The sequence below is a fragment of the Amycolatopsis sp. M39 genome, assembly GCF_001651785.1.
Classification (GTDB): domain Bacteria; phylum Actinomycetota; class Actinomycetes; order Mycobacteriales; family Pseudonocardiaceae; genus Amycolatopsis; species Amycolatopsis rubida.
Window position 1 is genome coordinate 93489 of the sequence record NZ_LWSF01000021.1, and the last position, 81574, is coordinate 175062.

The 81574-nt window shown below is 69.3% G+C and carries 75 protein-coding genes, 2 pseudogenes and 1 riboswitch; of the genes and pseudogenes, 25 read left to right on the plus strand and 52 right to left on the minus strand.

The window, feature by feature from the left end; genetic code table 11:
* The 17 genes and pseudogenes from A4R44_RS51070 to A4R44_RS33045 all read right to left on the minus strand — a co-directional run.
* Positions 1-684, minus strand: a pseudogene (locus A4R44_RS51070) (GGDEF domain-containing protein); the annotation flags it as partial.
* A gap of 220 nt (positions 685-904) precedes the next feature.
* Positions 905-1648, minus strand: coding sequence for an SRPBCC family protein (locus A4R44_RS32970; protein WP_067589309.1), 744 nt, complete (start codon positions 1646-1648; stop codon positions 905-907).
* 134 nt (positions 1649-1782) lie between these two features.
* Positions 1783-2637 (minus strand): xanthine dehydrogenase family protein subunit M, encoded by an 855-nt coding sequence (locus A4R44_RS32975; protein WP_067589312.1) that lies wholly within the window; start codon positions 2635-2637, stop codon positions 1783-1785.
* Positions 2634-5072: a xanthine dehydrogenase family protein molybdopterin-binding subunit gene (locus tag A4R44_RS32980; protein WP_067589313.1), complete on the minus strand. Its 2439-nt coding sequence runs from the start codon at positions 5070-5072 to the stop codon at positions 2634-2636. The genes A4R44_RS32975 and A4R44_RS32980 overlap by 4 nt, the downstream gene beginning before the upstream one ends.
* Complete coding sequence (locus A4R44_RS32985) at positions 5072-5596, minus strand: (2Fe-2S)-binding protein (RefSeq protein ID WP_067589314.1); 525 nt, start codon at positions 5594-5596, stop codon at positions 5072-5074. Before A4R44_RS32985 ends, A4R44_RS32980 begins: the two co-directional genes overlap by 1 nt.
* Before the next feature lie 934 nt (positions 5597-6530).
* A complete protein-coding gene (locus A4R44_RS32990) occupies positions 6531-7643 on the minus strand; it encodes an XdhC/CoxI family protein (RefSeq protein WP_067589315.1) in 1113 nt (370 codons plus the stop codon).
* Positions 7636-8751: a VWA domain-containing protein gene (locus A4R44_RS32995; RefSeq protein WP_067589521.1), complete on the minus strand. Its 1116-nt coding sequence runs from the start codon at positions 8749-8751 to the stop codon at positions 7636-7638. The genes A4R44_RS32990 and A4R44_RS32995 overlap by 8 nt, the downstream gene beginning before the upstream one ends.
* A gap of 1088 nt (positions 8752-9839) precedes the next feature.
* Complete coding sequence (locus A4R44_RS33000; protein ID WP_067589317.1) at positions 9840-10718, minus strand: MoxR family ATPase; 879 nt, start codon at positions 10716-10718, stop codon at positions 9840-9842.
* Between the two features lie 181 nt (positions 10719-10899).
* Complete coding sequence (locus tag A4R44_RS33005; protein ID WP_067589318.1) at positions 10900-11490, minus strand: NTP transferase domain-containing protein; 591 nt, start codon at positions 11488-11490, stop codon at positions 10900-10902.
* Between the two features lie 9 nt (positions 11491-11499).
* Positions 11500-12306, minus strand: a complete 807-nt coding sequence (locus tag A4R44_RS33010) for an IclR family transcriptional regulator C-terminal domain-containing protein (protein WP_067589320.1) — start codon at positions 12304-12306, stop codon at positions 11500-11502.
* A gap of 10 nt (positions 12307-12316) precedes the next feature.
* Complete coding sequence (gene pcaC, locus A4R44_RS33015; RefSeq protein ID WP_067589322.1) at positions 12317-12718, minus strand: 4-carboxymuconolactone decarboxylase; 402 nt, start codon at positions 12716-12718, stop codon at positions 12317-12319.
* Positions 12715-13494, minus strand: a complete 780-nt coding sequence (gene pcaD / locus A4R44_RS33020) for a 3-oxoadipate enol-lactonase (protein ID WP_067589324.1) — start codon at positions 13492-13494, stop codon at positions 12715-12717. Before pcaD ends, pcaC begins: the two co-directional genes overlap by 4 nt.
* A 29-nt stretch (positions 13495-13523) precedes the next feature.
* Positions 13524-14075 carry a protocatechuate 3,4-dioxygenase subunit alpha gene (pcaG, locus tag A4R44_RS33025; protein ID WP_067589326.1) on the minus strand — a complete coding sequence of 184 codons (552 nt, stop codon included), beginning with the start codon at positions 14073-14075 and terminating at the stop codon, positions 13524-13526.
* Positions 14072-14806, minus strand: coding sequence for a protocatechuate 3,4-dioxygenase subunit beta (pcaH, locus tag A4R44_RS33030; RefSeq protein ID WP_067589328.1), 735 nt, complete (start codon positions 14804-14806; stop codon positions 14072-14074). Before pcaH ends, pcaG begins: the two co-directional genes overlap by 4 nt.
* Before the next feature lie 15 nt (positions 14807-14821).
* Positions 14822-16003 (minus strand): thiolase family protein, encoded by a 1182-nt coding sequence (locus tag A4R44_RS33035; protein WP_067589330.1) that lies wholly within the window; start codon positions 16001-16003, stop codon positions 14822-14824.
* Entirely contained in the window at positions 16000-16755 is a 756-nt protein-coding gene (locus tag A4R44_RS33040; protein ID WP_067589333.1) for a CoA-transferase subunit beta, read from the minus strand. Before A4R44_RS33040 ends, A4R44_RS33035 begins: the two co-directional genes overlap by 4 nt.
* A complete protein-coding gene (locus tag A4R44_RS33045; RefSeq protein ID WP_067589524.1) occupies positions 16752-17561 on the minus strand; it encodes a CoA transferase subunit A in 810 nt (269 codons plus the stop codon). The genes A4R44_RS33040 and A4R44_RS33045 overlap by 4 nt, the downstream gene beginning before the upstream one ends.
* A gap of 432 nt (positions 17562-17993) precedes the next feature.
* Here A4R44_RS33045 and A4R44_RS33050 point away from each other — a divergent pair, with 432 nt between their 5' ends.
* Complete coding sequence (locus A4R44_RS33050; protein ID WP_067589335.1) at positions 17994-18941, plus strand: D-glycerate dehydrogenase; 948 nt, start codon at positions 17994-17996, stop codon at positions 18939-18941.
* Positions 18938-20065, plus strand: a complete 1128-nt coding sequence (locus tag A4R44_RS33055; RefSeq protein ID WP_067589337.1) for a glycerate kinase — start codon at positions 18938-18940, stop codon at positions 20063-20065. The genes A4R44_RS33050 and A4R44_RS33055 overlap by 4 nt, the downstream gene beginning before the upstream one ends.
* 215 nt (positions 20066-20280) lie before the next feature.
* Here the strand turns inward: A4R44_RS33055 and A4R44_RS33060 are convergent, their stop codons facing one another.
* Positions 20281-20586: an iron-sulfur cluster biosynthesis protein gene (locus tag A4R44_RS33060; protein WP_067589341.1), complete on the minus strand. Its 306-nt coding sequence runs from the start codon at positions 20584-20586 to the stop codon at positions 20281-20283.
* A gap of 143 nt (positions 20587-20729) precedes the next feature.
* The gene (locus A4R44_RS33065) at positions 20730-21053 is read right to left on the minus strand and encodes a hypothetical protein (RefSeq protein WP_157905063.1); all 324 of its coding nucleotides are present in this window, start codon (positions 21051-21053) and stop codon (positions 20730-20732) included.
* Between the two features lie 1410 nt (positions 21054-22463).
* Between A4R44_RS33065 and A4R44_RS33070 the strand changes: the two genes are divergently transcribed.
* Positions 22464-22880, plus strand: a complete 417-nt coding sequence (locus A4R44_RS33070; protein WP_067589347.1) for a GtrA family protein — start codon at positions 22464-22466, stop codon at positions 22878-22880.
* A 325-nt stretch (positions 22881-23205) separates the two neighbouring features.
* The gene (gene shbA, locus A4R44_RS33075) at positions 23206-23862 is read left to right on the plus strand and encodes an RNA polymerase sigma factor ShbA (protein WP_067589350.1); all 657 of its coding nucleotides are present in this window, start codon (positions 23206-23208) and stop codon (positions 23860-23862) included.
* Positions 23863-23962: 100 nt separating this feature from the next.
* Here the strand turns inward: shbA and A4R44_RS33080 are convergent, their stop codons facing one another.
* The 3 genes from A4R44_RS33080 to A4R44_RS33090 are packed head-to-tail and all read right to left on the minus strand — an operon-like array spanning position 23963 to position 26093.
* A complete protein-coding gene (locus tag A4R44_RS33080) occupies positions 23963-24793 on the minus strand; it encodes an amidohydrolase (RefSeq protein ID WP_067589353.1) in 831 nt (276 codons plus the stop codon).
* A complete protein-coding gene (locus A4R44_RS33085) occupies positions 24790-25764 on the minus strand; it encodes an aldo/keto reductase (protein WP_067589356.1) in 975 nt (324 codons plus the stop codon). The genes A4R44_RS33080 and A4R44_RS33085 overlap by 4 nt, the downstream gene beginning before the upstream one ends.
* Positions 25761-26093, minus strand: coding sequence for an L-rhamnose mutarotase (locus A4R44_RS33090; RefSeq protein ID WP_067589358.1), 333 nt, complete (start codon positions 26091-26093; stop codon positions 25761-25763). The genes A4R44_RS33085 and A4R44_RS33090 overlap by 4 nt, the downstream gene beginning before the upstream one ends.
* Before the next feature lie 74 nt (positions 26094-26167).
* Here A4R44_RS33090 and A4R44_RS33095 point away from each other — a divergent pair, with 74 nt between their 5' ends.
* Positions 26168-26884, plus strand: coding sequence for a FadR/GntR family transcriptional regulator (locus A4R44_RS33095; protein WP_067589361.1), 717 nt, complete (start codon positions 26168-26170; stop codon positions 26882-26884).
* Between the two features lie 1148 nt (positions 26885-28032).
* Here the strand turns inward: A4R44_RS33095 and A4R44_RS33100 are convergent.
* The 6 genes from A4R44_RS33100 to A4R44_RS33125 are packed head-to-tail and all read right to left on the minus strand — an operon-like array spanning position 28033 to position 34533.
* Positions 28033-29049, minus strand: coding sequence for an ABC transporter permease (locus A4R44_RS33100; protein ID WP_067589364.1), 1017 nt, complete (start codon positions 29047-29049; stop codon positions 28033-28035).
* A complete protein-coding gene (locus tag A4R44_RS33105; RefSeq protein WP_067589368.1) occupies positions 29042-30544 on the minus strand; it encodes a sugar ABC transporter ATP-binding protein in 1503 nt (500 codons plus the stop codon). The genes A4R44_RS33100 and A4R44_RS33105 overlap by 8 nt, the downstream gene beginning before the upstream one ends.
* Positions 30541-31581 (minus strand): sugar ABC transporter substrate-binding protein, encoded by a 1041-nt coding sequence (locus A4R44_RS33110; protein WP_067589369.1) that lies wholly within the window; start codon positions 31579-31581, stop codon positions 30541-30543. The genes A4R44_RS33105 and A4R44_RS33110 overlap by 4 nt, the downstream gene beginning before the upstream one ends.
* A gap of 39 nt (positions 31582-31620) precedes the next feature.
* A complete protein-coding gene (locus tag A4R44_RS33115) occupies positions 31621-32379 on the minus strand; it encodes an SDR family NAD(P)-dependent oxidoreductase (protein WP_067589372.1) in 759 nt (252 codons plus the stop codon).
* Positions 32376-33677 carry an enolase C-terminal domain-like protein gene (locus tag A4R44_RS33120; RefSeq protein ID WP_067589375.1) on the minus strand — a complete coding sequence of 434 codons (1302 nt, stop codon included), beginning with the start codon at positions 33675-33677 and terminating at the stop codon, positions 32376-32378. Before A4R44_RS33120 ends, A4R44_RS33115 begins: the two co-directional genes overlap by 4 nt.
* Before the next feature lies 1 nt (position 33678).
* A complete protein-coding gene (locus tag A4R44_RS33125) occupies positions 33679-34533 on the minus strand; it encodes a fumarylacetoacetate hydrolase family protein (RefSeq protein WP_067589378.1) in 855 nt (284 codons plus the stop codon).
* 649 nt (positions 34534-35182) lie between these two features.
* On the opposite strand from A4R44_RS33125, the gene A4R44_RS33130 reads away from it, so the two are divergent.
* Positions 35183-36379 (plus strand): multidrug effflux MFS transporter, encoded by a 1197-nt coding sequence (locus A4R44_RS33130; RefSeq protein ID WP_067589529.1) that lies wholly within the window; start codon positions 35183-35185, stop codon positions 36377-36379.
* Here the strand turns inward: A4R44_RS33130 and A4R44_RS33135 are convergent.
* Positions 36333-37577 (minus strand): NAD(P)/FAD-dependent oxidoreductase, encoded by a 1245-nt coding sequence (locus tag A4R44_RS33135; protein WP_067589381.1) that lies wholly within the window; start codon positions 37575-37577, stop codon positions 36333-36335. The two genes, A4R44_RS33130 and A4R44_RS33135, sit on opposite strands and share 47 nt — an antisense overlap.
* Positions 37578-37757: 180 nt before the next feature.
* On the opposite strand from A4R44_RS33135, the gene A4R44_RS33140 reads away from it, so the two are divergent.
* Both A4R44_RS33140 and A4R44_RS33145 read left to right on the plus strand, forming a co-directional pair.
* Positions 37758-37994: a hypothetical protein gene (locus A4R44_RS33140; RefSeq protein WP_067589383.1), complete on the plus strand. Its 237-nt coding sequence runs from the start codon at positions 37758-37760 to the stop codon at positions 37992-37994.
* Positions 37995-38058: 64 nt separating this feature from the next.
* Positions 38059-40020, plus strand: coding sequence for an SDR family oxidoreductase (locus tag A4R44_RS33145; protein ID WP_067589386.1), 1962 nt, complete (start codon positions 38059-38061; stop codon positions 40018-40020).
* 43 nt (positions 40021-40063) lie between these two features.
* On the opposite strand, the gene A4R44_RS33150 is transcribed toward A4R44_RS33145, so the two are convergent.
* Positions 40064-41395 carry a PLP-dependent aminotransferase family protein gene (locus tag A4R44_RS33150; protein ID WP_067589389.1) on the minus strand — a complete coding sequence of 444 codons (1332 nt, stop codon included), beginning with the start codon at positions 41393-41395 and terminating at the stop codon, positions 40064-40066.
* 116 nt (positions 41396-41511) lie between these two features.
* Between A4R44_RS33150 and A4R44_RS33155 the strand changes: the two genes are divergently transcribed.
* A complete protein-coding gene (locus A4R44_RS33155) occupies positions 41512-42321 on the plus strand; it encodes an ABC transporter ATP-binding protein (RefSeq protein ID WP_067589393.1) in 810 nt (269 codons plus the stop codon).
* Between the two features lies 1 nt (position 42322).
* On the opposite strand, the gene A4R44_RS33160 is transcribed toward A4R44_RS33155, so the two are convergent.
* Both A4R44_RS33160 and A4R44_RS33165 read right to left on the minus strand, forming a co-directional pair.
* Positions 42323-44146, minus strand: a complete 1824-nt coding sequence (locus A4R44_RS33160; RefSeq protein ID WP_067589394.1) for a transglycosylase domain-containing protein — start codon at positions 44144-44146, stop codon at positions 42323-42325.
* Positions 44147-44198: 52 nt separating this feature from the next.
* Positions 44199-44921 carry a FadR/GntR family transcriptional regulator gene (locus A4R44_RS33165; protein WP_067589396.1) on the minus strand — a complete coding sequence of 241 codons (723 nt, stop codon included), beginning with the start codon at positions 44919-44921 and terminating at the stop codon, positions 44199-44201.
* Between the two features lie 72 nt (positions 44922-44993).
* On the opposite strand from A4R44_RS33165, the gene A4R44_RS33170 reads away from it, so the two are divergent.
* Positions 44994-45581: a helix-turn-helix transcriptional regulator gene (locus tag A4R44_RS33170; RefSeq protein WP_067589399.1), complete on the plus strand. Its 588-nt coding sequence runs from the start codon at positions 44994-44996 to the stop codon at positions 45579-45581.
* A complete protein-coding gene (locus tag A4R44_RS48460) occupies positions 45581-45754 on the plus strand; it encodes a hypothetical protein (RefSeq protein ID WP_157905064.1) in 174 nt (57 codons plus the stop codon). Before A4R44_RS33170 ends, A4R44_RS48460 begins: the two co-directional genes overlap by 1 nt.
* A gap of 31 nt (positions 45755-45785) precedes the next feature.
* On the opposite strand, the gene A4R44_RS33175 is transcribed toward A4R44_RS48460, so the two are convergent.
* The 10 genes and pseudogenes from A4R44_RS33175 to A4R44_RS33220 form a co-directional block, all read right to left on the minus strand.
* Positions 45786-47159, minus strand: coding sequence for an L-serine ammonia-lyase (locus tag A4R44_RS33175; protein WP_067589402.1), 1374 nt, complete (start codon positions 47157-47159; stop codon positions 45786-45788).
* Positions 47160-47175: 16 nt separating this feature from the next.
* Positions 47176-48178: pseudogene (lipA, locus tag A4R44_RS33180) on the minus strand (lipoyl synthase).
* Positions 48175-49452, minus strand: a complete 1278-nt coding sequence (gene glyA / locus A4R44_RS33185) for a serine hydroxymethyltransferase (RefSeq protein WP_067589408.1) — start codon at positions 49450-49452, stop codon at positions 48175-48177. Before glyA ends, lipA begins: the two are co-directional and overlap by 4 nt.
* A complete protein-coding gene (gene gcvH / locus A4R44_RS33190; protein WP_067589411.1) occupies positions 49452-49829 on the minus strand; it encodes a glycine cleavage system protein GcvH in 378 nt (125 codons plus the stop codon). The genes glyA and gcvH overlap by 1 nt, the downstream gene beginning before the upstream one ends.
* Before the next feature lie 14 nt (positions 49830-49843).
* Entirely contained in the window at positions 49844-50932 is a 1089-nt protein-coding gene (gene gcvT, locus A4R44_RS33195; protein ID WP_067589415.1) for a glycine cleavage system aminomethyltransferase GcvT, read from the minus strand.
* 35 nt (positions 50933-50967) lie between these two features.
* Complete coding sequence (gene gcvP, locus A4R44_RS33200; RefSeq protein ID WP_202507514.1) at positions 50968-53859, minus strand: aminomethyl-transferring glycine dehydrogenase; 2892 nt, start codon at positions 53857-53859, stop codon at positions 50968-50970.
* Positions 53843-53944, minus strand: a riboswitch (glycine riboswitch). (Overlaps the previous gene by 17 nt.)
* A gap of 243 nt (positions 53945-54187) precedes the next feature.
* Positions 54188-54955 (minus strand): 3-oxoacyl-ACP reductase, encoded by a 768-nt coding sequence (locus A4R44_RS33205; RefSeq protein WP_067589421.1) that lies wholly within the window; start codon positions 54953-54955, stop codon positions 54188-54190.
* Positions 54956-56329, minus strand: coding sequence for an aldehyde dehydrogenase (locus tag A4R44_RS33210; protein WP_067589424.1), 1374 nt, complete (start codon positions 56327-56329; stop codon positions 54956-54958).
* Positions 56326-57039: a gamma-glutamyl-gamma-aminobutyrate hydrolase family protein gene (locus tag A4R44_RS33215; RefSeq protein ID WP_067589427.1), complete on the minus strand. Its 714-nt coding sequence runs from the start codon at positions 57037-57039 to the stop codon at positions 56326-56328. Before A4R44_RS33215 ends, A4R44_RS33210 begins: the two co-directional genes overlap by 4 nt.
* A complete protein-coding gene (locus A4R44_RS33220) occupies positions 57020-58384 on the minus strand; it encodes a glutamine synthetase family protein (protein ID WP_198545530.1) in 1365 nt (454 codons plus the stop codon). The genes A4R44_RS33215 and A4R44_RS33220 overlap by 20 nt, the downstream gene beginning before the upstream one ends.
* 238 nt (positions 58385-58622) lie before the next feature.
* On the opposite strand from A4R44_RS33220, the gene A4R44_RS33225 reads away from it, so the two are divergent.
* Entirely contained in the window at positions 58623-59144 is a 522-nt protein-coding gene (locus tag A4R44_RS33225; protein WP_067589432.1) for a general stress protein, read from the plus strand.
* A gap of 122 nt (positions 59145-59266) precedes the next feature.
* On the opposite strand, the gene A4R44_RS33230 is transcribed toward A4R44_RS33225, so the two are convergent.
* Positions 59267-60463: a DUF1700 domain-containing protein gene (locus A4R44_RS33230; protein WP_067589435.1), complete on the minus strand. Its 1197-nt coding sequence runs from the start codon at positions 60461-60463 to the stop codon at positions 59267-59269.
* Positions 60464-60507: 44 nt separating this feature from the next.
* Positions 60508-60831 (minus strand): PadR family transcriptional regulator, encoded by a 324-nt coding sequence (locus A4R44_RS33235; RefSeq protein ID WP_037811647.1) that lies wholly within the window; start codon positions 60829-60831, stop codon positions 60508-60510.
* 160 nt (positions 60832-60991) lie between these two features.
* Here A4R44_RS33235 and A4R44_RS33240 point away from each other — a divergent pair, with 160 nt between their 5' ends.
* Positions 60992-61573 (plus strand): TetR/AcrR family transcriptional regulator, encoded by a 582-nt coding sequence (locus tag A4R44_RS33240; RefSeq protein ID WP_067589439.1) that lies wholly within the window; start codon positions 60992-60994, stop codon positions 61571-61573.
* The gene (locus A4R44_RS33245; RefSeq protein ID WP_067589442.1) at positions 61557-63047 is read left to right on the plus strand and encodes a nitrilase-related carbon-nitrogen hydrolase; all 1491 of its coding nucleotides are present in this window, start codon (positions 61557-61559) and stop codon (positions 63045-63047) included. Before A4R44_RS33240 ends, A4R44_RS33245 begins: the two co-directional genes overlap by 17 nt.
* Here A4R44_RS33245 and mutM read toward each other — a convergent pair.
* The 8 genes from mutM to rsmD all read right to left on the minus strand — a co-directional run bounded on the left by mutM (position 62989) and on the right by rsmD (position 68680).
* Positions 62989-63849 carry a bifunctional DNA-formamidopyrimidine glycosylase/DNA-(apurinic or apyrimidinic site) lyase gene (gene mutM, locus A4R44_RS33250; protein ID WP_067589445.1) on the minus strand — a complete coding sequence of 287 codons (861 nt, stop codon included), beginning with the start codon at positions 63847-63849 and terminating at the stop codon, positions 62989-62991. The two genes, A4R44_RS33245 and mutM, sit on opposite strands and share 59 nt — an antisense overlap.
* Positions 63850-64078: 229 nt before the next feature.
* Positions 64079-64819: a ribonuclease III gene (gene rnc / locus A4R44_RS33255; RefSeq protein ID WP_182892148.1), complete on the minus strand. Its 741-nt coding sequence runs from the start codon at positions 64817-64819 to the stop codon at positions 64079-64081.
* A gap of 14 nt (positions 64820-64833) precedes the next feature.
* Positions 64834-65016 (minus strand): 50S ribosomal protein L32, encoded by a 183-nt coding sequence (gene rpmF, locus A4R44_RS46510; RefSeq protein WP_009074209.1) that lies wholly within the window; start codon positions 65014-65016, stop codon positions 64834-64836.
* Between the two features lie 74 nt (positions 65017-65090).
* Positions 65091-65708 (minus strand): DUF177 domain-containing protein, encoded by a 618-nt coding sequence (locus tag A4R44_RS33260; protein ID WP_067589447.1) that lies wholly within the window; start codon positions 65706-65708, stop codon positions 65091-65093.
* Positions 65709-65836: 128 nt separating this feature from the next.
* On the minus strand, positions 65837-66562 hold the full coding sequence (locus A4R44_RS33265; protein ID WP_067589532.1) for a DivIVA domain-containing protein: 726 nt from the start codon (positions 66560-66562) through the stop codon (positions 65837-65839).
* Positions 66563-66717: 155 nt separating this feature from the next.
* Complete coding sequence (locus tag A4R44_RS33270) at positions 66718-67437, minus strand: ribonuclease domain-containing protein (protein ID WP_067589454.1); 720 nt, start codon at positions 67435-67437, stop codon at positions 66718-66720.
* A gap of 141 nt (positions 67438-67578) precedes the next feature.
* The gene (coaD, locus tag A4R44_RS33275) at positions 67579-68061 is read right to left on the minus strand and encodes a pantetheine-phosphate adenylyltransferase (RefSeq protein ID WP_067589456.1); all 483 of its coding nucleotides are present in this window, start codon (positions 68059-68061) and stop codon (positions 67579-67581) included.
* 52 nt (positions 68062-68113) lie between these two features.
* Entirely contained in the window at positions 68114-68680 is a 567-nt protein-coding gene (gene rsmD, locus A4R44_RS33280; protein ID WP_198545531.1) for a 16S rRNA (guanine(966)-N(2))-methyltransferase RsmD, read from the minus strand.
* A 125-nt stretch (positions 68681-68805) separates the two neighbouring features.
* Here rsmD and A4R44_RS33285 point away from each other — a divergent pair, with 125 nt between their 5' ends.
* The 11 genes from A4R44_RS33285 to A4R44_RS33335 all read left to right on the plus strand — a co-directional run bounded on the left by A4R44_RS33285 (position 68806) and on the right by A4R44_RS33335 (position 81180).
* On the plus strand, positions 68806-70929 hold the full coding sequence (locus A4R44_RS33285) for an AAA family ATPase (protein ID WP_067589462.1): 2124 nt from the start codon (positions 68806-68808) through the stop codon (positions 70927-70929).
* An 82-nt stretch (positions 70930-71011) separates the two neighbouring features.
* Complete coding sequence (locus tag A4R44_RS33290; protein WP_198545532.1) at positions 71012-72007, plus strand: LLM class flavin-dependent oxidoreductase; 996 nt, start codon at positions 71012-71014, stop codon at positions 72005-72007.
* Complete coding sequence (locus tag A4R44_RS33295; RefSeq protein ID WP_067589465.1) at positions 72007-72810, plus strand: alpha/beta fold hydrolase; 804 nt, start codon at positions 72007-72009, stop codon at positions 72808-72810. The genes A4R44_RS33290 and A4R44_RS33295 overlap by 1 nt, the downstream gene beginning before the upstream one ends.
* 289 nt (positions 72811-73099) lie before the next feature.
* Positions 73100-73873, plus strand: coding sequence for an ABC transporter permease (locus A4R44_RS33300; RefSeq protein ID WP_037811666.1), 774 nt, complete (start codon positions 73100-73102; stop codon positions 73871-73873).
* Positions 73873-74715, plus strand: coding sequence for an ABC transporter permease (locus tag A4R44_RS33305; protein WP_067589468.1), 843 nt, complete (start codon positions 73873-73875; stop codon positions 74713-74715). The genes A4R44_RS33300 and A4R44_RS33305 overlap by 1 nt, the downstream gene beginning before the upstream one ends.
* Positions 74712-75953 carry an MCE family protein gene (locus A4R44_RS33310; RefSeq protein WP_067589471.1) on the plus strand — a complete coding sequence of 414 codons (1242 nt, stop codon included), beginning with the start codon at positions 74712-74714 and terminating at the stop codon, positions 75951-75953. Before A4R44_RS33305 ends, A4R44_RS33310 begins: the two co-directional genes overlap by 4 nt.
* The gene (locus A4R44_RS33315; RefSeq protein WP_067589474.1) at positions 75950-76951 is read left to right on the plus strand and encodes an MCE family protein; all 1002 of its coding nucleotides are present in this window, start codon (positions 75950-75952) and stop codon (positions 76949-76951) included. Before A4R44_RS33310 ends, A4R44_RS33315 begins: the two co-directional genes overlap by 4 nt.
* Positions 76948-77931: an MCE family protein gene (locus A4R44_RS33320; protein WP_067589538.1), complete on the plus strand. Its 984-nt coding sequence runs from the start codon at positions 76948-76950 to the stop codon at positions 77929-77931. Before A4R44_RS33315 ends, A4R44_RS33320 begins: the two co-directional genes overlap by 4 nt.
* Positions 77928-78926: an MCE family protein gene (locus tag A4R44_RS33325; RefSeq protein ID WP_067589477.1), complete on the plus strand. Its 999-nt coding sequence runs from the start codon at positions 77928-77930 to the stop codon at positions 78924-78926. The genes A4R44_RS33320 and A4R44_RS33325 overlap by 4 nt, the downstream gene beginning before the upstream one ends.
* Positions 78923-79975: an MCE family protein gene (locus A4R44_RS33330; RefSeq protein WP_067589480.1), complete on the plus strand. Its 1053-nt coding sequence runs from the start codon at positions 78923-78925 to the stop codon at positions 79973-79975. The genes A4R44_RS33325 and A4R44_RS33330 overlap by 4 nt, the downstream gene beginning before the upstream one ends.
* Positions 79975-81180 (plus strand): MCE family protein, encoded by a 1206-nt coding sequence (locus tag A4R44_RS33335; protein ID WP_067589483.1) that lies wholly within the window; start codon positions 79975-79977, stop codon positions 81178-81180. The genes A4R44_RS33330 and A4R44_RS33335 overlap by 1 nt, the downstream gene beginning before the upstream one ends.
* The last annotated feature ends 394 nt before the right edge of the window (positions 81181-81574 follow it).

The following is an 81574-nucleotide window of genomic DNA, read 5'->3' on the forward strand; positions in this document are numbered from 1 at the left end:
GCGGTGCAGCAACAGCAACGGCGGCAGCACGAACACCACCAGCACCGGCTGATGGACGAACGCCAGCGCAGCGAGCCCGCCGAGACACAGCGTCGCCAGCTCGAAGGCGTTGTCCTCCCAGGTGCCGATGAGGTCCGCGGGCGAGCGGCTAGTCGTGTACAGGTAGATGCCCGTCGCTACGAGCACGACGTTCACCAGCTCAAAGACGGCTGCCGCCAGTACGAGCGCGAGGACGCCGTACGCAGTGTCGAGCCGCGCTTGATCCAGACCGCCGATGGTCAACACCGCAGACGCCGCGAAGCACGACAGCATCGCCCACGCGGTACTCGCCGCGAAGCGGTGTGCGGGCCGCGTACGCACGTGTCGCCACACTCGCAGCCACAAATGCAGATACAACACCAATGCCAGCAGCGCGACCCACGCCGGCGGAAGCAGGAAGGCACCGGCGAGGTACCAGACGGACGTGACGTTGATGTGCGTCTGGCCGCTCATCCACCGCCGCAGCCGCTCGATCCGGCGCGACATTTCGGCCTGCGCGATGCCGAGCCCGACGAGCACGCCGAACGAACTGAACTGCACCGGCCCGCCGAACCCGGTCGCCAGACCTGTCACCATCAGCGCCCCGGCGACGGCCTCGCACGCCATCGCGTAGCCGATCCACCGCCGCCGCGCGACCGCCCACATCGCCCAGCGCGGCGGCCAGCCGCGCCAGGCCGTCACCGCGCCGCGCACCCCGATGGGGACAGGTGCCTGCGTCACGGGCGCCCCCACGCGGTATTCGGCCTACGGAAGTTGCCCAGGGTAGCGGGTCCGCTCCGCGGCTAGCCGGACCGAGCGAAAACTCACCTGCGATCTGCCCACTGGGCACGCTCTGGGTAGCGCATGCGGGCAATCCCGGCACCGGTCAGCGACGGCGCAGCTTCCGCACGACGGCCAGCACGATCAGCAGCACGACCGCGCCCGCGGCCACCGGAGCCAGCCGCTTCGCGACGGACTGACCCGCGTAGTCGAGCAGGTCGATCGCCTCGGTCTCGCCGGTCGAACCGCCCGCCGGAACGCTCCGCAGGTGCGGCTTCTCGTCGGCGACCGCCTCGGCCGCGGGCTTTTCGGCAGCGACCGTTTTGTCCGCGGCGGCGTGCTTCCCCTTGGCCGCGGGCGCCTCAGCGACCTTCTCTTCCGTCTTCGCCGCCGGAACCTCTGTGACGGGGGCCTCCAGCGACGCCGCGAGGTTCCCCGCGAAGGTGTCGAGGATCTTGCCGCCCACCTCGGAGATCAGGCCGCGTCCGAACTGCGCCGGACGCCCGGTGATCGCCAGGTCGGTGGCCACCGCGCCGTGCGTGCCGCCGTCGCGCTCGGTGAGCGTGAGGGTGACCGTCGCGGCCGCCGTGCCGCCGCCGCGCGAGTCCTTGCCGGACGCCTTGATGACGACCTTGCGCGCTGCCTCGTCCTTCTCCAGAAACTCGCCAGTTCCCTTGTACAGCAGCGAAATCGGCCCCAGCTTGACCTTCACCGTGCCCGCGAAGGCGTCCCCCTCCACCTTGGTGAGCGAGGCGCCCGGCATGCACGGGGCGACCCGCTCCGGGTCGATGACGGCCTGCCAGACCTCCCCGATCGGGGCGGGGACGGTGAATTCGTGGTCGAGCCGCACGGGCCGACCTCCTCTCCTGCACACTGCTTCGAGCCGTTGCCGTCCACCTTACGGCCGTCTCCCGGGGAGCGTTGCGGTGAAGGACTCCTTGGGGGAATCAGATTCCCCCAAGGAGTCCTTCACCGCCGGTCGGCTCAGGCGCCCACCGCCGCCGCGACGGCACGCCCGGTCAGCACCCGCGCGAGATGCTGGCGGTATTCGACGTCGGAATTCCCGTCCGCGACCGGGCTGGTGCCCTCGGCCGCGTGCGCGGCGGCCGCCCGGATGGTCTCCGCGTTGGCCTGCGCGCCGAGCAACGCCTGCTCCACGCCGGTCGCCCGGACGGGTGTCGCGCCCATGTTCGTGAGCGCCACCCGGGCTTCCTCGATCACACCGCCCTCGGTGCGCACGGTGGCCGCCACCGCGCACATCGACCAGGCTTGGGCGACCCGGTTGAATTTCTCGTAGTGCGCCCGCCAGCCGGTGTGCTGGGGCAGCCGCACCTCGACGAGCAGTTCGTCCGGGGCGAGCGCGGTGGTGAAGTAGTCCTGGAAGAACTCCGCCGCGGACACCGTGCGCCGCCCGTTCGGTCCGGCCAGCACCAGCTCGCCGTCGAGCGCGAGCACCGGAGCCAGCAGGTCACCGGCCGGATCCGCGTGCGCGATCGCGCCGCCGAACGTGCCGCGGTGCCGCACCTGCGGGTCCGCCACCGTGTCGGTCGCCTCCTTCACCAGTGCGGCGTGCTCGGCGATCAACGGGTCGCGCTGGACCTCGTAATGCGTCGTCATCGCACCGACCACGAGCGCGTCGCCGTCCTCGCGCACTCCGCGCATTTCGGCGATTTTCCCGAGGTCGACCAGTGTGGTCGGCGCGGCGAGGCGCATCCGCAGCACCGGCAGCAGGCTCTGCCCGCCCGCCAGCACCTTGGCGTCCTCGCCCGCCGCGGCGAGCGCCTGCACGGCTTCGTCCACCGTGGACGGAGCGACGTAGTCGAACGGAGCCGGGATCACTGGGCACCTCCGGAAGCGTCGATCGAACCGAGACCGCCGCCGGCCTCGCCGCCGGGTCCGCCGGCATTCACGGCACCGCCCCGCACCGCGTTCCACACCCGCATCGGCGTGAGCGGCATTTCGATGTCGTTCACCCCGAACTGGCGCACCGCGTCGACCACCGCGTTGACCACGGCAGGCGTCGAAGCGATCGTGCCCGCTTCGCCGACTCCCTTGGCTCCCAACGGGTTCGTGGTCGACGGCGTTTCCGTACGGGCCGTGGTGAACGACGGCAGATCAGCCGCCGAGGGCAGCAGATAGTCGGCGAACGTGCCGGTGGTGAGTGTGCCGCTCTCGTCGTGCACGGCTTCCTCGAACAACGCCTGCGCGATGCCTTGGGCGAGCCCGCCGTGCACCTGGCCCTCCACGATCAGCGGGTTGACCACCTTGCCGACGTCGTCCACGCAGACGTACGAGCGCAGTTTCACCTGGCCCGTTTCAGTGTCCACTTCGGCCGCGCACAGGTGGGTGCCGTGCGGGAAGGAGAAGTTCTCCGGGTCGAAGGTGGCGTCGGAATCGAGCGACGGTTCGACGCCGTCCGGCAGGTTGTGCGCGGCGAACACGGCGAGCGCGATGTCCTGGATCGTCGTCGACGAATCCGTGCCCTTCACGGTGAACTTGCCGCCGGAGAACTCCAGGTCGTCCTCCGAACACTCCAGCAGATGCGCGGCGATCGGCTTCGCCTTCGCGACCACCTTCTCCGCCGCCTTGACGATCGCGATGCCGCCGACGACCAGCGAACGCGAACCGTAAGTGTCGAGACCCTTGTGCGAGGACTGCGTGTCGCCGTGCAGCACCTCGACGTCGTCGAAGGACACTCCCAGCTGGTCGGCCACGATCTGGCTCCACGCCGTCTCGTGCCCCTGGCCGTGCGCCGACGCACCCGTGGTCACCTCGACCTTGCCGGTCGGCAAGATCCGCAGCGACGCGTATTCCCAGCCGCCGGCGCCGTAATCGAGCGAACCCAGCACCCGCGACGGCGCGAGCCCGCACATCTCGGTGAACGTCGAAATCCCGATGCCGAGTTGCACCGGATCGTTTGCCTCGCGGCGCTGCTGCTGCTCGCGGCGCAGCGCGTCGTAGCCGAAGAGTTCCTTCGCCTTCTCGGTCGCGGCTTCGTAGTTGCCGGAGTCGTAGGTGAGCCCGCAGACCGTGGTGAACGGGAATTCCTCGTGCCTGATCCAGTTCTTTTCGCGCAGCTCCACCGGGTCCATGCCCAGCTCGTCGGCCAGCTCGTCCATGATCCGCTCGATCGCGAACGTCGCTTCCGGACGGCCGGCGCCGCGGTAGGCGTCGGTGAGCGTGGTCGTGGTGAACACGTTGGTGCAGGCGAAGTGGTAGGCCGGGATCTTGTAGATCGCGTTGAACATGAACGCGCCGAGGATCGGCACGCCCGGCCCGACGAGGCCGTTGTACGCGCCGAGGTTGGCGAGCAGTTCGACCTTGAGCCCGGTGACCGTGCCGTCGGCCTTCGCCGAGATCGTGATGTCCTGGATCTGGTCGCGGCCGTGGTGCGCGGCGAGCATCGTCTCGGACCGGGATTCGTTCCACTTCACCGGTGTGCCGAGCTTGTTCGCGACCAGCACGGCCATCATTTCCTCGGGCAGCACGCCGATCTTGCCGCCGAACCCGCCGCCGACGTCCGGCGCGATCACGCGCAGCTTGTGCTCGGGGATGCCGAGCGTCAGCGCGGACATCACGCGCAGGATGTGCGGCACCTGGGTGGCCGACCACATGGTCAGCTGCGCGCCGGTCGGGTCGACGACACACGCGCGCGGTTCCATGAACGCGGGCACCAGCCGCTGCTGGCGGAACCTCCGTTTCAGCACGATCTCCGAAGAGGACAGTGCTTCCTCGACGTTGCCGCCGGTTCCGGCCTCGGCCGAATCGAACACCCAGAGGGCGTTCTTGTTGCTGCCCAATTCCTCGTGCACGAGGGGCGCGTCTTCGGCGAGCGCCGCTTCCAGGTCGAGCACCGGCGGCAGGTCCTCGTATTCGACCTCGATCGTCTCGAGCGCGTCATGCGCTTCACTGGCCGACCGCGCGACCACCACCGCCACGCCCTCGCCGGCGAAATTCACCCGATCCGACGCCAGCACCGGACGTCGTGGCGCAGCCATGTCCGGCGTGATCGGCCACGCGCACGGCATGCCGATCGCACCCTCGGGATCGAGGTCGGCCGCGGTGTAAACGGCGACGACCCCCGCGGCCTCCTTCGCCGCGGACGTGTCGATCGAAACGATCTTCGCGTGCGCCAACGGACTCCGCAGCACCGCGAGATGCAGCATCCCCGGCAACGCGATGTTGTCCGTCCACCTGGTACGCCCGGTGATCAGCCGCTCGTCTTCCTTGCGGCGCCGGGACTTTCCTACTTCAGGCTCGATCGTGGCAGTCATCATTCACCGCCCACGCCGACGTGATCGGCTTGCTCGATCTTCTCGGCTTCCGGCCCCGCACCAGGACTCATGTGCTTCGCGGCGTCGCGAACCGCCTTCACGATGTTCTGGTAGCCAGTGCAGCGGCAAAGATTGCCTTCGAGCCCCTCGCGGACAGCCTGCTCGTCCGGGTCCGGGTTGTCCGCCAGCAGGTCGATGGACTGCATGATCATGCCCGGCGTGCAGAAACCGCACTGCAGCGCGTGATTGTCGTGGAAAGCCTGCTGGACCGGGTGCAACTGGCCGTCGCGGGCCAACCCCTCGACAGTGGTGACCTCGCATCCGTCGGCCTGCACAGCGAGAACGGAACAGGATTTCACGCTGTGCCCGTCGAGATGGACGGTGCACGCGCCGCAGTTGCTGGTGTCGCACCCGACGACGGTGCCCACCTTCCCGACGCGTTCCCGTAAGTAGTGGACGAGCAGGGTGCGCGGCTCGACGTCATCGGTGTATTTCGTGCCGTCGACAGTGACGGTGATGCGCATCAAAGGCCTCCAAGTGCAAATGCCCGCCAGCCCCGGCGGAGGCAGCGGGCCGGTTCGGGAACGGCCAAGGCGCGATCGTGATCGGCCTCACAGCCGAGCGTGCTACGCCTTTCCCGCGCGGACAAGTCCTGATGTCGCACGTCGCTGTGGCGGTTCCGCAGATGCGGTTTTGCTGTTCTTTTCGAGGCGCAGATGCGTGAAACCGGACGGGTGATTTTTCGGTGGGCGGATCTTCCCGAGGGGACGCGGTTTCGAGTCGGGGGTTCACCGGGTTTCTTTGCTGGACGGCGTTTTCGCGGCGGATCGCACTGCTTGGGAGGGTCGTCGCGGCACAGCTGTCTGGGTCTCGCCCTGAACGGTTCGGCGCGGTGCCGCGCTTCCGGCCAGCTTGTGTCCCCGGCGGCACCCGCTGCCCGGAGCACGGCCTCCCAGCACCCGGAGCCGCCAGGCACCGGACTCCGGACCCGGCTACACCTCGCACGTCAGCCAGATGCCAGCGTCACCGGACACCGGGTCTCAAGCCGAACAGCACCTGCCGCGCAGGCCGCGCGAAGCACCGGCAGGTCCCGGACTCCGGACCGAACAGCACTCGGATTCCCAGCCCAGCTCCGCACCCGTCCAGCCCGCCGAGTGCCGCCGGCCGCCGGAGCGAGCCCGCGCGCAAGACTCGGCTGCCCCGGCCAACGCCGCCGAAGCCAGGCAGCAGCCGGATCCCCGGCTCCGCACCTGTCCAGCCCGCCAACCGCCGGAAGCCAGTCCGCGCGAGACTCGACTACCCCGCCCAAGCCAGGCAGCACCCGAACTCTTGCCCGCACCAGCCAGGCAGCACCCGAACCCTCGCCCGCACCAGCCAGGCAGCACCCGAACCCTCGCCCGCACCAGCCGCCGAGCCCGGCCCGCAAACGCTTGCCAGGGTCTCAGCTCGGCCGCCCGGTCAGCTGTGAATCCGCCCGCTCAACGCCGCCAGCCGCCGCCCGGTGCCGCTCCAGCGCAGCGCGATGATCTCCGCCGCGATCGACACGGCCGTCTCCTCCGGCGTGCGCGCGCCGAGGTCGAGGCCGATCGGCGACGACAGGTGTTCCAGCTCGCCCTCGGTGATCCCCGCCTCGCGAAGCCGCGCGAACCGGTCGTCGTGCGTCTTGCGGGACCCCATCGCGCCGACGTACCCGACGTCGAGCCGCAGCGCGACCTCCAGCAGCGGCACGTCGAACTTCGGATCGTGCGTGAGGACCGCGATCGCCGTCCGCGCGTCGATCCGGCCCGCATCGGCCTCGGCCTTCAGGTAGCGGTGCGGCCAGTCGACGACCACTTCGTGCGCCTCCGGGAACCGGCTGCTGGTCGCGAACACCGGACGCGCGTCGCAGACCGTCACCTGGTACCCGAGATAAGCACCCATCCGTGCCATTGCGGCGGCGAAGTCGATGGCCCCGAACACCAGCAGTCGCGGCGGCGGCTCGAAGGAGTTCACGAAAACAGCCATGCCTTCGCCGCGACGCTGCCCGTCCGGTCCGTAATGGAGCGTCCCGGTGCGTCCAGCGGCAAGAAGCCCGCGCGCGTCGTCCGCGACGGCATCGTCCATCCGGGACGAGCCAAGGGACCCCTCGACCCGGTCCGGCCACACGATCATGTGCTCGCCGACCAGTCCCGGCGTCTCGTGCTCCACGATCGTGACGACCGCGACCGGCTCGCCGCCGCGCACCGATTCGACGACGCGCCCCAGCTCCGGCATCGATGCGCGGTCCACCGGCTCGACGTAGATGTCGATGATGCCGCCGCAGGTCAGCCCGACTGCGAAGGCGTCGTCGTCGCTGACGCCGTAGCGCTGCAAAACCGGCTTCCGCTCGGCGACGACCTCGTTGGCCAGCTCGTACACCGCGCCTTCGACGCAGCCGCCGGACACGCTCCCGACGACCGTGCCGTCCGGCGCGACCATCATCGACGCGCCCGGTGCCCGCGGGGCCGACGAAAACGTGGCCACCACGGTGCCGAGCCCGACCGTTTCGCCCGCCTGCCAGCGGCGGTACACGTCGTCCAGTACGTCACGCATCGGCAATCTCCCCGAGGAGTCGTTCCAACGTCGCCAGGCTGTGCCCGGCCAGCAACCGGTCGATGTGCGGCAGGGCGGCCACGATGCCGGATTGGACCGGAGCATAACCCTCATGCCCTGCGTGCGGATTCACCCAGAATACGGCGTGCGCGAGCCGGCGCAGCCTGCCGAGCTGCTCGGCCAGCAGGCTGACGTCGCCGCGCTCCCACCCGTCGGAGAACACGGTGACTACCGCGCGTCGCGCGAACCCGCGCTGGCCCCACCGGTCGAGAAACACCCGCAGCGTCTCGCCAAGTCGTGTCCCGCCAGCGAAATCGGGCACCGCGGTACCAGCGGCGAGCATCGCCTGCTCCGGATCGCGCTGCCGGAGCTGACGGGACACCCGCGTCATCCGAGTACCCAGCGTAAACACCTCGACCGACATCGGAGCGGCCCGCGCGACGACGTGCGCGAACCGCAGCAACGCGTCGGCATACGGGCTCATGGAGCCGGAAACGTCGATCAGCAAGACGACTTTCCGCGCCCGCGTCGCCCGTCGACGATGCGCCAGCCGGACAGGCTCGCCACCGGACGCGAGCATGGCCCGCAAAGTCCGCGCCGGGTCAAGCGCACCACGATGCGCGGGCATCCGCCGCGCCGCCCGCCGCCGGGGCAGGACTGGACGCAGCGTCGCGAGCAACTCCCGCAAGTGCGCCCGCTCAGCTTTGGTCAGCTCGGCGAGATCGCGATGCCGGAGAACCTCATGATCACTGGCCGCGACCCGCAGCGTGTCGCGAGATTCCTGGGTGCTGTCCCCGTCCCCGGCCGCCGCGACAAGCGGAGCGATCCGGGCTTGCTTCCGCACCGGAGTCCCCGGCGTCGCCTTCGGACTGTCATCGCCTTCGAACCACCGCGCGAAGGCTTCCTCGTACCGAGGCAGGTCGTCGGGATCGGAGCAGAGCGTCAACCGCCCGACCCAGTACAGCTGCGCCGGCCGGGCGACATCGACCTTCGCCACCGCGCACAGGTAAGCCTGCACCCGCCGCGCGTCACAGGCGACGCCCGCCTCCCGCAATGCCGCCGCGAACCCCGCATAGCCAGCAAGCGGGTCAGCGACTTCGGTGTTCATGTCGCCCATTGTGACCCCAACACCGGAAACCGCGCCGCGACAGCCGATCCCGCCTGATTCGGACGCCCTTCACCCACTCCGGCGGCGACCGGTTCAGCCCCCCTGAGCCGCGGTTGTCCGGCCGCGGGCTGCGGGTTGCCTGCCGCGATCTTGGCGCGCAGAGGTTCTTTGGCGAGGTCTCGGCCGGGTTCTCGGCCGAACGGACGCTCTGGGGCGAATTCTTGGGCGCGCGAAAGTTCCGGCTTGAGCTGCTCCAGCTCGCCAGCGTTCCTCCGCACCGCCATTCCAGTGTGAACCGCGTCAGCCCCGCAGATGTTCCGGCTTGCGCCAACTCGCCGCTGCGCGCGAGCTGCGCACAGCTCCATCCATCTGAACCGTCGCCAACCCAATTCCGCCCGCGCCAAAGCCCGCGGATACCCCGCGGCCGTTGCCAGGCCCATACCGCGCCAAGGCTTCCCGACGCTTCTGCCCGCCAGCCAAACGCCGTACCGCGCCAAGGCTTCCCGACGCTTCCGTCCGCCAGCCAAACGCCGCACCGCGCCAAGGCTTCCCGACGCTTCCGTCCGCCAGCCAACCCCCGCACCGCGCCAAGGCTTCCCGACGCTTCCGTCCGCCAGCCAACCCCCGCACCGCGCCAAGGCTTCCGGACGTCTCCCTCCGCCAGCCACACCCGCGCCGCGTTCCCGGGCATGTCGTTCAGCTCGGCCAGTCAGCCCGCCGCCGAGCGAAACTCCCCAAGGCCCCACCCACACCGCCCATGTCATCGGCCCATGTCATCGGCGAAGGGCGGCCGCGCACGCCGTCCCGCCTCCGGGACAGCGTGCGCGGACCGTGGTTGCGCGCGGCGGCCAGCCTCGGTAGCGCAAGGCGGGCGCGCGGAACCTTCAGGAAAGAACGGAACTCAGCGGACAGCCAGGAGGGCAGTCCGGACGAAGTCGGTCACGAGCCCTCCTTCCGGCACAGTCGCAGTCACAAAACCAGGCATAAAATCAATGAAGTCGGCGAAGTCATCCGGTGCTGCTTCAAGCATGCCCGATCCCGCGCCCCGCCGCAACGGAATTACCCAACAGTCCACATTGGACGCAAAATCAAGAGAACAACGTGTCCAGCTTCGCCCGCACCCGATCGAGATCCTCGCTGTACTTGAGCACCGCACCCAGAGTCCGCGCGGCCGTCGCGGCGTCCAGTTCGTCGCGCTGGAGCGCGAGCAAAGCCCTTGCCCAGTCGAGAGATTCGGCGACACCCGGCGGCTTGAGAAGGTCCATCGCCCGCAGGCGGTGCACCGCGTCGGCGATCTGCCGGGCGAGCGTCTCGCCGATCCCCGGCAGCCGGCGGCGCAGGATGCTGATCTCCCGAGCCAGGTCCGGATGTTCGAGCCAGTGGTATAGGCACCGGCGCTTGAGCGCGTCGTGCACCTCGCGAGTCCGGTTGGACGTCAGCACGACCAGCGGCGGCTGCTCCGCACGCACTTCGCCGTACTCCGGGATCGTGACGGCGTACTCGTCCAGCAACTGCAGGAGGAACGCCTCGAACTCATCGTCAGCGCGATCGATCTCGTCCACCAGCAGCACACACGGCGTCGTAGTGAGCGCCTGCAGCAGCGGTCGCGCAAGCAGGAAACGCTCCGTGTACAGCGAACGCTCGGCAGTTTCCGCGTCGAGCCGTCCACTGTCTGCCGCTTCGAGAGCGCGCAGGTGCAACAGCTGGCGGGGGAAGTCCCACTCGTAGAGCGCCTGCGCGGCGTCGATGCCCTCGTGACACTGAAGCCGCACCAACGGCCACTTCAACGCCTCGGACAAGGCAAGTGCCAGCGAGGTCTTCCCGGTGCCCGGCTCGCCCTCGCAGAAGAGCGGACGCTGCATCTGCGTCGCGAGAAATCCCGCGGTGGCCAGCCCCTCGTCGGCGAGGTAGCCGGTGGTGTCGAGGGCGGCCGCGAGCGCTTCGGGCGAGGCAAGGGACTCTGTCACGCCCCCGATCGTAGATCCGAGACCGCCTAGTTCGCCGTTCACCGCCTCGCGGAACCCTCGCGCAGAGGAATCTCATCCAAATCCAGCGACGCACGCTTCCCTGACCAAACAAGCTCCGTCGGCGACCCCACGTAGCCAGGCCCGCCGCAGACACTCAGCTGGCCACGCACCCCAGCACCGTTCATCGCCGCTCCGCACCAGGCCCGGCCAGATCCCCAGGCCGATCGACATCGCTGCCGCTCCCGAGGTCACCGCACTCGACCAGCCGCACATCAGCACGCCCGCGCAACCAGTCCCGCGCCCCGTGGTCACCGTGCGCCGAACTCGCGATCTCGCCCCACCAGCGCCGTCCGAACAGCACCGGATGTCCCGGAACCCCCTGGTACGCGGCCCGGACGACGGCGTCTCCGGAAGCCTCCCCGACGATCCGCGCGAGCGCCGCGGCCGGCACCCACGGCAGATCCACCAGGTGCACGAGCACCGCCACCGCCGACTCCCCCGCCAGCGATTCGAGCCCGGCCTTCAGCGACTCGCCCATCCCGTCCTGCCACCGCGCGGCGGGCACCGCGGCCACGTCCGGCGGCAACAGCTGCCGGACCTGCTCAGCCGATGCTCCGACGACCACCCGCACCGAGGCGCATCCGGCCTCGGCCAGGTTCCGGACCGCCCGCTGGACCAGCGGCTCACCGTCGTATTCGACCAGCGCTTTGGGCCCGCCGAACCGCCGCCCCGCCCCGGCGGCGAGCAGCAGTCCGGCAACCGCTTCCGGCATCGGCACTCCTCAGCCCTGGATCGCTCGGCCGGGCGCGACCGCGGCGAGCTCTGCCGAGACGGCAGCTGCGGTCTCAAGCAACGGCGGAACGAACTGGGTCCGGACGGTCTCCACCGGCGTCCGGCTCGCATGCGTCGAGATGTTCACCGCGGCGACCGCGCGCCCCGCCCGGTTGCGGATCGGCGCGGCGACCGAGCGCAGGCCCTCTTCGAGCTCCTGGTCGACCATCGCCCAGCCCTGTTCCCGGACCTTGGCCAGCTCGGCTTCGAGCGCGGTGCGGTGGGTGAGCGTGTGCGGGGTCAACCGGTCGAGGTCGGCGACGATGAAGTAGGCGTTCAGTTCGGTCCGGTCCATGTCGGCGAGCAGCACGTGCCCCATCGACGTGGCGTGTGCGGGGAACCGCGTGCCGACGTTGATGCTCACCGTCATGATCCGCGACACCGCGACGCGCGCGACGTACACGATGTCGGCGATCTCCAGCACCGACACCGAACTCGACTCGCGCACCTCCGCCGACAGCCGTTCCAGGTGCGGTTGCGAGATCTCGGCCAGGCTCAGGCTGGACAGATAGGCGTAGCCGAGTTCCAGCACGCGCGCGGTGAGCGAGAAGTACTTGCCGTCGGTGCGGACGTAGCCGAGGTCCACGAGCGTCAGCAGGAACCGGCGTGCGGCCGCGCGGGTCAATCCGGTGACGCGTGCGACGTCGCTGAGCGTCGGATGCGGGGCCTCGGCGCTGAACGCCTTGATCACCGCCAGTCCGCGTTCCAGCGACTGCACGTGGTGCGCGCCGCGTTCGGCCTGGTCGTCGGATTCCATGCGGCGAAGCCTATCCGGCCGGCGGCTGGGCGGTGGGTTCTCCCAGCTCCGCGAGGACGCGCTGGGCGATCCCGATCGCCGTGTTCGCCGCAGGCACCCCCGCGTACACGCCGGTGTGCAGCAGGACTTCGCGGATCTCGTCGGCGGTGAGCCCGTTGCGCACCGCCGCGCGGACGTGCATCGCCAGTTCGTCGTGGCAGTGCAGCGCGGTGAGCGCGGCCAGGGTGATGCAGCTGCGAGTTCGCCGGTCGAGGCCGTCCCGCGTCCACACCGAACCCCACGCCGCTTCGGTGATGTACTCCTGGAACGGCTCGCTGAACTCGGTGGTCCGCGCGGCCGCCCGGTCGACGTGCTCGTCGCCGAGCACCTCGCGGCGCACCCGCATACCCGCCTCGTAGCGGTCTCCGGTCACTGCTCCTCCGTGATCCGCGCGAGGATCAGCCGGGTGAATTCATCCGGCTGTTCGTAGCTGCCCAGGTGCGCGGCGGAGGCGACGACCTCGAGCCGGGCGCCGGGGATCCCGTCCGCGATGACCCGCCCGTGCGGCTCGGCGGGCGTCGACGGGTCGTCGGCACCGGCGATCACCAGTGTCGGGACGGAGATCTTCGGCAGGTCGCCGGTGAGGTCCATCCGCTCGATCACCTCGCAGCATCCGGCGTATCCCTCGTCGGGCTGGCCCGCGACCATCTCGCGCAGGTACGCGATCTGGTCCGGATGCGCCTGCGCGAAGTCCGGCGTGACCCAGCGCCCGACGCTGGCTTCCGCGACCGTCCCCGTGCCCTCGGCTCGCACGAGGCGCGCGCGATCGGCCCACATCTCGGGCGGTCCGAGCAGCGCTGACGTGCAGCACAGCGTGAGGCTCGACAATCGCTGGGCGGCGTGCGCACCGAGCCACATCCCGGTCATCCCGCCGAGCGACAGGCCGACGAAATGCGCGCGCTCGACGCCGAGGTCGTCGAGCAGCCCCAGCACGTCGCCGCCCAGATCGGCCAGATCGTAGGGCCCCGGCGGAACCGGCGACGACCCGTGGCCGCGCGTGTCGTACCGGACCACGCGAAACCCGCGTTCGGTCAGCGGCGCGACCTGCGGCTCCCACATCCGGTGGTCGCTGCCGATCGAGTTGGAGAACACCACCACCGGACCCGCCGCCGGGCCTTCGACGACCCGGTGCACCCGGACACTGCTCACGCTTGAACCTCCACCATGGACACGGCCGGTCAGACCGCGAAGAACACCGTCTCGCCTTCGCCTTGCAACCGCACGTCGAACCGGTAACCGGAACCGTCCTTCTTGGCCAGCAGCGTGTCCCGCCGCTCCTCGGGAACGCTCGCCAGCACGGCGTCGCCGGCGTTGTCCTGGTCCTCGAAGTACACGCGCGTGACGACCCGGTTCAGCAGCCCGCGAGCGAAGACCGACACGTCGATGTGCCGTGCCTGCGGAGCCCCGGACGCGTCCGGCACGATCCCGGGCAGCAGGGTCAGAATCCGGTACTGACCCTGGTCGTCGGTGGGACACCGGCCGAATCCGCGGAACGCGTCGGCGGGCTTGCCGCGCGGATCGTCGGGGTGGTCGAACCCGCCGTCCGGACCGGCCTGCCACGTCTCGATCATCGCGTCGGGAACCGGGTTGCCCGCGCCGTCGTACACCCCGCCGCGGATCCACACCGCGCCTTCGGCGCCTTCCGGGACCACGAACGGCCCGTCGTCCCACGGCAGCCCGATGGACAGGTACGGCCCGACGGTCTGCGAAGGCGTGCCTTCCAGCCTCACTCGTCCTCCTCCTCGTCCTCGAACACCGACTGTTCCCGCCCGCGCACCACGATGTCGAACTGGAACGCCAGCGCCCATTCCTCCTCGGTGCGGTCGAGATCGAACCGGGAGATCATCCGCTGCCGCGCCTTCTCGTCCGGAACGGAGTTGAAGATCGGGTCCTGCGAGAACAGCGGGTCGTCCGGGAAGTACATCTGCGTGACGAGCCGCTGGGTGAACGCCGAACCGAACACCGAGAAGTGGATGTGCGCGGGACGCCAGGCGTTGTCGTGGTTCTTCCACGGGTACGCGCCGGGCTTGATGGTGGTGAATTCGTAGCGCCCGTCGTCGTCGGCCAGCGTGCGGCCGAGCCCGTCGAAGTTCGGGTCGAGCGGGGACGGCCAGCGGTCGCCGGTGTGCCGGTAGCGGCCGCCCGCGTTGGCCTGCCAGATCTCCACCAGCGAGTTGCGGATCGGCCGCCCGTCGCCGTCGAGAAGCCTGCCGGTGACGATGATCCGCTGGCCCTGCGGCTCGCCCGCGTGCTGGCGGGTGAGGTCGTTGTCGAGTTCGCCGAGCCGTCCCGGGCCGAGCAGCGGTCCGGTGACCTCGGTGAGCATCTGCGGCAGCAGGACCAGCGGCTGCGTCGGATGCCGCAACGCGGTGGAACGGTACGGCGCGTAGTCGAGCGGCGGGTGGGTGCCGTCCGGGTCGGGCCGGTACTGCGGCAGGCGCCGGTCGGTCGGTGTGGCCACGATGCCTCCCCTTTCTCAGCGATTCTCGAGCACGACAGCGAGACCCTGGCCGACGCCGATGCAGATCGCCGCGAGGCCCCAGCGACCGCCAGTGCGGCGGAGCTGATGCGCCAGCGTGCCGATGATCCGGCCGCCGGACGCGCCGAGCGGATGCCCGATCGCGATGGCACCGCCGTTGACGTTGACGATCTCCGGATCCAGCTTCGACCATTCTTTCAGGCAGGCCAGCGATTGCGCCGCGAACGCCTCGTTGAGTTCCACCGCGGCGAGATCGTCCCAGCCGATGCCCGCCCGTTCGAGCGCGATCTCCGCCGCACGCACCGGGCCGATGCCGAACACGTCCGGATCGACCCCCGCGGCACCGCGGCCGGCGATGCGGGCCAGCGGGGTCTTGCCGAGCCGCTCGGCCGCGGCCGCGTCGCCGAGCAGCAACGCCGACGCACCGTCGTTCAGCGGTGACGCGTTGCCCGCTGTGACGGTGCCGTTTTCCTTGCGGAACACGGTTTTCAGCTTCGCGAGCTTCTCGGGCGAGGAGTCCGGCCGGATGCCCTCGTCCCGGGTCAGCTCGACGCCTTCGACCGGAACCACGTGGTCGTCGTAGAAGCCCTCGTCCCACGCCCGTGCGGCGTTCACGTGGCTGCGCGCGGCGAACGCGTCCTGCTCGTCCCGGCCGATGCCGTAGCGCTCGGCGAGCAGTTCGGTGGACTCGCCGAGGGAAACGGTCCACTGCGACGGCATCGCCGGGTTGACCATCCGCCAGCCGAGTGCCGTGTTGTACAGCGTCTGGTTGCCGGCCGGGAAAGCCTTGTCCGGCTTCGGTATCACCAGCGGCGAGCGGCTCATCGACTCGACGCCGCCCGCGACCACCAGCGAGGCGTCGCCGACCTGGATCGCCCGGCTCGCCTGCATGGTCGCCTCGACACCGGACCCGCACAGCCGGTTCACTGTCGCGCCGGGCACCGACGTCGGCCAGCCAGCGAGAAGCGCGGCCATCCGCGCCACGTTGCGGTTGTCCTCGCCCGCGCCGTTGGCGTCGCCGAGCAGTACTTCGTCCACAGTGGACGGATCGAGCCCGTTGCGCTCGGCCAGCGCGCGCAGGACACCCGCGGCCAGGTCGTCTGGTCGCACTCCGGAGAGCGCGCCGCCGTAGCGCCCGAAGGGAGTGCGGATCGCGTCGAGTACGTAAGCGTCGCTCATTCGCCGGCCTTCTTCAGCTCACGGAGCAGGGTCAGTTCGCGTTCGGTGGGTGCGGGGGTGGTCTTGAGGTCCGCAGCCGCCTTCAGTGTCCACCCCGTCGCTGCCACAGCCTGTTCCAGCTCGATCCCGGGATGCAACTCAGTGAGCGTGAGTTCCGCGGTTTCCGGGTCAGGCCGCATCAGTCCGAGGTCGGTGACCACGAGCGTCGGCCCGGCGCCGCGCAGGCCGAGCCGTTCGCGGTCGCCGCGCCCGGAGCCGTGGCCGAACGACGTCACGAAGTCGACCTTGTCCACGAACGTCCGCCTGCTTTGCCGCAGCACGACGAACACTTCCTTGCAGGACGCGGCGATCTCCGGCGCCCCGCCCGCGCCGGGCAGGCGCACCTTCGGATCGTGGTAGTCGGAGCCGATGACCGTGGTGTTGATGTTGCCGAACTTGTCGAGCTGCGCCGCGCCGAGGAACCCGACGTCGATCCGGCCGGGCTGCAGCCAGTAGTTGAACACCTCGGGCACGCTGACCACCGCGTCGGCGGTGTCCGCCAGCTCGCCGTCGCCGATCGACAGCGGCAGCCTGCCGGGTTTCGCGCCGAGACAACCCGATTCGTAGATCAGCGTGAGGTTCGGGGCGTGCGTGCGACGGGCCAGATTCGCCGCCGTGCTCGGCAAACCGATCCCGACGAAGCACGACATGCCCTCGCCGAGCGCGCGGGCCGCGGCGATGCTCATCATCTCGTCGGCGGTGTACTCGCTCATGCCTTCACCCCGGTCAGGTCGCTCAGCCACTTGGCGAATTCCTCACGGTCCCGCCCGATCTCGTCCCACGCCTGGTACGCCGCGTTGTCCCGTTCGTAGTACCCAGCGGCGTACGAGGGCGCAGCGCCGCGCGGCACCTCGGCCACCGCGGTGACCGCCCAGGACGGAAGCACCAGCGCGCCCGGCCGGGGCTCCAGCTCGTCGACGACCTCTTCGACGGTGACCAGCGACCGCTTCGCCGCGAGCACCGCTTCCTTCTGCACACCCGCGATGCCCCACAACTGGACGTTGCCCGCCCGGTCGGCGCGCTGCGCGTGGACGATCGTGACGTCCGGATTCAGCGCGGGCACCGCGGTGAGCTGCTCGCCGGTGAACGGGCAGGTGATCGGCTTGATCGTCTCCGTCTGCGCGGGCAGATCGGTGCCGGTGTAACCGCGCAGCACGGCGAACGGGAGCCCGGAAGCGCCTGCGACATAACGGTTCGCCATGCCCGCGTGACTGTGCTCCTCGATCTCCAGCGGCGCCGGCCACGAGTGCTGCACCGCGTCGCGGAACCGGTGCAGCGAGCCGACTCCGGGGTTGCCGCCCCACGAGAAGATCAGCTTGCTCGCACAGCCCGCGCCGATGAGCTGGTCGTAGACGATGTCCGGCGTCATCCGCACGAGCGTGAGGTTCCGCCTGCCCTGACGGATGATCTCGTGCCCGGCCGCCACGGGAATGAGGTGCGTGAAGCCCTCGAGAGCGACGGTGTCTCCGTCGTGCACCAGCTCGGCGACCGCCTCGCCGAGCGACAGCACCCTTGCCATCACGAGCCCTTCCGTCTGGATCTTCCTGATTCCGCCGTTCCGTGCTAGCGTGTTCGCATAGCGCACAGAAGTTCTATATGAGAACATAGCACGATCCGGCCGCCGGCGGGAGTGCCAACGGGTGAAGCGGAGGTCCGGAGAGACGGCACAAGACAACGCGAGGTTTACGGCTTCAAGGGAAGTGAGGTGATGGGATAAGACAACACGGTGCGCTAGGAGTCGGCGAACGGGTTTCGCGGCGGCACAGGGCGGCACAAGCCGGCGGCAGACCGGAATTTCGTTGCGTGGTACCGCAATGCGGAATTCGGGCACTGCCGACGTCAGCGGCGTCCTGTCGCGGTTGGACGCTCCGTCGCAGCTCAGGCGGGTGTCCGGCGGTGAGCGCGCCGCGAACCTCGCTCGGGCGCCGCGGTCGGCATTAGGCTGCTCGGCATGCCGAAGATCGCTGTCACCCGCTGGATCCCGGACGAAGCCGTGCAGGTGCTCGGCGAAGCAGGCGAAGTCGAAATCTCGCCGGAGGACCGGCCGCTCACGCCCGAGGAACTGCGGAAGTTCGTCGCCGGATCGGCCGCGGTGGTGTCGATGCTGCACGACCGGATCGACGGCTCAGTCGCGGACGCGGCGGGTCCCGGACTGAAGGTCGTCGCGAACGTCGCGGTGGGCTACGACAACGTGGAGGTCAGTGCACTGGCCGAGCGCGGGGTCGTGGTCGCCAACACGCCAGGCGTGCTCACCGACGCCACCGCGGATCTCGCGTTCGGATTGCTGCTGGCCGTCTCGCGGCGGCTCGGCGAAGGCGAACGGTTGCTGCGCGCGCGGCAGCCGTGGTCGTTCCACCTCGGCTTCCTGCTCGGGTCCGGACTGCAGGGCAAGACGCTCGGCATCGTCGGGCTCGGGCAGATCGGCCGCGCGGTGGCGAGGCGGGCGGCGGCGTTCGGGATGCGGGTCGTCTACTCCGGACGGTCGGCGAAACCGGACTTCGACGGCGAGTTCGTCTCGTTCGACGAGCTGCTGCGACGTTCCGACTTCGTGTCGCTGCACTGTCCGCTGACTCCCGGGACCCGGCACCTCGTCGACGCGGACGCCTTGCGGGCCATGAAACCGGGTGCGTACCTGGTGAACACCACGCGCGGTCCGGTCGTCGACGAATCGGCGCTGGCCGACGCGCTCGAAGCCGGTGAGATCGCGGGCGCGGCGCTGGACGTGTTCGAGAAAGAGCCGGACGTCGAGCCTCGGTTGCTGGAGCGCGACGACGTGGTGCTGACGCCGCACCTCGGATCAGCGACGGTGGAAACGCGTACAGCGATGGCGGTGCTGGCCGCACGCAACGTCGTCTCGGTGCTCGCCGGAGCCAAGCCGCTGACGGAGGTGGGCCGATGACCCGGGTCGTGATCGCACCGGACAAGTTCAAAGGAAGCCTGACCGCGGTCGAGGTGACGGAAGCGATCGCGTACGGCGTGCGCGACGCGTTGCCGGATGCCGAGATCTCCGAATGCCCAGTCGCCGACGGCGGCGAAGGGACGCTGGAGGTGCTTGAGAACGCGGGCGGCTCCATGGTGCGGTTGCCGGTGCGCGGTCCGCTGGCCGAACCGGTCGAGGCCCGGTACGTGCTGCTCGACGGCACGGCCTACGTCGAATCGGCGCGGGCGTGCGGGATCGAGTTCGTGACGCCGAGCCGGGAAGTCGCGCTGGCCGCGCACACGTGGGGCGTCGGCGAGCTGCTGAACGACGCGCTCACCCGCGGCGCACGGCGGCTCGTGCTGACCGTCGGCGGCACCGCGAGCACCGACGGCGGTGCCGGGATGCTGGCTGCACTGGATGCCGAGGTCCTCGACGCGTCCGGTGCGCCGGTTGGTCTCGGCGGCGGGTCGCTGACGCAAGTCGCTCGCGTCGAACTGGGTCCGATGCGGGAGCGGCTGGGCGCAGTGCCGGTCGTGGTCGCGACGGACGTGACGAACCCGCTGCTCGGCGCGAACGGGGCGGCGGCGGTGTTCGGTCCGCAAAAGGGCGCCGCTCCAGACGATGTCCACGCGCTAGACGAAGGTCTTTCGCACTGGGCTAAGGCGCTTGTGCGGGCTGGCGCACCGGATGTCTCCGACCTCCCCGGAGCCGGGGCCGGCGGAGGTGTCGCGGCGGGAGCGATCGCGGGGTTCGGCGCGACGGTCGAGTCCGGCTTCGACCTGATCGCCGCCTTGACCGGCGTCGACACCGCGTTGACCGGCGCGGACCTGGTGATCACCGGAGAGGGCTCGCTGGACGAACAATCGCTGTCCGGGAAGGCCCCGGCGGGGATCGCGGCTCGCGCCAGCCGGACGGGCGTCCCCCTGCTGGTGCTCGCCGGACGGATCCAGCTGGACGCGGACGCGCTGGCCGGTTTGGGAGTCGTGGGCAGCAGCGCGCTGATCGACCACGCGCCGTCGCTGGACTATGCCCGCTCCCGCGCCGCGGAACTGCTGCGCGAACGGGCCGGAGTGCTAGTGCGGGACTGGCTGCGCACCAGATAGCGGAACGCTCCCGCGCTCAACCGCGGGAGCGTTCAGCACAACAACGCAGCCACGCCGTCGTCTGGACGACCCGTGTCTCGGGCGACAGCCATCCAGGCAACTCGCCGGTCCCGGACGTCTTGAGACATCCGGAGACACCGGCGAACGGCGCACGGGATCAGCGGACGGACACCGCCGCGCGAACCCCGTGGCCGGGAGCTTGCTTGCGCAGCCCGTCAGGCGGACTGCTGCTGCGGCAGGACGGCGAAGGCGACGTCGCCGGTGTCGTCCTGCTGAACGTCGAGAACCTTGTCGTCGAGCAACGCCGCTGCCTGCGGCTCGAGGAAGACCTTGGCTCCGCCGTCGGCACCGACGATGCGGTCGCCGTCCTCCGGGGCCGGGGCTACCGACAGCGCCAACTGAGCGCCGTCGCCTTCCATGCTCTGCAGCGCGAAGCGCAGGCCGCTCTCGTCGGATTCACTGCCTTGCTCAGCGGTCAACGCGGTGATCGCCTCGGCGGCGGCTTCGGTAACGGTCAGCATCTTTCGGCCTTCCCTTTGTCGCAGTCGGATGCGCGCGGTCGGTTGCAGGGTGGTTTTTCACGCTAAAGGCGGCACGACGGTCGCGCAGTGTGAGCGCGAGGCCGTTTACCGCGACGATGGAACTGTCACAAACACGTTTGAAATCAGGATCTTCGGGCCATGGCCGACCGGATCGCGTCGGCGACCGTGCCGCCCCCGTGGTCGACCCGTTCGCCCTGTCCGGGCACCGGGGGCCAGCCGTCCCCGGCCGGGCCGAGCGGCCCCAGTTCGGAATCGCCTCCGGCGGCTTCTCCACTGGCGTCGACCGGCGGCCGGACCTCCGGCTCGTCCCCCGCACGCTGGCTTTCCCAGACCTCGCCAGAAGCTGCCGCGACCATGGAGCCGGGCGCGCGAAACGGGTCGACACGAGAGCCGTCCGCGCCGGGCGCTCGACCCTCGCGGGGAGTGTCGTCACCGGGATCGCTCACGGGCACCTCCCGAAAGTCCGGATTGTTCGTGGTGAGCTACCCGAGGCGACATCGAGTGAAACGGGCCGAACGGCTGTCGCCGGAATCACAGGGTTTCCTTCGGTCTGCCAGGGCGTCAGCGGGCGAAGCGGAGCTAGCGTCAGCACTATGACCACCACCAGGTGGAAGCCGCGTGGCCGGATCGGTCTCCGCCCCCGGCGCACGACCAGCGACGACCCGCGCGGCGATGACGCGCAGCCGGAGTTCCGCACGCTCGGCGAGACTCCGAGCCACCGCTCTCCGGACGCCGACGAGGCCGCCGGCCAGCGTCGAGCGGTCGAAAATGACCTGTCCGCGCTCGCCGACGGGATCGGCACTCGCCGCGATCTGCCGGACTCCGGCGCCAACCGCCGCGTGGAGAACACCCGTCGCCCCTCAACGGCTAATCCGAGCGCTGAGCGCCAGGGAACGACTGATCGCGACGCTGACCAGCCGCCGTCGAAGCCCGAAGACAACAGCCCTCGTGCGGCTAACTCAAGCTCCGATCGCCGCGAAAGGGCAACTGCCTCTGCGCCAGTCCTCGGGGTCGAGGTTGTCAGCCACGACCGCACCAATCGCCTCAAGGCGACAACCAGCGACGACAAGCTGCTGCCGCCAAAAAACACCGGTCGTCACTCAGCGGCAACTACGAGCGATCGCCGCCTTCAGCCGGCAACCAGTGACGCCGACCTGCCGCGATCGGAAGCCAGCAGCGAGCGTTCCAGCCGTCGCGCAGTGGCGAATCCGGGCGGCGTTCACCATGCAACACCACCTGACGACACCGAACCCCAACAACCGGAAGGCAACAGCGAGCCCGCCATTGGCCACTCAACGGCGAACACTCGGGCCGATCGCGGTGAAGCCGTAACCGGAAACCGCAAACCGCGGCGAGCGAAGGCCGCCCGTCAGCGCTCCAGGGCCGCCACGAGTGCCCTTCGCCGTGAAACGGCAACCGACTACACCGAACAGTTGCGACCGGAGACCAGCGACCAGCACCCCGGTCAGCGCTCGGAGGCCACCACGAGTGTCCCTCGCCGTGAAACGGCAACCGACTACACCGAACAGTTGCGACCGGAGACCAGCGACGAACACACCAGTCGCCGCTCAACGGCGAATCCGCGCCAGCCATGTCATGAAGCGGCGAGCGCCGCTGGCCTGCTGTCGTCGAAACCCGCCAGGAACAACGCCGCGGAAACCGGCCGCCAGCCGCAAGCTCCGACGGATCCAGCAGCCGGCCCCGCTTGCGACCAGCCCCACCCGGATCCAGCAGCCGGCCCCGCTTGCCACCAGCCCCACCCGGATCCCGCCGCCGTCCCCACCACGCACCCAGAGCCGCCGAGCGTCGCCGATCATCGGCCAAAACCCGCAGACCGCACCGCCCGCCGCCGCGAAATGGGCGGACATGCTGCCTGGTACCTGGCCGCCGGTGTCGTCACCACCGGGCTCCAGGCCGTCCTCTTCCTCGCTTTCCGTCCGGAAATCGGCGCGCAATGGGCGAATCTCGCCGCGCTCGCGATCACGACCGCCGGCAACACCGAGTTCCACCGCCGCGTCACTTTCGCCAACCGGAGCAGCCGCGCGGGCAAGCGGCATCTTCAGGATCTCGTCACTTTCGCCTTCTACGCCGGCTACGGATCGGTCGTCCTCGCGGCCCTCGACGCCGTTGTCCCCCATCCCTCCGCCGGGCAGCAAACCGCCGCGCTTCTCGCGGCCAGTTTCGTCGGCGGGGTCGTCCGGTTCGCCGTTCTGCGGTGGTGGGTGTTCGCCCGGGCGCGGCGAACGGACGCGGCACAAGATCACCAGCGGTAGTGGAACCCGTTCTACCCGCAGTGCGACCACTCTCTGTTGCGCTACCCGGCTGTCACTCTTCGTGACGCACGAAATCGGACATCCGCACATGCTGCGAGGCCGGATTCGTACTGTGCGTCGGCTGGTCTCGTTTGTGTCAAGACCACTGCTGCTAACGGGGTATTCGTAGTTGAAATGTGGACGGTCGGCCTCCGGCCGCTTAAGGTTACGGAGCGTCGCAACGATCGCAGTGCTCCCCCCGTTCGATCGGAGTACTTGCGACCGCAACATCACAGAGTGTTGACCCCAAGACAGCGACGGTCGCAGGGTTGCCGGGGAGACGACCATGACAGCACCGTCGAAGACGTCCCGTACTGCGGTGTCCGGTGTCGCGGGCTACGTGAGCCCCGCGACGCTGCCCCGGTCCGGCGGACGCCTGACCAAGGAAGACCTCGACCCGCTCGTACGCGCGGCGGGACAGGGCGATCAAGCCGCGGTCGCCGAACTGCTGCACGTGCTCCGGCCGGTGGTCGCGCGCTACTGCCGGGCCCGGATGGGCGGCCGCGACCTGTCCTACCTCGCCGCCGACGACGTCGCGCAGGACGTCTGCATGGCCGTCCTCAAGGCCCTTCCCGACTACCAGGACCGCGGCGGTTCCTTCCTCTACCTCGTGCACGCCATCGCGGCCAACAAGGTCGCCGACGCCTACCGGGCCGTCGCGCGCGACCGCTCCGAACCGGTGCCCGAGCTTCCGGAGCACCCGCTCTCCGGCGGCAACGAGCCGGAGTCCCACGCGTTGCGCCTCGACCTCGGCAGCCGTCTCCAGGAGCTGCTCACCCGCCTCGCCCCGCTGCAGCAGGAGATCCTGGCGCTGCGCATCGTCGTCGGCCTCAGCGCGAACGAGACGGCCGAGACGCTGGGCATTTCGGCCGGCAACGTCCGCGTCACGCAGCACCGCGCGCTGGCCAAACTCCGTGAGATGGTGCAGGGCCAGGACTTCTGAGCCGTTTCGTCACTCGAACGGCTGGAAGGCCGCCGCCGGCCGCCGAATAGGTCGACAGGCTCGGTTTCGCACGGCACTCTGGAGTTACCCGCCGCATCTTTCAGCTCAACTCGTAAACGCGTGCCGCCGTGTGCTCGAAGACGTCAAGCCGTTCCGGATCGCTCAGCACACCGGTCAGCGACACCGCCGCGTCCAGTACGACTTCGTACGCTGCCGCCAGTTCGCACACTGGCCAGTCGGAGCCGAACATGACCCGGTTCGCGCCGAACGACTCGAAAACGTGGTCTGCGTAGCGGCGCAGATGGCCCACCTGCCATTCGCGCCAGTCGGCTTCCGTCACCAAGCCGGAAAGCTTGCAGTGCACGTTGGCGTGCGCGGCCAGCGAGGCCACGCCGTCCGCCCACGGCTGCCATTCGCCTGCCGCGATGCCAGGTTTCGCGGCGTGGTCGAGGATCAGCCGCAGGTCCGGCAAGCGCTCGGCGACCTGCCGGGCCGCGGCGAGCTGCGCCGGTGCCACCAGCAGGTCGTAGGCCAGGCCCGCGGTGCCGACCGCGGTCAGGCCGCGCAGGATTTCCGGGCGCAGCAGCCAATCCGGGTCCGGTTCGTCCTCGACCTGATGCCGGATGCCGACCAGCGGGCCCAGTTCGCGCAGCCGGGCGAGCCGGTCGGCCACGTCCGGGGCGGCGAGGTCGACCCAGCCGACGACGCCGGCCACCACTGGCTCGGACGCGCCCGTGGCAAGGAATTCCTCGGTTTCCGCCGCGTCCGACACGGTCTGCACCAGCACGGTGGCGTGCACACCCGCCGCAGTGGTCACCGCGCGCAGATCGTCGACGGTATATGGCTGGCGGATCGGGGCCAGCGCGTCACCGGACATCCACGGGTACTCGCGACGCGCGGGATCCCACAGGTGGTGGTGCGAATCGATCACTGGATTCCTCCGGACACGACGGGACGGGCGGCCGACCGCAGCAGGCCAGCGTCGGCGAGGTCGTCCCACAGTACGGCCGGGATATTCGCCGCTGCCCGGCGAACGTTCAGCGACACCTGCTCAGCATCGTGCGCACCTACGACGACCGACGCCACCGCCGGGTGCGTGCGCGGCAACGCGAGCGCGGCCTCTGGCAGCGAAACACCGTGCCGTGCACAGATTTCCGCGATCTTCTGCGCTTTCTCAACGAGATCCGCGGGCGCGGCCGCGTAATCATAAATAGCGCCGGGTTGTTCAGTGGCGAGAATTCCACCGTTGAACACCCCGCCGGCCACGACGCCGACGCCGCGTTCGACGCACAGCGGCAACAACTCGTCCAACGCCGGCTGGTTCAGCAAGGTGTAGCGACCGGCCATCAGGACGTGGTCAAGATCGAACCGGCGCACGAACTCCGCCAGCATCGGAGCCTGGTTCATCCCGGCCCCGATCGCCCCCACGACGCCCTGCTCCCGCAGCTCCAGCAACGCCGGAAACGCGCCCGAAACCGCTTCCTCGAAATGATCGTCCGGATCGTGCACGTACACGAGATCGATGCGGTCGAGACCCAGCCGGTCCAGGCTCGATTCCAGCGAACGCAACACCCCGTCGCGGCTGAAATCCCAGCGGCGCCGGTAAGTCCCCGGAACGTCGAAGCCCTGGTCGTCGCGTTCCCCGGGGGCCACCGCACGCGGTTCCAGGACCCGGCCGACTTTCGTGGACAGGACGTACTCGGCGCGCGGATACGCCGCCAGCGCGGCCCCGAGCCTGCGTTCGGACAGCCCGAGCCCGTAATGCGGCGCGGTGTCGTAATAGCGGATCCCCTCGTCCCACGCCCGCCGCACGCTCGCCGCGGCGGTTTCGTCCGGCACCGCGTGATAGAGGTTGCCGAGTTGCGCGCCGCCGAGTCCCAGCGGAGGAAGGTCCACGGTCACGCCTCCGCCGGGAGTTGCCACACCAGCCCGAGGCCGTGCGCGACGTCGGAATGGTCGAGGTCGAGCAGTTCGTTGATCCGCTTCTGCCATGCGATGTCGGCCGGGTCGCCGGCGAGTTTCGCGCGCATTCGCTCGAAATCGTCCACCTCGACGAAGTGGAACAGGTCGAGCCCGTCGCGCCAGATCCGCCACGACCGCACGCCGGCGCGGCGCAGTGCGCCATCCAGATCCTGCGGGATCACCGCGTGCACCTCCTCGTAGGTTTTCTCCATTCCGGGCTTGAGCCGGGTGCGCAATGCGACCGTTTGCGGCGCCGGGCCGTGGGTCATCGTTCCTCCTGACGGGAGTCGTGGCACGCTGTAGGGGGTAAACATCCGAGGTCTCTGCAGGGAGGGCGGTCCCGATGCCCGTCACCGATGTCGCGATCGACAAGATCAAGGACATGATCATTTCGGGCGAGCTGGCCCCCGGCGACCGGCTCCCCAAGGAGGCCGAGCTCGCGCAGCGGCTGGGGCTTTCCCGCAGTTCGCTGCGGGAAGCGGTGAAGGCGCTGTGCCTGATCCGGGTGCTGGACGTGCGCCAGGGCGACGGCACGTACGTCACCAGCCTGGAACCGAACCTGCTGCTCGACGCGATGACCTTCGTCGTCGACTTTCACCGCGACGACACCGTGCTCGATTTCCTTGCTGTGCGGCGGATTCTGGAGCCCGCGGCCACCGCGATGGCGGCGCTGCACATGCGCGACGAGGACGTTGCCGAACTCGGCGCGCTGCTCGGCGAGCTGGAGGAATCCCCGACCGTCGAGGCGCTCGTGGCCAACGACTTGCAGTTCCACCGCAAAATCGCCGACGGCTCGGGCAATCCGGTGCTGTGCTCCCTGCTCGAAAGCCTCTCCGGCCCGACGGCGCGAGCCCGGATCTGGCGCGGCCTCACCCAGGAAGGCGCGGTAGCCCGAACCCGCGAACAGCACGCCGCGATCTACGACGCGATCGCCGCGCGGGAACCAGAACTGGCCCGCTCGTGGGCGACGGTGCACGTCGCCGGAGTGGAGCAATGGCTGCGCAGCACCCTGGTCGAAGACGACGCGCCCGGCGATGAGGCCGAACCCGCTGCCTCCTGACCGAACGACGACGGCTTCTGGGCGGTCTGTTGCAGTGACAGGTCCCTTCATTCCTTGCTGGCGCGAGTGAAGGGACCCTTCGCTTTTGTTCGGTTGGCGCGAGGGGGACTTTCGTGCCCGCACCGTAGGAGCGACGGGACCCTTCACGCCATGACGGTCGAAGCGACGGGACCCATCGCGCACGCCTGGCTGGAGCGAGAGGGACTTTCGCGCAGCGGACCGGGCGGAGACCGGCAAACTCCGAACCGGGAATGACGAAGGGACCCACCGCGCACGCGCGGTCGAAGCGGCGGGCACGCGTTGGCCGACGGGCTGCATGAAGGGGCCCTTCATCAACTCCGGCGCTGGTGCTGCGGAGGTTTCTTTCACAGCGCCAGAAGCAGCGGAGAAGGACGGCGCGGCGGAAGTCGAGACGGCGGCACAACCGCCGGACGCAACCGCACAGCCAAAGGTGGCGGCACGGCCAGCGGCAACCATGCTGGCAGAGACAGCGGCACAGCCACGAGCGACATCAGCGGAAGAGGCAGCGGTGCAGTCATAGGCAACATCAGCGGGAGAGACAGCGGCGCAGCCGCGAGTAACAGCCGAAGCGGAGACGCCCGCGCGCCCGCGAGCGGCAGCCGAAAAGGACACGGCAGCGTACTCGCGAGAGACAACCGAGGTGGAGACGACGGCGTGGCCGGTGCGGGGCAACCCGAGAGACTCCGAACCGGTGAAGGGACCCTTCACCGACCTCCCCGCCGAGTCATCCGCCGCATCGGCCGTCGAGCCGACCGGACCGCCCGAGGCACCCCGGTCGTCCAGGCCGACCCAGCCACCCCGGCCAACTGAGCCACCCCGGCCGACCGAGCCAACCGAACCGCCCCCACCGACCAAGCCGAGCAAGCCACCACGACGAACTGAGCCACTCCGACCAGCCGAACCACCCCAGCCGAGCAAGCCGACCAAGCCACCCCGGCCGACCAAGCCGACCGAGCCACGCCGGCCGAGCGAGCCACCTGGGCCACCCCAGCCAAGCAAGCCACCCCAGCCACCCCGGCCGAGCGAGCCACCTGGGCCACCCAGCCAGCCGGCCACCGCGCCAGCCAATCGCTCGCCCGCCGAGCCCACGCATCCAGAAGGTCGGATGATCACCGAACCTCCGCCGATCAGGTCTGGGGCTTTCCGCCGGCATACCGGCTGATGATCAACGCGATCAAAATGATCCCGCCGTAAATCGCCTTGAGCCATTCCGCCGGTACCTGGGCGATGCGCAGCAGGCTGTCCACCGACTGCAGCAACAGCACCCCGGTCAGCGCCCCGACCAGCGTGCCGCGGCCGCCGTCCAGTGAAACGCCGCCGATCACCGCCGCGGCGAAGACCTGGAGGATCAATCCGTCGCCCTGGTCAGCGCCGAGGGCGCCGACGTAGCCCGTGTATGCGAGGCCGCCGATCGCGGCCAGTACTCCGGCTACCACGAAGACCGCCCATGAGATCCGGTCCACCCGGATGCCCGCGGCCCGCGCCGCTTCGCGGTTGCCGCCGATCGCGTACAGGGAGCGGCCGGCTCGGTGGTAGCGCAGGCCCAGCCCGAAGAGCACGAACAGGGCCGCTGCGAGCCAGACCGACATCGGCAAGCCGGCGAAGGTCGTGGTCGCCAACGCGGTGAACGCGTCCAGCTGGTCGAACAGCGTCTTGCCGTTCGTCGTGCCGATCTGGGTTCCGCGCAGGACCGTCAGCATCGCCAGCGTCACGATGAACGCGTTCAGCTTCAGCTTCACGATCAGGAAGCCGTTCACGAAACCGATCAAGGCGCCCACCACGGGGATCGCCACCAGGCCGAGCACCGACGGCCATTCCGTGCCGAAGCCGGAAGACGCGGCCGGGATGACCAGCATCGCGCCGATCGCGGGGGCGATGCCCATCGTGGATTCCAGCGACAGGTCGAACTTGCCGGTCAGCAGCACCAGCGATTCGCCCAGCACGACCAGCGACAACGCCGCCGCCGCGGAAAGGATGCTGATGATGTTGCCGAAGGTGAAGAACGTGTCGCTGATCAACCCGCCGATCACGAACACCACCACGAGCGCGGGCAACAGCGCCAGTTCGCGCAGCCACGCCGACTTCCGGCGCTTCGGCCGCGCCGCGGGCAGCGCCGTCCGCGGGTCGCTCATCAGGTCAGTCATGGAGCCCGACTCCTTCGATATCCGCCACCAGGTCCCCGTCGGACCAGCCGGCCTGGCGAACGGCGGCCACCTCGCCGGCGCGCAGCACCAGCACCCGGTCGGCCAGGCGCAGGTCGTCCAGCTCGTCGCTCACGAGCAGCACCGCCTTCCCCTCGGCCCGCACCCGGTCCACGACCGCGAGCAGGGCCTCCTTCGACTTCACATCCACACCCGCGGTGGGGTTGATCAGCACCACCACGCGCGGATCGCTCTCCAGAGCCCTGGCGAGCACGACTTTCTGCTGGTTCCCGCCGGACAGATCCGAGACCGGCTGATCCGGGCCGGCCGCCACGATGTCGTAGTCGGTCAGGGCACGCGATCCGCGTTCGCGGCGGATCTTCGGGGACGCCAGGCCGCCGCGGCCCATCCGATCAAGCACCGACAGGGTCGCATTGTCCATAATGGAGTGTTCCAGTACCAGACCCTCGTGGTGGCGATCCCGCGGCACACAGCCGATGCCCGCGCGCAGGGCGGCGGGAATGTCACCGGGTGGCAGGCGTTTTCCGTTCACGGCCACGGTTCCCGAGGTGGGCCTGCGCAGGCCGTAGACTGTCTCGGCTACCTGGTGCTTGCCGCTCGCGTTGCTGCCGGCGAGACCGACGACCTCGCCGCGATGGATTCGCAGGGAGACGTCGTGGAAGCCGTCGCCGGACAAGTCGTCGACGGCGAGCACCTCTTCGGCGTCTACCGCGAGCGGGTCGCGAGTCGCTGCGTCCCGGACCGCTAGGCCGCCCTGCTCCCCTGTCATCGCGTCGACCAGCGCCGCGCGGCTGACCTCTTCGACGGGTGCGGTGAGCACGTGGCGGGCATCGCGCAGGACGGTAACCGCTTGGCACACCTCGTAAACCTCGTGCAGATGGTGCGAGATGAACAGGAAGGTGACGCCGTTCTCCTGCATCTGCCGCATGCGCTCGAAAAGCCGCTCGATGGCCTGGCTGTCCAGCTGCGCCGTCGGTTCGTCCAGCACAATGAACCGGGCGCCGTAACTCAATGCGCGAGCGATCTCGACGAACTGACGGTCCTCAACGGACAGATCGCCGGCCGGAGTGTCCACCTCGACCCGGACGTCCCACGAGTCCAGCAGTTCCCGCGCTTGGCGGCGCAGCTTCTTCCAGCCGATCGCGAATCCGCCCCGGGCCTGCCGGTTCAGGAACAGATTCTCCGCGACGGTCAGCTGCGGTACCACCATCGCGTGCTGGTACACGCATGCCACGCGTGCCTTCCAATCGTCCTGTTTGGACAAGGAAGGGGCCGGTACGCCGCCGAAGGAAACACTGCCGGTGTCCGTTTCGGACAGTCCAGTGAGGATGGACACCAGCGTGGACTTGCCCGCCCCGTTGCGGCCGACGAGTGCGTGCGACTCGCCGGGCCGCACGGTGAGACTGACGTCGTGCAGCGCCACGGTGGGCCCGTACCGCTTCCCGACGCCGTCCGCCTGCACTACCGGCGCGCTCACAGGTTGTTACCCCACAACGCTTTGTCGTCCACGTTGTCCTTGGTCACGACCGGCGCGGGCAGCTGGTCTTCCAGGATGCCGGGGCTGATCTCGACGATCGTGGAGTCGTGGTCGGTCGGTCCGGGCTTGAACGTCTCCCCCGCCATCGCCTTCTTGAGCCAATACATGCCGTACTTGGCGTAGGCGTCGGCAGGCTGCGAGACGGTCGCGTCCAGTTCGCCGTTGCGGATCGCGGTGAGCTCCTGCGGGATACCGTCGTTGCTCACCAGCACCACGTGCTTCGGGTCGCCGACCGGGAAGAACAGGTTCTTGCGCTTGAGCGCCTGCTCGGTCGGCGCGAGGTAGACGCCGCCAGCCTGCATGTACACGCCCTTGATGTCCGGGTTCGCGGTCAGCAGACTGTCCAAACCGGACGAAGCCTTGTCCGCCTTCCATTCGGCAGCGACCTCAAGGACCTTGACGTCCGGGTACTTCTGCTTCATGCACTCGCGGAACGCCGCCGACCGGTCGCGGCCGTTGACCGAGGCGAGGTCGCCCATCACCTGCACGACCTTGCCGCTCTTCACGCGCTTGCCGATTTCCTCGCACGCCTTGGTTCCGTACGCCTTGTTGTCCGCGCGCACCACCATCGCGACTTTGCCGCTCTCCGGAGCGACGTCCACCGCGACCACCGGGACGCCCTTGTTCTCGGCCTGCTTCAGCCCGGCGACGATCGCGGCCGAGTCGAGCGGCGTGACGACGAGACCCTTCACGCCCTGGCTGAGCAGGGTGCCGATGTCCGTGATGAGCTTGGCCGGGTCGCTGTCGGCGTTCACCGTGGGCAGCGCGTCGAGGCCCTGTTCCTTCGCCATCTGCGGCACGTATTTGTTGTAGGCCTGCCAGAACGGCGAGGTAAGCAGGGGCAGCGTCGCCCCGACCTTGCCGGTGCCGCCGCCGCTGGCCGCTGCCGCCGGTTTGTCCTTAGTGGACCCGCACGCACCGAGCACCAAACCGCAGGCGGCCACCGCGGCGGCCAGCCGGATCACCTTCGTACGCACCGCATCCTCCTTGATGACAGGCCTTGTTGGCTAAGCAGATCAGTTCTGCACGGGTCCGCGCGGACGCAGACCGTACATGCCGCCGTCCACCGCGAGCGCGGTGCCGGTAGTCGATGCCGAAAGCGGGCTGGCCAGGTACGCGATCGCGTTCGCGACCTCGTCCGCGGTCACCAGCCTCCCCATCGGCTGGCGGGCGGCGAGCGCCGCCCGCTCCGCCGAGGGGTCCGCGGCGGTGTCGAGCAGCCTGCCGACCCACGGGGTGTCCGCGGTGCCGGGGCACACGCAGTTGACCCGGATCCGGTCCGGCAGGTGATCGGTGGCCATCGCCAGGGTCAGCGACAGCACCGCGCCCTTCGTGGCCGAGTACAGCGCCCGCGCGGGCAGCCCCGCCCAGGCGGCGATCGAGCAGGTGTTCACGACCGCCGCGGCAGGCGAGTTCTTCAAGTGCGGCAAGGCCGCCCGCGCCGTGCGCACCATGCCGACCACGTTCACGTCGTACGCGCGGTGCCATTCGTCGTCGTCATTCGCGGTGACGTCGCCCTGCGCGCCGATTCCCGCGTTGTTGACCAGAATGTCGAGCCGTCCGAAGCGTTCGGCCACCGCGGCGACGGCGGCGCGGACCTCGGCGTCGGACGTCACATCACAGCGGAATCCGGTCAGCCGCTCGGGCACCTCGTCAGTCTTGAGGTCGAGCACGGCCACCCGCGCGCCGCGCTGGGCCAGCAGGTTCGCCGTGGCCAGGCCGATGCCAGAAGCGCCGCCGGTGACCGCGGCGACCAAGCCGTCGAATTCGCTCACTGCGCGTTCTCCGTCCATTCAGGACCGTCCGGGAAGCTGAACCGGCGCAGCGTAGCGTCGTGCATGCGCGCGGAAAAGCCCGGTGCGGCCGGGGCCAGGTAGCGACCGTCGCGCACGACGGCCGGGTCGGTGAAGTGGTCGTGCAGGTGGTCGACCCATTCGATGGAGCGGTCGCTGTCCGAACCGGACACTGCCGCGAAGTCGAACATGGACAGATGCCGCACCAGCTCGCACAACCCGACACCACCGGCGTGCGGGCATACTGGGACGCCGAATTTGGCTGCCAGCAACAGGATGGCGAGATTCTCGTTCACGCCGCCGACGCGTGCGGCGTCCAGCTGCAGCACGTCGATCGCCTTGGCCTGCAGCAATTGCTTGAACACCACACGGTTCTGCACGTGTTCGCCGGTGGCGACCTTGATCGGCGCGAGCGCCTTCGCGATGGCCGCGTGGCCGAGAACGTCGTCCGGCGAGGTCGGTTCTTCAATCCAATATGGATCGAACGGCGCCAGCGCGGTCATCCATGACACCGCCGTCGCGACATCCCAGCGCTGGTTCGCGTCGACCGCGATCCGGATGTCCGCGCCGACAGTCTCGCGGGCCAGCTTCATCCGCCGGACATCGTCCTCAAGATCCCCGCCGACCTTCAGCTTGATCATCTCGAAACCGTCGGCGACGGCTTGTTCGGCCAGCCGCACCAGTTTCGCGTCGGAGTAGCCGAGCCAGCCTGCCGACGTGCTGTACGCGCGGTAGCCCCCGGCTTCAAGCTTGGCGATCCGTTCTGCTTTCCCGGGTTCGGCAGCGCGCAGAATGTCGAGCGCTTCCGGTTCGGTGAGCGCGTCGGAGAGATAGCGAAAGTCCACAAGGGACACCAGCTCCTCCGGTGTCATCCGCGAGGCGAACTTCCACACCGGAAGTCCGGCACGGCGTGCGGCGAGGTCCCACGCCGCGTTGACGATCGCGCCGATCGCCATGTGCGCCACGCCTTTTTCCGGTCCCAGCCAACGGAACTGCGAATCGCCGACCAGAGCCCGCGAGAGCGAGCCGAGCGCTTCCGCGTCTTCAGGCACCTCGCGGCCGACCACGTGCGGCGCCAGCGCGCGGATCGCGGCGGCCTGCACGTCGTTGCCCCGTCCGATGGTGAACGCGAGGCCGTAGCCGTCCGGTCCGGCGTCGGTGTGCAGTTCGACGTAGGCCGCCGAATAGTCCGGATCCGGGTTCATCGCATCCGAACCGTCGAGGTCGCGCGACGTCGGGAAGCGGACGTCCCGGACCTCCATGGCCACGATTTTCGCCATCTCAGGCCTGCCCAATGCTCTGGCGCTGCTTGCCGAGGCCGTCGATCTCCAGCTCGACGACGTCGCCCGCGCGCAGGTACGGCTTCGGCTCGGGCTGCCCGAGCGCGACGCCCTCCGGGGTGCCGGTGTTGATCAGGTCGCCGGGGCGCAGCACCATGAACTGGCTCAGGTAATGGATGATCCCGGCGACGCCGAACACCATGTCCTTTGTGGACGAATCCTGCACCTTCGCGCCGTTGACCCAGGTGCGCAGGCCGAGCGCCTGCGGGTCTGCGATCTCGTCGGCGGTCACCAGCTCCGGGCCGAGCGGGTTGAAGGTCTCGCAGTTCTTGCCCTTGTCCCACTGGCCGCCGCGGTTCAGCTGGAAGTCGCGCTCGGAGACGTCGTTGGACACGACGTACCCGGCGACGTGCGCCAGCGCTTCGTCCGAGCTTTCCAGATAGCGCGCGGTTTTCCCGATGACGACGCCGAGTTCGACCTCCCAGTCGGTGGCCGTGGAACCGCGCGGGACGAGCACCTCGTCGAAAGGTCCGACCATCACGTCGGGCGCCTTCATGAACAGCACCGGTTCGGCCGGCACAGCCGCGCCGGTTTCCTCGGCGTGACGCCGGTAATTCATGCCGATGCAGACGATCTTGCCCGGCACCGCGATCGGCGCGCCGACCCGCAGCCCGGCCCCGTCGGCGACCGGCAGTTCCCCGGCTTCGAGCGCCCGCGCGGCCTTGGCCGGTCCGTCGCCGGCGAGGAACGCGCCGTCGATGTCCGGCGTGACCCCGGAGAGGTCGTGGAGGGTGCCGTCACCGGCACGGACGAACGGACGCTCAGCCCCCGCTGCCCCGAGACGCACAAACCGCACGGACGAACCCCTCTCTCGACACCGTTCTCGCGATACATCCGATGTATAGCGCACTGGAGGGCGGCAGATCTAGAGGGACGCGGGATTTGGTGCGGAAATTGATCCGATCACCGGGCTGCCAGGCGGATAACGGACACTCGTCCTGGCGGGGCGGTCCCGCCAGGACGAGGGAGACGGTGCGGCGCGGATGGGACCAGGACAGGCAGCAGGACCGGACGAGCGGGGTCCGGGGCGGTCGGATCCGGACAACACCGACGAGGGAGGCGACACTGTCGAGGGCGGTGCCACGGACAGCCACTGCGGTACCGATGAACGGGACAAACCGTGGACGGGCACCACGGCCCAGCACTCCGCGGCAGCCCATTCGACAACCGACCAGACAGCTCTCGATCACCCCGCCACAGCCCACTCGACAACCGACCAGACAGCTCTCGATCACCCCGCGGCGGATCACTCCGCGGCTGACCGCACGACGTCGGATCATTCCGCGGCCGAACACTCCACCGAGGATCACTCGACGCCCGGCCGCTCCACAGCCGGCCACTCCACGCCGGATCATTCCGCAGCCGTATACCCCACCGCGGCCAGCACGGAATATCCCGCCCTCGAACACTCCGCCACCCTCCCCGAGCACCCTCGCCGGGGCAAGATCCGACGTCTTCTCATTCTCGGCGGCCTCTCCGCCTTCGGGCCGCTCTCCATCGACATGTACCTCCCCGCCCTCCCCCGGATGGCGGGCGATTTCCAGGCCTCCGACACCACCGTCCAGTTGACGCTCACCGCGTTCGTCATCGGGCTCGCGGTGGGGCAGATCATCGCTGGGCCGTTGTCGGACTCCTTCGGGCGGCGGGGGCCGTTGCTGGTCGGACTGGGGCTGTACATCGCCGGGTCGGTCGCGGCGGCGGTGAGTCCGGGCGTTGAGCTGCTGATCGCCGCACGGAGCATCCAGGCGCTCGGCGCGGCAGCGGGGATCGTGATCGCCCGCGCGGCCGTCCGCGATCTCTACACCGGTACGGCGATGACGAAGTTCTTCTCGCTTCTCCTGCTGGTCAACGGTCTCGCGCCGATCCTCGCGCCGGTGCTCGGCGGGCAGTTGCTCAGCTTCACGTCCTGGCGCGGAGTGTTCGTCGTCCTCACGGCGTTCGGCGCGCTGTTGCTCGGCGCGGTCGCGTTCGCGCTGCCGGAACCGTTGCCGGTCGAGCGGCGGCATCCGGCGCGGCTGGGCGGGGTGCTTCGGACGTACTGGCACCTGCTCACCGACCGCGCATTCCTCGGCTACGCGCTCACCGCGGGGCTGAACTTCGCCGCGTTGTTCGCGTACATCTCGGGTTCGTCGTTCGCACTGCAGGACGTTTACCGGCTGAGTCCGCAGGAGTACAGCGTCGTCTTCGGGCTCAACGGTGTCGGCATCGTGCTCGCTGGGCAGCTCAACGGGTGGCTCGTCGGCCGGTTCCCCGAACGGACACTGCTGCGTACGGGGCTGACGGTGTCGACCCTCTCTGGCCTGGCCACGCTGGCGGCCGCAGCCCTGCGGCTGCCGTTGCCTGCGCTGCTGGTTCCGCTGCTGTTAATGGTTTCCTGCATCGGAATCATCAGCCCGAACGCCAGTTCGCTCGCGCTCGCGGGGCACGCGCGCACGGCGGGGGCGGCGTCGGCGCTGCTGGGCGTGCTGCAGTTCGCGATCGGCGGGATCGCGACGCCGCTGGTCGGGCTCGGCGGGCCGGGCACGGCGGTTCCGATGACCGCCGTGATGGCCGGGTTCGGGGTGCTCGCCTTGCTGTCGTTCGCGACGCTGGCGGTCAGCCCAGATCGGCGAGATTTCCGCTCCGCAACTGGTCGTCGGTGACCTCGACGCGTTCGTCGACGAGTTTTTGCAGCGCGTCCCCGTCGTCCCACTGGTTGACGTTCATCGCGGCCGAGACCTCGCTGTCCGGGGTCACCCAGAACGCCGTGAAGTCGTAGGCCGCGAGGTCGCCGCGCACTACGACGCGGTCTCGGTCCAGGACGGGCAGCCCGCGGTATTCGCAGCCGATAGCTGGGCCGCCGCGGTCTGGGTCGTACTGGTCGGAGAAGAAGTACGGGCTGTTCAGGTACGGCTCGTTCGCGCCAAAGAGGTTGGCCGCCACATGCTCGCCCTGCGTACGCGCTGTCGCCCAGTGCTCGACGCGTACACGGCGGCCGTAGCGCGGATGGAACTGCGAAGCGATGTCGCCGATCGCGTAAACGTCAGGTGCCGCTGTACGCAGGCCTGCGTCGACGTCGACGCCGCCGTCGTCTGCCAGCTCCAGACCGGCAGCGTGCGCCAACTCGACGCTCGGGGCCGCGCCAACCGCAATAAGGACAACGTCGGCGTACAGCTCTTCGCCGCTCGACAGTCGGACGCCGGTCGCTGCGGTGTCGCCGGTGATCGCTGCGACGCCTTCGCCGAGACGCCACTCCACACCGTGTTCTTCGTGCAGGCGGTAGAACGCTCCGGCCACCTCGTCGCCCAGGACGTTGGCGAGCGGCAGCTTCTCCGGAGCGACCACAGTCACCTCGGCACCGTGCGTACGCGCGGCAGCAGCGGCTTCAGTGCCAATCCAGCCCGCGCCGACGATCAGTACGCGCTTCGCTGCTTCGAAGGCTGCGCGCAGCCGTAGCGCGTCGTCGAGAGTGCGAAGCGTGTAGAGGCCAGGTAGGTCGCCTCCGGGCACCTTCAGCGTCCGCGGGCGCGAGCCGGTCGCTAAGACAAGACGGTCGTAGCGGTGTTCGTCGCCAGCGTCGTCTAGGACCAGGCGGGCGCCCAGTTCGACTCGGGTCGCGGTGGTGCCGGAGAGCAGCCGGATGTCGCGCTCGGTCCAGTAGCCCTCTTCACGCACCCAGTCGGGCTCGTCGGCGTTGCCGAGCAGCACGGCTTTCGACAGCGGCGGCAGCTCGTACGGCCGGTGCGTGTCCGCTCCGAGCAGCAGGATGTCGCCGTCGAAACCGCGTTCTCGCACTGTCGCCGCCGCAGTGGCACCGGCCAGTCCGGCTCCGACGACGACGATTTTCCGGGGTTCCGACATGCGTCCTCCTGAGTGCCCGCCGCGTGCGGTGGCCGACGCTACTCCGGTATCCGGCTGGTCACACCCCGTGGAAAACCGGCCGGTAGGCAATTCGGGTGAACCGGCGTAAGCCGCCCCGGAGGGCGCGGTCACACCCCCGCACGAAGGACACGGGTGCTACGTGATCGGAGGGCGAGGGCCGTGACAGCGCGGGACGACAGTGCGGTGCGAAACGAGTGGACGGTCGGCTGCCGAGACCTGGCGGGCAGGCGGCGCGCCGTGACGGTGTTCGTGAGCAGCGACGACAAAGTCGTCCTGGTCGCGCCGCCGGGAGAGGCGGCCGTACTGGGGCCGCTCGAGGTCGGGCGGCTGCGCGCGGCCCTGCGCGACGCCGTGGCGGCCACCGCGACGTCGGCGCGACGCACCGGAACCGACTGACAACTACCGTTCCTACTCGCGAGTAGGTAGAGTCGGCACTCGCAGACCCCGAAAGGTGCCGGCCATGACCACCTACTTCGTCACGGGCGCGACGGGCTTCCTCGGGAAGCGCCTGGTCGCCCGGTTGCTCTCGCGGCGGGACACGACCGCCGTCCACGTGCTCGTCCGCAACACCTCGCGCGACCGCCTGGCCGCGCTGGCGCGGGACTGGCCGAACGCCGAACGCCTGGTCCCCGCCGTCGGCGACCTCACCGAAGCGCTGCTGGGCCTCGACCCGGCCGGCTACGACGGGGTCGACCACGTCGTCCACCTCGGCGCGATCTACGACTTCACCGCCGACGACGCGGCGAACCGGGCCGCGAACGTCGAGGGCACCCGGAACCTGCTCGCCTTCGCCGCGGCTGCCGGCGCGGGACTGCTGCACCACGTGTCGTCGATCGCCGTCGCGGGCGATCACGCCGGCCGCTTCACCGAAGCCGATTTCGACCTCGGCCAGTCCTTCAGTTCTCCGTACCACGCCACGAAGTTCGAAGCCGAGAAGCTGGTCCGTGCACAGTCGGACGTGCCGTTCCGCATCTACCGGCCCTCGGCGGTCGTCGGCGATTCGCGCACCGGCGAGATGGACAAAATCGACGGCCCGTACTACTTCCTGCCTGCCATCTCGCGCCTTGCCGCACTACCGAAGCAACTGCCGCTCGCCGCGCCCGACTTCGGGGCCACCAACCTCGTCCCGGTCGACTACGTCGTCGCCGCGATGGAAAACCTCATGCATCGCGAAGCACCTTCGGGCAGTACGTATCACCTCGCTTCGCCGCGACCGCAGAAGCTGCACGAGGTCTACAACGCCTTCGCCCGCGTTGCCGGAGCGCCGCGCGTACGTACGACGGTGCCGTCAGGTCTGCTTCGCAGCACGGCGTCCCGCCTCGCGACCGCTGTCGACCGCCTGCCGACTGGCCATGCAACGCGGGCAGCAGTGCTGACCGAGCTGGGAATTCCGCTCGAAGTACTCCCCCACCTGAACATGGAGGTGGAGTTCGACACCGCGCGCACCACTTCGGAGCTGTACGGCAGCGGCGTCCACCTTCCCGAGCTTCGCGACTACGCCGAACCGCTCTACCGCTACTGGCGCAGGCATCTCGACCCGGACCACGCTCGTCGACCTGGGCTTGAAGGACGCGTTGTCCTCATTACCGGTGCGTCGTCCGGCATTGGCCGCGCGAGTGCGCTCGCTGTCGCGCGTCGCGGTGCGAAGGTGCTTCTCGTCGCGCGCCGCGCCGAAGAACTAGAAGACGTGCGTAGCGAGATCACCGCAGCAGGCGGCGAAGCAGCGACGTACCCGTGCGACCTCACTGACGGCGACGCGGTCGACAGTCTCGTGAAGGCAGTCCTCGCCGACCACGGTGCAGTGGACGTATTGGTGAACAACGCAGGACGCTCCATCCGACGCTCAGTGCAGCTGTCGACGGAACGGTTCCACGACTACGAACGCACCATGGCCATCAACTACTTCGGCCCGGTGCGGCTGATCCTCGGGCTGCTGCCGTCGATGGCCGAACGCCGGTTCGGCCACGTCGTGAACGTCACCACGCAGGGACTGCAGACCGACACCCCGCGGTTTTCCGCTTACCTGGCTTCAAAAGCCGCGCTTGAGGAGTTCGGCCTGACCGCCGGGCGCGAGACGCTGTCCGACGGCGTCACGTTCTCCTCGGTCCGGATGCCGTTGGTGCGCACCGACATGATCGCGCCGACCGGGTCGTACCGCGGGCTGCCCGCGAGCTCGCCGGAACGCGCCGCGGCGCTGGTGGTGAAGGCGATCGAACGGCGGCCGCAGATCCTGAACCTGCCCGAGGGCCGGGCCGCGGAACTGGCCTCGCTGGCGGCGCCGGACCTCGCCCGGTTCGCGGCACACCTCGTGTACCGGGTGATGCCGGAATCCGCGCCGGAAGCCAAGGGGCGGGCCAGGCAGCCTGCACCGGCGGCCGTAGCAGGGGCTCTGACGCGGCTGGTGTGGCGGAGGAAGGCTTAAGGACGTCGTGAGTGTCTAGCACGGTTAGAACCGGCATAAACGCTCACGAGTCCACCACCATGTCGTCCGGCGACCCGCCAGCCAGCCCGGCCAGCACCCCCAACGCACTCGCCAACGTCTCCTCCGCGGGTGCGGACACCGCGATCCGCACCGCGTTCGGCGCGTGTCCCGGCACCACCGAAAACGCCGCTGCCGGGGACAACGCGATCCCCCGGCGAGCAGCGGCGGCCACGAAGGTCTCGGCCCGCCACTGGTCCGGCAGCACCCACCACCGGTGGTAGGCCGAGGCGTCGCCGTACACCTGGAAACCCGCCAGCCGCTCGGCAACAATCCTCGCCCGCGCCCCGGCGTCCGCACGTTTCGCCGCTTCCACCTCCGCGAGCACGCCGCCGGTGATCCACCGCCGCGCCGCCTCCACCGAGAACCGCGAGGCCGACCAGCCGCCGGACCGGATCGCGCTCGCCAGCCGCGCGACCCACGGCGGCGGCACCACGAGGAACCCGGCGGTGAGCCCGGGCGCGACACGTTTCGACAGGCTGTCCACGAACACCGTCCGCTCCGGCATCAGCGCGGCGAGCGGTTCGGTGTCCGGGCGGAGGAAGGTGTAGATGCCGTCCTCGATCACCGGCAGGTCCAGCCTGCGGACGGTCTCGGCCAGTTCGGCGCGGCGCTGCGGCGGCATCGTGGTGCCGAGCGGGTTGTGCAGGGTCGGCTGGACGTACAGCGCCCGCACCGGAGCGCTCGCCGCGAGCGAGGCCGGGACCAGCCCGTGCGCGTCGGTTTCGATCGGCGCCAGCTCGATGCCGAGCCGGGTCGCCGCAGCCTTGACCACCGGGTAAGTCAGGGATTCGACCGCCAGCCGCTCGCCGGTCGGCACGAACGCCGCGAGCGCGGCCGCGATGCCCTGCCGCCCGTTTCCCGCGACCAGCACCTGCCCCGGATCCGGCGTCCAGCCGCCGCGCGCGAGCATGGTGACGGCGGCCTCGCGGACCGCTTTGGTGCCGGCCGCGCCGAGCGGGTGCAGGGCGTCGGTGAAGACGTCCGCGCGAAGCACGGGTTCGAGCGCTCGCGCCAGTTTGGCCGATTGGGCGGGCAGCACGGCGAAGTTGAGTTCGAGGTCCACGCGCGCGTCGCCGGGTTCGGACAGCGCCGGTTCGGGCCCGGGCTTCGCCGCGCGCACGAAGGTGCCCCGGCCGACCTCGCCGATCGCCAGGCCGCGGCGGACGAGTTCGCCGTACACGCGGGCCGCGGTGGAGCCCGCGATGCCGCGATCGCGCGCGAAGCGGCGCTGCGGCGGCAGCCGGTCGCCGGGCCGCAGCCGGCCGGCTTCGATGTCGGCGGCGAGTTCGTCCGCGACGACGCGGTAGTCGTCCATCCCACCCTCGCTCCGCCGGGATTCTCCCGGACGCATCATGGCACCGGCCGGTCACGTACGGCTAATGCGACCTACGGAACTCCCCGAACGGGGGTCACTAGGTTAGCCTTACCTGTGTGGCATTGACGAGCGAAGAAACCCGACTGCACGCCGAGGACCTGACGCTGGCCTACGACGGCCGCACGGTCGCCGAACGGCTTGGCGTGGTCATCCCGGACAAGTCGTTCACAGTCATCGTCGGCCCCAACGCCTGCGGCAAGACGACGCTGCTGCGCGCGCTCGCCCGGATGCTGAAGCCGCGCGCGGGCTCGGTCTATCTCGACGGCGAGGTGATCTCCAGCTACGGCGCGAAGGAGGTCGCGCGGCGGCTCGGCCTGCTGCCGCAAAGCTCGATCGCGCCGGACGGGATCACCGTGTCCGACCTCGTCGCGCGCGGCCGGTACCCGCACCAGAAACTGCTGCGCCAATGGTCGGCCGAGGACGCGACGGTGGTCGCCGATTCGATGCGCGCGACCGGCGTCGACGACCTCGCCGAGCGGATGGTGGACGAACTGTCCGGCGGGCAGCGCCAGCGCGTCTGGATGGCGATGGCGCTGGCCCAGCAGACCGATCTGCTGCTGCTCGACGAGCCCACGACGTACCTGGACATCGCGCACCAGCTCGACATCCTCGACCTCTGCGCGACCCTGCACAGCGAACAGGGCCGCACGCTGGTCGCGGTGCTGCACGACCTCAACCACGCGGCCCGGTACGCCACGCACCTGATCGCGATGCGCGACGGGAAGGTGCTGGCCACCGGGACGCCGGAGGAGGTCGTGACGGCGGAGAACGTGGAGCGGATTTTCGAGCTGCCGTGCCGGGTGATGGAGTGCCCGGAGAGCGGGAGCCCGATGGTGATCCCGAAGGTCAGCCGCCGGGCGGCCTGACTCAGCGGCGGGTCATGAACGACCGCCACACGTCTGCCGGGACCGACGAACCCGTCACCTTCTTGCCGTCCGCGTCGAGCAGCTTGCGGTCGTCGTCGGAACCGAGCCACACCGCCGTCGCCAGCTGCGGCGTGTAGCCGACCGCCCAGGCGTCCTGGTTGTCGCGGGAGTTGCCGCGCTCGGACTCGCCAGTGCGCAGAGCCGCCGCGCGACCGTCCGGCAACGTCGTCCGCAGAACGGAAGTCACGTCCTGCGCGACCTGTTCCGGAACGGCGGAGACCGGCTGGTTTTCGTGCTGCCACACGACTTGCCCGGACCGGTCGAGCACCTTGTCCACCAGGTGCACCGGCGAGCGCATCCCGTTGGCGGCGTAGGTCGCGTACGCCCCGGCCACGTCGAGCGGCCGCATCGGGTACCGGCCGACGACGATGCCCGAGCCGATCGTGGCACCGTCCTGTTCGCGCATGGTCGGCGTGCCCTCCACCTCGTCCGGAATGCCCGCCGCACGGGCCGCCTCGCTCACCTCGTCGACACCGACCTTCTTGGAGACCGTGATGAACGGCGTGTCCGCTCCTGAGGTCAAGGCGCTGCGCAAGGTGCACGGCTGCGGGCACTTCGGCGGATAGTCGAACTTCTCGCCGAGGTACTGAATCTCACGGGGAGCAGCCACTCTCTCGTCCAGCGACATCCCGTTCCGCAAGCCGGCCGCGGCGGTGAACGGGTAGAACGCGGAGCCGAGCGGATGGCCGGTTGCCGCATAATCCCGGACGCCGTTGGCACCGCCGTCGTACGCGCGCACCGCGCCGTTCGCCGGATCGACAGCCACCAGCGCGCCGCGGAACTCCGCTGGTTCGCCCTTCAACCTCTCGCTCAGCGCGTCGTGCGCGGCGGTCTGCGACGCTGGGTCCAGCGTGGTCTGGACGGTCAGATTCCCCTGCTGCAACCGGGAAAGCGAGAACCCGGCCGGCTCCAGCTCGGCGAGCACTCGCTGTTTGAGATGGTACTGGTCGTAGTTCAGGCTCACCCGCGTCTCGGCGGGCGGCTTGATCTCCGCTCCCGGGTAAGCCATGCCGTCGGCGTTCTTCAGATAGCCGCGCTCGATCAGCTTGTCGCGCACGTACCGCCAGCGCTTCGCCGCGTGTTCGTCGCCGGACACCGCCGGATCGTGCACCGACGGCGACTGGATCATCCCGGCCAGGAACGCGGCCTCGCTCCAGGTGATGCTGTTGTCGAGCGGGCGGCCGAAAAACGCGTTCATCGCCGCCGCCGGGCCGAACGTGTTGCGGCCGAAGGAGATGATGTTGACGTAGCTCTCGAAGATCTGTTCCTTGCTCTGCTCCTGGGTGATCTTCGTGGCGAGCACGAGTTCCTGCATTTTCCGGGAGAGCGTCGAATCCTCGTCGCCGGTCGACTTCTTGATGTACTGCTGGGTGATCCCGGACCCGCCGCCGACGCCGGTCAGGAACGCGCGGCCGACCCCGGTCGGGTCGAAGCCGGAGTTGGCCCAGAAGGTCGGGTCCTCCGTCGCGACGATGGCGTCGCGCAGCTTCCCCGGGATCCGGTCGAAGGGCACGAACCGCCGGTCGCCCTCCGGGGGCACGATGCGCAGCAGCTCGCTGCCGTCGGCGTACTTCAGCGTGACGGTTTTGCCGCGCGAGGCGAGGACGTCCTGCGGACTGCGGACGTCCAGCAGCAGGTAGGCGATCCAGAACGCGATCAGCGGCACGCCGACCGCGAAGCCGGTCAGGTAGTAGGCACCCGTGCGGATGCGGCGCCACTTGCGACGGACAACAGCGGATCGGTCACTCTCCGGGGCTGGCTCCACGATTGAAGGACGACTGAACTAGTGACAAGGTTCTGCCGAGCCCGTGAATTGATCACGAGAGGAACGCGCGGAGCAACGACGCCGTGCCTTCGATGTGCTCGGCCATCGCCTGCCGCGCGGCCACCGGGTCGCCGGCCAGGATCGCGTCGACGATCGCCTCGTGCTGCGCGTTCGAATGCTCCAGATTGGGTTCGAGCAGCGGAATCCGGTCGAGCAGCTGGTTGACCCGCGTCCGCGCGTCGGCCACCGTGCTGGTCAGCGACGCGGACGCGGTGACCTCGGCGATCGCCAGATGCAGCCGCGAATCCTTGCGCCGGTAATCGGCGAGCCCCGCCGCCGACGCTTCCGCGAGCGTGCCGGTGAGATGCTGCCGGTCGGCCGGGCTCAACGTCCGTGCCGCGGCCGCCTCCGCCGCACCGGTCTCCAGCACGTGCCGCAGGCACAACGCGTCTTCCAGCCCGGCCGCGTCGACCTCGCCGACCGCGCGTTCCACGGGCTCCGGCAGGTTTTCGTTCACAAACGTGCCGCCGTACCGCCCGCGCCGCGACTCGACGTACCCCGCGTCAGCCAGCGCGCGAATCGCCTCCCGCAGCGTCACCCGGCTCACGCCGAGCCGTTCCGCCAGCTCGCGCTCGGAGGGCAACCGGTCCCCCGCGCCGACGACCCCGAGCCGGATCGCCTGCAACAGCCGCTCGACGGTCTCCTCGAAGGCGTTCCCGGCACGCACCGGCCGGAACAGGGCCGCGTTCGCGCTCACCACCGAGGTCGACTCCACCCGTCCGATTCTATGCCGCCTAATTGCAGAGAACTCTTTGCAAAGACTTCTCTGTAGTCTACCGTACGGAGCATGCCCGACGAACGCCGCGCCCGCCAGATCGACGCCCGGACCCTGCGCGCGCTGGCGCATCCGCTGCGCATGGAATTGCTCGACCTGCTGACCGTCGACGGCCCGGCCACCGCGACCGGGCTCGGCAAGCGCGTCGGCGAAAGCTCCGGCACCACGTCGTGGCACCTGCGCCAGCTCGCGGACGCCGGGCTGGTCGAGGAAGACACCAGCCGCGGCTCGAAGCGCGAACGCTGGTGGAAGGCGGCGCAGGAATCGACCCGGATGCGCGCGGCCGACTTCGCCGACGACCCGGAGATGGCCGGGCCGCTCATGGCTTTCCTGCACCAGCACGTGGACATCCGCTACCGCGAACAAGCGCAGTTCGTCTCGGAACTGCCGCGCTGGGCGGACGAATGGCGGGACAGCTCGACGCTGAGCAGCACCCGGATGCCGCTCACCCCGGGCGAGTCCCAGCGGTTGATCGAAGAAATCGAAGCGGTGATCGAACGCTACCGCCGTCCGGCCCGTCCCGGCGACGAAACGGTGATCACGCAATGGGCGGCGTTCCCGCACGCGACCGTCGCAGCCGAAGACCAGGGGGGATCCTGATGCACCCGTTCCTGCCCGAATTCGCCGCCGACCGCCAGGGCGAACTCCTCGCCGCCGCCGTGCGCCACCCACCCCGGCCACCTGCCCGGCAACGGCTCGGCTGGTGGCTCATGGAACTGGGCCTTCGCCTCGCCACCCCGAAACGCCGTGAAGGGCTCCTTGAGGGAATCTGATTCCCTCAAGGAGCCCTTCACGGAACGAAAATCAGCACTCGATGACGTTCACGGCGAGTCCGCCGCGCGCAGTCTCCTTGTACTTCACCGACATGTCCGCGCCGGTTTCGCGCATGGTCTTGATCGCCTTGTCCAACGTCACCACATGGCTTCCGTCCCCGCGCATCGCCATGCGCGCGGCGTGGATCGCCTTGGACGCACCGACGGCGTTGCGCTCGATGCACGGGATCTGCACGAGCCCGCCCACCGGGTCGCAAGTGAGGCCCAAGTGGTGTTCAACGCCGATCTCGGCCGCGTTCTCGACCTGAGCAGGCGATCCGCCCAGCACCTCAGTCAACCCGGCAGCCGCCATCGCCGAAGCCGAACCGACCTCGCCCTGGCATCCGACCTCGGCGCCGGAGATCGATCCGGTCTGCTTGAGGATCGAGCCGACCGCACCCGCGGTGAGCAGGAAGGTGACGATGCCGTCGTCCGAAGCCCCGCGCACAAACCTTCGGTAGTAATGCAAAACCGCCGGAATGATCCCGGCCGCACCATTGGTGGGAGCGGTGACGACGCGCCCGCCCGCGGCGTTTTCTTCGTTGACCGCGAGCGCGTACAGGCTGACCCAGTCCATCGCGTACAACGGGTCGTCCGCACCGTCCTCGGCGAGCAGCTTGTCATGCAACGACTTGGCCCGCCGAGGAACCTTCAGACCGCCCGGCAGCACACCCTCGTGCGTGTACCCGTTCCGCACGCACTCGGCCATCACCTGCCAGATCCGCAGCAGCCCGTCCCGAATCTCCTCGCGGCCGCGCCAGGAAAGCTCGTTCCGCAGCATGATCTCGCTGACCGGCAGCCCGGTGTCCGCGCAGTGCTTCAGCAGATCCGCCCCGGTGCGGAACGGATACGGCACCGGCGTGGAATCCTCCACGAACACCGTGTCGGTCTCGTACGACTCGTCCCGCACGAACCCGCCGCCGACCGAGTAGTACGTCCGTTCCCGCACCAGCGAACCGTCGGAAGCGAACGCCCGGAACACCATCCCGTTCGGATGCGCGGGCAGCGACTTCCGCCGGTGCATCGTCAGGTCGGTGTCCTCGGCGAACACCACCTCGTGCGTCCCGCCGACCGCCAGCCGCCCGGACTCCCGGATCGCCGCCACCTTGGCGGGCACCGTGTCGGTGTCGATCTCCTCCGGCTTCTCGCCGGACAGGCCGAGCAGCACAGCTTTGTCGCTGCCGTGCCCGAATCCGGTCGCGCCGAGGGAGCCGAACAACTCGGCTCGCACCCGCGCGACCGTTTCCAGCACGCCGTCCTCGACCAGACCGTCCACGAAGGTCTTGGCCGCCCGCATCGGGCCGACCGTGTGCGAACTCGACGGCCCGATGCCGATCGAAAACAGGTCGAAGACGCTGATCGCCATTGATCCGCCCCTTCTCCTAGTTCCTCGCCAGCAGGCTGCTGGCTTCTTGGGCTGCGGGTCCTTCGGCGGCGAGGTGGGCGAGGTTCTCCGGCAGTTCCTCGCCCCGATGGGCCTTGGTCTGGGCGTACAACCGGCCCGCGCGATACGACGACCGCACCAGCGGACCCGCCATCACCCCCGGGAACCCGATCGCCTCGGCCGTCCTCGCATGCTCCACGAACTCCTCCGGCTTGACCCACCGGTCCACCGGATGATGCCGCGGCGAGGGCCGCAGGTACTGCGTGATCGTGATGATCTCGCACCCCGCGCCGAACAACTCCCGCAACGCGACACCGACCTCGTCCGGAGTCTCCCCCATCCCCAGAATCAGATTCGACTTCGTCACCAGCCCCGCCGCCCGAGCCCGCGTGATCACCTCCAACGACCGCGCGTACCGGAACCCCGGACGGATCCGCTTGAAAATCCGCGGCACCGTCTCCACATTGTGCGCCAGCACCTCCGGCCGCGACCCGAACACCTCGGCCAGCTGAACCGGCTCCGCGTTGAAATCCGGGATCAGNCTCCACACCCGTACCCGGGTTCAACGCGTGGATCTGCCGGACGGTTTCCGCGTACAGCCACGCACCCCCGTCATCGAGATCGTCGCGGGCCACACCGGTGACCGTCGAATACCGCAACCCCATCGCCCGCACCGACTCCGCGACCTTCCGCGGCTCCGCCCGATCCAAAGCAGCAGGCCTGCCCGTGTCGATCTGACAGAAATCACACCGCCGCGTGCACTGATCCCCACCGATCAAAAACGTCGCCTCCCGATCCTCCCAACACTCGTAAATATTGGGACAACCAGCCTCCTCGCACACCGTGTGCAAACCCTCACGCTTCACCAAACCCTTCAGCTCAGTGAACTCCGGACCCATCCGCACCCGCGTCCTGATCCACGACGGCTTCCGCTCAACCGGCGTCTCACTGTTGCGCACCTCAAGCCGCAACAACTTCCGCCCCTCCGGCTGCGCGCTCATCGGCTCAGGTCCGCGTACAGCGGGTGCTTCTTGGCCAGCAGTTCGACCCGGTTGCGCAGCGCCTGCTGCGCGGCCTCGTCGAAGTCCGGCTTCAGCGTCTCGGCGATGATGTCGGCGACCTCGGTGAAGTCGTCGGCGTCGAAACCGCGGGTGGCCAGCGCCGGGGTGCCGATCCGCAGTCCCGAGGTGACCATCGGCGGACGCGGGTCGAACGGCACCGCGTTGCGGTTGACGGTGATCCCGGTCGAGTGCAGCCGGTCCTCCGCCTCCTGGCCGTTGAGCTGGGAGTTCACCAGGTCGACGAGCACCAGGTGCACGTCGGTGCCGCCGGTGAGGACGCGGACGCCCGCCTCGGCGCAATCGGTGCGCGACAGCCGGTCGGCGAGGATCTTCGCGCCTTCCAGGGTGCGCTCCTGGCGCTCGCGGAACCCGTCGGTCGCGGCGATCTTCAGCGCCACGGCCTTGGCCGCGATCACGTGCTCCAGCGGACCGCCCTGCTGACCGGGGAACACCGCCGAGTTGATCTTCTTCGCCAGTTCCTGACGGGAGAGGATCAGGCCGCCGCGCGGGCCGCCGAGGGTCTTGTGCGTGGTGGTCGTGACGATGTCCGCGTGCGGCACCGGCGACGGGTGCAGCCCGGCGGCGACGAGGCCGGCGAAGTGCGCCATGTCGACCATCAGCTTGGCGTCGACCAGGTCGGCGATCCGGCGGAACTCGGCGAAGTCGAGCTGACGCGGGTAGGCCGACCAGCCGGCGACGATCAGCTTCGGCTTGTGCTCGATCGCCAGCCGCTCGATCTCGGCGACGTCGACGATCCCGGTCTCCTTGTCGACGTGGTAGGCGACCACGGTGTACAGCTTGCCGGAGAAGTTGATCTTCATCCCGTGCGTCAGGTGGCCGCCGTGCGCGAGATCGAGGCCGAGGATGGTGTCGCCCGGCTTCAGCACCGCGAACATCGCCGCCGCGTTGGCCTGCGCGCCCGAGTGCGGCTGCACGTTCGCGTGCTCCGCGCCGAACAGCGCCTTGGCCCGGTCGATCGCGAGCTGCTCGACGACGTCGACGTGCTCGCACCCGCCGTAGTAGCGGCGGCCCGGGTAGCCCTCGGCGTACTTGTTGGTCAGCACCGAGCCCTGCGCCTCAAGCACGCCGACCGGGGCGAAGTTCTCCGAGGCGATCATTTCGAGCGTCGACTGCTGGCGGTCCAGCTCCGCGGCCACCGCGGCGGCGACCTCGGGGTCCGCTTCGGACAGGTGGGCGTCGAACGGGGAAACCATCAGTTCTCCTGGGTCAGCTCGGCGTACGCGGACGCGTCGAGCAGCTCCGGGACGTCGCCCGAGAGCCGCACCTGCAGCAGCCATCCTTCGGTGTAGGGGTCGGAGTTGATGACCTCGGGGGTGTCCGATGTGGCCTCGTTCACCGCCACCACCTCGCCGCTCACCGGCGAGTACAGCTCGCTGACCGACTTGGTCGACTCGACCTCGCCGAACACCTCGCCCGCGGTGACGGTGTCGCCGACGCCGGGCAGCTGCACGAACACGATGTCGCCGAGCGAGCCGGCCGCGAACGCGGTGATGCCCACCGTCGCGACGCCGTCGGAGACCGACAGCCACTCGTGTTCCTTCGTGTAGGACAGGTTCTGGGGGATGCTCACGGTTCTAGGGCCTCTCAGGCTCGGGAGTAGAAGGGCAGGGCGACGACCTCGACCGGCTCGACGCGGCCCCGGATGTCGACGGACAGCGCGGTGCCGGGCTCGGCGTGCTCCCGGTCTACATACGCCATCGCGATCGGGTAGCCCAGCGTCGGCGCCAGCGCGCCGCTGGTGATCTCCCCGATAGTGGCATCCCCGGACAGCACGGCGTACCCGTGCCGCGGGGCGCGGCGGCCGGTGCCGCGCAGGCCGACCCGCACACGCGGGACGTCGGCCTTCTTCAGCTCCTCCAGGGCCGCGCGGCCCACGAAGTCGCCCGGCTTCTCGAACTTCACGACCCGGCCGAGACCGGCGGCGAACGGGTTCAGCTCGCGGCTGAGTTCGTTGCCGTACAACGGCATTCCGGCTTCCAGCCGCAGCGTGTCGCGGCAGGCGAGCCCGCACGGGACCAGACCGTGTTCCTGGCCGGCCTCGGTCAGCAGCTGCCACAACGCCGGAGCCTGCGCCGCGGGCACGAACAGCTCGAAGCCGTCCTCGCCGGTGTAGCCGGTGCGGGCCAGCAGCACGTCGATGCCCTTCACGACGGCGGGCACGCTCGCGTAGTACTTCAGCGACGCCAGGTCGGCGTCGGTCACCGCGGCGAGCACGTCGACCGCCTTCGGGCCCTGGACCGCGATCAGCGCGGTGTCCACAGACCGGTTCTCCACCACCGCGTCGAACCCGGCGACGCGCTCGGCCAGCGCGTCCGCGACCACAACGGCGTTGCCCGCGTTGGCCACCACCAGGTACTCCTCGTCGGCGAGCCGGTAGACGACCAGGTCGTCCAGCACGCCGCCGTCCGCGTCGCAGATCATCGTGTAGCGGGCGCGGCCCGGCTTCACGCCGGTCAGGTTGCCGACCAGCGCGTAGTCGAGCACGTCGGCGGCCTGCGCGCCGCGGACGTGGATCTCGGCCATGTGCGACAGGTCGAACAGCCCGACCGCCTCGCGCACCGCCTTGTGCTCGGCCAGTTCGCTGGCGTAGCGCACCGGCATCGACCAGCCGGCGAAATCGGTGAACAGCGCGCCGAGGTCCTTGTGGACCTGGTGCAGAGGGGTTTCCGTCACAGGAAGCCTTTCGTTGTCGCGAGCGGAGGACACGCTCACGCGTCGTACGCGTCGAGGGGCGGGCAGGAGCAGACGAGGTTGCGGTCGCCGCGCGCCCCGTCGATCCGCCGCACCGGCGGCCAGTACTTGGTCTTGCGCGCCACGCCGGCCGGGTACACCGCCAGCTCGCGGTCGTAGTCCGCGGTCCACTCGCCGGCGATCGACGACGCGGTGTGCGGCGCGCCGCGCAGCGGGCTCGTCTCGGCGGTCCAGCGACCGGCCGCGACCTCGTCGATCTCGCGCCGGATGGCGATCATCGCCTCGCAGAACCGGTCGATCTCGGCGAGGTCCTCGCTCTCGGTGGGCTCGACCATGAGCGTGCCCGCGACCGGGAAGGACATGGTCGGCGCGTGGAAGCCGTAGTCGATGAGCCGCTTCGCGACGTCGTCCACGGTCACGCCGGTTTCCTTGGTGATGCCGCGCAGGTCGAGGATGCACTCGTGCGCGACCAGGCCGTCCTGCCCGGTGTAGAGCACCGGGTAGTGCGGCGCGAGCCGGGCGGCGATGTAGTTGGCCGCGAGCACCGCGACCTTGGTCGCCTCGGTGAGCCCGGGCGCGCCCATCATCCGCACGTACGCCCAGGAGATCGGCAGGATCGACGCCGAACCGTAGGGCGCGCCGCTGATCGGGCCGACGCCGGTGTCCGGTCCGGCCTGCGCGAGCAGCGGGTGGTTCGGCAGGTACGGCGCGAGGTGTTCGCGCGCCGCGACCGGGCCGACGCCGGGACCGCCGCCGCCGTGCGGGATGCAGAAGGTCTTGTGCAGGTTCAGGTGCGAGACGTCGCCGCCGAACTCGCCCGGCTTCGCCAGGCCCAGCAGGGCGTTGAGGTTCGCGCCGTCGACGTACACCTGGCCGCCGCCGTCGTGCACGATCTTGGCGAGCCGCTCGATGCCGTGCTCGTAAACGCCGTGCGTGGACGGGTAGGTGACCATGATCGCGGCGAGATCACCGCTGTGGCTGTCCACTTTGGACTGCAGGTCTTCGAGGTCGACGTTGCCCTCGTCGGTGCACTTGACCACGACCACGCGCATCCCGGCGAGCACCGCGGACGCGGCGTTGGTGCCGTGCGCGGACGACGGGATCAGGCAGACGTCGCGCTCGGGCTGGCCGTTCGCCCGGTGGTAGGCGCGAATCGCCAGCAGCCCGGCGAGCTCGCCCTGGCTGCCCGCGTTCGGCTGCAGCGACACCTGGTCGTAGCCGGTGACCTCGGCCAGCCAGCCGGACAGCTGGCGGACCAGCTCGTGGTAGCCCTCGGCGTCCCCGGCCGGCGCGAACGGGTGGATGCCCGCGAACTCGCGCCAGCTGATCGGCTCCATTTCGGTGGTGGCGTTGAGCTTCATCGTGCAGGACCCGAGCGGGATCATCCCGCGGTCGAGCGCGAAGTCCTGGTCGGCGAGGCGGCGCAGGTAACGCAGCATCGACGTCTCGGACCGGTGCGTGCTGAACACCTCGTGCGTCAGGTAGCCGCTCTCGCGGGCGAGACCGTTCGGGAGCGCCTGCGCGGCTTCCCACGCACCGTCGATACCGAAGGCGCGAAGCACCTTCGCGAGGGTGTCGGGACGCGTGACCTCGTCGGAGGCGATGCGGACGTGGTCGGCGTCGATGTGGCCGAGGTTGATCCCCACCTCACGCGCAGCCGCGTGCACCTCAGCCGCACGGCCAGGCACCTTCGCGACGACAGTGTCAAAGAAGGCCTCGTGCACGACTTCGACGCCACCGGCGCGCAGCGCGTTCGCGAGACCGGCCGCGAGCTCGTGAACCCGCGTCGCGATCGCCTTCAGCCCCTCGGGACCGTGGTAGACCGCGTACATCGCCGCGAGCACCGCGGGCAGCACCTGCGCGGTACAGATGTTGGAGGTCGCCTTCTCGCGACGGATGTGCTGCTCACGCGTCTGCAGCGCGAGGCGGTACGCGGTGTTCCCGTCCGCGTCCACGGACACGCCCACAAGACGGCCGGGCAGCGACCGCTCCAGACCAGCGCGGACCGCCATGTACCCGGCGTGCGGACCGCCGTAGCCCAACGGGACGCCGAAGCGCTGCGTAGAACCAACAGCGACGTCCGCGCCGAACTCGCCAGGCGCGGCGATCAAGGTAAGCGCCAGCAGGTCGGCGGCGACCGTGTACAGCGCGCCCGCGGCCTTCGCCGCTTCGGAAACCGCGTGGTAGAAACCCCGGCCGCGCAGCACGCCGGACGCGCCGGGGTACTGCACGATGACGCCGAAGAACTCCTCGGGCAGCCCGGTGAGCAGGTCGCGCACCTGCACGTCGATGCCGAGGCCGGCGGCGCGCGTCCGCACGACCTCGATGGTCTGCGGAAGGCATTCGGAGTCGAGAACGACCACAGTGGACTTCGACTTCGACGCGCGGCGCATCAGCGTCATCGCCTCGGCGGCCGCGGTGGACTCGTCGAGCATCGAGGCGTTGGCGATCGCCAGCCCGGTCAGGTCGGACACCGCGGTCTGGAAATTCAGCAGCGCTTCGAGCCTGCCCTGCGAGATCTCCGGCTGGTACGGCGTGTACGCGGTGTACCAGGCCGGGTTCTCCAGCACGGTGCGGCGGATCACGCCCGGCGTGACGGTGTCGGAGTAGCCGAGGCCGATCATCTGCGTCATCGGCCGGTTGCGCGCGGCGAGCGCCCGAAGCTCGGCGGTGGCCTCTTCCTCGGACGCGGGCGCGGGAAGCGCCAGGTCACCGGCCGTGCGGATGGCGGAGGGCACCGCCGCTTCCACGAGGGCGTCCAGGCTTCCGTAACCGCATTCGGCGAGCATCTTCGCCCGCTCGGCCTCGCCGGGACCGATATGGCGGGTGTCGAAGGGGGTGGAGGTGATGGGAGCTCCTCGGGACGGGCACCGGGCGCGGCGGTGCACTGGGAACTCCCCCTCTGTCATGGGCACCTGAGAGTTTCACCGCGCGCTCGGCGCGGCTTTCACCTTGGGTGAGGCGCGGGTGCGCCTGCTTTCCAGAGTGGCCTCGCCAAAAGCGGTAGCGGTTACCTGAGAGATTCCGGGGAGTTTGCTCCTTCGGTGTCCCACTGCTGGCATGGGACTCTCCCGCTCCGGCTCGAACGGCCCTGTGTTCAATTGTGGGTGCGGCCACCCTACCTGCCGCTTCACGCGCCAGTCTACCTCTCCCGGCCTACACCACACCCCCCGCCAAAAGGTCCGTGAAGGGCTCCTTGCCGGAATCTGATTCCCGCAAGGAGCCCTTCACGGACGGTTACAACGGGGTCACGTAAGCGCCGGAGAGGCCGCCATCGACCAGGAACTGCGCGGCGGTGATGAAGCTGGCATCGTCGCTCGCGAGGAAGGCCACCGCGGCGGCGATCTCCTCGGGTTCGGCGAAGCGGCCGACCGGAACGTGCACCAAACGGCGAGCCGCGCGCTCCGGGTCCTTCGCGAACAGTTCCTTCAGCAGCGGCGTGTTGACCGGCCCCGGGCACAGTGCGTTGACCCGGATGTTCTCGCGCGCGAACTGCACGCCCAGCTCGCGCGTCATGGCGAGCACGCCGCCTTTCGAAGCGGTGTAAGAAATCTGCGACGTCGCGGCTCCCAGCACAGCCACGAACGACGCGGTGTTCACGATCGAACCGCGGCCCTGGCGCTGCATGTGCGGCAGGACGGCCTTGCAGCACAGGTACACCGAAGTCAGGTTGACCCGCTGCACCTTCTCCCAGGCTTCGATGCCGGTGGTGAGGATCGAGTCGTCCTCCGGCGGCGAGATGCCCGCGTTGTTGAACGCGACGTCGACCGCGCCGAACTCGTCGACCGTCGTCTGGAAAAGGGCTTCGACCTGGTCCGCGTCGGTGACGTCGACCTGGACGAAGGCCCCGCCCACCGCGTCGGCGGCCGCCTTGCCCGGCTCCGGCGCGACGTCGCCGATCACCACCTTCGCGCCTTCGCTCGCCAGCCGCTTGGCGGTGGCGAGGCCGATGCCGCTCGCGCCGCCGGTGATCACCGCGACGCGGCCGTCAAAACGCTGCACCATCTATTCCTCCGTGCTTTCCGTGCTGAGGAAAACGTTCTTCGTCTCGGTGAAGGCGGCCGCGGCGTCCGGGCCCAGTTCGCGGCCGAGGCCGGACTGCTTGAAGCCGCCGAAGGGCGTCCAGTACCGGACCGAGGCGTGCGAATTCACCGACAGGTTCCCGGATTCGACACCGCGCGCGACCCGGAAGGCGCGGCCGACGTCGCGAGTCCAGATCGAACCGGACAGGCCGTATTCGGTGTCGTTGGCCATCCGCACGGCTTCGGCTTCGTCGCGGAAGCGGACCACCGCGACGACCGGGCCGAAGATCTCGTCGCGGGCCAGCGGATCGTCCAATCCCGGCGGGAGCACGACGGTCGGCGCGAACCAGTAACCCGGCCCGGACGGAGCGCTGCCGCGGAAGGCGACCGGCGTCTGTTCGGTGACGTAGGAGGAGACTTTCGCGTGGTGGGCCGCGGAAATCAGCGGGCCCATCTCGGTCGCCTCGTCGCCCGGATCGCCGACGACCACGCCCCGCACCGCGGGTTCCAGCAGTTCGAGGAACCGGTCGTAAACGGTGTCCTGCACCAGGATCAGCGACCGCGCGCAGCAGTCCTGCCCGGCGTTGTCGAACACCCCGTACGGCGCGGTCGCGGCGGCCTTCTCCAGGTCGGCATCGGCGAACACGATATTGGCGTTCTTGCCGCCCAGCTCCAGCGTCACCCGTTTCACCTGCGCCGCGCAGCCGGCCATGACCTGCTTGCCGACCTCGGTGGAGCCGGTGAACACGACCTTGCGCACCGCCGGATGCGTGACGAACCGTTGCCCGACAACCGATCCCTTGCCCGGGAGCACCTGGAAGACGTCGTCGGGGATGCCCGCCTCGCGGGCGAGTTCGGCCAGCCGCAGCGCGGTGAGCGGGGTCAGCTCGGCCGGTTTGAGCACGACCGTGTTGCCCGCCGCGAGCGCCGGCGCGAAGCCCCAGCCCGCGATCGGCATCGGGAAGTTCCACGGCACGATCACGCCGACGACGCCCAGCGGCTCGTGGAAGGTCACGTTGACGCCGCCGTCGACCGGGATCTGGCTGCCCAGCAACCGTTCCGGCGCGCCCGCGGAGTATTCGAGCAGGTCGCGCACGTTGCCCGCTTCCCAGCGCGCGTTGCCGATCGTGTGCCCGGAGTTCTCGACCTCCAGGCGGGCGAGGTTTTCGCGGTCGGCGTCGACCGCGTCCGCGAACCGGCGCAGCAGCCTCGCCCGATCGCCAGGGGCGACCGCCCGCCAGGCCGGGAACGCGGCGTGCGCGCGGGCGATCGCGGCACCGGTCTCCGCCTCGGTGGTCAGCTCGACCTGGCGCACCACTTCCGCGGTCGCCGGGTTGCGCACCTCGAACGTCGTCATTTCCCCTCCTGCGCGGCGTTCACCAGCGCGGCGAACAGCCGGACGTCGTCGCCGTCCTGCTCTGGATGCCACTGCACGCCGAGTACGAACTCCCCCGGCATCTCGGCGGCCTCGACCGTCCCGTCCGCCGCGCGGCCGGACGCGACCAAGCCGGAGCCGAGCCGGTCGATCGCCTGATGGTGGTAACACTGGACTTTCGTTTCCCGGCCCAGAATCGCGGCCGCCCGCGTGCCGTCGACCAGGTTGACGATGCTGGTGCCGAAGGTCGCCGGGGCGGGCTGATGCGTTGCGTCGCCCAGGGTTTCCGGCAGATGCTGCGAGAGCGTGCCGCCGAGCGCGACGCTCATCACCTGCAGCCCGCGGCACACGCCGAGCACCGGCTTCCCAGCCGCGCGCGCCGCCTCGAACAGGCCGAACTCGAACGCGTCGCGCTCGGGGCGGATGTACGTCGCCGGGTGCGGCTCCTGGTCGTATCGGCTGGGTTCGACGTCCGCGCCGCCGGTGAGGACGAGACCGTCGATACGTCCCACGAGCGCGTCGTACTTCGTGCTTACCGGCGGCAGCAGCACCGGGATCCCGCCCGCCTTGACCACACAGTCCGCGTACACCCGGTGCAGCAGCGTCGCTTCGGTGTCCCAGGCCAAGAACTTCGCCTGTTCCGAATAGGTGCTGAGCCCGATGACAGGCGGGTCAGAGTCGTTCGAAACCACGGATGCGCTCCCAATCGGTCACAGCTCGCTCGTACGCTTCGCGCTCGATCCGCGCGGCGTTGAGGTAATGGTCGACTACATCGGCACCGAAGGCATCTCGCGCGATACGGCTGCCTTCGAGGACTTCAGCCGCTTCAGCAAGCGTGACGGGCACAGTGGGCTTGTCGGACGCGTACGCGTTGCCGACGAACTCAGGCTCCAACGGCAGTTCGTTCTCGATGCCGTGCAGCCCCGCAGCGACCATCGCGGCGACAGCGAGGTACGGGTTGACGTCTCCGCCGGGTACGCGGTTCTCGACGCGCAACCCGTCACCGTGCCCGACAACGCGCAACGCGCACGTACGGTTGTCCGTGCCCCACGCGATCGCTGTCGGCGCGAAGCTGCCAGAGACGTAACGCTTATAGGAGTTGATGTTTGGAGCGAAGAAGTACGTCAGCTCGCGCAACGCTTCCAGCTGTCCGGCGAGGAAGTGCTGCATCAGCTTCGAGAAGCCGTGGTCGCTGTCGCCGGGAAGCACCGCTTCGCCGGACTTGCCGCGAAGGCTCAGGTGGATGTGACAGGAGTTGCCTTCGCGTTCGTTGTACTTCGCCATGAACGTGAGGCTCTTGCCCTCCTGCGCGGCGATCTCCTTTGCACCATTTTTGTAGATGCCGTGGTTGTCGCAGGTCGCGAGCGCTTCGGCGTAACGGAAGGCGATCTCGTGCTGACCCGGGTTGCACTCGCCCTTCGCCGACTCCGGGTACAGGCCCGCGCCCGCCATCCCGTTGCGGATCCGGCGCAGCAGCGGCTCGATGCGCGCGGTGCCGAGCATGGAGTAGTCGACGTTGTACTGATTGGACGGTTTGAGGTCGTGGTAGCGCTTGTCCCACGCGGACTCGTAGGAGTCGTCGAACACGATGAACTCCAGTTCGGTGCCCACGTACGCCTTCAGGCCGCGTTCGGCGAGCCGGTCGAGCTGACGGCGCAGCACCTGGCGCGGCGAAACGGAAACCGGCCCGCCCTGCACGCGCTCGACGTCCGCGAGCACCAGCGCGGTGCCCTCCTGCCACGGGATCTCCCGCAGCGTCGCGAAATCCGGCCGGAGCACGAAGTCGCCGTAGCCGCTCTGCCAGGACGAGATGGCGTAGCCGTCGACGGTGTTCATGTCGACGTCGACGGCGAGCAGGTAGTTGCACGCCTCGGTCGCGTGGCCGACCACCTCTTCGAGGAAATACTCCGCCGAACAGCGCTTGCCCTGGAGCCGCCCCTGCATGTCGGTGAGCGCGACGAGCACCGTGTCGATCGTGCCCGCCGTCACCCGTTCGCGGAGTTCTTCGAGCGTGAGCATTCCTCGCCTGGCCGCCATCGCATCGCCCCAAAGGTTCGGATCAGGTCCTTTGCGGCTTCTTCCTACCGGGCCGCGGTGCCCTGGTCAATCTACTGAAAGGTATTTTCTTATACCTTTAAACGCGTGCTCACCCGGCCGCACCCGCGCGGCGCCTGCTATGTCCGGGTTGCCCGGCTGAGAAGATACTGTGAATCGGGTGCGTCCGGGACCAAATCCGCCGCCTCGTGCGTTGGACCGGGCAAGAGAGGTGAGAGGGATGACTGAAGCATTCACGCAGACCACGTTCAGCCAGCAGCAGGCGCGGCCGCAGTTCCCGACGCTGCCCACCGGGTGGCCGATCGGGTCGTACGAGTCCTACGAACAGGCCCAGCAGGCCGTCGACCACCTCGCGCACGCTGATTTCCCGGTCACCGACGTCACGATCGTCGGGGTCCAGCCGATGCTGGTGGAGCGCATCGCGGGCAAGATGAGCTGGAGCCGGATGCTCAGCAGCGCGGCCATGTCCGGCGCGGTGTTCGGGCTGTTCCTCGGCCTGGTGCTGAGCATGCTCAACCCGGCCGCCGGGCTGCTCTCGATCGTGCTCGGCCTTGCCGCGGGTGTCGTGTTCAACGTGGCCTTCGGCGCACTGGGCTACGCGGCGAACCGCAACAAGCGAGGGTTCATCTCGCAGAGCCAGCTGGTCGCGCAGCGCTACGACGTGCTGTCGCAGCCGCGCAACGCCGAGAAGGGCCGCCAGCTGCTGGCGGACCTGGCCGCGCGCTCCGCGTTCAACCACTGAGTTCCGCTACTCGCCTCCCGGGCGCCCGGGCCGTTCGCGGCCTGGGCGCCCGGTTTCGCGAGGGGCGGGGGCTCGTGAACGCCTGTGCCGGTTCTCACCGGGATCAACACTCACGACCCCTCTCACCGCGGCGGCGGGACCGACGTCGCGGAGGCCTTCGGGATCACCGCCGCGAACGGCACCCCCGCGTCCTCCCGGCAATAGCCGCGATAACCGTTGTAGCCGTTGACGTTCCCGTGGTCGTCCTGCACTCCCTCGACGACCTTCGGGCGCGGGAAATGGTTGTCCTGCCCGGTCATCTGGCTCGTGCCGGTGTCCTTCTCACAGCCGTAGCGGGTGATCGCGAGCGGACGGCCCCGGTCGTCGTACAGGTAGACGTCCTCCAGCGGCTTGCCGTTCGCGTCGAAGACGTAGAGGTTGCTCAGTTCGTGCGTGCCGTAGCGCAGCGCCTCGTTGCCGTGGACGTCCTCGTACGTCGACGAGGCGTACATCGGGGCGGAATTCGAGGAGTACGTGCGGTCCCGGACGAGGTTGACCGCCGCGCCGAGGCCGCCGAACGCGCTGCCCACCACGAACGCCGACACCGGCACCGCGATCCACAGCATCCGCCCGTCGGCCTTGGTCCGCGGGCCGGCCCACATCACCAGGCCCGCGCCGACGAGCAGTACCGGCAGCAGCAGGACCGCGTGCAGGTTGCGGATCATCAGCAGCAGCCCGAACGCCAGCAGCGCGAACCCGCAGACCACCCACCACGCCGGCTTCAGCGAATTGAGATACGTGAGCGCGCGGTCGGCCGACCGGTCGTCCCGCATCGACTTCACCATCGCCTTGGCGCGGACCACCTCCGGCAGTTCCCGCATCGCATCCACGCCGCGGAGCAGCAGGAACGCCACGCTCACCGCGAACACCGGAGCCAGCACGAGCATCCCGACCAGCATCTCGACGTCGAAGCGCACCGCGGTGGAGAACGCGACCAGCGCCGTCCCCGCCGCACAGAACAGCAAGCCCCACAGGGCAAGCCGCGGCCCGACCCGGCCCGGCTTCGCCGCCGGGAGCACTTCGGCCGCCGTCTGCGGAGCCTCCGGGGCGGGCGGGTAGCCGCCGGACACCCGCAGTTCGGCCGCGTAGCACTCCGGAGTGCCGAGCCGAGCGACGAGATCCTCGACCCGCGCCGCCGCCCCGAGTTCCGTCTCCATCTCGGCCAGCTGCGGCCGGACGTCCTCAAGCAGTTCCTCGATCTCGTTCGCGGGCAGATCCGCGAGCGCGGTGCGCACCCTCGCCAGGTACGCCCGCGCGGCCGTCGGCTTGTCCGTGCTCATGCTGCCTCTCCCCGATTCGTGCCGCGTTCCGCCTGTCCGCGCGGTCAGGCCCGCTCTTTCACCAAACTGTCCATAGTGGACGCGAAGCTGCGCCACGTGCGCGCCGATTCGGCGAGCCGCGCCCGGCCCCGGTCGTTCAAGCTGTAGTACTTGCGGTGCGGGCCCTCTTCGCTCGGAACCACGTAGGACGTCAGCAACCCCGCCTTGTACAGCCGCCGCAGCGTGCCGTACACCGAGGCGTCCCCGACCTCGTCCAGGCCGGCGACGCGAAGTCTTCGCAGCACGTCGTAGCCGTACCCGTCGTCGTCGCGCAGCACCGCGAGGACCGCCAGGTCCAGCACTCCCTTGAGCAGCTGACTGATCTCCACGGCGTTCCTTCCCCGGTCCTGCGCGAGAGAAGGTACCACGCATAGCGCAGTAGCGTGCCCAGCGAGCGGCCGTCCGGCGGTATCGCTGCCCATCCGGCCAGGTCAGCGGGAGACAAACGGCCGGGTCTACACTGTAGACATCCTGGTCTACGCTGTAGACATGGTCGAGATTCCGACAGCCGAACGGCTCGCGGCGGCGGCGCGCGAGATCATCGCCGCCGAGGGCGCGGCGGCGGTCAGCATGCGCCGGGTCGCCGAAGCCGCCGGAGTCACCGCGATGGCGATCTACCGGCATTACGAGAACCGCGAGGTCCTGCTGCGCGCGGTCGCCGACGCCGCCGGCCGCGAACTGGGCGCGGCGTGGAAGGACCCGGCCCCGGACGGCGAATGGCTCGATCGCTTCGACGCGCTGCTGGACCGGTTCCTGGATTTCGCGCTCGGCCAGCCGCATCTGTACCGCTTCCTGATGACCGACGGCTGGCCGCGGGCCCGGCTGTATCCGGACGGTTTCCGCGAACCCGGGTCACCACCGTTCACCGCGCTGGTCCGGCTGATCGAAGAAGGCATGCGCGAGGGCGTGCTGCGCGACGACGATCCGCTGGAAGCCGCGCTGACTGTGAGCACGCAGACGCAAGGCATGGTGCTGCACTACCTCGCCGGACGGATGGGGGCGGCGGAACCCGAGTTCCGCGCGCTGTGCCGGCGTACTTCCCGGAGGATTTTCAATGGCCTCAGACCGTAGTGCCCGCTGGCAGATCCCAGCCGCGCTGCTGTCTTCGGCAGTGCTCTTCTACTTCGGCACCGGCCTCGCGCCGATCGCCGCGTTGACCTGGCTCGCGCCGTTTCCGGTACTGCTGCTGGCAACCCGCGTCGGCGGCTGGACTGCCGCAGGCGCCGCGTTCGACGCTTTCCTGCTCAGCACCGCGAATATGTGGGCCTATCAAGCACATTCCGGCGACGAGCCGCTGTGGCCGTTCGGTGCCGCCATCGACGTCGGGATGTCGCTGGCGTTCACGTTCGCGGTCTGGCTTTTCCGGGCTTTGGTGCGCCGCCGCCGAACGCTGCTGGCCAGCCTGGCCGCCCCGGCGGCGAGGACCGCCCTCTTGTACCTGATCGCGACGTCGAACCCGATGGGAATGATGGGTTCGCTCTCCAACGACCAGGGCGACGCACCGCTCGTGCTGCAAACCGCTTCGTGGGCCGGAATGGGGGGCGTCGAGTTTTTGGTGCTGCTGCCCGCCTGTGCGGTCGCCGCGATGTGCGCGCCCGGAGCTTCTCGGCTGCCCACCGGGGTCGTCGCCGGAGTCATTGTGGCTTTGTCGCTTGGCGGCGGTGCCCTACGGCTTTCCGGCACGAGCGGCCCGACAGCGCGGATGGCCGCGATCACGCAAAACGCTGGCTACCACTGGGGTCCTGAACTCGGCACCACTCACGGCCGTGCCCTGGTGCAGGACTACCTCGACCGGATCTCCGCCATGCCCGACGGCGTGCAGCTCGTTGTATTGCCCGAAGCCGCTTTCAGCGCCGAAGAAGAATGGCCCGCCGCTCTGGTCGAGCCGATGCGACGCGCGGCCAAGGCCCGCGGCACCGCGATCGTGGTCGGCTTCGAGTACTACGACCGTCCCGGCAAGCACAACTACGACTACGCACTGGCCTTTCCCGCCGACGGCTCGGCACCCGTTCGCTACCTGAAGCAGCACGACCTGGTGAGCCCGCCCGGCCGGAACCTGGTGTTCGTCCCCGGCGCGGCCGGGTCGACCGGCTTGGTGATCTGCGGCGACACGACGTTCGCCTCCCCCAGCCGCGACTACGCCGCCGCCGGTTCGCGAGTCCTCGCCGTCCCGGCGGAACTGGCGGTCCCGCCGGGCAGCAACGACGAGGGCGGCTGGCAGCACACCCGCAACGCGCTGCTGCGGGGTGTCGAAAGCGGACAGTCGATAGCCCTCTCCGACGCGAACGGCAGCCTGATCCTGTCCGACGGCTACGGCCGCGTCCTCGGCGAAGCCCGCACCGGCGGCCCGGCCCCGTTCACGTCAGTCGTCGCCGACGTCCCAGCGGGTCCCGGCCAGACGTTCCACACTCGCTTCGGCGACTGGTTCGCTTGGCTCTCCCTGGTGATTACCGTCGCCGGCTTGGTCTTCACGCGACTCCGGTCGACTACGCGGCCCGCGCCCGCCGTTGACACCTCGGGCACGAAAACGACGACCGGTTCATGAACGGCTCCCTCCGGATTGGCGACCCGCACCGACGGCACGGCATCCCTTCCTGGCCGTACGCATCGAGCGAGCGCTCGAAGTACCCCGACTGTCCGTTCACATTCACATAGAGCGCATCAAACGACGTCCCGCCCGCCAGCAACGCCGCCGACATCACGTCACTAGCCGAGGACAGCAGCGTTCGCCCCTGCGCGGCAGTGAGTTTCTCGGTCGGCCGAGACCAATGCAGTTTGGACCGCCACAACGCCTCGTCGGCATAGATGTTGCCCACCCCGGACACCAACGTCTGGTCCAGCAGCGCACGCTTCACCTCAGTCCGCCGCGACCGCAGCGCACGCACCGCCGCCTCCGGGTCGAACTTCGGATCCATCGGGTCCCGGGCGATGTGCGCGATCGTGCCGGGCAGGCTGTCCCCGTCCACCTCGACCAGGTCGTCTAGGGCCAGCCCGCCGAACGTCCGCTGGTCGACGAAGCGCAGTTCCGGTCCGGCGTCGGCGAACCGGACCCGGACGCGCAGATGTTTCTCGTCCGGCGCGTCCTCGGGCTGCACCAGCATCTGGCCGCTCATGCCGAGATGCGCCAGTACCGCCTCGCCGTCGGACAGGTCCAGCCACAGGTATTTGCCGCGCCGCCGGGCCGCTTCGATCGTGACTCCGGCGAGCCGTCCGGTGAAGTCGGCGGCTCCTTGCGCGTGCCGCCGGATGGCGCGCTCGTGCAGCACCTCGACCGCCCGGACGGTACGGCCGGCGACGTGCGCTTCGAGACCGGCGCGGACGGTCTCGACCTCGGGTAGTTCGGGCATGCGCTCATTCTGCCTGGCACCCCCGACAATTTCGGGGCCGGTGCCGCTGCGGAACCACGACGAGGACCCGAGAGCTTGCACACCGCGGGGACCAGTTCTCCGGCATCGAAAAACTGGGCCGGGGCGGCGCGGCCCGAGCGGGCACAGCCGAAACCGGCACCGGTCCCGCCGCACGAAAACGGGGCTGGTCAGCGAACCTCGCCGACCAGCCCCGGGAAGAGAAAACGCGTCAGCTCGCGTCGTCGCCCGTGCCGAGTTCCTCCGACAGGGCCCGCCAGGCGGTCTCCGCGGCCTTCTGCTCGGCTTCCTTCTTCGTGGTGCCGTTGCCTTCGCCCAGCGCGCGGCCCGCCACCAGCACGGTGGCGGTGAATTCCTTGCGGTGGTCGGGACCGCTGTCCTCGACGCGGTACTCGGGCACGCCGAGTCCCCCGGAGGCGGTCAGCTCCTGCAGACTGGTCTTCCAGTCGAGGCCTGCCCCGCGCAGCGGAGCCTCGGCCAGCAACCCGTCGAAGAGGTGGTGCACGAGCTTGCGCGCGACCTCGATGCCGTGCGCGAGGTACGTGGCGCCGATGACGGCTTCGAGACCGTCGGCGAGGATGCTCGCCTTGTCGCGGCCGCCGGTGAGCTCTTCGCCCTTGCCCAGCAGCAGATGCGCCCCGAGCCCGCCCTCGCCGAGCCCGCGCGCGACGCCGGCCAGCGCGTGCATGTTGACGACGCTGGCGCGCAGCTTCGCGAGCTGCCCCTCGGGCAGGTCGGGGTGGGTGGTGTAGAGGTGGTCGGTGACGACGAGGCCGAGCACCGCGTCTCCGAGGAACTCCAGTCGCTCGTTCGGCGGCAGGCCGCCGTGCTCGTACGCGTACGAGCGGTGGGTGAGCGAAAGACGGAGCAGCTCGGGGTCGAGAACGACCCCGAGCGCCTCGAGCAACGATGCGGGATCGGCCGCGGGTCCTCCGACGGGCTTACCCCCCATGGTCGGCTGCCCGCTCAGGCGGGCTCGACGACCTGGCGGCCGTTGTGCTGGCCGCAAGCCGGGCAAGCGACGTGCTGGATTTTCGGCTGGCGGCAGGCGCGGTTGGAGCAAGGCACCAGCTGAACCGGAGCCGCCTTCCACTGGCTGCGGCGGGAGCGCGTGTTGGATCGCGACATCTTCCGCTTCGGGACGGCCACGAGTAGATCTCCTTCAAACGGTCTGCTCGCGGATGCGAGCGAACTTACTTCTCCCGGATCGAGCTGGACGCTCGTCAGGCTTGCTCTCCGGAGCCGTGCGCAGGCTTTTCGCCCGCGTTCTCGTCGAATCGCTCGACCAGCGCGGCCCACCGAGGGTCTATCTTCTCATGCCCGTGTCCGGGCTCGAGATCGGCCCACTTGACGCCGCATTCGATGCACAGTCCCGGGCAGTCCTCGCGGCACAGCGGGGCGAGCGGAAGCGCCAGCACCACGGCGTCGCGGACGGTCGGCTCGAGGTCGATCCGGTCGTCGACCAGGCGAGGGATCTCGTCCTCGTCGGTGGTCTCCTCGGTGGCCGAGCCCGGATAGGCGAACAGCTCGGTGAGGTCGGCCTCGACGTTCTCGGTGACCGGGTCGAGGCAGCGCGAGCACTCGCCGGTCGCCACGGCCGCGGCGGTGCCGGTGACGAGGACGCCCTCGACGACGGATTCGAGCATCAGGTCGAGCTCGACCGGCTCGCCTTCGCGGATTTCGAGCACGCCGGGGACGCCGAGCGAGACCGGCACGGGCGCGCTGCGGCGCAGCTCCCGGCTGAGTCCCGCGCGGCGGCCGAGTTCACGGGTGTCGACGACCCACGGGCTGCGGTCGTCGAGCTGCGCGGGGCGGGGGTTCTGGGCAGGGTTTTCGGACATCGCCTACCAGCGTACGCAGCCCCCGCAACCTCGTTAGAGGAGGCCAGGTCTCGTGAGTGCTGATCCCGGTTCTCACCGGGATCAGCACTCACGAGACCCCCGCCGCCCGAAGCCTGCCTCACAAGGTCTCAAACCTGGTAGTCGTACAGCGTCGAGCGGCCGCCGCCGTGGCCGGTCGAGGGCGAGCGCAGGTGGTTGCGGCCCGAATCGACGGTGCGCAGCGTGGTGGCCAGCAGCTCGGAGAACTCGGCCAGTTTGCCGTCCACGTACGCGTCGCAGTCGGCGCGCTGGCGGTCGGCTTCGGCGTGCGCCTCGTCGACGATGCGCGCGGATTCGGCGTGCGCGGCCTGCACGACCTCGGTCTGCGAGACGAGCCGGGCCTGTTCGGCGCGGGCGTCCTCGATCGCGCGGTCGTAGGCGTCGCGGCCGGCCTGGACCATCCGCTCGGATTCGGCGCGGGACCGTTCGGTGAGGTTCTGGTACTCGGCCTGCCCGCCCGCGACCATGCGCTCGGCCTCGTTGTGCGCGTCGCCCAGCATCTGTTCCGCGCGGGCGCGCGCGTCGGCGAGGATGCGCTCGGCCTCGGACGTGGCGTCCGACACGGTCCGCTCGGCTTCCTCGTTCGCGCCCGAGACGGTCTCCCCCGCCTCCTTGCGCGCGGCGAGCAGCAGGTCGTCGCGCTTGTCGAGCACGTCCTGCGCGTCGTCCACTTCGCCGGGAAGCGCGTCGCGGACGTCGTCGAGCAGCTCGAGGACGTCGCCGCGGGGCACCACGCAGCTGGACGTCATGGGAACCCCACGGGCCTCTTCGACGATCGTGACGAGCTCGTCGAGTGCCTCGAAAACCCGGTACACGGCCACTCCCTCAAGCAGTTTCCCCGATCACTGGCTTCCAGTCTGCCCGCTTCGCAGCCTGAACCGGTGAACGAGCACCCGACCGGGCGTGTCCTGGCCCCCGCGCGGAAGGAGCGGCCTCACCCGCCGGTGGGGCCGCCCCTCGCGCACTGGCATCAGCCGTTGAGATCGATCTTCTGGAAGGTGGCGTAGTGGTCCGGCGTGTACACGAGCTCGCCGCCCTTGCCGGAGATCACGCGGTCTTCCGAGCCGACGTCGTACAGCGTGTAGTAGCCGGCGTCGCACGCGGGCAGGACGCCCTCGCGGTTCTCGTAGGTCGTGCCGTCGTCGAGGGTGCCCTGGCGCACGCCGTCGACGACCTGCCTGGCGTCGGCGGACAGCGTCGAGTAGCCGACCGGGCTCAGCTTCGAGAGGTCGCCGCACTTCGTCGGGGTGGTGCCGCCGTCGATGTCGATGACCTGGAACGACTTGTAGTGGTCGCCGGTGTAGAAGTACTCGCCGTCCTGGCCGGTCACGATCCGGCGGGTGCCGCGGTTGCTCGAACCGGGCGTGGGCACGGTGTACTCGTGGTAGTAGCTCGACGCGCAGGAGGGCAGGATCCCCTCGCGGTTGGTGAAGACGACGCCGTCGTTCTTCGGGTACGGGAACGGTCCGTTCGTCTGGATGAGCTTGTAGGTGTCAGTCGCCTGCGCGGGCAGCGCGGACAGCTTGACGTGCGTGAAACCGGACAGATCCCCACAGGAGTTCTGCTTCGGCTGCACGGACGCCGGAGCCGCCGGGGACAGCGGCACGGCCGCCGCGGCGGTGCCGAACCCCAGGAAACCGACCAGCAGTGCGAAAAGGACACCGACTATGCGGCTGCGGTTGTTGGTCATTTTCGGACGGTAACCCGGTCGGGTGGTCTGAAGAATGACGCGAGGTGAACAGCTTCGGGCCGCGGCCGAAATCCCGACGAAGGCAGTAATCCGTTCAGGCTAAATCGGCCGCTGGGCTGGCCTTTCGGCCGGACGCGGTGCTCAGTCCCGCTTGGCGTAGACCGCGACGAGGCGTTCGTACACCACCGGCGGCACCAGGTTCTCGATGTCGCCGCCGAGCGCCGCGATCTCCTTGACCAGCGAGCTGGACACGAAGCCGTACGCCGGGTTGTTGGCCATCAGCAGCGTTTCGAGGCCGGTGAGCTCGCGGTTCATCTGCGCCATCTGCAGCTCGTAGTCGAAGTCGCTGACCGAGCGTAGGCCCTTCGCGACCGCGGCGATGTCGTTGTCGCGGCAGTAGTCCACGAGCAGGCCCTGCCACGAATCGACGCGCACGTTCGGCAGTTTCGCGGTGATCTCGCGCAGGATCTCCATGCGTTCCTCGACGCTGAAGAGGCCCTTCTTGCTCTTGTTCACCCCCACCGCGACGACAACCTCGTCGAAGAGCGCCGAAGCCCGCTCGATGATGTCGAGATGTCCGTTGGTGGCCGGATCGTAAGAACCGGGACAGACCGCACGCCGCATGGCGCGGACGCTATCAAGCCGCGCCGCCACGCGCGCTCTCGTGACGACTGCGTCACACCTCAGATGAGCTGTCGTACTCAGCCCAGTACAGCGCCGTATCGCCGTAGCGCTTGTCGCGAAGCGGCTTGAACGTCGACGGCCAGTCCGGAGCACCGTCGCGCGCAGCCCGTTCGATCACTGTCAACGCGCCTTCGGTGAGCCAGCCACCGCTGTGTAGCGAAGCGAGCACTGCGCCCAGCGAAGCAGCATCGACCACGTACGGCGGATCTGCGAGCACCACGTCGAACTGCACCGTCGCAGGCGCAGCGACCACTGTCTCTACTTGGCCAGCGCGCACCGTGCCGCCTAGCCGCAACTCCGCGACGTTGCCGCGAAGCACGTCTGCCGCCCGGCGGTCGGCCTCCACGAACCACGCGTCCGCGGCACCGCGCGAAAGCGCTTCGAGGCCGAGCGCGCCCGAGCCGGCGTAGAGGTCGAGCACACGGGCTCCGTCCAGCTCACCGGCCACTTCGAGGGCGTTGAAGAGTGCTTCCCGCACCCGCTCCGACGTCGGGCGGGTGCCTTTGGGCGGCACCTTCAGCCGCCGTCCGCCCGCCTTCCCCGCCACGATCCTCGTCACCCGGCCATCTTCGCCCAAGGTCGCGATGTGGCGTTGGGCAGGACTTGCCGAACCCGCGCGCGCGGGCGCGTAGAGTCGTTCTTCGCCCTCCAGAGGCGCGTTGATGGAGTTCAAGGGAGCGTTGCGTGTCGGAACCCCGGGTGAGACGGGCTGAGATCGCCGTCGAGCAGGCACACGTCGACCGGGTCTACACGCGGCTCGCCGAGCTGCGGACCCAGGCCGAGGCGATGCGGGCCAAGGGCTACGAACTGGGCCAGGGCGCACAGCGCGAAGCGATCTTCGAGCAGGCGTCGATGCTGTTCGAGCGCGACATGATGGTCTACCACGCGAACCAGACCCTGCAGACGCTCGACGCCGAGTACGAAGGCCTGGTCTTCGGCAGGCTCGACCACCTCGACCGCGAGCACATCTACGTGGGCCGCCTCGGCATCCGCGACACCGAGTTCGACAACCTGGTCACCGACTGGCGCGCGCCCGCGGCCGCCGCGTTCTACCAAGCGACCGCCGAAGAGCCGATGGACGTCGTGCGTCGCCGGGTGATCCGCTGCTCCGGGCAGACAGTGCTGGACGTGGACGACGACGTGCTGATCGCCGACGCCGTGCCCGAGGACATGCAGATCGTCGGAGAGGGCGCGCTGATGGCCGCGCTCGGCCGCTCGCGCGGCGAGAAGATGCGCGACATCGTGGCCACGATCCAGAAGGAACAGGACGAGGTCATCCGCGCGCCGTGGCGCGGGGTCACCGAGATCACCGGCGGTCCGGGCACCGGCAAGACGGCCGTCGCGCTGCACCGTGCCGCGTACCTGTTGTACCGGCACCGTCGTCAGCTCGGCGGCGCGGGCGTTCTCGTGATCGGCCCTTCGGGCGTCTTCACCACGTACATCTCGCGCGTGTTGCCGTCGATGGGCGAAACGAACGTAGAGCTGCGCGCGCTCGGCGAAGTCCTCGACGGTCTCGAAGCGACGCGACAGGACACAGCCGCGCTGGCCGCGATCAAGGGTTCGCTTCGGATGCGAAAGGTGCTTCTGCGCGCGTTGCGCGAAACTCCTCCCGAAGCGCCGGCGGAGCTGAAGATCGTCTATCGCGGCGAAGTACTGAAGCTCACTGCGCGCGAGTTGGACAAGGTACGGCGCAAGGCGCACACGCAGGGCGCGCCGCCGAACCGGTCGCGCGTACGCGTGGCAGAGCTGCTGCTGGCCGCGTTGGCGGACAAGGCCGAGGAGTACGCGAAGGCGGACGGCAAGGAGATCGACCGCGCGGAGCTGATCAATGATCTCGGCGAGCGCATCGACTTCCACCGCTTCCTCGTGGTGTGGTGGCCGGTGCTGTACCCGGCGCAGGTGCTTAAGTGGCTCGGTGCCGAGAAGCGGATGGCCGCGGCGGCGAAGGGCATTCTGAACCGCAACGAGATCAGCCTGCTCTCGGCTGATTTCGCGGACCGTTCGCGCGGCTGGTCGGTCGCCGACGTCGCGTTGCTGGACGAGTTGCGCGTGCTGGTCGGGCCGGAGCCGAAGCGCCGCCGTCGCCAGACCGTGGTCGAGGTGGCCCCGGAGCGCGGCAGTTCCGGAGGCGCGCCGCACCGTCCGGAGCACTACGACGAGTACTCGCACGTGGTCGTCGACGAATCACAGGACCTTTCGCCGATGCAGTGGCGGATGATCGGCCGTCGCGGCAAGTACGCGAGCTGGACCGTCGTGGGCGACCCGGTGCAGAGTTCGTGGCCGGATCCTGGCGAGGCGGCGCAGGCGCGCGACCAGGCGTTCGGTGTGAAGACCACGCGACGGCGCTTCACGCTCCGCACGAACTACCGGAACTCGGCGGAGATCTTCGACCTGGCGGCGAAGGTTGTGGCGGGCCATGCGAAGGCCGACGAACTGCCCAAGGCCGTGCGCACCACCGGAATCGAGCCGGAGGTCCGGCCGGTCGACCAGGCGGCGCTGGCGACGGCGACGCAGAGCGCGGCGAAGGAACTGCTCGGCGCGGTCGAGGGCACGATCGGGGTGATCACCGCCATGGACCGCGTAGAAGAGGTCGAAGGCTGGCTCGCCGGGCAGGCCGACGAGCGGCTCAAGGTCGTCGGCAGCCTCGATTCGAAGGGCCTTGAGTACGACGCGGTCGTGCTGGTCGAGCCGATGGACCTGGTCACCGAGTCCTCGACTGGGCGGCGCGTGCTGTATGTCGCGCTCACCCGGGCGACGCAGCAGCTGATCGTGCTGGCGTCCAACCCGGTCTGGCTGCCGGACTCGTGAGTGGCGATCACGGTCAGCACCGTGATCGCCACTCACGAGGCGCGACGGGAAGGGAACGCCCGCCTCGCGCGTTACTCCCTCTGTGACCTCCCTGCCTGACGTGCCGCTGTCCGTGCTCGACCTGTCCCCCGTTTCCGAAGGGAAGGGGGTCGGCGAGGCGCTGCGCAACACGCTCGATCTCGCCCGCAACGCCGAGCGGCTGGGCTATCACCGGTACTGGCTCGCCGAGCACCACAACATGCCGGGCATCGCCAGCTCGGCCACAGCGGTGCTGATCGGGCAGGTCGCGGACGCCACCGAGAGCATCCGCGTCGGGTCCGGCGGGATCATGCTGCCGAACCACGCGCCGCTCGTGGTGGCTGAGCAGTTCGGCACGCTGGAGGCGTTCCACCCGGGCCGGATCGACCTGGGCATCGGCCGCGCGCCGGGCACCGACCAGCGCACCGCGCTCGCGCTGCGCGGGCCGGGCGGGCTGTCCGCGGAGAACTTCCCCGAGCACCTGATGGAGCTCATCAGCTACTTCGAGCCGGACGCGGCGCGCGGCGTCAACGCGGTCACCGCCGAGGGCAACAAGCCGCCGGTGTGGCTGCTCGGCTCTTCCGGCTTCAGCGCGCAGCTGGCCGGACGGCTCGGGCTGCCGTTCTCCTTCGCGCACCACTTCGCCGCCGAGAACACGATTCCGGCGGTACGGCTGTACCGCGAGAACTTCCGTCCGTCCGAGGTGCTTTCCGAGCCCTACGTGATGCTGGGTGTGCAGGTGATCGCCGCCGAGACCGACGAGCGCGCGGAGTACCTGGCCGGGCCGAGCGGGCTGGCCTTCCTCAGCCTGCGCCGCGGTCGTCCGATCGCGCTGCCGACGCCGGAGGACGCCGCCGAGTACCCGTACACCGAAATGGACCGCGCGTTCCTCGCCGAGCGGTTCGGGTCGAGCATCGTCGGCGGGCCGGAGAGTGTCCGGAAGGGACTGGACCAGCTGCTGGCCGACACCGACGCGAACGAGCTGATGATCACCACGATGGTGCACGGCCATGAGGACCGCGTGCGTTCGTACGAGATCGTCGCGGACCTGAAGCGCTGATGGAGGTCTTCGACTGGCACGGGCAGCAGGTGCGGTGGTCCCGGCAGGGTTCGGGGCCGCCGCTGGTGTTCTGCCACGGGACGCCGTGGTCGTCGAAGCTGTGGGAGCCGATCGCGTCGACATTCGCGCCGGACTTCACCGTGTACCTGTGGGACATGCCGGGCTACGGCAGTTCCACCATGGCCGAGGGACAGGACGTCTCGCTGGCCGCGCAGGGCGAGACGTTCGCCGCGCTGCTGGACCACTGGGGCCTCGACGAGCCGGACGTGGTGGCACACGACTACGGCGGCGCGGTCAGCCTGCGCGCGTTTCTGTTGCACGGCGCGGCTTACCGGTCGCTGGCGCTGGTGGACGTCGTCGCGCTGGCCCCGTGGGGTTCGGAGTTCTTCCGCCTGGTGGCGGAGAACGCGGGGGTGTTCGCGCAACTGCCGCCGAATCTGCACGAGGCGCTGGTGCGGGAGTACATAGCCGGTGCCGCCCACCGTCCGTTGTCCGCCGAAGCACACGACATGCTCGTCGCGCCTTGGCTCGGTCCGGCGGGGCAGGCCGCCTTTTACCGGCAGATCGCACAGGCCGATCAGCGGTACACCGACGAAATCGAGCCGCGCTACCGCGACGTCAGCGTGCCCACGCTCGTGGTGTGGGGCACCGAGGACACCTGGATCCCGGTCGACCGCGCACACCGGCTCGCCGGGACGATCCCGGGCGCCGGACTGGAATTGGTCCGTTCGGCCGGGCATCTCATCCACCTGGACGCGCCCGAGGCGCTGACCGCTTCGCTGCACCGCTGGCTCGCCCGCTGAAATATCCGGAAACCGCCGCACCGGTATTTATTTTCCGGCACTGACAACCGCATTCCCGGCAGTTGTCACAACCGTACAAGAATTCGGCGGTTACGACGCCGTGACCCCGCGGTACGGGGCAAGTTCTTGTCTGCGGGCAGGGCCCTCGTTAGCGTACTGACCAGTAACGAAACCGCACGGTAACCCCGCCGACTTTTCCGGACCGGCCCGATCCACCATTCGGACCAGCACCGGAACGGACGTTCGGCGGGCATTCCGCCGTGCCCGGAAATTGCTGGGAGGTCGGGCGATGGCGTTTCCCGGCGCCGCGGCGCTGCACCAGACCGGCCGGCTTTACGCGCTGGGGCTCGACGTCGTCCGGCTGACGTTCCGCCGTCCGTTCCAGTTCCGTGAACTCGTGCAGCAGTTCTGGTTCATCGCGAGCGTGTCGATCCTGCCCACCGCGCTGGTCTCGATCCCGTTCGGCGCGGTGATCGCGCTGCACATCGGGTCGCTGACCACGCAGATCGGCGCGCAGTCGTTCACCGGCGCGGCGAGCGTGCTCGCGATCATCCAGCAGGCCAGCCCGATCGTGACCGCGCTGCTGATCGCGGGCGCGGGCGGCAGCGCGATGTGCGCCGATCTCGGTTCGCGCACCATCCGCGAGGAGATCGACGCGATGGAGGTGCTGGGGGTTTCGCCGATCCAGCGGCTGATCGTGCCGCGGGTGCTGGCCGCGATGGGCGTGGCGGTGTTCCTCAACGGCATGGTCAGCGTGGTCGGCGTCCTCGGCGGCTACTTCTTCAACGTGATCATGCAGGGCGGCACCCCGGGTGCGTACCTGGCGAGTTTCTCCGCGCTGGCGCAGCTGCCGGACCTGTGGATCAGCGAGATCAAGGCATTGCTGTTCGGATTCGTCGCCGCGGTCGTCGCGTCGTATCGCGGCCTGAACCCGCGCGGCGGGCCGAAGGGCGTCGGCGACGCGGTGAACCAGTCCGTCGTGATCACGTTCCTGCTGCTGTTCGTGCTGAACCTGGTCCTCACCACGGTCTACCTCCAGCTCGTGCCGCCGAAGGGAAGCTGATGGCCACCCCGACTCCGACGCGCGTGCTTGAGGCCGTCGACCGCAGGCTGGGCTTCCTCGACACTCTCGGCGACCAGATCCTGTTCTTCCTGCGCGCGCTCGGCTGGGTGCCGCGCGCCGTACGCCGGTACCTGCGCGAGATCGTCCGCCTGCTGGCCGAGGTGAGCTTCGGCAGCGGCGCGCTGGCGGTGATCGGCGGGACCATCGGCGTGATGGTCGGGATGACGGTCGCGACCGGGACTGTCGTGGGGCTGCAAGGGTATTCGGCGCTGAACCAGGTGGGGACGTCGGCGTTCGCCGGGTTCATTTCCGCGTACTTCAACACGCGTGAGATCGCGCCGCTCGTGGCCGGGCTGGCATTGTCGGCGACGGTCGGCTGCGGGTTCACCGCGCAACTGGGCGCGATGCGGATCTCGGAGGAGATCGACGCGCTCGAGGTGATGGGCATCCCGAGCGTGCCGTATCTGGTGACCACGCGGGTGATCGCCGGGTTCATCGCGGTGATCCCGCTGTACGCCGTGGGCCTGTTGTCGTCGTATCTCGCGTCGCGGCAGGTCACGGTGTGGGGCTTCGGGCAATCGGCCGGCACCTACGACCATTACTTCCTGCTGTTCCTGCCGCCTGGCGACGTGCTGTGGTCGTTCGGGAAGGTGCTGATCTTCAGCGTCGTCGTGGTGCTCGCGCATTGCTACTACGGCTTCCGCGCGAGCGGCGGACCGGCTGGTGTCGGTGTCGCGGTGGGCCGGGCGGTGCGGACGGCGATCGTCGCGATCAGCGTGCTGGACTTCTTCCTCAGCCTCGCGATCTGGGGTGCCACCACGACCGTGCAGGTGGCCGGATGAAGCGGCGCTGGCACAAGACCGGAGTCCGCACCGCCGGGGTGCTGTTCCTGGCGGCGCTGTCGGCGTTCGTGCTGCTCACGGTGAAGATCTACAACAAGGACTTCATCACCACGGTCCCGGTGACGCTGCAGGCCGACCGAGTTGGCAACCAGCTGCGCGCGGGTGGGCAGGTGAAGGCGCGCGGCGTCGTGGTCGGCGAGATCCGGGGCGTGCGCGCGATCCGCGGCGGCGCGGAGATCTCGCTGGCGCTGGAGCCGGAGCAGGTGAAATGGCTGCCGGTCAACGTGTCCGCGTTGCTGGTGCCCAAGACCCTGTTCGGCGAACGGTACGTCCAGCTGTCCATTCCGGACACTGGCCGGAAGCGCCCCTTGCGGGCCGGAGACGTGATCTCGCAGGACCGGTCGGCGAACGCGATCGAGCTGGAGCGCGTCTTCGACAACCTGCTCCCGGTGCTGAAGGCCGTGCAGCCGCAGAAGCTGTCCACCACGCTGACCGCGGTTTCCACGGCACTGCAAGGCCGCGGCGCACAGCTGGGCCAGACGCTGGCGACCGCCTCGGACTACCTGCGGCGGTTCAACCCGAACCTGCCGCAGCTGGACCAAAACGTGCGCGACCTCGCCACCGTCACCCAGATGTACGGCGACATCGCACCCGATCTGCTCGACGCGCTCACCGATTCGTCGGTCACCCTCGGCACGATCAACGCCAAGCGAACCGACCTCGGCTCGCTCTATCAGCAGGTCACCACGTCGTCGCGGGACCTGACGACGTTCCTGCGGCAGAACCGGCACAACATCATCGCGTTGTCCGCGGACAGCCGCCGTCCGCTCGAAATCGGCGCTAAGTACTCCCCCAGCTTCCCTTGCACTCTACAGGCGCTCACCGACTTAAAACCGTCGATGGACAAGGTCCTCGGCGCGGGAACGAAGGAACCCGGGCTGCACGTCGAGGTCACCGTGTCCACGTCGCGCGGGAAGTACGTCCCGGGCAAGGACGATCCGGCCTACACCGGGAAAACCGGCCCGCGCTGCTACCCAAGCGGGGTGACACCGGCCGCGGGCACTCCGGCGAGCGTGCCGTCGACCGGCGACCTCGGCATCGCGAATTCCCCGCAGGAGCAGCAGTTCCTGGCCCCGCTGCTCGCGCCTTCGCTGGGCGTTTCGACCGCTGACGTGCCGATGTGGAGCAGCGTGCTCGTCGGCCCGCTGTACCGCGGAACGGAGGTGACGGCGAAGTGAGAAACCTTGCCGATCCCCTGGTCAAAAGCCTGATCTTCATCCTGGTCACCGTCCTCGCGACAGTCGTTCTCGCCTTGTCGATCACCGGCGGCTCGGTCGGCGGAAGCCAGCGGTACGGGGCCACGTTCGTCGACGCCACCGCGGTGAACGTCGGCGATGACGTGCGGATTTCCGGGGTGAAGGTCGGGCAGATCGAAGGCCTCGACGTCGTCGGCCAGAACCGCGCGCATGTCAGCTTCTCGCTGGAGAACGGCCGCACGGTACCCGCCAACGTGACCGCGGTGATCAAGTACCGCAACATGGTCGGCCAGCGCTATCTCGCACTGGAACGCCCTCGCAACGCTGCCGGGGTGCTGCCGTCCGGCGGCGAAATCCCACTGGACCGCACGACTCCGGCGCTCGACCTGACCGACCTGTTCAACGGATTCAAACCGCTCTTCCAGGCGCTCTCGCCCCAGGACGTCAACGACCTGTCCGGCGAGATCGTCCAAGTGCTGCAAGGAGAAGGCGGCACGGTGACCGAACTGCTCCAGCACACCGGATCGCTCACCAGCACGCTCGCCAGCCGCGACCAGGTCATCGGCGAGGTGATCGGCAATCTGAACTCGGTGCTGAAAACCGTGAACGGCAAGGGAGATTCGCTCGCGACGCTGGTGTCGACCCTGCGTCAGCTCGTGTCCGGGCTCGCCGGGGACCGCACGGCGATCGGCGACGCGGTGTCCGGCCTGGCCGAGCTGACGCAGTCCACGAGCGGGCTGCTCACCGAGATCCGGCCAGGGCTGAAGGACAGCATCTCCGGTCTCGACGCGCTGACCCGGAACCTGAACAAGGGGGAGGCCGACGTGGACAAGGCACTGACCACGCTGCCCAAGAAGATGAACGGCATCGGCACGCTCGGGTCGTACGGCTCGTGGATGAACTTCTACCTGTGCGAAGCCGTCCTGGAGACGTCTCCGCCGCGCGGCGTGGCGGAGACCGCGGCGAGGTGTGGCGCGTGAAGTCGTTCCGGGAGCGCAATCCGCTCGTGCTGGGGATCGTCGGCAGCGTCGCGCTGGCCGCGGTGCTCACCGGCACGCTGAACTACAACCGCCTGCCCTTCCTCGGCGGTACCACCTACCAGGCCGAGTTCACCGAGGCCGCCGGGCTGCAGGCGGACGACGAGGTGCGGATCGCCGGGATCAAGGTCGGCGAAGTGTCCCAAGTGGACCTGGACGACGATCACGTGCTGGTCAGCTTCCGGGTCAAGAACGCCTGGATCGGCGACCGGACGTCGGCGCAGATCAAGATCAAAACGTTGCTGGGCCGCAAGTTCCTGGCCCTCGACCCGGCCGGGCGGGCGGAGCAGAACCCGGACCGGCCGATCCCGCGCGACCGCACGGTGACCCCGTACGACGTGACCGACGCGTTCAACGGCCTCGCCGACACCGCGGGCGCGATCGACACGAAGCAGCTCGCGACCAGCTTCTCCACGATCAGCGACACCTTCCGCAACTCGCCGCAGCACGTCCGCACCGCACTGGACGGGCTCAGCGCACTGTCGAAAACGGTCTCCTCGCGCGACAACGAGATCGCCGAACTGCTGGCCAACGCACGCAAGCTGACCACCACGATCGCCAACTCGAACGACGACTTCGAGAAACTCGTCAAGGACGGCGACCTGCTGCTCACCGAACTGGACCACCGCCGCGACGCGATCCACCAGCTGCTCGTCGGAACCCAGCAGCTCGCCAAGCAGCTGTCCGGGCTCGTTTCGGACAACACCGCGCAGCTCGCTCCGGCGTTGCAGCAGCTCAACCGCGTGACCGACCTCCTCCAACGGCAGGACGAAAACCTCGCGCAAAGCCTCAAACTCGCCGGACCGTACTTCCGCGTGCTGAACAACACCGCGGGCAACGGCCGCTGGATCGACAGCTACCTGTGCGGCCTTCTCCCGGAGAACCGCGATCCGTGCACCCCGCCGAAGGGAGGCGCGAAATGACCACGCGCGCATCCCGTTTCGTCGTCTTCCTGCTGGTGATGGCCTTGGTGATCTGCGGCGTCCTGTGGTGGGTGTTCTCCGGCTCCGGCCGATACCGCGTCACGGCGTACTTTCCGCGAGCCGTCGGCGTCTACAGCGGATCCGACGTCCGGGTGCTCGGAGTGAAGGTCGGCGAGGTCACCGCGGTCCTTCCGCAGGGCAGCCAGGTTCGGGTCGACTTATCGGTAGATCCGCACATTCCCGTCGCCGCCGACACCACCGCGCTGGTCATCGCCCCGAGCGTGGTCGCCGACCGCTACGTCCAACTGGGCACACTCGCCCGCGGCGGCCCGCGGTTGGCCGACGGCGCGGTGATCGGCGCCGATCGCACGGGCACACCGGTGGAGCTGGACCAGCTATATTCGAGCCTCGACACGCTGAGCAAAGCGCTCGGCCCGAACGGCGCGAACTCCACCGGCGCGCTGTCCGATCTCCTCCGCACCGGCGCGGCGAACCTGGACGGCAACGGCAAGGCGTTCAACACCTCCGTCCGCGACTTCGCCCGCCTCGCCCGCACACTGGCGGGCAACTCGCAGGACCTGTTCGGAACCGTCGACGAACTGCAGAAGTTCACCACCATGCTCGCCACGAACGACCGCCAAGTCGCGGACGTGAACCAGCAACTGGCCAAGGTGTCAGCCACGTTGGCGGCGAACCGCGGCGAACTGTCCGGCGCCTTGCGCTCGCTCGGCAGCGCGCTGGCTTCCGTCCAGGGCTTCATCCGGGACAACCGGGCCGCGATCAAGTCCAATGTGGACAAACTGGCCAAGACGACGCGGACGCTGGTCGACCAACGCGCGTCACTGGCCGAAACGCTGGACGTCGCGCCGCTGGCCGCGCAGAACGTGCTGAACGCGATCGATCCGGAAACCGGACGTCTGCAAGGCCGCGCTGACCTGCTGGACTACCTGCCGTTCCCGGCGACGGACGCGGCCGTGACGGGAGGCGGCCGATGAAGGCACGAAGACTTTTCCTCGCACTGGCGGTGAGCACGCTGGCCGGCTGCGCCGCACCCGGCGGCTTCCAGGGCGTCTACGACCTCCCGCTGCCCGGCGGCGCGGACCTCGGCGCGCATCCGTACGAGGTCACCGTCCAGTTCGCCGACGTCCTGGACCTGGTCCCGCAGGCCGCGGTCAAGGTGGACGACGTCCCCGTCGGTCGCGTCCAATCGATCCGCCTTGGCGCCGACGGCTGGACCGCCGAAACCGTCCTGGCGGTCAACGGCGACGTCCACCTGCCCGCGAACGCCGTCGCCCGGCTGCGCCAATCGTCGCTGCTGGGCGAGAAATTCGTGGAACTGGCAGCGCCGGTCGCGTCCCCCTCCGGACAGCTGGGCGACAAAGCCGTCATCCCGGTATCGCGAACCAACCGCAACCCGGAGTTCGAGGAGATCTTCGGCGCGCTGTCACTGCTGCTCAACGGCGGTGGAATCGGTCAGCTGCAAACGATCAACCGCGAACTGACGAAGGCGATGGACGGCAACGAGGAGGAGATCCGCAGCTTCCTCTCCGGGGTCAACCAGCTGATGACGAACCTCGACGCGCACCGCCGCGACATCACCGCCGCGCTGGACGGCCTCAACCACCTGTCGGCGTCGCTGGCCGACCGGAACCAGCAGATCGCCGACGCCCTCACCGACCTGACCCCAGGGTTGAAAACCCTCACCGACCAGCGACCGCAGCTGGTGACGATGCTGCAATCGCTGGACCAACTGTCCACAGTGGCCACCGAGGTCACGAACAAGAGCCGCGACGACCTGGCCGCCGACCTGCGCGCACTCGCTCCCATCCTGCGCCGCCTGGCCGATGCGGGTCAGAACCTGCCGAAGGCGTTGGAAATCCTGCCCTCGTTCCCCTTCACCGACCCCGTCCTGGACGCGATCAAGGGCGATTACCTCAACGTCTACGCCACGGTCACTCCCGGTGCCGGTGTCCCGCTGCCTCCGCCGGGCCAAGGCGTCCCGCCCGGCCTTCCGACGCTGCCTCCCCCTTCAGGGGGCCGCTGATGCTCACCAGACGGATCCGGATCCAGGTCATCGCCTTCGTGGTCGTCGCACTGGCCGCGACCTCGTTCGTCGGCGCGAAATACGCCGGAATCGCACGCCTCTTCGGTGCCGGAACCTACACCGTGCACCTCGAACTTTCCGAAGGCGGCGGCATCTTCACCAACGGAGAGGTCACCTACCGAGGCGTGGCGGTCGGCCGGATCGGCCAGCTGCGCCTGACCGAACACGGCATGGAAGCGGATCTGCTGCTGGACAGCTCCGCCCCGCAGATCCCATCGAAGGCCCGTGCGGTCGTCGCGAACCGCTCCGCCGTCGGAGAGCAATACGTCGACCTGCAACCGGCCACCGACCAGGGCCCCTACCTTGAGGACGGCAGCGTAATCCCGCGCAGCTCCACCACCCTGCCGCTCCCCGTGCAAACCTTCCTCTCCGATGTGGACTCGCTGACCGCCTCGGTGCCGACCGAGGACCTGCGCACCGTGGTCAACGAACTGGACAACGCTTTGCAAGGCAGCGGGCCAGACCTGCAACTGCTGATGGACACCGCAAGGTCGTTCACCAATTCCGCCTCCGCCCACCTGCCCCAAACAACAAAACTCATCGACGACGGCTCGACAGTCCTGAAAACGCAAGCCGCGTCCTCGACCGCGTGGCGCGACTTCAGCCGAAACGCCCACCTGTTCGCCGCTCAGCTGGCCTCCTCGGACGGTGACCTGCGCCAGCTGATCGCCACCGCCCCGCCGGCCGCTTCCCAGGTGACGGGCTTGCTGCGCGACAACAGCCCCGGCCTGCCCATCCTGATGGCCAACCTCTTGACGACAGCCGACGTCTTCAGCGCCCGAACCGACGGCCTGGAGCAACTGCTGGTGACGTTGCCGAAAACCGTAGCCGCGACGTCGTCAGCCATCACCCCCGACAGCGGGCGGCTGTCACTGGCCTTGACGTTCTTCGACCCGCCGCCGTGCCGGAAAGGGTACGAAAGCACGAAGATCCGCAGCAGCGCCGAGCTGCCGGTGCTCCCGTTCAACACCTCCGCAGCCTGCACCCTGCCCGCCGGCGACCCCTCCTCGGTGCGCGGCTCCCAACACGCTCCGCACCCCGGGGTCCCGGAGCCCGCCCAACCAGGCGGCCTCCCCGGGGCGGCTGCCGGACTTCCGACGTCGACCAATCTGGAGGAGATGCTGTGGCTACGCCGGGGAAACTGACGGTCTCACCGGACGAAGCTCCCTCCGGTGACAACGCGTCGCTGCCTGACGCAGCGTCTTCACACGTCGCCGACGACTCCGCGACCGAACCTGACGCTTCCCGTCCCGCCAGCGACCCCGCCGCATTCCGCCCCGAGGTTCCCGCCACCGACCCCGCTACATCCCGCCCCGAGGTTCCCGCCGCCGAGGCCGCTGCATCCCACCCCGAGGTACCCGCCAGCAACCCCGCCGCATCCCGCCCCGAGGTTCCCGCCAGCAACCCCGCTACATGGTGGATTCGAGGGGTCGTTGCAACGCGGGTGGTTCAACTGGTTTTGGTGAGGAGTGTAGCGAGGCGTTCGGCGGGGGTGTCCCAGTTGAGTGTTTTGCGGGGGCGGCGGTTGAGTTGTGCGGC

Excerpts from the sequence above, each read along its gene's own strand:
- A4R44_RS33225 (WP_067589432.1), top strand. The coding sequence starts at position 58,623 with ATGACTGAAGCATTCACGCAGACCACGTTCAGCCAGCAGCAGGCGCGG.
- A4R44_RS33330 (WP_067589480.1), top strand. The coding sequence starts at position 78,923 with ATGAAGGCACGAAGACTTTTCCTCGCACTGGCGGTGAGCACGCTGGCC.
- mutM (WP_067589445.1), bottom strand. The coding sequence starts at position 63,849 with ATGCCCGAACTACCCGAGGTCGAGACCGTCCGCGCCGGTCTCGAAGCG.
- A4R44_RS33095 (WP_067589361.1), top strand. The coding sequence starts at position 26,168 with ATGCCCGTCACCGATGTCGCGATCGACAAGATCAAGGACATGATCATT.
- A4R44_RS48460 (WP_157905064.1), top strand. The coding sequence starts at position 45,581 with ATGCACCCGTTCCTGCCCGAATTCGCCGCCGACCGCCAGGGCGAACTC.
- A4R44_RS33170 (WP_067589399.1), top strand. The coding sequence starts at position 44,994 with ATGCCCGACGAACGCCGCGCCCGCCAGATCGACGCCCGGACCCTGCGC.
- A4R44_RS33240 (WP_067589439.1), top strand. The coding sequence starts at position 60,992 with ATGGTCGAGATTCCGACAGCCGAACGGCTCGCGGCGGCGGCGCGCGAG.
- A4R44_RS33295 (WP_067589465.1), top strand. The coding sequence starts at position 72,007 with ATGGAGGTCTTCGACTGGCACGGGCAGCAGGTGCGGTGGTCCCGGCAG.
- gcvP (WP_202507514.1), bottom strand. The coding sequence starts at position 53,859 with ATGACAGAGGGGGAGTTCCCAGTGCACCGCCGCGCCCGGTGCCCGTCC.
- A4R44_RS33100 (WP_067589364.1), bottom strand. The coding sequence starts at position 29,049 with ATGACTGACCTGATGAGCGACCCGCGGACGGCGCTGCCCGCGGCGCGG.
- A4R44_RS33220 (WP_198545530.1), bottom strand. The coding sequence starts at position 58,384 with ATGGCGGCCAGGCGAGGAATGCTCACGCTCGAAGAACTCCGCGAACGG.
- A4R44_RS33150 (WP_067589389.1), bottom strand. The coding sequence starts at position 41,395 with ATGGACGACTACCGCGTCGTCGCGGACGAACTCGCCGCCGACATCGAA.
- A4R44_RS32985 (WP_067589314.1), bottom strand. The coding sequence starts at position 5,596 with ATGCGCATCACCGTCACTGTCGACGGCACGAAATACACCGATGACGTC.
- rnc (WP_182892148.1), bottom strand. The coding sequence starts at position 64,819 with ATGGGGGGTAAGCCCGTCGGAGGACCCGCGGCCGATCCCGCATCGTTG.
- A4R44_RS32990 (WP_067589315.1), bottom strand. The coding sequence starts at position 7,643 with ATGCGTGACGTACTGGACGACGTGTACCGCCGCTGGCAGGCGGGCGAA.
- A4R44_RS33050 (WP_067589335.1), top strand. The coding sequence starts at position 17,994 with ATGCCGAAGATCGCTGTCACCCGCTGGATCCCGGACGAAGCCGTGCAG.
- A4R44_RS33005 (WP_067589318.1), bottom strand. The coding sequence starts at position 11,490 with ATGCCGGAAGCGGTTGCCGGACTGCTGCTCGCCGCCGGGGCGGGGCGG.
- A4R44_RS33325 (WP_067589477.1), top strand. The coding sequence starts at position 77,928 with ATGACCACGCGCGCATCCCGTTTCGTCGTCTTCCTGCTGGTGATGGCC.
- A4R44_RS33070 (WP_067589347.1), top strand. The coding sequence starts at position 22,464 with ATGGGCGGACATGCTGCCTGGTACCTGGCCGCCGGTGTCGTCACCACC.
- A4R44_RS33120 (WP_067589375.1), bottom strand. The coding sequence starts at position 33,677 with ATGGCGAAAATCGTGGCCATGGAGGTCCGGGACGTCCGCTTCCCGACG.
- A4R44_RS33310 (WP_067589471.1), top strand. The coding sequence starts at position 74,712 with ATGAAGCGGCGCTGGCACAAGACCGGAGTCCGCACCGCCGGGGTGCTG.
- A4R44_RS33300 (WP_037811666.1), top strand. The coding sequence starts at position 73,100 with ATGGCGTTTCCCGGCGCCGCGGCGCTGCACCAGACCGGCCGGCTTTAC.
- A4R44_RS33260 (WP_067589447.1), bottom strand. The coding sequence starts at position 65,708 with ATGTCCGAAAACCCTGCCCAGAACCCCCGCCCCGCGCAGCTCGACGAC.
- A4R44_RS33230 (WP_067589435.1), bottom strand. The coding sequence starts at position 60,463 with ATGAGCACGGACAAGCCGACGGCCGCGCGGGCGTACCTGGCGAGGGTG.
- A4R44_RS33045 (WP_067589524.1), bottom strand. The coding sequence starts at position 17,561 with ATGGCAAGGGTGCTGTCGCTCGGCGAGGCGGTCGCCGAGCTGGTGCAC.
- A4R44_RS33010 (WP_067589320.1), bottom strand. The coding sequence starts at position 12,306 with ATGGAATCCGACGACCAGGCCGAACGCGGCGCGCACCACGTGCAGTCG.
- A4R44_RS33060 (WP_067589341.1), bottom strand. The coding sequence starts at position 20,586 with ATGCTGACCGTTACCGAAGCCGCCGCCGAGGCGATCACCGCGTTGACC.
- A4R44_RS33335 (WP_067589483.1), top strand. The coding sequence starts at position 79,975 with ATGCTCACCAGACGGATCCGGATCCAGGTCATCGCCTTCGTGGTCGTC.
- A4R44_RS33210 (WP_067589424.1), bottom strand. The coding sequence starts at position 56,329 with ATGACGACGTTCGAGGTGCGCAACCCGGCGACCGCGGAAGTGGTGCGC.
- shbA (WP_067589350.1), top strand. The coding sequence starts at position 23,206 with ATGACAGCACCGTCGAAGACGTCCCGTACTGCGGTGTCCGGTGTCGCG.
- A4R44_RS32995 (WP_067589521.1), bottom strand. The coding sequence starts at position 8,751 with ATGAACACCGAAGTCGCTGACCCGCTTGCTGGCTATGCGGGGTTCGCG.
- A4R44_RS33145 (WP_067589386.1), top strand. The coding sequence starts at position 38,059 with ATGACCACCTACTTCGTCACGGGCGCGACGGGCTTCCTCGGGAAGCGC.
- coaD (WP_067589456.1), bottom strand. The coding sequence starts at position 68,061 with ATGCGGCGTGCGGTCTGTCCCGGTTCTTACGATCCGGCCACCAACGGA.
- A4R44_RS33040 (WP_067589333.1), bottom strand. The coding sequence starts at position 16,755 with ATGAGCGAGTACACCGCCGACGAGATGATGAGCATCGCCGCGGCCCGC.
- A4R44_RS33245 (WP_067589442.1), top strand. The coding sequence starts at position 61,557 with ATGGCCTCAGACCGTAGTGCCCGCTGGCAGATCCCAGCCGCGCTGCTG.
- A4R44_RS33035 (WP_067589330.1), bottom strand. The coding sequence starts at position 16,003 with ATGAGCGACGCTTACGTACTCGACGCGATCCGCACTCCCTTCGGGCGC.
- A4R44_RS33205 (WP_067589421.1), bottom strand. The coding sequence starts at position 54,955 with ATGGTGCAGCGTTTTGACGGCCGCGTCGCGGTGATCACCGGCGGCGCG.
- A4R44_RS33135 (WP_067589381.1), bottom strand. The coding sequence starts at position 37,577 with ATGTCGGAACCCCGGAAAATCGTCGTCGTCGGAGCCGGACTGGCCGGT.
- A4R44_RS33270 (WP_067589454.1), bottom strand. The coding sequence starts at position 67,437 with ATGACCAACAACCGCAGCCGCATAGTCGGTGTCCTTTTCGCACTGCTG.
- glyA (WP_067589408.1), bottom strand. The coding sequence starts at position 49,452 with ATGGTTTCCCCGTTCGACGCCCACCTGTCCGAAGCGGACCCCGAGGTC.
- A4R44_RS33090 (WP_067589358.1), bottom strand. The coding sequence starts at position 26,093 with ATGACCCACGGCCCGGCGCCGCAAACGGTCGCATTGCGCACCCGGCTC.
- A4R44_RS33055 (WP_067589337.1), top strand. The coding sequence starts at position 18,938 with ATGACCCGGGTCGTGATCGCACCGGACAAGTTCAAAGGAAGCCTGACC.
- A4R44_RS33175 (WP_067589402.1), bottom strand. The coding sequence starts at position 47,159 with ATGGCGATCAGCGTCTTCGACCTGTTTTCGATCGGCATCGGGCCGTCG.
- A4R44_RS33305 (WP_067589468.1), top strand. The coding sequence starts at position 73,873 with ATGGCCACCCCGACTCCGACGCGCGTGCTTGAGGCCGTCGACCGCAGG.
- A4R44_RS32980 (WP_067589313.1), bottom strand. The coding sequence starts at position 5,072 with ATGACTGCCACGATCGAGCCTGAAGTAGGAAAGTCCCGGCGCCGCAAG.